Origin of the sequence: Leeuwenhoekiella sp. NPDC079379 (assembly GCF_044542075.1) — a bacterium.
Taxonomy (GTDB): Bacteria; Bacteroidota; Bacteroidia; order Flavobacteriales; family Flavobacteriaceae; genus Leeuwenhoekiella.
This window is the reverse complement of the sequence record NZ_JBITTU010000010.1, coordinates 1-115,343: the sequence shown is the minus strand read 5'-3', so window position 1 is coordinate 115,343 and position 115,343 is coordinate 1. Positions and strand designations below refer to the sequence as shown.

Here is a 115,343-nt window from a genome sequence, read left to right as displayed (position 1 = left end):
CAGGTTGCTCTTTTTGATAAAGATGGAAATCTGGTTTTAGCCGAAAAGAAAAATGTACCTGCGGCAGGTGGTAATTTATCGTTTGATTTGACAATTCCTGATATATTAAAGTGGAGCGGAGAAACTCCATATCTATATAATTACATCATCAAGCTAGAAGATAAAAATGGGCACACAGTGGCAGTTACTTCTGGGCGCACCGGTTTTAGAAAAGTAGAGCTTAAAAATGCACAGCTTTTAGTTAATGGTAAGGCTGTTACAGTACGTGGGGTAAACCTGCACGAGCATCACCCAGATAAAGGTCATGTACCAGATCTTGAGATGACGCGTAAAGATTTTGAATTAATGGCGCGTAATAATATCAACGCAGTACGTATGAGCCACTATCCACACGGTCAGGCTGTTTATGATCTTGCAGATGAGTTTGGTTTTTACATTGTTGATGAGGCAAATATTGAAACCCATGCAATGGGCGCAGAATTTCAGGGCAAAATAGATGAGTCTAAACATCCTGCATATTTAGAAGAATGGGCTCCTGCACATTTAGATCGTATTCAGCGTATGTATGAGATGGATAAAAATCATACATCAGTTATTCTTTGGTCTATGGGTAATGAGTCTGGTAATGGTCCGGTTTTCTATGAAGCTTATGATTGGTTAAAGAAAACGGATACTTCGCGTTTAGTAACTTTTGAGCAGGCAGGTCAAAACCGTGATACAGATGTCGTTGCACCTATGTATCCGCGACTTAAGGATATGAAGGAATATGCAGAACGCACAGATGTTACAAGACCTTACATAATGTGTGAGTACTCACACGCAATGGGAAACAGCAGCGGTAATTTTAGAGAGTATTGGGATATTATAGACAGTAGCCCACATATGCAAGGCGGTTTTATCTGGGATTGGGTAGATCAGGGATTAAGAGCTAAAACAGATGATGGTCGTGAGTTCTGGGCATATGGTGGTGACCTTGGAGGTAAAGATTTACAGAATGATGAAAATTTTAATGCAAATGGGTTAGTTACAGCAGATCGTATTGCACATCCTTCTTTAGCCGAAGTGAAGAAAGTATATCAACCTATAGAATTTTCTATAATAGGTAACTCTTTGAATGTCACAAATGAATACAACTATACAAATCTTGATCAATTCAGTTTTAAATGGAACCTACTGAAGGATGGTATTTCGGTAGAAACAGGAGAATTTAAAGTTTCGGCAGAACCTAACACACAAGAATCTGTACAACTTGATTTACCTGAAATGACACAAGGGGAATATTTCTTAGATGTTTATGCATATACAACTAAAGCTTCAGCATTAATTCCTGCTGGTTTTGAGATGGCGCGTGAGCAATTTGATATGAACAAGAATAATTATTTTGCTTCTAAAAAAGATAGTACCTCAGAAAGTAAACTTGTATTTAAAACTACAAATGACACCCTACAGTTCAGTTCTGATAAAGTAATGGGAGCTATAAACCTAAAAACAGGTCAGATTGAAACGTACCAACTTAAGAATGCAGGTGCTGTAGTAAGTGAGTTTCCGCAGCCTTATTTTTGGAGAGCTCCTACCGATAATGATTTTGGTAATGGTATGCCGAAGAAATTACAAGCCTGGAAAACGGCTTCTAAAGACGCACAATTAATATCTGCAGAGGTAGGAAAGCTTACTGATAATGGCTTGCCGGTTACTGTAATGCATCAACTTGCAGGGGTAGATGTGCCATATACGATTAGTTACTTAATTGCTAATACAGGAGAAATCACCGTAACAGCTAGTATAGATATGAGCGGTAAAGAAATACCTGAAATGCCTCGTTTTGGAATGCGTATGATTCTAGATGGAAGTTTTAATAATCTAAAGTATTACGGCCGTGGTCCATGGGAAAATTATTCAGATCGTAAAGAATCTGCATTTTTAGGTACTTATGAAGACAACGTAGAGAATCAATTTACATATACCTACATTCGCCCACAGGAATCAGGATATCATACTGATGCACGCTGGTTGACATTATCTAATGCTGCTGGCAAAGGATTGAAGATTTCCGGAGCTCAGCCTTTAGGGTTTAGTGCTCTCAATATTTCTACAGAGGATCTTGACCCAGGTTTTTCTAAAAATCAGAGACACCCAACAGATTTAAAGGTACAGGATAAGGTCTTTCTTCATTTAGATTTAAAACAACGCGGTTTAGGAGGTCTTAACAGTTGGGGAGAATATCCATTAGAAAAATACAGATTAGAGGATAATTCATATAGCTACAGCTATACTATCTCATTGTTAGAATAAACAAAGTAGGCGCTAAGAACCTTTTAAATATAAGTTGCATTCTTCTGGCTCCATTTTTAGGGGCCAGACGGCTGCAATAGTTACAAATCCCGATAATAATCTCGAAGTAGCTGTTGCACTGATTGATAGTTAACCTGTTTATACTGAAAACTTAATGAGGGTTTTATGAGATAAATCAACATCAGTGAATAAGCTTTAATTCCTGAATTTACCGCAAACTCACTCTGAGAAATTTCTGTTTTAAAGTTATAAAAGGGTATAAATTGAAAAGTAGAATTGAACGGCAAATCAAATATTAAGGTTTAAGAGTAAAACCTATAGTTAGGCAGTAGAGAAGTCGATTAATGAACAATGTTAAATAGTATTGAAAAAAGAAAATACTTTAAATCAATCTTTTTTTAAATCAATAATCTTCTTCATATAGGTTAAAATTCAATAAAAGATGAATACAATCAAACACCTTTTTATTTTACTCTTTTTAATACAGGTTTCTTGTAAGTCTACAGACGCACTCACTATTATTAAAAAGCTTGAAGTTCCTAAAGGATATACGCTTGTTTGGAATGACGAATTTAATAAAGGATCAAAACCTAATCCTGAGTTTTGGTCATATGAGTACGGTTTTGTACGCAATAATGAGATGCAATGGTATCAAGAAGAAAATGCCACTATCAAACGTGGTAATCTCGTAATTACTGGAAAGCGAGAAATAGTTAACAATCCCAATTATATAGCGCAAAGTAACAACTGGAAAAAGAATAGACAAGTAGCAAACTATACTTCTTCCAGCATTAATACGCGTGGTAAGTATGAGTTTAAATACGGTATTGTAGAAGTACGCGCAAAAATTGATACTGCAAGCGGAATGTGGCCTGCAATCTGGACATTGGGAGTCAAAAAAAGATGGCCTTCAAATGGTGAGATAGACATTATGGAATATTACCAAATTGATGGTGTTTCTCACATTTTAGCGAATGCCGCATGGAAAGGAAAAGAACGAGGGGTTTCCTGGGATAGTGAGGCAATTCCTTTTACTGCCTTTTTAGAAAAAGATTCAGACTGGCCCAATAAATTTCATATCTGGAAAATGGACTGGACCGAAGATTATATAAAACTCTATCTGGATGATGAGTTATTAAATACAATAGATTTAAGTAAAACTAAAAATGTAGACGGATTTAATGGGTTTCAACAGCCGCATTATTTATTGCTTAATCTGGCATTAGGTTCTAATGGAGGTGAACTAAAAGGCACAAGCTTTCCAAGATCCTATGAGGTTGATTACGTGCGAATATTTCAAAAATCATAAGATAATAAGACAATGAATAAACAACAGTTAACTTTTGTTTTGGCGCTATGTATTGGTGTAATCACGGGTATAAAAGACTTACAAGCACAAGAAAAGCGGGAGTATATGGTAAATACCATGATAAAAATTGCCGATCCGCTTTTAGAGGCATTAAGTAAAGACCAGTTAAAAGAAAAAATGCCGGTAGAGCGCTCTCCGGGAGCCTGGGATGATCGCAAACACGTAACCTATTTGGAAGGTTTTGGGCGTTTATTTTCTGGAATGGCACCGTGGCTGGAGTTAGGTCCTGATGATACTAAAGAGGGTAAATTGCGAGAAAAGTACATTAAGCTCGTTTTAAAAGGTTTAGAAAACGGAACCAATCCCGAGGCTGATGATTTTATGAATTTTAGCACAGACCGTCAGCCACTGGTTGATGCTGCTTTTTTAGCACAAGGTTTATTAAGAGCGCCTACACAAACGTGGGATCGTTTAGATAAGAAAACTCAAGAAAACGTAATTAACGCTTTAAAATCATCACGTAAAATAGAACCGTATTACAGCAATTGGTTACTCTTTACTGCTATGGTAGAAGCCGCTTTGCTCAAGTTTGATACTAGTGGAGATTTAATACGTATAGACTACGCATTGAATAAGCATAAAGAATGGTATCTGGGAGATGGGATGTATGGCGATGGACCCGATTTTCACTGGGATTACTACAACAGTTTTGTAATTCAGCCTATGTTGCTTGATATTTATAAAACACTAGAAGAAACCGGTCACGCAAAAGATAGAGATTATAAAAGAGCAAAAGAACGTGCAACCCGTTATGCAGCAATTCAAGAGCGTTTGATTGGTCCGCAAGGTACATATCCTCCTATCGGGAGATCTCTGGCTTATCGTTTTGGAGCATTCCAACTGCTGTCGCAAGTTGCACTAAGAGATGAGTTGCCTAAAGATGTAGCACCCGCTCAAGTACGAGATGCGCTGTTTACTATGGTGAAAAATCAAATTGAGGCTCCGGGAACTTTTGATGAAAATGGATGGCTAAAAGTAGGATTATACGGAGCTCAAAATAATATCGGAGAAGGTTATATTTCAACAGGTAGTTTATACCTCTGTTCTGAAGTGTTTTTAATACTGGGGCTGCCTGCAGACGCTCCTTTATGGAGTAATCCCGAGACAGACTGGACTCAAAAGAAAATATGGAGTGGTCAGAATATTAATATAGACCACCATTACTAATTTATAAATTAAATCTTACAACCTAATAATAATGAAATTAATAAAGTATTCAAACCAGATGGCATTGGGAATAACCTTGAGCCTACTTGTAGTAAGCTGCAAGAGTACCACAGATAAAAGCACAGATGAAGTAGTAGAAACCGCTGAAATTTCAGCTTTGCCACAAGATAAAAATGAAGTAGTTGCAATTATAAATAAGGTAAATACACACTGGCAGGAGACTCATCCAAAACACGCGCGAGCTTTTTGGCATCCTGCTGCATATCACACCGGAAATATAGAAGCCTATAAGGTTACTAAGAATCAGGATTTTTTAGATTATTCTACGGCCTGGGCAGAGAAAAATGAATGGAAAGGCGCCAAATCTGATGATAAATCACACTGGAAATATTCTTATGGTGAAAGTGATGACTATGTATTATTTGGAGACTGGCAAATTGCGTTTCAAACCTATATAGATTTATATACGATAGAAGGTTTTACAGATGATTCAAAAATAGCACGCGCTCGTGAAGTGATGGAATACCAGATGTCTACCGAAGCTAATGATTACTGGTGGTGGGCTGATGGCCTATATATGGTAATGCCGGTGATGACCAAGTTGTATAAGGTTACAGGCAATGAGCTCTACCTAGAAAAGTTGCATGAATATTTGGCATATGCAAACAGTATTATGTTTGATGAGGAAGCAGGGTTGTATTTCCGCGATGCAAAATATGTATATCCAAAACACAAAAGTGCTAACGGAAAGAAAGATTTCTGGGCTCGTGGTGACGGTTGGGTATTTGCTGGCCTGGCAAAAGTTATTCAGGATTTACCGGAAGATGCAAAATATCGTGATGAGTATATAGCGCGTTTTAAAACGATGGCTGCTGCATTAAAAAGTGCACAACAACCCGAAGGCTACTGGACACGTAGTATTCTTGATCCTGCGCACGCTCCGGGACCAGAAACCAGTGGTACAGCATTTTTTACTTACGGGTATTTATGGGGAATTAATAATGGTATCCTTGATACAGACACGTATGTGCCGGTTGTTGAAAAAAGCTGGGCGTACTTAAGTGAAGTAGCATTACAGGATGATGGTAGTGTAGGATATGTACAGCCTATCGGCGAAAAAGCAATTCCCGGGCAAGTAGTTGATGTAAAATCTACTGCAGATTTTGGGGTAGGAGCATTTTTACTAGCTGCTTCAGAGATGTATCGTTTTGTAGAAAAACAATAGTTTATTAAAGGTATAGTTCCTTCAAATATGGGGGAAACTATGCTAAGTTTTACAAATGTGTTTATTACATTTATATAAAAAAATATGAAAATAGTAAAAGTACTTTGTCTATTGTTGCTTACAGGCAGTGCATTCGCTCAAGAAATAAAACCGGCGAAACAAGTAGATGGCGAAATGCCACTTTTTAAGGTCGAGAATCCAGATTTAACAACGAGTCCGTTAACGGGGATGACCAGAAAACACTGGGAAGATGCGGCACGTTATATTCTTGAAGGTGCCTTTAGCTACATAGATAATCTAGACGACCCTATGAAGTTTCCTAAACTTCCGGGTAAGAGTTATCCACATAGTGTAGATCGGGTTCCTACCGAGAAATTAGAAGGTTTGGTACGTACACTGTTTGTAGCAGCACCACTACTTAAAAAAGAGCCCAATCTTACCTTAAACGGAATTAAAGTAGCAGAATATTATCAGCATCAGATTCCTAAGTTATTAGATCCTAACGATCCTGCTTATATTAAGCACAGAGGTAATGGCGGTCCCAGTCAGAACTTAGTCGAATATGGAGCATTGGCGATTTCATTATTTATATCACCCGAAACCTTATGGGAACCATTAAGTCAGGAGGTAAAAGATGGTCTTGCAGCTTCAATGCTGAGTTATGGAGATGGTCCTACAGTAGATTCTAACTGGAAATTCTTCAACATATTTGTATTAAGCTTTTTTGATGCTCAGGGTTATAAAGTTAATAAACCTTTGCTTGAAGAATATTTACAAAAATCCTTAGACGACTACCGGGGTCAGGGTTGGTACAATGACAATCCCGCTTATGATTATTACAGTATGTGGGCATTTCAGGTATACGGTCCTATGTGGGCAACGGTTTATGGCGATACGCATTACCCGGAATTTGCAAAAGGTTTTAAAACTAATTTTCAGGATTTAGTGTATCACTATCCTTATATGTTTGCAGAAGATGGTAAGATGATTATGTGGGGAAGAAGCATCAGTTACCGTATTGCTTCAATTAGTCCGTTTCCGTTTTCGGGAACATTAAATGACGATACGATTAATTTTGGCTGGTTGCGTCACATCTCATCCAGCACATTACTTCAGTTTTTAGAAAACCCCGAATTTTTAAAAGATAGAATCCCTACGTTGGGGTTTTATGACCATTTTGAACCTGCAGTCCAAAACTACAGTACACGCGGAAGTGTATTTTGGATGGGTAAAGCCTTTCTAGGATTGCTATTGCCAGAGGATAATAAGTTTTGGACAGCTACTGAAAATGAAGGTCCGTGGGAATCAACTTTTGAAAAAAATAAGGTCTATAATAAATTTCAAGCTGCATCAAATATTTTAATTACAGATTATGCAAACATAGGCGCTGCTGAGGTAAGAGCCTGGTGTCACGAGAAAAAAGCAGACGATTGGCAAGGATTTCGCTCTAGCGAAAATTACAATAAGCTATCTTATAACTCGGCGTTTCCGTGGCAGGCAGATGGTGAAGATGGTACCATCTCTATGAACTATGTGTTTTTAAATGCCAAGAAAGAATGGGAGCCGTGGAGGTTGTATACCTTTAAAAATTATGAAAGTGGTGTGTATTACAGAGATGCAGTTTTAGAAACAAACGATCAGGTAAAAATGCAACTCGCAGAAATGCCACTACCTAACGGAATTTTACGCGTAGATAAACAGTTGAGTACGGTGCCCGTAAAAATGCGTTTAGGACATTACGCTTTACCTAAACTAGAAGGTAAACCAATTACAGAATCTAAAATTAAAATTGGTAATACCGAAGCGACACTCATTGATAATGGCGAGTATGTATTGGCGCTTGTACCCTTAAGTGGCTGGAGTAACACCGAAATAAAAGAATCTGAAGGTTTACATCCTGTAGCAGACTTTAGCAAAGTTATCAATGTGATTGCTGATTTTTCGCCAAAGGCTAAAAGTACAGTGTTTGCTACATTAATGCTTTGGAAAAAATCTGGAGAATCGTTTAGTGAAGAGGAATTGATGCCGCTTACTTTAAAGCTTACAAACGATAAAGCAGAAGTAACATTTACTACTGGAAAGACACAAACCATTAAATTCTAATGTCGACTGAGCATTAGAGCTACTCAATACTGAAATTATGAAACCTAAAAACAACTTAATATTATTATATCAGAAGCTGTTTTTAGGTTTTATGCTTCTTTTTACTTCTGTATTATTTATTTCCTGTAGTGAGGATATCAAACAAGAAATAATTTTTGAAGCAGGAGTTGTTGATACGATCCACTTTAATTATTCTAATCAAGCTCACATCGCTGTTCCCATAAAGATAGATAGTACAGTTTATGATTTTTTATTTGATACAGGCGCGTCTACTACACTTTTTGATGATGAAATTGCAATGGAATCAACTAGTAATCATACCTCTATATTTATGGATTATTATGGAGAGAAGCGGACTGAAAGATTAATCTGGCCAGAGAAAATAGAACTAGGAAAGGTTTCTTTTCTAAATTTTAAAAATTTTCAGCAAACTGGTTTAAGTATTGACGGAATTTTAGGAAACAATATACTACGGGAACTCTGTTGGGTGATTGATTTTAAAAATGATAGAATATACGTCACTAATAACATAAAAAATCTAAAACTACAATTAGGAAAAGGTTTACCTTTTACGCTGAGAAATAATATTGTTTATGTGAATGCTCAAATAGGAAGCGACACCGTGCCACTAATAATCGATACAGGTGACCCAACCGCTGCAATAAGGATGAACAACCGTAATATGGGTGAGGATCGTAAAGTTGATATGATTAAATGGAAATATTATAGAGATCCCCTGAACATATACAATGAATCGAAGCCTGTGGTAGAAGACTCATCTTATGAAACAATTTTACCACTTAAGTTAGGCGATAGGATTTATGGAGATGAACTAGTTAAATACGTCAATTATAGAGAACACGCTGGTGTAGGATTAGGTTTTTTATCTCGATTTGAGAAAGTGATATTTGATTATCCCAATCATAAATTATATTTTTTGGGAGAAGGTCACAAAACGGTAGCGTATCATATTGAAGCTAACGAAGCTATAAATGGTTCAGGTGTCTGGGTTGGATTGCAGAACAGTTTGGTAGTTGTGAAAGGCCTTTCAAATCAAGCACAAAACGAGGGCTTAAAATTGGGTGATACTGTTATCGGAGTCGATGAAGTAGTTTTTCCTAAAAGTTTAAGGGACGATTTTTTTCAAGAACAAAAAGAATTGATGAATTATATCAATAAAACGGATATTGATTCAACAGTACAATCTTTTGAGGAAATAAAGAATTCAAAATTTATGCAGTTAACTACTAAATTACGGAATTTAGATACAGTTGCTGTTCTACACGTCAAGAGGAAAAAAGAGTTTGTTAATTTGGCTGTAAAGCCTAAGGTGAATTTTGATAAATTTCCTGATACGTTCCAAACTTATACGCAGTTTAATTTAGATTATTTACCAATTTTATATACAAAAGGTCATATGTATAAGAAGCCACACATTTATTTTAAAAAAGAGTAATGTGTTAGTTATTATAGCCCCTACAGAATAATTATACAAATTGTTAAATCTGTAATCCTATATTAATATGAATTTAAACCGATCACTTTCTGTAAAATCCTTTTTAAGACTGGTGCTTTGTGCTTTTCTATTCTTTACAATTTTTAGTCGTGCGCAGGAACAAATCGCGCAGGAAGCATTTGCAGAAAAGGTGTATTTGCAACTCGATAAAAGCGTCTATCAAAAAGGAGAAACCTTATGGTTTAAGGCGATTGTAACTCAGGCAAAAGATCATCAGCCATCTCCATTAAGTAAGACGTTGCACGTAGAACTTATAGATGCCAATAATAAAATAATAGATAGTAAGCAGATTCCGTTAGAGCAGGGAGTGGGTTCAAATTCTTTTGAATTAGCGTATTACTATTTAGCAGGTACTTATCAATTAAGAGGGTATACAGAGTGGAATCGTAATTTTGGAGATGCATTTACTTTTAAAACTCATATTCAAATTTTAGAAAATAAAGCCTCACAAACTACAGAGGTTTTTAAGATTCTAAATACAGGTACAGCCGTTGCCGGAAATCAGCTTGAAGTTTTAATTAAACCTGAGTTTATAGATTCTACGGCAGGAGCTACTATTGACGTACATTTTGAGGTAGCCGGGAATACTAAAACATACCCTGTAGCAAAAAATGATGCTGGAGATTTTATATTTAAAAAGGATATTCCTCAGGATGCTCGATGGAGCGAGTTAGCTGTAGAAACGGCTAATGGCGCGCGGCATACTGAATTTTATAATTTAGCAAAGCCAAATATTGATTTACAATTTTTTCCTGAAGGCGGAAATTTTGTTGCAGGTATTACCAATTTGGTTGGTTTTAAGGCACTAGATCATACCGGTAAAGGTGTTTTGGTCGAAGGTGAAGTTGTTGATGAGAGTGGAGTTGTTATAGGTAAATTTAGAAGTAATAGTCTGGGAATGGGGCAACTTTTTTTGGTTCCGAAGAAAGCTACAAAATATCAGGCCAGACTTACAAAGACTGATGCTTTATATGAATCTAAAGCCACGACATTCTTTGATTTACCCGAAGTTTCTGACCAGGGAACTTTATTAAATGTAAAGCTCCTTCGCGATAAATTACTGCTCTCAATTACTTCTACCGAATTTATAAATGATTCTATTTCAATACAGGTATCAAGCCGCGGGATTTCTAACGGTAAAATTTATCAAAAACTGAATGCGGGAAAACTTACCCTACCGGTTGATAAAAGCAGTCTGCTGGCTGGTATTGTGGTTTTTACATTATTTGATAAAAATGATAAACCACTTGCAGAACGTCTTTATTACAATGATTTAGAAACGCAATTTTTAGACCTTAACATCAGCACAGATAAGTTGAGTTATCGCTCTGGAGAAGAAGTAAGCGCACAATTAAATATTGCTAATTTTCCTAAAGAAACGGTACTTCCTACGGTTTCTGCAGTTGTTGTAGACTCTGTTTTTTCAGCAGTACAAATGGGTAAATCTATTCAAACCTATATGCTGCTGAGTTCTGAGTTGAAAGGAACTATAGAGAATGCGACTTCTTATTTTGACAAAACAAATACACACAGACAACGAGATCTGGATGCTCTTATGCTAACACAAGGCTACCGAAACTATAAATTTATTTCAGAATTAAATGATGATTTTAATTTTGAGCCGGAACTGGGTTTGTATGTAAAAGGGGATGTTGCCGCATTGCTTGCCGAAAATAAAATGAAAGAAAATGTCGAGGTAAGTCTTATGGTTTTTGGGGAGCAGCAAAGCTTTTATGAACAACAAACAGATAGTTTGGGAAGATTTTATTTTCCGCTTCCACCATTTACAGGGAATCGTTTACGCGCCGTGCTTCAGACTAAAAATGATGCCGGTAGACAACGAGATTATACCCTAAATCTAAACAAATTTGAAAAGCCTAAGGTCGATTTTAAAATACAGGATAAGTTGAATACTACTTTAGCCTCGAATTCGGAATTTTCAGAGAAAACAGCTAAAAATCCAACAGATTCATTTTTTGATTTTGATTCTAGCGTAAACCAGTTAGATGAGGTTGTTTTAGATACTTATGAGATGACTCCACAACGTAAAAAGGTTCAGGATTTGTACGGTAAACCAGATGTTATTTTTGAGGGAGATAAAATACGTGATAAGCAAGAAAGCTGGTCGTTTGGGTTGTTTAGTGTACTTCGGGCCGCTTTTGGCAATGAGATTACATTTTTACCAGTTACAGACAGTACCGGCACCTATTTGAAGCCGCGAATACAGGCGGGAGACGAAACTTTAATTCTTGTGGATGGGATTACTGTGCGCAATTATGAATATCAATTGCTTCAAAATTTGTCCACCGCAGATATTAAGAGTGTTGAAATAATAAAAGAAACTTCATCAAATTATCAGGATTTGTTTAGAGAAGCAAATCCATTTTCTGACTTTAATACAGTGCCTGCCTGGGGAAGTATTTTAGCGATTTATACTTATAGCGGTAACGGAATTTTTACAGCGTATAAATCTAAAGGAATATTAAAAACAACCATACCGGTCTATCCTACTTCAAAAGAATTCTATGTTCCGAAATATCAAGATAGGGAGAATTCTACCACTACAATTCAACTGGAAACTACGCTTTATTGGAATCCCGATGTTATAGTAGATGACGCAGGTACCACGCATTTTTCATTTTATACTAATGATCTTCCGGGAACAAAAACCATACTCATAGAAGCGCTGTCACCTTCAGGAAAAATAGGATATTCCCGTTATGAATATACCGTTTTAGAAAAGTAGTTTTTAGGATAAAAAAATGTCGGTTGTTATTTAACTTCAATAACAACCGACATTTAAAATTTAAGGTAAGTCTTCTCCTTTAGAAGCGATATAAATTTTATACCACTGCTCGAGGCTTAATTCTATTTTAAGGGCATCTACGGCACTTTTAATACGGTTGATGTGTTGAGAGCCAACAATAGGCATTATGCCCACAGGATGCTTCAATAACCAGGCGTACATCACCTGATCTATCGTCTCAATATTTAATTCTGATGCAATTGCTTTTAAAACGGAATGTAAGCGATGTTCCTGTTCGGTTTCAGGTTTGAATAAACCACCACCGGCTAGTGGAGACCACGCCATGGGCTTGATTTTATGCTTTTGAAAAAACTCGATATTTTCATTATCAAAATGCTCTAGACATCCTACCGAAATTTCAACCTGATTGGTCGCCAGTGGCATATCTAAATACGCCTGTAAACTATCAAATTGCATAGGAGAGAAGTTCGAAACCCCAAAATTAAGCACCTTCCCGCTTTGCTTTAATTCATCAAATGCTTTGGCAACTTCTTCCGGATTAAAAAACGGAGCCGGTCTGTGTAATAATAATAAGTCGAGACGGTCTGTACCTAAATTTTTTAGGGATGCTTCAGCTTGCTGAATGATATAAGCCGCACTATAATCGTAAATTTTTACATCTAATTGCGGATTAAAATCTGTATTCAAACGAATACCGCACTTGCTAATAAGCTGCATTTTAGATCTCAACTCAGGTTTTAATGCGAGTGCTCGCCCAAAGAATTCTTCGCAGGTATAATTTCCATAAATATCTGCGTGATCAAATGAGGTTATACCCAATTCTAAAACCTGCTCAATGAGTGTTAAAAGTTCCTGGTCACTAAGATTCCAATCTCTTAAGCGCCAATAACCGTGTATGATTCTTGATAGGCTTAGGTTATTGTTGAGTGCTATTTTATTTTCCATAGTATTGTATCGGTTTTTGCAAAAGCGAAAAAATTAGTCGTTTTTAAACTTAGGTAATTTGATTTTATAAATCTCAAATTCCATATCACTAATATCACCTGTAGCTTCGTTAATTCTAGAATTTGTATAGTAAAAATAGCCGTCATAAATACTGAAGGTATCTGCCCAATTTACTTTTTTTCCTTGTGCTAAGGTTTTTGTTTTATTGCGGTCTGGTGATAAATATTCAATTTTATTTTCCTCCAGATTTGCGAGAAAAAGTCTGTTGTGCGCATCTAGAAGCATACCATCTGGAGCTCCTGTTGTATAACTCTTAATGTTTGAGGTGTCATTGTTGAGAAGATCGTCAATATTTATTTCGTATAAAGTGTATCCTGAAAGTGCGTGAAAATATAAAATGTCTTGTTCTTCATTCAGCGCTATACCATCAGAGTTTACCGTACCCTTCCAGATTCCGTTATCAAACGTCAAAGTTTCTACTTCGGCTTTTGTCGTTTTAGAGTGGGTTAAATATCCTTTAGAAATACCGGTTTTTAAATCTATAGTTATGATGCCCCCTGCGCCGGAATCTGTAAGAAAAATTAGATCGCGTTTATGATCTATGCGCATATCATTTATGTAGGTGTTATTTGTAAAACTGCCTTCAGTAAGCGTGTAGGTTTTTAAATGAGAATTTGTTTTTAAATCAAAAACCTGAACTTTAGGAGTGGCTATGATCCCCTTAAATTGTGGGTTTGCTGTTTCTATAACATACAGTTTATCTGCATCGGCCCACATGGCCTGCACACTTATAAATTGATTATCCTGCGGTTTTTGATTTAAAGACCAGGTATTCCAGTCGCTATTAGGATAGGGTTTTACGCTGCCATCTTCCATCACTTCAACTACAGAGTAAGGGATGTCTTTTCTCCATCTGGGAAAATTAGCAAATAATCTTCCGGTTTCAGAAATGGTAATTCCGGTTACTTGTGCACCTTTAAATGAAGCGACTTTTTTCTGACTCAAAACAGGTGAATATATCAGGAAAAGCAGGCTAAATAACAAGCTTATTTTGAATGTATTTGAATGCATGATTTTAAATTAAAAATTGACTGCAAAGATACAGTTGCTAAGCGCTACAGGAGGTTGACTTACGTTAAGACTTTCTTATTTTAAGTGGTACATACAAATTTGATGGGTTGCTTTAATATAGGTTGAAAGAAAATTAATTGCTTAATAAAATTGTACCAAAAAGTCCTGAATCGGTGGCTATTCTATTTTCATAATCTTCAGGAATAGGTACAGAACCTATGATCGTATTTGTTGTTTTTGTCTTTTCCAGGGAATCAACACTAACATAAGCGAGGGCAAAACCTAATTTTTTATCTACGGAAAGTTTAACGGCCTCATTAGGCTGATTGTCACAATAACTCTCTTTAAAAACAGTAACCTTAATTTCCCAATACAGTTTAGAGTCAGTTTTTGAAAGTTCACTGTCTATGTGATTGTTGTAAATAGTGGGTTTATTTTCTGCATTATAATCAACTATAAAACCATCAGAAAGTATCTGATACGCAAATGCACTATGATTAGCAGCGTGATCGCCGCCGCTATTATTTTCGTCAAGATAGACTATGACACGGTTCTGATCTTTAAACGTAGTCAGCGGATTATTAAATGTACGTTTGAGTTGTTCATTTTCAATAGCGAGCAAAATAAAAAGAGCATCTGGCGTCCACGTAATTTTGTATTGCGCAGCATATGTTATGTTATCACCCTGCCAGATATTATCAAGTGGAGTCCAGGCAATCTTTTTCCAGGCAGGATCAGTTGGTTTTCCGTCAATGTAGGGTGAGATTTCTGATCGGGATACCGACTGTAAATTTTCTTGAGACTTTTCAAAAAGTGGAGGAGGGGTTTTATCTTTTTCGCAAGAACTGAATGTCACTGTGAGTATAATGAAAACTAAAAAATACTTCATAAACTAACGTAATATCTACAATCTCAGAATCTTCTACAGAAACAGCGACTTTTATTTGGATTTATTCTTGTGACTCCTTTTTCTCAATAAACTAAAAATGCCAAATATAGGACCTACAGCTAAAACCAAAAAGAGATACTGCATATCTAATTGAACTGCAAAATAACCTACCAATTGAATACTGATAATGGTTATCGCAAAACCTACACAATTTACTAGCGTGAGAGCTGTACCGCGATACGCCGCAATTGCATTGCTAGCTACTAGTGTCGAAAACTGCGGACTGTCTGCAACCACCATCGCTCCCCAAAATAATAGAAACGATATAAAAAGCCAAAACGGAAGATATATACTAAAGGGCGAGAGCAAACAGCATAATCCTGATGCGATGAGGGAAAACCGGGCGACGCGCTCACTCCCTCTTTTTGCACTTATATGTCCTCCTAATGCACACGCTATAGCACCAATAGCCAAAGTTGAAAAAGCAATTAGCGGAACATTTATCAGCACATTTTGGGTGTTCGCGTAATAGGTTATAAAAAGTGGTATAAAGCCCCAAAAGGCGTATAATTCCCACATATGTCCCCAGTAACCAAAAGCAGCCGACCGAAAAGCCGCTCCCTTAAAAAGTTGCGGAATTGCATTTAAATCCAGGCGCTGTTGTACTTTTCTAAAAGGGCCATCAGGAACGCCAATGCCTATTAGTAAACCTCCTAACAATGCTAGTCCACTAGTAAGCATAGTAATACTTTTGTAATTTATAGAAACTCCTAAACTATTTAAAAAATGGGGTAATGCGGTTCCTAAGACAAGTGCTCCCACTAGATATCCCAATGCCATACTCAGGCCTTTTTCAAAATAATCTGAAGCAATTTTCATTCCTACAGGATAAATACCGGCTAAGAAAAAACCCGTTGTAAAACGGGATATTAAAATCATATTCAAAGAAACCTCAGGAATGATCAATGCAAGATTTGAAAGCGCTCCCAGAAATGAACATAGCATAAAAACTTTAGAAGGGGAGTAGCGGTCTGCAAAGGCGAGTATTGCAAAAACTAAAGTGCCGGCTATAAAACCAAATTGTACAGCGGCTAGAATATCACCAATGCTGTTTGTCTCATTCAATTGAGAAAACGGCAATTGAGGTACAACAATATTCCCCACAAACCACAATGAGGTTCCCAGAAATTGAGCGAGAACAATAAATAGAATTATTTGGGAATTATGTGGCACAAATATAATTTAAATTAATTGACAGGTTCTGCGGCTACAGCGAGGTGCTTACCATCTGGACTTATTGCAAGGCGTGTTATACCCGTAAGCTTATAGCTGTTTAAACTGGCAGCAAATTTCCAGGCAGGTTCACCAAAAAGGTCATAAATAAAAAGACTGTCACCGCTGCCTAAAATGATGCGGTTTTCATCTAGCCATGCATAATCCTGTCTGCCTATAGGCAACTCACAAACAAAATAACTCGTAGGTTCTTCGCCTGAAAGATCAAGTATGTACAAGTCCATATTCTGATCATCATTTTCTACGGTATAACTTAAAGACTGGTTGTTAGGAACTTTGTGAAGTGATCTCCCGGCATTTCCTATAATTTTTTGAAGACTGTCTTTATTTGAATTTTTAAAGAATAAATCCATTTTATTAGGAACTAGAACGGAGGCTATAAAGGTGTCTTTGTCATAAAATGAAAAATAACCTACCTGACTGCTGTCGAGTAGCTTTTGAAAAGCATTGGTTTTAAAATCATATACAGCAAGTCGTTGTCTGCCTTCTGAATCTTGACGCACCGCCACGATTAAATTGGTTTCCGGAATACGTTGTGGTGAAAAAAAGCCGCTATTGGCTTCCTGAGTAAGTATTTTAGTTGATTTATTATCTAGTGTATACTGGCCAATAGCCGTTAAACTATCTTTTGTTCGACTATATAAAAACGTATTGTTATCGTAAAATGAAGGCTGACTATCATAACCTGTGTTTTGAGAAATATTCTTACCACTAGTAACCTCAAAAGCGGTGGGAGTGGTTTTTATATCAAAAAGAAAAATTTCGGTATTATCCTGAGCGAGTAGCGTAAAACCAATAAAAAAAGAGGCTAGTGTAATTTGTATTTTGTGCATATTCTAAATTGAAATAATAAAGATACGATGTTTAAGACATCTCAATCCTAGTAATCAAGTTTTAAGCCAAAATGAGTTTATAATTAGATTCATTTTAATTCTGATTTTCAAAGAAATGTTAATTATAAATCTAATTCATAGTTAAAGCATATGCATCTCTTTATTTTAGGTATTTAAATGAAAAAGAGAGACTGTCTAAAAAGACAGTCTCTCTTCTATTTGATGCCTATTACAAAAAAAAAATCAGGCGATATAGATAAGATTTTAATTCTGATTTACAGTAGAATTATTCATCATACCGTCTTGATTAACGGTGCTTATGTTCATAAGTCCTCTTTGATTTACGGCGCTCATATTTTGTTTTCCTACTTGATCTAATTCACTTGTATTCATAGTACCATTTTGAAATACAGTAGACATATTTTGAGCACCTTTTTGATTTACATCACTTTCGTTAGCAGAACCAATTTGTCTCACAGTTGAACTGTGACCAAAACCAGACCCTTGAAAAACTAAAGAAGTATTGCTATTTCCGCGTTGTAAAACTTCTGAATTTTGGCCAGCACCATTTTGTATATCTGTAGCAGTATTTTCATTTCCATTTTGAACAATCTCAGAACTGTGATTGTTTCCTTGCTGATCAGAAGTAGCTTCATTCAAATCTCCTATTTGTCTTTGATTAACAAGCGAATTATTTGTGCCATTACCAAATTGCGATTGTTGAATTGCAACAGCTGTATTTTCATTTCCTCTCTGCACTTGAGAAGCTGTGTTTGAAGTTCCCTGAGGATTAATCTGGCGACCTTGAGTTATTTGCGCATCATTTTCATTACCCAGCTGAGTTTGGGTTGCGCTTTGAGCAGTACCCATTTGTAATACAGAAGCCATATTCTCTAGGCCGTTTTGAGTTTGACTTGCTGTATGCATATTACGATCTTGATCAATAATAGCCATATTTAAGTCACCTGTTTGTCTCTGAGTTGCGGTGTTATCAAAACTTTCACTTCGAAACTGTGCATTCTGTACAATATCTGCATCATTCTCGTTACCACGCTGTGTTTGCGAAGCAGAAAGATTATTACCTTGTTGATCTGTAGCAGCAAGGTTATCATCACCAGATTGAATTTGAGTAGCAGATGAATTACTGGTTTGAATTTTCTGAAGAGCTACTGTAGTATTTTCATTACCATTTTGCTTTTGAAAGATTGTATTTTGAAAAACACCTAATCCTCCACCAGAACCCTGCGTAGCATCAGCGGTATTTAGATTGCCAGTTTGATTTTGAGTGATAGTATTTCTTCTAGAACCACTTTGTTGATCTGAAGAAGCCATATTTTCATTTCCGGCTTGACGCTGATTAGCAGTATTATTACCACTTCCAGAAGAAATACTTCCTTTTTGTACAGCTTCTGCCACATTAAGGTTACCAGATTGATTTTGATTAATGGTATTATTCATACTAGGTGAAATTTGAACGATCAACCCATTAAATATAGAGTTAAAACTTCCCTGCGAAGCACTAGCTGTATTTTCATCACCAGATTGTATTTGCATTGCGCTGTTGTTATCTCCAATGGTATAAATAGTTGCTTCATTATCACTACCGGTTTGTGATACTGTTGCACTGTTTCCATCAGAAAGCGTACTTGAAGCTATATCATCACCTTGCTGAATACTTACTGTATTAGTCTCACCAGATTGCGTAACGGTAGAAGAGTTACTATTACCAAACTGATCCAGGTCTAATGTATTGTTGGGTTCAATTGATCCTGCATCACCACTTTGACGGGCAGTTGATGTATTACCTATGCCATTTTGGTTTATATCTAAAAGATTAGAAGAACCTTCTTGATTACCAGATGAAGAATTACCTGTACCGTTTTGATTTACCGTAGCAATTTGATCATCACCTAATTGGCGAAGGTTTGAATCATTCTGCATACCTTCTTGATCTATAGTAGCTACACTGTTTTCATTTTCACCCAGATCACCACCCCGTTGTACTACACCAGAAGTATTTGCAGTACCTGATGAGTTTACAGTAGTTATATTTGAGTTTCCTAATTGTTTTATTAAAGAACCATTATCATCACCTCGCTGATTTACTGTACTTGTGTTTTTATCACCGTCCTGAAGTGTAGTTGCAGTATTACGTTCGCCTAATGCAGTATTAGAATCCCATTGTGTTGTAACAGAAACATTGCTAGTTCCTTTCTGTATGACATCACTTGTATTATCACGACCGGTGCGACTTATATTACCATTACTACTAATTTGTCCCTGACTTACACGTGTGGTATTATTACTACCAGACTGTGATATTGTACTGGTATTTAGCTTATCAACTTGCCCAATCTTTGAATTGTTATTTCGCCCCTGAGCCTTTACTGTACTGGAGTTTTTATCTCCAACTTGATTGATGGCAGTATTATTAATAGTACCATCCTGATTTACGGTGGAAGTATTTAAATTTCCCTCTGAAGATACCTCACTAGTGTTTTCGCCACCAGTCTGATTAACAGTTGATCCATTTTCATTTCCTTTTTGATTTACAGTGCTCGAATTTTGTTGAGCAAACATAACAGCCCCACAAAGAAGTGTAGCTATACTGAGTACAAATTTTTTCATTAAAATTTAGTTTATGGTTAATAAATATATATAACGCAATAGCGCGCTAAAGCCTTACAAGAAATCGTATAGTAATAAACATAGAATTAGTATTCTTTTTAAAGAACCAATTCTAAATCATCATATTGTGGAGAATAGGCTTAAGTAGGAAAAGCCCTAAAATGAGATCTTTTTGGGGAAGATCTATTATTGTTAGTTGTAAGAAAATTTGGAGAGTTTTTTTTCTTACAAGACAAATATGCTATTAAAAATAACTATGCACAACTAGCTCAAGTATTTAAATATAATGCAAAGTAATTTTGTAGGAAATATCTTTGATTATATAATAAGAATAATGTTCTTAAGATGTATTATTTAGCCAAAATAATGTTAATCTATTACATTAAGCATTTGTTAATATTTTATTAAAAAAATAATTTAAGTAAATTTAAATAGATATTTAATGTAAAAATGCACTTAAAATTAAGATTTTAATAATCATGAAGATAAACTTTTAATAGTCTTCTTTGAATTTTGAAACTTTATCAGCGTGAGTCTAACACACAATTGTAATGCTATTCTAATTAAATTGTGAATTATAGTATTTAAAAATGTTTTAAAACTTATTTACTATTCAAGTTGAGTTTTTATAAATAAAAACCCCGAAGCTCAACTCCGGGGTTCATCACATATAAATAATAAATAATTAGGGAAAAAGGCTTAAAACGGATATGTATTTTCTGAAGTTACTTTTTCAGCAATCAGGTTACGCAATGCAACGACGTTAGGCTGATTTTGATATTTTGTAAAGCGCTTAAGACCCATAAGCATCATACGTTGCTCATCACCTTCTGCAAAAGAAACAATACCTTCTTTTGCTTTTAAATTAATGGTGTCAACCGCGTGATACAGGTATAATTGAGCCATAGCGATTTGTTCTTTTTGAGTGTCTTCGCCAAAACGTTTTACATTCTTTTCGGTACGTAAAATGGTACTTTCTGCCATATAAACCTCTATTAAAATATCTGAAGCAGCCATTAATAACTGTTGATGTGATTCTAAATCTGGTCCATATTTTTGAATAGCACTACCGGCAACAATTAAGAAAACTTTCTTAAGTTTTGCAACCATAGCTTTTTCTTCTGAAAGCACTTCTGAATAATCTGGGGTGTCAAAAGACGGAATTCCTGTAAGCTCTTCACCAACAGCCATCGCAGGGTTTAAAAGATCTACGTGACCTTTCATAGCTTTTTTGACAAGCATTCCTACAGCTAGCATTCGGTTAATCTCATTAGTACCTTCATAGATACGAGAAATACGAGCATCTCTCCAGGCAGCTTCCATAGGAGCGTCTGCACTAAAGCCCATACCCCCATAAATCTGTATACCTTCATCTGCACAACTTTGCATATCTTCTGAGGCAGCTACTTTAAGAATAGAACATTCTATAGCGTATTCTTCAACACCTTTAAGTTCTGCTTCAGAATGGCTTGCGCCTGCTTCTGTACGCATAGCAATGCGATCTTCAATATTTTTTGCAGCACGATAGGAGGCACTTTCACAAGCATAGGCATTAGTAGCCATCTCAGCTAGTTTAGATTTAATAGCACCAAATTTTGCAATAGGTGTATTAAACTGAACACGCTCATTTGCATATTTTACGCCCATATCTATAACTCGACGTTGTGCATCTAGACAAGCTGCAGCAAGCTTAATACGTCCTACGTTAAGCGCATTCATTGCTATTTTAAAGCCTTCACCACGTCCTGCGAGCATATTTTCTACAGATACCACCGTATCATTAAAGAATACCTGACGGGTAGAAGAGGAGTGAATACCCAATTTCTTTTCTTCCTCACCTAGAGAAATACCGTTAGATGGATCATTTTCTACAATAAACCCAGTGATATTTTTATCATCTTCAATACGAGCAAAGACAATAAATACATTACAGAAACCTGCGTTTGAAATCCACATTTTCTGACCGTTAATCTTGTATGATTTTCCATCTGCAGAAAGTTCTGCTTTTGTTTTACCGCTGTTGGCATCAGAGCCTGCACCCGGCTCGGTCAAACAGTAGGCTCCAAACCACTCGCCGGTAGCTAATTTAGGAACGTATTGTTTCTTTTGTTCTTCGGTACCGTAAAGTGTGATAGGCATTGTACCGATACCGGTATGTGCACCAAAAGCGGTAGCGATAGAACCAGTTGCCCCAGAAATGTAATCGCAAACAAGCATTGTAGAAACAAAGCCCATCCCAAGACCATCATATTCTTCGGGAACGGCTATACCTAAAAGACCAAGTTCACCAGCTTTACGCATTACCTCTTCTGTAAGGGCATAATCTTTGTGCTCAAAACGTTCTTTGTGTGGTACAATCTCGCGGTCTACAAACTCGATAACCGTTTCTTTCATCATTTTTTGCTCCTCAGAAAAATCTTCGGGAGTAAATACATCTTCACACGCGGTTTCTTTAACTAAGAACTGACCACCGCGTAAAATTTCTTTTTTATCTGCTGTTTCTGCCATTATATTATTTTTAAGAATAAAGAAGAGAGAAAAAAGAGAATAGATTAATGGCTATAAACCATTTTGAAAACCCATTGTCATTTTTTGCCATTCCTGTATTTTAGTTTCTAATTCGTTTAATGTTTTATCGTTGATGTAATTTTTATGTCGAGCTATAAGTATCTGGGTTCCCAATTCAAAAGATGATCCAAGCGCATAATCTATAAACGTGCTAAAAGCTTTATCCGTTCTGGATGATCCTTCAGAAATATTACTTGGGATTGAAGTTGCACATCGGCTTATTTGTGAGGTTAGGTCAAATCTTTCATGCTTTGGAAACTTTTCAACTAAATCTGAAATATTACAAGCTATTTCTAACCCTAAAGACCAAATTTTCAAATTTTTATAATTATGTCTTTTTCTCATCATTATAAAACTCTTTAGTCTTTTCTCTTTCTTCTAAATATCTATAGTCTAGCTCAAAAACTCATAAACCCCAGCTGCTCCCTGGCCAGTACCTACGCACATGGTTACAACGCCATATTTACCTTTCATATCTTGCTTGCGCATCTCATCAAATAATTGGACCGAAAGCTTAGCGCCAGTACAACCGAGTGGATGACCTAAAGCAATAGCTCCACCATTTACATTAACGATATCTGGATTTAAACCCAGTTCTCTAATAACTGCAAGGGATTGCGAAGCGAAAGCTTCATTAAGTTCCATAAGGCTGATATCATTTTGAGTTAGACCTGCTTGTTTTAAAGCTTTTGGAATTGCCTTAACAGGACCTATTCCCATAATACGAGGCTCAACACCTACGGCAGCAAAGTTTACCATACGAGCAATAGGTTCTAGATTTAACTCTTTAACCATATCTTCGCTCATAACCAGTACAAAAGCTGCACCATCGCTCATTTGAGAAGAGTTACCTGCGGTTACGCTTCCGCCTTCGGCGAAAACAGGACGTAATTTTGCAAGAATCTCTAGTTTAGTATCTGCACGCGGACCTTCATCTTTTTTTACTGTATAGGTTTTAGTTTCTTTTTTGCCTGAAGCATTTACGAAGGTATGCTCTACATCAATAGGTACAATCTGATCGTCAAATCGTCCCTCAGCCTGTGCTTTTAAAGCTTTCTGGTGAGAATTAAAAGCAAACTCATCCTGATCTTCACGAGAAACATTAAACTGGTTTGCAACAGCTTCTGCAGTTAATCCCATTCCCCAGTAATAATCTTCATTACCTTCTTTTGCTACTTTATAATCTGGTACCGGTTTGTAACCTCCCATAGGTATGTAGCTCATACTTTCTGCGCCACCGGCGATAATACAACTTGCCATACCCGCCTGTATTTTTGCAGATGCCATAGCGATCGTTTCAACCCCAGATGCGCAATAACGGTTAACGGTCACACCAGGAACGTCTTCAACCTTTAAACCCATTAAAGAGATTAAACGTGCTACGTTAAGACCTTGTTCGGCCTCGGGCATTGCATTACCTACCATAACATCGTCAATACGTGTCTTGTCGAAATTAGGTAGCTCATTCATCATATACTCGATGGTTTCTGCTGCAAGTTCGTCTGGTCTTTTAAAACGGAACAATCCGCGGGGAGCTTTCCCCACAGCTGTTCTGTATGCTTTTACTATATATGCTGTTTTGCTCATTTTAAGCCCCCTATCCCCCGAAGGGGGAACACCTATTAGGAGGAAATAGGATTTTTATTGTTCAACACTAATTATTCCTCCCCTTGGGGGAGGTCAGGTGGGGATTCTAATTTCTTAGCGGTTTCCCTTTTTGAATCATATGCTGTAGACGCTCTAAAGTTTTGCGTTCGCCACAAAGACTTAAGAATGCTTCACGCTCGAGGTCTAACAGATATTGCTCACTTACATAAGAAGCTTCAGATAAATCACCACCAGCCATTACATAGGCTAGTTTATTTGCAATTTTCTTATCGTGGTCACTTATGTATTTACCGGCATTCATCTGGTCTGTTCCTACGTAAAAAGCACCTAGAGCTTGTTTACCAAGAACTTTAATATCTGTGCGTGGAATCGGTTTTGTATATCCTTGATCTGCCATAAATTTAGCAACCTCTTTAGCTGCTGCAATCTGGCGGTTTTTATTGACCACGACGATATCTTTACCGTGTTTTAGAATACCTAAATCATATGCCTCATATGCCGAAGTAGAAACCTTAGCCATACCTATTGCTAAAAAATATTCACGTAACCTGTTAAGCTCTACATCATCTTTATGAAAAGTTTCTGAAGCTCGTAGTGCCATCTCTTTAGAACCACCACCGCCGGGAATTACCCCAACACCAAATTCTACTAGCCCTATATAGCTCTCTGCAGCAGCTACTACACGGTCTGCGTGTAAAGTCATTTCACAACCGCCACCTAAAGTCATTGCGTGTGGTGCAACTACAGTAGGAATAGAAGAGTAGCGCAAGCGCATACAACTGTCTTGAAAATATTTTACAGCAGCATTAAGTTCATCATACTCTTGTTCTGCAGCCATCATAAAAATCATTCCGATGTTTGCACCTACTGAAAAGTTTTTACCCTGATTAGAAACTACCAATCCTGCAAAATCTTTTTCAGCCATATCTATAGCTCTATTCAAGCCAGCAAGTACATCGCCACCAATAGAGTTCATCTTTGAACGGAATTCTAGGTTTAGAATACCATCCCCTAGGTCTTCTATAACTACACCGCTATTTTTGAAAACCTGCTTAGATTCTCTAATGTTGTCTAAAATGATAAAGCCGTCCTGACCCGGTTTTTTGATGTATTCTTTCTTCGGAATATCATAGTAGAAAGTACTTCCTTCTTTAACAGAATAAAATGAATTTTTACCAGATGAAACCAATTCTGAAACCCACGAGGCTACTTCATAACCTTCAGCTTTCATCAATTCAATTCCTTTCTCAACACCTACAGCATCCCAGATTTGAAATGGTCCGTGTTCCCAGCCGTATCCGGCGCGCATCGCGTCATCTATTTTATAAAGCTCGTCTGTAATTTCCGGAATACGATTTTGTACGTAAGCAAATAATCCTGCGAAGTTCTTACGGAAAAATTCACCGGCCTTATCTTTTCCTTTTATTAGAACAGGAAAACGATCTATAACATTGTCAATAGACTTTGTAAGTTCTAACGTAGTGAATGAAGCACGTTTATTTGCACGATATTCCATCGTACCTAAATCTAACGTTTGAATCTCGCTTGAGCCGTCTTCATTCTTTATTTTTTTATAGAATCCTTGTCCGGTTTTGCTTCCCAGCCATTTTTTATCGTGCATTAAGTCGATGTAGTTAGGCAACGTAAAAAGTTCTTTACGCTCATCGTCCTTTACATTCTCGCGTATACCGTTAGCAACGTGAACTAAAGTGTCAAGACCCACAACATCTACTGTACGGAATGTTGCTGATTTAGGGCGACCTATAACAGGACCGGTTAGTTTATCAACTTCTTCAACGGTCATCCCTAATTCTTCAACCGTATGAAATAAACTCATTATGCTGAAAGTACCCACTCTGTTTCCAATAAACGCCGGAGTATCTTTTGCAACTACCGAAGTTTTACCTAAAAATTTTTCGCCGTAGGCATTTAAGAAATCAAGAACTTCAGGATCTGTTTTAGGTCCCGGAATTATTTCAAAAAGATCTAAGTAACGTGCCGGGTTGAAGAAATGCGTTCCGCAAAAATGCTTCTGAAAATCTTCACTACGCCCTTCACTCATAAATTGTATAGGAATACCTGATGTGTTTGAAGTAATCAAGGTTCCCGGAGTGCGGTGTTTATCTAAATTTTCAAAAACTTGTTTCTTGATGTCAAGGCGTTCGATTACCACTTCAATAATCCAATCTACGTGCTTTACCTTTGCAATATCATCTTCCATATTACCGGTGGTAATGCGTTTAGCAAAATCTGGATGGTAAATAGGAGAGGGTTTTGATTTTAAAGAATTAGTAAGGTGATCGTTTACTAATCGATTGCGAACCACTTTATCTTCTAAAGTAAGTCCTTTTGCATGTTCTTTATCGGTAAGTTCTCTGGGAACTATATCGAGCAGTAGTACTTCGACTCCTATATTAGCAAAATGACAAGCGATACCGCTTCCCATAATACCAGAGCCTATAACTGCAACTTTGTTTATACGTCTTTTACTCATTGTTTTATAGTAGTTTCAGATGTGTTATAAATTTTTTTATTCTGTATCAAATCATTGATGACGTGAATGACTTCAAAAAAATGTTCGATTTTTTGATTGTCTATATTATTTCTAATAGCATCATTAAACCGCAAGACTCTATTTTTACTAAAATCTCTATTTTCTTTACCAAATTCGGTTAAGAAAATAAGTACTCCACGACCATCAGCAGGGTTAGGCTTGCGCACGATTAAACCGCGTTCTTCCATAGACTTTAAGGTTCTTGAAAGGCTTGTAGCTTCCATTCCCATTTTTGGTCCTAATGCTGTAGAAGGAGTGCCCTCCTCAGGATCTATACTTAATAAAGCAAATCCTGTAGCCATTGTACTATCTAGCTGAGCAGCCTGCTCATTATACATTTTTGTAATAGCCTGCCAAGTTGCTCTTAGCGCGTGATCTATTGTAATATCTTTTTTACTCATACGTTTGCGTAAAGTTAAAAAAATAATACTATGCGTGCATAATAAATATGATAAATTTTACGAGATTAACATTTCATATGTTAGCGGAAAAGAATATTCATAAAAAAACTCCTTATTTCTAAGGAGTTTTTCAATTAATTATGTTCGTATATTTTATTGTATTGCTCGATATACATTTGTTTTACGATGCGCCTTTTAAGTTTCATAGTAGGGGTAAGGTGTCCTGAATCTATGCTCCATTCATCTGGAGTAAGTTCAATTTTCTTAATACGTTCCCATTTACCAAACTTCTCGTTATACAAATCTACATCTTCTTGAATACGTTTAATTACTTCGGGGTTAGTAGCCAGATCCTTTTTAGTAGTTCCTATATCAAGACCTTTCTTTTTTGCCCATTCGGTTACAAAATCAAAGTTGGGCTGTATAAATGCTGCAGGCATTTTTTCACCTTCACCTACGACCATGATATGTTCTATAAAACGAGATTGCTTCATTGCATTTTCTATAAGCTGGGGAGCTACATATTTACCGCCGCTTGTTTTAAACATTTCCTTTTTACGATCTGTAATTTTTAAGAAACCTTGTTTGTCAACTTCTCCTATATCTCCCGTATGAAAATAACCGTTTATAAGAACTTCATCTGTTTTCTCTGTGTCTTTATAGTAACCAATCATTACTTGCGGACCTTTGATTAAAATCTCACCATCCTCGGCTATTTTAACTTCTGTGTGAGGTATCGGTTTACCTACAGTTCCTATTCTAAAACCTTCGTTACGCATATCGTTAACAGAAATTACCGGAGAAGTTTCGGTAAGACCGTAACCTTCCATTACAGCAATATCTGCTGCGTTAAAAACACGCGCTAGTCTGGGTTGTAAAGCAGCACTACCTGAGGCGATAACTTTTAAGTTTCCACCTAATGCTTCCTGCCATTTACTAAAGATTAATTTGCGGGCAAGAGCAAGTTTTTTCTCATACCACCAGCCGTTTTGACCATAAGGCTCATATTCTAGTCCAAGCTCTACGGCCCAGAAAAACAATTTTTTCTTTACACCGGTTAAATCGGCTCCTTTTGCAATAATTTTATCATATACTTTTTCTAAAAGGCGAGGTACAGCAGTCATCACCTCTGGCTTAACCTCTTTTAAATTTTCACTTATTGTTTCTAAGCTTTCTGCAAAATAGATACTTACACCGCTATACTGGTAGAGGTACATAAGCATACGCTCGTAGATATGACATACAGGAAGAAAGCTCAATGCTTTGCTTTTGCCGGGAATAATAGGAAACCTACTTTCACTGTTTAGCGCATTTGAAGCAACGTTTTTATGACTAAGCATAACTCCTTTGGGTCTGCCTGTGGTTCCTGAAGTGTATATTAATGTAGCAAGGTCATCTTCACTAACAGCATCTTTCAATTTTTCTACCTCTGGTTGCAATTGGGTATCAGATTCTTTTACTTCTTCCCAGTTTTGACAACCTTCAATGGTATCAAAACAATAAATACCCTTTAATGAGGGAACATTATCTTTTATGGCATTAAGTTTATCTAATACTTCTTTATCTGAAACAAAACAGTAGCTCGATTCACTGTGATTGAGTACATATTCATACTCTTCTTCTGATATTGTAGGATATACAGGTACATTTTGAGCACCTAATTGCAGGATACCGATGTCCATAATATTCCATTCAGTACGATTTGAAGAAGAGATTACGGCAATTTTATCGTTAGGTTTTACGCCTAGTTTTAAAAGACCTCGGCTTATGGCATTTGCTTGATCTATATAGGATTGTGTAGTTGTAGCTACCCACTCCCCATTGTATTTAGTTACTAGAGCTTTTTCTAGTTTATACTTCTCAAGCTGGTAGTATGGGAAGTCAAAGAGACGTTTAGGTTCCATAGGTTGTCTAATAGGGTTTGTCTTGCAAAATAGCAAATTTGACAGCTATATTCTAATTTTTATAAATAATTACAACGTTGTAATAAGATTATGCTATTTGTACTAGACTGTCGACAATATGCTCAGATTGAGGGTAAAAAAACAACAATTGTTATTTTGAATGATTTTAAATCACAAAAAACGTAATTTTTTTCAGAATTGATAAATTGAAATAATGATAATTCTGGCTGTCCTTTATTAACACTTTATGAATCAAAGCTCTGTTAATTACCATATATAAAAAAAAGCTTTTACAAAGGCTATATAATCATCTTATTGTCTATTAATCCTATAGGATTACAACTTGTAAAAAAGGTCTTGATTGTTAATCTTGCGTTAAATCATTAACAAAATTTTATATGGAATTAAAAAAACTACTTAGCGTATTTTTTGTGTTATTTCTTGGTATTTACTCAAGTTTTGCACAGCAAAAAACTGTACGTGGTACGATTACCACTGCCGAAGATGGCCAACCTCTGCCTGGTGCTTCGGTAATAATTGAGGGTACAAGTAAAGGTACACAAACCGATTTTGACGGGAATTTTAGTATTGAAGCTTCCTCTACTGAAACACTCGTAATATCTTATGTTGGTTTTAAAAATTTAAGAAAGAAAGTAGGAGATGCTACTCAATTCTCATTAGCATTACAAACAGATTCAGAATCTTTAGAAGAGGTAATTGTGACAGCTTATGGTACAACCACTAAAGAGGCATTTACAGGATCAGCTAGTGTTATTAAATCTGAAGATCTTGAAAAACGTGTTGTAACATCTCCTATAGCAGCTCTTGAAGGGTCGACTACTGGTGTACAATTTATCTCTGCATCAGGACAACCCGGTTCCTCCCCAAGTATAATTATTAGAGGTGTTGGAACTTTAAATGGGAGTACAGATCCTTTATATATAGTAGATGGTATTCAGTTTGAAGGTGGTTTAAATAGTATTAGCCAGAACGATATAGAATCTATAACTGTACTTAAAGATGCAGCATCTACAGCTTTATACGGCTCGAGAGCAGCAAATGGTGTAGTTCTAATCACTACTAAAAGTGGTAAAAAAGGCGTACCTGCACGTATAACGGCTTCTTCTCAATATGGCGTTGTTAATCAAGGTGTATCTAATTATGATGCAGTTAATCCCGGAGAGTATTACGAACTTATGTGGGAAGCTTATAAGAATTCACTGAATGTTGCAGATCCTGCAGCACAAGCTTCAGCTTCCATATTTAATAGGTTAGGTTACAATCCTTTTAATGTTGCTAACGATCAGATTGTAGGTACAGATGGCAAAATAAATCCTAATGCACAAGTTGTCTACCAAGGTCTTGACTGGTATGATGCATTGCAACGAACAGGTAGTCGTATTAATAATTCGGTCTCTGTTTCTGCTGGTGGAGAGAATCATCAAGTGTTTTTCTCTACATCACACCTTAAAGAAGAAGGGTATGTAATACAAAGTGATTTTAACCGATTGACTTCACGACTTAATGGAGATTTTACTCCGGCCAAATGGTTAACTGTTGGTGGTAGCATTAACCTTGCTCTTAGTAAATCGAGTGGTTTAGGTGGTGCAGGAACTGGTAGTATCGTAAATGCATTTAACTGGGCAAAAGATCTTGGATCTATATATCCGGTATATCAAGTTGACTCAAATGGTAACTATGTTTTAGATGTGAATGGTGACCGCCTTTTTGATTTGGGGGAAGGTTATTCAGAATATGGTATTCAATCTCGACCATATAATCCAGGACGTCATGGTATTGCTGAAACCATTTTTAATGATGAGCAAACAGATATCAATAATCTAGGTTTACGTCTTTATTCAGAATTTACAATTATTGATGGTCTTAAAGCACGATTAACTTATGGTCAGGATATTCAGGACTATATTAATAAGAGCTATGAAAATGCTATTGTAGGAGATGGTGCACCAACAGGTCGTTATGGAGAGACTCGTTTTAGAAGAACGGTAGAAAACTTCACCCAACTCTTAACATACAATAAGTCATTTGCAGATGTTCACAATGTTGATTTAACGCTTGGTCACGAAAGTTTTGATCGTCATTATTCAGAAAATAATGGTCTTGCAACAGTACAAACTGCTGAAGGTATATATGAGTATGACAACTTTTCTACTCCGGTAAGTTTAGGTGGTTATAGCTCAGACAAGCGGATAGAGGGATATTTTGCGCGTCTAAACTATAATTATGACAACAGATACTATATAAGTGGTTCTGTACGTCGTGATGGAAGTTCTGTTTTTAACAGTGACGTACGATGGGGATCTTTTTATTCTGTAGGTGCTTCTTGGAGAATAGATCAGGAAAAATTTATGGATAATGTTGATTTTATCAATCAGTTAAAATTACGTGCTTCTTATGGTGAAGTTGGTAATGATGATTTATTAGATTATTACTTATCACAACCTCGTTATTCACTTACCTCAAATGCCGGTGATCCTGCGATATTTTTATCAGATATAGGTAACTCAGCATTGACCTGGGAAACTATCGAGAGCTATGATATTGCGTTAGAATTTGGTCTTTTCAATAATTTCTTAGATGGTTCTTTTGAATATTACAAAAAGAACTCTTCTGATCTTTTGTACAACCTACCTATTCCATTATCTAATGGTTTAAATGAGGTTCCTCAAAACGTAGGAACAATGTATAATGAAGGTTTTGAATTAGCTTTAACAGCAAATCTTATTAGAACTCAAAATTTAAACTGGTCTGTAACTGCTCAGGCATCTACTTTTAAGAATAAAATTACTGACTTACCATCACCATTTGTTAATGGGTCAAAACGTTGGGAAGTAGGTCGTTCTAGATTTGATTTCTACATATACGACTATGCCGGCGTAGATCCAGATAATGGAGATGCGCTTTACAATATGTATGAAGGTGATGTTAATGCTGGTGAGCGTGTTCCTGTTTTAAATGCAGATGGTACACAAGCAACAACAAACGATTGGGATGAAGCAGGTAGAGCTTATGTAGGGGGACAATCTATACCAGATTTAATAGGTTCTATCCAAAACCGGATTAATTATAAAGGTCTTGCTTTAGATTTTATATTCACTTTCTCTCAAGGCGGAAAAATCTTAGATAATGGTTATGCAGGTTTAATGCACACTGGAGATTATGGAGATGCTTATCATCCAGATGCGCTTAACGCTTGGAGAAACCCGGGAGATATTACTTCAGTACCACGTTTAGAAAATGGAAATTCAAACCAAGTTCAAACGCAGTCTACTCGTTTCCTTACAGATGCATCATTTGTTGCGCTACGTAATGTAAACCTATCTTATACATTTAATACAGATATTTCAGAGCGTTTAGGTTTTGAAAATTTACGTCTGTTTGTTGCAGGAGAGAATCTATACTTTAATAGTGAACGTAATGGTTTAAATCCGCAATATAACCTTGCAGGCACAGGTTCTGGTAATGACTACAATCCTTCTCGAGTGGTTTCTTTTGGAGTTAATGTTTCATTTTAATTAATCGACAAGAAAATAAAACTTATACATATGTTACAACGAATTAAAATAGTAGTGTTGTCATTAGTTATGATTTCAACATTAAGTTGTTCAGAAGATTTTCTGGAAACTAAACCTACAGACGCAATATCTGCGGCAGATGCTTTATCATCTGTAGCAAATATGAGATTAATACTAAATGGACTCCATAGACAAATGTATGCGCAATCTCCAATACCAGGAGGTTCTGCAAGTAGAGCAGGGGAGCATTACTTTATACCCCTAGGAGATGTGCTTACCGGTGATCTTATTCACTCTGCGCCAGCAAACGGATGGATGACATCAGAATTACAATGGAATTCTCATAATGTATCTACTTCATTAACTGCAGAGCAATTATGGTATCAGCGCTATCACTTTATTACCAGTGCTAATTCTATAATTAATCAAGTTGAGGAAGACGGACTCGCGATTGATGAGAATTTGAGTGATGTTTTAGGTCAGTCATATGCTTATAGAGCATGGTCTTACTATCGCTTAGTGACTTCGTATGCAAAAGGATACATTATAGGTGATCCGGCGACAGATCCGGGTGTGCCTTTACTTTTTGCTACAGAGCCCCCATTTACGAGTGAAGCACGTGCTACAGTTGCAGAAGTTTATGCTCAAATGGAAAAGGATATAGATCAGGCAATTACCTATTTTGAAGGTGCAGACCCAAGAGGAAATGGAAGTGCAAAAATTAAGTCTCAATTAAATATTAATGCAGCTTACGGTATAAAAGCACGTATTGCGTTATCTAAAGGGGACTGGACTACAGCTGCAAGTTCGGCTGCATTAGCTCGTAATGGCTATCCATTAATGAATGAAGCAGACTGGTTGTCTGGTTTTAACACCAATGAATTACCAGAAGTTATCTGGGGTGGTAATGTAATTTCTACGGAAACTACATTCTTTAGATCATACTTTTATCTGATTTCTCCAACATTCAACGGAAGTCAAAACAGAGGTAATCCTAAATTAGTAAATAAGGAAATGTACGATATGCTTCCTGATACAGATTTTAGAACGAAAGCATTTTTACCAGATGCTCCTAACACAAATTCATCTGCTTCTAATGATCAGGGAGGTAGTTTTGAATCAGATCCTAACTATGATACTGAAGAAGAATTTGAGGCTGCTTTTGATGCGATCATTTCAAAATATGGGATGACACCACAGCACAATACGCATCCTTATATGCACGTAAAGTTTTTAAATAAAAATCCTGGGACTATAGATCCTGATGATGTTATTTATATGCGTTCTGCAGAAATGTATCTTATAGAAGCAGAAGCTAAAGCTATGAGTAATGATATTACTGGTGCTAAAGCGGCATTAGATGCTTTAGGAAGTGCTCGCGACAGTGCTTTTGATATTGATCAATACAATACTCAGGCAGAGCTTATGGAGCAAATTAAATTTCAACGTTATATTGAGCTTTATGGCGAAGGATTTAGTTATACCGATCATATTCGCTGGGATGAGGGAATAGACTTAACAAATTCTGGTGCAGCAGCAGTTCTTTATCAAGACGGCTTTATCCAGGATAAACCATCAGTTAACGATGATTGGATTTTCAAGATTCCTCAAGCTGAAATTGATGCAAATCCAAATATTAATGAAGCTGATCAAAATTAGATTTAATTTACTACCTAGTTAATTTTAAACCCGGTGCTTATAGCATCGGGTTTTTCGTTATAAATAGGGTATAAAAAAAGCACAGATTCAAAGAATCTGTGCTTTTTTTTAATCAAAATATTATCAGCAAGTTATTGCTTTTCAATCCATAAACGGGCATTAACAAAAGCTTCAACCCAGGGGCTTACTTCGTCTTGGCGACCTTTTGGATAATTTGCCCAGTTCCATTGAAATATAGAACGTTCTATGTGTGGCATTGTTACTAAGTGACGCCCTGTTTTATCAGTCATCATTGCGGTGTTGTAGCTACTTCCGTTAGGGTTTGCAGGATACGCATCGTAACCATATTTACCTACGATTTTGTAATTATCTTCATCAAGTGGTAAATTAAATTTACCTTCTCCGTGAGAAATCCACACTCCTAATGTTGCTCCTGAAAGCGTAGATAACATCACCGAATCATTTTCTGCAATAGTAACACTTGTAAATCCGCTCTCGTGCTTATTAGAGTCGTTATGCTGCATAATTGGTTTTTGTACATGTTCTGGATTTAATAAATCGAGCTCTACAAAAAGCTGGCAACCATTACAAATACCTACCGAAAGGGTATCTGGTCGCGCAAAGAAATTCTTAAGAGCAGTATTGGCTTTCTCGTTGTATAAAAATGCACCAGCCCAGCCTTTAGCAGAACCTAGTACATCTGAGTTTGAGAAACCACCCACAGCACCTATAAACTGAATATCCTGAAGTGTTTCACGACCGGTAATCAAATCGGTCATATGCACATCTTTTACATCAAAACCAGCGAGATACATTGCATTTGCCATCTCACGTTCACTATTACTTCCTTTTTCCCGTAAAATTGCTGCTTTAGGGCGTGGTTTAGTAGCATCGATTTCAGGTTTAATACCTGTGAATTGTTTTGGGAATGTATACTTTAAATCCTGTCTGTCAAAATTTGCAAAGCGCGCTCCTGCAAGTCCTTTAGCAGTTTGTTGCTGATCTAGTAAATACGAAGTTTGAAACCATCTTCTACGCAAAGAAGGGATATTTAGTCCTATTTCTATAGTGTCTTTTTTAAGTTCTAAATCTGCAGTTTCAGTAGTAGTACCTATATTGAAAAAAGCAATACTATTTTCAGTCAAAATAGATTCAACATCTGCATCTTTAGCTGCCTGAAATACAATACCTGCATTTTCAGCAAAAAGTATTTTTATTAAATCTTTCTCTTCAAAAGTAGTCAGGTCTATAGATACACCTAAGTTATTTTCAGCAAAACACAATTCTAAAAGTGTGGTTATAAGTCCGCCGGAAGCAACATCGTGCCCGGCAACGATCTGATCCTTTTTAATCAAATCCTGAATAACATCAAATGTTTTCGCGAACGCTAAATTGTCTTGTATAGATGGCGCCTGAGTACCAATTTTATTCTGAATTTGAGCAAAACTAGATCCTCCTAATTTAAAATCATCATGAGATAAATTAATGTAGTAGATAGCCCCTTCACCGTGTTGTAAAACAGGTTCGATAACCTTATTTATATCACTACAAGTTCCGGCTGCAGATATTATAACTGTTCCGGGAGCAATCACATCACCATCAGGATATTTCTGCTTCATAGAAAGCGAATCTTTACCGGTAGGAATATTAATTCCCAGGTCTATGGCAAATTCAGAAACAGCTTGTACCGCCTCATACAAACGTGCATCCTCGCCTTCATTATTACACGGCCACATCCAGTTTGCAGATAGTGAAACAGATTTTAAGCCTTTTTCAAGTGGTGCCCAGATAATATTTGTAAGTGCTTCTGCAATACTATTTTTACTTCCTGCAACGGGGTTTATTAAACCACTTACAGGCGAGTGACCTATAGACGTAGCAACACCATTTTTAGAGTTAAAATCAAGGGCCATTACACCCACATTATTTAGTGGAATTTGTAAACTACCCACACATTGCTGTTTTGCAACCCGTCCACCTACACAACGATCCACTTTATTCGTTAACCAGTCTTTGCAGGCAACAGCTTCCAGTTGCAACACATTTTCTAAATAGTCGTGAAAATTCTCTAATGAGTAGGAAACATCATCATAAACACGACTTATTTTTGAATCGGTCATTATGGTTTTTGGTGAACTGCCAAACATATCATTCATTTCTAAATCCATAGGTTTTTCACCTGTAGTTTTAGATTTAAATGTAAAGCGATGATCACCGGTCACATCACCTACTTCGTACATAGGAGAACGTTCGCGATCTGCAATACGTTTTAAAGTTTCAGCATTTTGAGCTCCTATTACAAGCCCCATACGTTCTTGCGACTCATTGCCTATAATTTCTTTAGCTGAAAGAGTAGGGTCACCCACGGGAAGTTTATCTAGATCAATTAAACCACCGGTTTCTTCAACCAGTTCAGAAAGACAGTTTAAGTGACCACCGGCACCGTGATCGTGAATAGAAACAATGGTATTTTCATCACTTTCTACCATGCCACGAATGGCATTTGCAGCTCGTTTTTGCATTTCAGGATTAGAGCGCTGAATAGCGTTTAATTCAATCCCAGAGCTAAAGGCACCCGTGTCTGCAGAAGAAACTGCAGCACCGCCCATCCCTATGCGGTAGTTGTCACCACCCAGAATTACAATTTTATCCCCGGTTTGCGGTTTTTCTTTTAAAGCTTGATTCTTTTTACCGTAACCTATACCACCGGCTTGCATAATCACCTTATCATAGCCCAGTTTGCGACCACCTTCTTCGTGTTCAAAAGTTAAAACTGAACCTGCAATAAGCGGTTGACCAAATTTGTTTCCGAAGTCTGAAGCCCCGTTAGAAGCCTTTATCAGAATATCAATAGGTGTTTGATACAACCATTTTCGGGCTGGCATACCATCTTCCCAATCGCGTGGAGATTCTGCCTTTAATCGGGAATACGCCGTCATATAAACTGCAGTTCCTGCCAGCGGTAATGATCCCTGACCACCAGCCAGACGATCACGAATTTCTCCACCTGCACCGGTTGCAGCACCATTAAAAGGTTCTACAGTGGTTGGGAAGTTGTGGGTTTCTGCTTTTAGTGACAGTACACTATCAAATTCCTTTTCGGTATAATAATCTGGTTTATCAGCGGTATTGGGAGCAAATTGTGTTGCCTTAGGTCCATTTATAAAGGCAACATTATCTTTGTAAGCAGAAACAATTTCGTTAGGGTTTTCTGCGGAAGTCTTGCGTATCATCTTGAAAAGTGAAGTAGGCATCTCCTCACCATCTATCACAAACGTACCGTTGAAAATTTTATGACGGCAATGCTCAGAATTTACCTGGCTAAAGCCGAAAACTTCTGAGTCTGTAAGTGGACGGCCTATACGTTTAGCTACACTTTCTAAATAAGCTACTTCTTCCTCATTTAAGGAAAGACCCTCTTGCTGATTGAATGCTGCAATATCTTTTATATGTAAGATAGAGTCTGGCTCAATATTTATTGTAAATACATCTTGATCAAGCTTAGGATATTCCTGAGAGAGCATGGGGTCAAAATCTGCCTTACCAGCAACAAATTCTTCGATACGTATGATGCCTTCAATACCCATATTCTGAGTGATCTCAACGGCATTAGTGCTCCAGGGAGTAATCATTGTGGCACGTGGACCAATAAAAAAAGCGTCTAAAGTAGACGCTTGTATTTTATCCTGATTGCCAAAAAGCCAGTTAAGCTTGTTTATATCTTCTTGTAAAAGTTCATTATTAGTTTGAACTGCGAAAATTTTGGTTTCTTGTGAACCGAAAAAATGAATCATAGTGCTTTTGCTAAAGAAGCGACAAATTTAGTGATTTTTGACCTTTAGATTACCCTAAGATTTTAAAGAAATTCAACAGAATTTAACTCATTGATGTTGATAACCTAGTTGCGTTCTATTTAATTAAAATACAAAAGGCCTCTTAGATTTTTCTAAGAGGCTTTTTACGTTTAATCGTTGCTTACAATTAAGCTTTATCTTTCTTTACCATTAGGCACATATAGAAACCATCATATCCACTTTCGCTAGATAGGATTGTTTTTTGCTTTTCAATTTTAAATTCTCTTCCTTCCTCAGTTTTCAAGAATTTTTTTACTTGTTCTTGATTCTCAGAAGGTAAAATTGAGCAGGTCGCATAAACCATTTTCCCACCCGGTTTTACTATTCTTGAATAATCTACTAGAAGTGCCTGTTGTGTTTCCTGAATTTTTGCAACAAAATCGGGTTGCAATTTCCATTTTGCATCCGGGTTACGACTTAAAACACCAAGACCTGTACAAGGTGCATCTATAAGTAAACGATCTGCAGAGTTGTATAATTTTTTGATAACCTTAGTACTGTCTATAGTACGGGTTTCTATATTATGAGCACCGGCACGACGTGCTCTGCGCTTTAATTCTTTTAATTTATTAGCGTAGATATCTAAAGCAATTAATTGACCTTTATTATCCATTTGAGCAGCTAGATGTAGTGTTTTACCACCTGCACCCGCGCACGCGTCTACTACACGCATACCCGGTTCTACCCCTAAATAGGGTCCTACCAGTTGAGAAGATGCATCCTGCACTTCAAAAAGGCCATTTTTAAAAGCTTCTGTAGCAAATACATTTCCGCGCTCCTGCAGTTGTAAAGCATCAGGATAGGCTTTAAGAGTTTCGGTCTCGTGGCCTTCTTCTACAAGTGCAGCTCTTAGCGTATCTAAATCTCCTTTAAGGCGATTTGCGCGAAGTACCACAGGGGCTTGCTTATTTAAAGAGGCTATCTCAACATCCCATTTATCGCCTAATTCTTTCTCGCCTAATTCATCTAACCAATCTGGGATAGATTCACGCAGTTTTCTAATTTTAGAAAGTTCATCAAATCTACCTTTAATACGACGGGTAGGTGTGTCTTCAAACTGCGGCCACTCTGGTAATTTAATGCCTTTTAGGGTACACCAAACGGCAAACATGCGCCAGATATCCTTGCGGTCTATGGGTTCTTTAACTTCTGCAATTTCTGCGTAGAGACGTTTCCATCTAACAATATCATAAGTTGTTTCTGCTACAAAACTACGATCACGAGATCCCCAGCGTTTATCACGCTTAAGTTGTTTTGATATAACTTTATCGGCATAGCTGCCTTCGTTAAAAATTTCGATAAGACCATCAACGACGGCGAAAACCAGATTGCGGTGTAAACGCATAAAAAGTGTATTTAAAAATGTGGGCAAAGGTACAGGTTTAAAGGCGAATAGTTTTAAATTTCCCTAAATTTTAGAATATGAGACTTTATATTACAATTCTTACTTTGATTATTCTTTCGAGTTGTAAGAATTCCGAAGAAAAAAAAGAGAATTTGAGCCCTATTAAACGTGTTGAAATTGAGACTATTTATAGTGACTCTGTAAGTATACGTGCAATAGATATACTTAATGATGGCAGTCTCGCATTTGCAGGCTCTAACGGTAAATACGGGTTATATGATTTTAATACCCAAACCTGGAATACCGGGGTGTTAAAACAAGATAGTTTAATACCTAATTTTAGAGCTGTAGCGCATACGGCGGAAGACTTTTTTATGTTGAGTATTGAAAGTCCTGCATTGCTTTTTAAAACAGGTGATACGGGAATGGAAGTTGTATATAGGGAAGATGATCCCAAAGCTTTCTACGATTCTATGATTTTCTGGAACGATAAAGAGGGGATTGCAATGGGTGACCCTACTCAAAATTGTATTTCAATACTAGTAACCCGTGATGGTGGCAACAGCTGGACAAAAGTTGACTGCTCAGAGCTTCCCAGTGTGGCAGAAGGAGAAGCTGCTTTTGCTGCTAGTAATAGCAATATCGCCATTTATAAGGATCACGCCTGGATAATTACCGGAGGAACGGAATCTAATGTATTACATACTGCTGACAAAGGTAAAACCTGGGAGTTGTTCAAAACGCCTATTGTACAGGGTATTGCAACTACCGGTGGGTATTCTATAGATTTTTACGATGAAAATACGGGTATTATAATAGGTGGAGATTACACTAATCCTAAGGGTAATACGGGCAACAAAGCACTTACTACAGACGGTGGAAAAACCTGGAATTTAATCGCAGATTCAAAAAATCCAGGTTATAGAAGTTGCGTGCAGTTTGTACCCAATACAAATGGAAAGGAAATTCTGGCAGTAGGTTTTGAGGGTATTGATTATACGAGCGATCAAGGGTCAAGCTGGATAAACTTAAGTACAGAAGGTTTTTTTACAGTACGTTTTGTAAATGATAGTATAGCTTATGCAGCAGGTACAAACCGCGTCGCTAAATTAAAGTTTCAACGCTAAAAAATAAATGCCTGTTTACATCGTGTAAACAGGCATTTTTAAAGCTTAGAGGATATTATTATTTTTTTCTTTTACGGTATTCTTCCCAGAGTTTTTTGCCAAATTTATGTTCAACTTCAGGTAGAAAAACCATTTTTGCAGCAGGAAGTTTTTTAGTTAAGTCAGACATCAAACTGCTATCTAGATTATATCGCTTTTCTATGATATCATTGTATTCTGTAATTAACTTGTTTGCTTCGGCCTCTGAGAAATTATTTTTTGCACCTGCAGAACCATATTTTTGTTTAAATAATTCACGCTCTCTATTGCGCAAATCATCCATCTTTTTATCGTAAATATTGTAAATAGGCCAAAACTTTTCAGCTTCTGCTGGCGTAAGTTCTAATTCTTCAGTTAAAAATGAGACTTTTAAAGCCTTTATACGATCGTGGCGATCGTTTTGGGCATAAGTTGCAAAGCCTAAAAGCAACCCCATTATTATAATTAAATTCTTCATAGTTATTGGTTTGGTTTATTGATCTGCACTCCACGCATTAGCTATGATGTCCTGATCTACGTAATCATAAATGACTTCTTCATTTTCAATCTGAGAATCAAAAATTGAAGTATTGTCTTCGATATTGGTTAGCTCTTCTTCAGAAAAATAATACGGCAATTGATCTTGATCTACGAGATAACTTTCTATACTTGATACAGACAGTGAATCAAAATCTTCACTAGTATTTATAGGATTTATAACATAAAAAATTAAAGCAACTACAGCTGCAAGAGCTACAAAAGCTTTTGCAAAAGTTTGAAAATCGTAATTAATTAACTTTCCTTGCGGTTTATTTTTATCAATTATAGATGTCTCAACTGCTTCAAAGTAACCATTGGGTACTGTAAATGGATTTATTTTAATAGGGAAAAGCTGCTGAAACTTTAATTCTGTAAACAAACGATCATCAAACGATTTAAAGTAGTCGCTCGGGATATTAAATTGTTCTTTATTAGTATTATTGCTTTTCATTATGTTTTAGACTTTAGTTATTTTAAAAGGTTTAAACACCGGTAACGTATTCTGTAATTTTTTTTACAGCATGGTGGTAACTGGCTTTTAATGCACCTTCAGAAGTGCCTAAAATTTCTGAAATTTCGTTGTATTGTAATTCGTCATAATATTTCATTATAAATACCTGTTTCTGCTTAGCAGGTAATGTATCTATCGCTTGTTGTAATTTTAATTGGGCTTCTTCTCCATTAAAATAAGGATCACTTGTAAGATTTGATATAAGACTTTCTTGAAAATCCTCATTACTAAGATGAGTGGTGCGTTGTCGTTTTTTTATAAAAGTCAAACTCTCATTTGTAGCAATACGATAGAGCCATGTATAAATCTGACTATCGCCATTAAATGTATCTAAGTTCTTGTAGACTTTAATAAAAGTATTTTGCAAAACATCATCTGCATCTTCGTGAGAAATAACCATACGTCTTATATGCCAATACAAGCGCTCTTTGTATTCACTTACCAAATCTTCAAATTTGATCGAAACCTGATTTAATGTTTTAATACTCAATATTTTTAATCTTTGTTGCAAACAAATAAAAAGTTCGCTGTTAATAAGACTTAGGATTTTTCTAAAGGTTTAATGCATTGCATTAAATTAAGATAAATTTATAGGAGTAGATTATTTTAAAGGTGCTTATAATGCCTGTAATTATTTAATGTTTTGACAATTAACTTGGGTTTGACGTTTATAACAATGAAGATTCGTCTTTAGAGGCGAAAGAGAAAACACGTTAAAATGCTTTTATTTTCAGACAAAATACCTGATTTAGTTGTTTTATATTCAAATTGAACCTATATTTGGTAAAGAAAGTAAATAGTTTTAGAGTGTTAATTTTAATTGATGTAATTATTTAAACCGTTTAAAATCCCTTTTTTGCCCCAAGTATAAAAGTTGATTTAATTGTTACCGTTATATTTCCCGACTAGATTAATTACATTATTTAAAAAAGCCATATTTAATTATAAATATGGCTTTTTCAATTCTAAATCCCAGTATTAATTTATTGGTTAAAACTTATATTGGCCAACATATATTTATTATTTAATTCCTAGAGCCCTTTTAACTTCTGGCATCAAGTCTTTCCCTTTAGCCATTATAAGTCCGTTTGAAGCCGCTGAGTCAAGTACATATAAGAAGCCTTGATTGTCTGCAAGTTTTGTAACTAATTCTTTAGCCTTTTCACGAATAGGCGCAAACAATAGTTCTCGTTTTTCAGCAAGTTGTTTATCTATGTTTTGTTGAGATTGTGCTAGATTACGTTCAATTAATTCAAGATCTGCTTTATGTTTTGCCGTTTCGGTAGGAGAAAGGGTAGAGGCCTCATCTTCAAATTTTACATATTTTGCCTGATATTCTCTGTAAGAAGTTTCAAAATCTGTGCGATATGCTTGATTAAGACGATTGAGTTCTGCCTCAGCTTGTTTGCTTTCGGGCATAATTTTTATAAGCTCTTCCATATTTATATGGGCAACCGTACCTTGAGCAAATATATTACCGGTTAAACCTGTGAATACTAAAAGTATTAAAAATGCGTGTTTCATAAGGGGAACTTGATTACATAGTAAAAATACAGATATTTAAAGTATTTCTTTGGAAGTGATTGTTTTTATCCTGATTAATTAATCACAAGTCGTACCATAAAGACGGTATTCAAATTCTTTTGTATCAATCTTTAATTTGAAATATCACCAATAGTTGTTTGCCAGTTATTTAGTCAATATATATTGCAAAATTACATTTGACCAGTTTACTGTTTAATTCTATATTACCCAATCTAAAATCCCTAAATTAGAATTCATGAAGTTTTATATCCGCATAAGCCTGCTAATACTTTTACTAGGTAATGGCAGCAATCAGATTATGTATGCTCAAAATGGTGAGCGGAGTGGTTTTAAAGATTACTTTCCTATTTCTGAACGACCGTTTTTAGCTGCAGGAAGTGGTGATAACCCATATGAAACAATTTTGCTTGAAGCACAACCAGTAGTTTATTATAGTATCTATAATGATATACGCGATGCTTTAAATAGAGATACTATTGTTAAAGGAGACGCTGTTTACTTAAGTATTCAGCCACATTTGAGAATTTATGATGAGAATTCTAAACCTGTTAAAACACCCTCTTATAAAGCATTTATAGGATGGCAATCTATTATCAAAACACAGCAGAATAATTTTTTAACTGCTGCTATTGAGTCGGGTCACTATTCTAATGGGCAGAGTAAATCTGCTTTTAGTTCAGAATTTGAAGACAATAGTCCAGAAAGTACATTGTTGTATAATAACATCAATGATGATACAGATCTGGCAGAGCTTTTAAACCGGTCATCTGGTAATTTCTCAACTAACCTAACTCGCCTTTCATTAAACTACCGTATAAATACGTTTGATAGTAACAATTATCCTTCAAAATCACATTCCTTAACTGTGGCTTATCAACTGTATCATAATCGTTTTTTAGGTATGTTTCAGTTTGGAGGGTATAACCCGGAGGATATCGAGATTTATGGGCGTCATCAAATAGAAGCTGAATATGAGTTTACAGATCATTTTAAAGGGATGCGATATAGTCTGGGGCAAAAGATATTGTTGCATCCAGATGTACATCCTTCCGCAGATATTTATCGTTCAGAAACAAGTGCTATTTTATATCCCTGGGATAAAGATTTAGGAATTATGGCGCGTTTTAGTTTTGGTTATGATGATTATAATTACCGCTTTGTAGATAGTTATTCTAGAATTTCTATAGGACTTACCTGGGATTTTTTCACACCGTTTGTAGTTAAACCTATAACAGAGCAGAAAGTTCCTAATTAATTGATAATCTAATTACCGGTAGTGTTTTTCAGTAGCATTTCAGGCTTTTAAATTAGACAATATCTAGAGGAGTAATTAACAATTCTAGAAGCAATAGAAAGTTTTTTTAATTATTCTAGTGCGACTCACGAGTCTTATATCGAGGAGTTATTGGGTGTTTGAACAAATCAATCTATTTAATCCCTAATCATAGATTTGTATAGGCTATTAGCAAATCAGTTAGAAGTTATTTCAATACAAATAAGAGGCTTAACCCCCGATTTATAGGTGACATTTCTGTTATTAAATTATACTTCAATAGAAGCTCTTTAATGCTACCATTCCAAATTAAAATATAAGTTCTAAGGTTTTATAAAATCAATACTACTATAAATACAAATCTAATTAGTTTCTTCTGGGTAAATAGCTATTAAGCTTTTTGACAAGTCTTAGGCAAACCTATGAAGTGACGGATATCCAAATTTCATTTAATTTTATTCATTAAAGAGCAAAAAAAAAAGCTCTGTCGATTGACAGAGCTTTAAACAACTTAACTAATTGTGATTTGGGGAAATCATTATTCGTTAGAAGCAATACTATTAGTATTTGAGCCTCCATTAGTATTATATGCTAAAGCATCAGTATTTACGTCAAAATTATTCTGAGCTAATGCGATAGATGTAAGATTTTTCATTTTAGATAATTCTTTAGGTACAGCACCATAAAGACTATTATTAGAAAGGTTAAGTTCTTTTAGGCTATCCATTTTAAGAACTGCTACAGGAAATTGACCATTTATTTGATTATCGAAAAGATTTAAAACCTGAAGATTAGTAAGGTTAGATAAATTCTTATTTAAAGAACCACTTAAGTTATTACTAGTTAACATCAATTGCTCAAGTTTCGTCAAGTTATATAAAGATTCTGGTAGAGAACCATTGAGCATATTACCATTAAGAACTAAAACTTTTAGATTTTTAAGGTTACCAATAGAATTAGGTATAGAACCTTCAATTTTATTGAAGAATAACTCTAATGTTACTAATGAATCAAGATTACCAATAGATTCTGGTAATTGACCGTTAAGGTTATTCATACTTAGATTAAGACCTACTACGTTATTATTTACAACACGTACACCATACCAGGTAGAAACATCTGCAGTTAAATCCCAGGTAGTGTTCCATTGAGAACCGTTTGTAGCATTGTACAAATCAACCAAAGCTTCTTTTTGCGTAGTAGCTACTTCAGCTACAGCATTTAAACTTAAAAAAGCAACCGCAATAAAAGTGATAAGTGATTTCATATATTTGGTTTTTTGTGTTCTACAGCGTAAATATACTACACTTAATCTTTTAAATACACAATAATTCGATGAAATACACAGAAATAATTTATTCAATGATATTTATGTATAATATACTTGTATAAAACCACTAAGTTGTGGCGATTTATTCAAATTCTAAATATATCATACCAGATGAAAAGCATAAAAAGAAATATATGCGGATTAAATAATAAGTATTTTCCTACTTTGTTATGAGCTTTGAGTCTGTAATTAGTTTTCTTCATATTACATTAAGGATAAGTGCAGTAGTGTAGGTTCGTGAACTTCGTGATTACCTTTAAAAGGAATTATGTTGAGTTTATCGTTAAATATCGATTTTAGATAGTTCAATTCAGCTATCATTTTAGAATCTGATAAATACATATCGTCTGTACCATAAATGACGGAAACTTTAGTGTGATTAAGGTGTTTGAAGGTTTCTGAATGAAATTCTCTAGGAGTAGAGCCCGAGTGTAACACAAGGTTATCACAGTAAACCTTAGCGTGAGCTAACCATCTGATTACGGCAGAAACTCCTTGAGAATATCCAAGAATGGTAAGTTTAACAGCGCCTTGTAACTTAGCGCTAATCTCCTGCTCGTAAACCTGGTCAAGATAATTTGTAACATTCTGAATTTCTAGTTGCGTGTTTACACGAGTAAACCAGGATGCACCCACATATTTATACTTTTTATCCTGATAGTATTTACTCGGGGCTTGCGGGGCAATTATATAATTCTCATCTGGATCAAGATGTCTAAAATGATCTAAAAAATAGGTGCTCAGATAGCCAATTCCGTGACAGACAAGCCATATTTTTTTAGTTTTTACTGTAAATGTATTTAACGTGTAATAGGTGTTTTGGGTAGTATAGCTTACAGTTTTTTCTTCGTGCATCCTCGAGGTTTAAGTATCTTTACAAAGTAAATCAATCTAAATCTAAAAAACGATTTTAGAGCGCCAGACACTAGTAAATAGAACAGGTTCATGAATTTAAATGATAAGACTGAAGCACTTGCTAAATGCAATGCTATCTGTAAAAACACGCTAATGGAAACTATGGATATCAAATTCATAGACATTGGAGAGAATTTTCTTACTGCGTCAATGCCAGTAACCTCTAAGGTTCATCAGCCCGATGGTGTTTTACACGGCGGTGCTTCAGTAGCACTGGCCGAAAGCGTAGGGAGCGCGGCGAGTTTTATGTTTCTAGATGCCAAGAAATTTTTTGTGAGGGGAATCGAAATTTCTGCGAATCACGTAAAGAGTATTTCTGAGGGTATGGTATATGCTAAAGCTACCTTTTTACATAAGGGTCGCACCACTCAGTTATGGGAAATACGTATTACTAATGAAGCAGATAAACTGATTTCTATTGTTAAACTTACAACCATTGCGCTGCCTAAAAAGTAAGTATGACTTCTAATGAACTTTTAAAATTAGTAGAAAAACAGTACGCTGCTAATCTCCCCTTTGTGATTTATAAAAATCCTAATGCTAATAAAATAGGAGTATTCTTACAAAACGATGATACGCTTCATACGATAACTAGTTTTGAAGAGCAGGGTTTTGTGTTTGCTCCTTTTGATTCAGAAAATCACAATATCTTAATTCCGGGTGAGCCTATTTACGCTGATGATATTAATCATAGCAGCGTGAGCTTAAATGCTTCTAATAAGAAAGAGGCTTCTGTATTAGAAAAAGAACAGCATATCGCTCTAGTTACAACTGCAATTAACTACATAAAGCAAACTGAGCTTCAAAAAGTAGTGGTATCGAGAAGTCAAAAAGTACCTGCTAAAAATTTAAATCCTGTAACTATATTTAAAAATTTAGGAGCTAAATATAAAAATGCTTTTGTCTATTTATGGCATCATCCTAAAGTAGGAACCTGGTTAGGAGCAACACCAGAAACGCTAGTTTCTGTAAACGGCAGATCTTTTGAAACTATGGCGCTTGCAGGTACACAACCATACCTAAGCGATGAGGAGGTAAACTGGGGATTTAAAGAACAGGAAGAGCAACAATTAGTAACCGATGAGATTGTTTCTAAACTAAAACCTTTCAATCTGGTGAAATTTAAAGTACACCAGCGCGAGAATTATCGTGCAGGTAATTTACTTCACTTGAGAACACGTATCACAGGGAGCTTTAGCTCAATAAACACTTCAATTAAAGATATTATTGTAGCATTGCATCCTACACCGGCGGTTTGTGGTTTTCCCAGAGATTTAGCTAAACGATTTATTAAAGAGCAAGAGTCTTATGATCGTGAGTTTTACACCGGTTTTTTAGGTGAGCTAAATATTTTGAAAGATCAGTCAAAACGCAGAAATCCACGAAATGTTGAAAACCTGGTGTATAAGACACTTACTAAATCTACGCAGCTTTTTGTTAATTTACGCTGTATGCAGTTTAAAGATAATGCCGCAGAAATATATATAGGTGGTGGTATCACTAAAGATTCTGATGCCGTTGACGAATGGGAAGAAACGGTAAATAAAGCACAAACCATTGCAAGTATTCTTTAAGGCTAGAGCCTTTATCGTATTTTTGATGTAATGAATTATTCTACTATACCCGTCGCGCAATCTGTGGTTCTACTTTGCTTAGAAAAAGGTGTGAATCATATTGTAATATCTCCCGGATCACGTAACGCGCCTCTCACGATAGGTTTTACGCAACATCCTCAAATGCATACCTATAGTGTGGTAGATGAGCGTTCTGCAGCTTTTTTTGCTTTAGGGTTAGCACAGCAGCTGCAGCAACCGGTAGCAATTGTTTGCTCGTCTGGTAGTGCAGTTCTTAATTATTATCCTGCGATTTCTGAAGCTTATTATAGTGATATACCTTTAGTGGTGATATCTGCAGACCGTCCTATAGAGCGTATTGACATAGGTGATGGTCAAACTATACGGCAGCGCAATGTTTTTGAGAATCACATACTATATTCGGCTAACTTATATTCTGAATATGTGCCTGATGAGGCCGTAACAGACCCTAAGCTTATTCAGAAGCAACGAGAGGTAACCAAGCATAACCAGCAGGAAATAAATAAAGCACTTAATGAAGCGCTGGTAAATCAAGGTCCGGTGCATATTAATGTTCCGTTTTATGAACCGCTTTATAATACTACAACGCAAAAACTGGTAGATCCTATTATTGTCGCACCAGAAATAAAATCTGATGTACTTAATCAAGATCAATTAGCTTCATATATCACAAAATGGAATTCTGCAAAGCGGAAAATCATTCTTATAGGTGTTTTACAACCTAATACAATTGAACAACAATTTTTAGACCGGCTGGGTACAGACCCTAGCGTACTTGTATTTACTGAAACGACATCTAATACACATCATTCTAACTTTTTTACGCGCACAGATAATATTATAGGATCTTTAGATGATGAAGGTTTTAAAGAGCTTCAGCCTGAGATATTAATCACGCTGGGCGGAATGATCATCTCTAAAAAGATCAAGGCATTTCTTAGAAATTATCAACCTAAAGAACACTGGCATGTAGATCCTAAAAAAGCATACGACACCTATTTCTGTTTAAATAAACACTTTAAGGTACCTGTGAATTATTTCTGGGCTAATTTTTTAGATAAGACCCAAGTTGTCGAAAGTAACTATCAAAGTGACTGGTTGCAAGTGCGATCACGACGCGATGTATTGCATCAGGATTATATTAAAGAAATGAGCTGGTGTGATTTTAAAGCTTTTGATTTACTTCTGGCAAAATTAAGACCAGACAGCTTATTGCAGTTAGGTAACAGTTCTACGGTGCGATATGTTCAATTATTTGATATTGATAAATCACTAAAAGTGTATTGCAATAGAGGAACTAGCGGTATTGACGGAAGCACATCAACAGCTGTAGGAGCTGCGGTAGGAAGTAAGTTACCTACAACACTGATCACAGGAGACCTTAGTTTCTTTTATGATAGTAATGGGTTATGGAATGCTTATTTGCCAAAAGATTTTAAAATAATTGTCATAAACAACAGTGGAGGAGGCATCTTTAGAATTTTACCGGGAGACAAGACTTCGGCAATATTTGAAACGTATTTTGAAACTATACACAATCTTGATGCATCACATTTATGTGCGATGTTTGGTATAAACTATTTTTCGGCGACTTCAGAAGAAGAGCTGCAACGTGCTCAGGAAGAATTTTATAGCATAGCTGATGCTCCGTGTTTGCTTGAGATAAAAACGCCTCGCACGTTGAACGATCAGATTTTATTGGGTTATTTTAGTTACATCCGTTAGGAACTTATTTTAGTTTTTATTTTTATGTATATTTAAAGAACTTAATTAAAAATAACTAAACACAATAGTATCTTATGAGTAAAAGAGATGAAATGATCGCTAAGTATGCAGCAGATTTAAAAGAAAAACTAAACCACGAGGCAGATATGGATTTGTTGACCAAAGTTACAATAGGTTGCGGTCCGTCTATATATAATAAAGACTCATCAACGGTTTCTGCAAGTAGTGAATCAGAACTTGAGACCGTTAAAAATAACTTTCTTATTAAAAAATTAGGCTTGTCTGATGATCCTAAATTAATGGAAGGACTTCATAAAGTCATGGAAGATTATGGTAAATCTAATCGTAATAAATACCGCGCAGTAGTGTATTATTTACTTACTAAGCATTTTGGTAAAGAAGAGGTATACAGTTAAAATCTCTTTAAAAAAATATAAAGGTCTGCTAATTCTCATGTTAGCAGACTTTTTTGTTTCCTATAGATTGTAAGATAAAGTTCTATAATTTCAGATTACTATTCTTTACTATTAGTGAAGTATAATCGCTATTACTTTCCTAATTTTGAAAACACAAAAATAACATTATGCTTGCACTCGGGGAATTCCATAAAATGATAATAGATCGCGATACAGCACCCGGCTTGTATCTACGTGATGAAGAAGAAAATGAAATATTATTACCCGGTAAATATGCTCCTGAAGGTTTTCAGTTAGAAGACGAGATTGATGTATTTGTGTATTTAGATAATGAAGAGCGACCCGTTGCAACTACGCTCAAACCTTATATTCTCAAAGATGGTTTTGCCTATTTAAAATGCACATCTGTTTCTAAAATAGGAGCATTTGTAGATTGGGGAATAGACAAAGAACTCTTTGTGCCTTTTTCAAATCAAGTTACAGATATGCGTGAAGGCAGCTCTTACTTAATTTATATGTATCTGGATGAGAAGACAAATCGTTTAGTAGGATCTTCAAAATTTAATACATTCTTAAAAAATGAGGACATTGATGTTGAGAAATTTGATAAGGTTGATCTATTAGTGTCTCATTTTTCAGAATTTGGTGCGCACGTAATTATTAATGAAAAGTTTCAGGGATTAGTACATAAAGACGTGATTTTTGAAGATATACGTGTAGGGGATCGTCTTCCTGGTTATATAAAACGCGTACGAGAAGATAAGAAAATAGACGTTTTGCTTCAGCCTGAAGGGTATAGGAGTGTTGAGCCAAATGCAGAGTTTATCTATGAAGAATTAAAACGCAATGGCGGTAGCTTACCGGTGCACGATAAAAGTTCGCCAGAAGATATTAATGCCTATTTTGGTATAAGCAAAAAGCTTTTCAAAAAAGCAATAGGCGCCCTTTATAGAGATCGAATGATTACCATTTCAGATAAAGGAATTGCACTTAAAAATCAAGAGGAGTAAATACGTATTATTTAGCACAGTCGTAAAAATTAAAGAACAAAACATGCAGGAACCAGATTGGATAACGGTTAAAGAATATCAAGATATTACCTATAAGAAAGCAGATGGTGTTGCTCGTATTGCATTTAACAGACCCGATGTGCGTAATGCTTTTAGGCCTAAAACTACAGCAGAGTTACTAGACGCTTTTCACAATGCACAAGAAGATACGTCTATAGGTGTTGTATTATTATCTGCAGAAGGCCCGTCTTCAAAAGATGGCATTTACAGTTTTTGTAGTGGAGGAGATCAGAAAGCGCGTGGTGATCAAGGTTATGTGGGTGATGATGGGTATCATCGTTTAAACATTTTAGATGTTCAACGTTTAATACGTTTTATGCCTAAAGCAGTAATTGCTGTAGTACCCGGCTGGGCCGTAGGTGGCGGTCACAGTTTACATGTAGTTTGTGATCTTACCTTAGCATCTAAAGAACACGCGATTTTTAAACAAACTGATGCAGATGTAACTAGTTTTGATGGCGGTTATGGATCTGCCTATTTAGCAAAAATGGTAGGTCAGAAAAGAGCTCGTGAAATTTTCTTTTTGGGTCGAAATTACTCTGCTCAGGAAGCTTATGAGATGGGTATGGTTAATGCTGTAATACCTCATGAAGAGTTAGAAGCATCAGCTTTTGAATGGGCACAGGAAATTTTAGCAAAATCACCTACATCTATAAAAATGCTGAAATTTGCGATGAACCTTACCGATGATGGTATGGTAGGACAGCAAGTTTTTGCAGGAGAAGCGACACGCTTAGCCTATATGACAGAAGAGGCAAAAGAGGGTAGAAATGCATTTTTAGAAAAAAGAAAGCCCAATTTTGAGAAAAAATGGATTCCATAGGTGATAAATTGGTTAGGTTCTAGTATTTTTAAAACACGCACTAAAACCCTCATCAATGGAACAAAAGTTTACAAACGCCCCAGTAGACATTGACTCCTTACCAGAATATCAAGAATTGACCTATACACAAGTCTCTGTAAAGAGAATGTATAAGGTTTTTCTTGTTTTAGGACTATTCGCTATTTCTTTTGTTATAGGTCTTTATTTCTTGCGTGAAGTGACGGAAGTGCCTGGCTTGATTTTAGGGCTTGCAATTACAGGAATATTGGTATTTGCATGGTTATTCTTTTTTCAGTTTATGTTTCAGAAACGTATAGGCTATGCTTTGCGTGAGCACGATATTGCTTATAAACGTGGTTTTTTATTTGAAAAAATAACGATAATACCTTTCAATCGCATCCAGCATATTTCAACTTCAGAAGGTGTACTTGATAAAATATTTAAAATATATAACCTCAATATATTTACTGCTGGGGGATCTGGCAGTGATATCGATATTCCCGGCTTGACGCCAGAACTTGCGGCAAGATTGAAGAATAAGGTAGCTAATCACCTAATAGACACAGATGATTAGGCCTTTTTCAGAACCTCAAATACAATCAAAACTGGGTGTTATTCTCATCTTTCTATCTCAGTTTTATAAATTCTTAAGAGCCTTTGGAGCGGCATTAATTTATTTTCTTGTTAAAGGAATTAGTTCTGAGATTTTAAATAAAGTTTTAATAGGGGCCGGATTTTTCATAACGCTCTTACTTATTTATAGTATAATAGCATTTTTACGTTTTAAGTTTCACATTAACTATGCAAATTCTGAATTTGTATTAGAAAAAGGAGTTTTTAATACTGAAAAAGTAAATGTTCCTTTTAATAAAATTCAGCAAGTATATTTTAAAAGGTCATTACTACAGCGCGTTATTGGTGTTTATAGTCTGGTACTCGATACCGCAGGAAGCAGTGGTAAAGAAATAAGTATTAAAGCACTTAGAGAAAAAGATGCTAAAGAGCTGCAACAAGTATTGATGCAGGTAGCAAAAGTGGGTGAAGAAAATGTTACTGGTGCACACGATGTTTTGATTAAAGAGTTCGTCTCAAACCCGTCAAATGCGTGGGAACACAAGCTTTCTCCAATGACTTTATTAAAACTAGGTCTTACGAGCAACTACTTTAGAGGAGTCTGGCTAATACTCATATTTGCAGGTTCTATTTATCAACAACTGGGTGATTTTCAATTTATAGAAAGTGATACTTATACAGATAATGTACGAGGCTATTTAGAAGCTTATAGCAGACCTATAGAAATATTTGTACTTACAGCCATCGTATTTATCAGTATTTTTCTATTAGGACTTTTAATCTCGTGTATAGAGATTTTTATTAAGTATTTTGATCTTAAACTACAGCAAACTAATGACAGTCTTGAGTTAGAAATGGGACTGAAAACTAATACTAAAACAAGTTTAAAACCTAGAAGAGTTCAGCTTCTTCGGGTAATTACAAATCCCATTCAAAAGAGGCTAAATCTTCACGAGGTTCAAATTGCTATTGCCAGTAGTCAAAATGATCTTACAAAGACAAAAATCCGGATTCCGGGATTAGAGCGTATTCAGGTAGAGAAAGTAAAGAAATTTTTATTTACCTATAAAGTAAAAACAGGTAACCTATTCAAGCCAGCTGTATATCTCTATTTTCGATTAATAATTTTAGCAGCATTACCCTTATTACTAACTGGAGTAGTAGCATCTTTTATAGTGCCCAATTATTTAGTAGAGGTGACCAGTATTTTATCTATTATTTATGTAGCTATAGTAGTACCATATCAATACTTCTGGTATCGTGCCTTATCTTTAGAAATTACTCCTGAATTTGTAATTATGAAAAAAGGAGTATGGAATCAAAAAGTTGAAATTATTGAGCTTTTTAAGCTCCAGGCGATAACAGTAAATCAACCATTGTGGTATAAAAAGCGAAAGCTGTTTAACTATACCTTTCATACTGCGGGTGGTGATTTAAGCTTCTCACTTACTTCAGAACTGGTTCAAAAACAAATAAATTATGCATTATTCAGGGTTGAAGTAGATCATCAACCCTGGATGTAGCAGTTTAAATTTATCGTATTGCGGGATATTTTTGAGGATTTACCTCGTGCATAATCGAGTAGATTTTTTCAAATATATCTTCGGCGGAAGGTTTTGAAAAGTAATCTCCATCTGTACCATATGCCGGTCTGTGCGGTTTTGCAGTCAAGGTTTGGGGTGTGCTGTCTAAGTATTTAAATGCTTTTTGTTCATCTAAAATATGACTCATTAAATATGCAGATGCCCCACCAGGCATATCTTCATCAACAACTAATATGCGATTTGTTTTCGCGATACTTTTTATCGTATCGTGATTTAAATCAAAAGGTAAAAGCGATTGTGCATCAATAACCTCAATATTAATACCTGAAGCCTGTAATTCCTGACCCGCTTGCATAACTAATCGCAGAGTGCTTCCGTAAGATAAAACGGTTATATCTGTACCTTCTTTTACTACTTCAACTATACCTATAGGTGTTGTGAATTCACCTAGATTTAGCGGCAACTGCTCTTTTAATCGATATCCGTTAAGACACTCAACAACAATTGCAGGTTCATCACTTTTTAATAGAGTATTATAAAATCCTGCTGCTTTAGTCATATTACGCGGAGTAAGAATGTAGATTCCTCGTAAAAGACCTAAAAGTGCTCCCATTTGAGAGCCACTATGCCAGATGCCTTCAAGTCTGTGACCTCGAGTTCTAACAATTACAGGAGCAGTTTGCTTACCATGTGTGCGGTAGCGCAGTGTAGCAAGATCATCGCTTAGTGTACTAATTGCATAAAGTACATAATCAAGATATTGTATTTCTGCTATGGGTCGCAGGCCGCGTAATGCAAGACCTATTCCCTGACCTATGATTGTAGTTTCTCGTATACCTACATCTGCAACTCGTAGTTCACCATATTTCTCTTGCAAGCCTTCTAATCCCTGATTTACATCACCTATAGTTCCTGCATCTTCCCCAAAAACTAGACTATTAGGATATTTACTAAAAATAGCATCAAAGTTGTCACGTAAAACTACTCGAGCATCAACATCTTTTGCTTTCTCGTCATATTCTGGCAGTACTTCTGCTATGTTAATCGCTTTAGAGTCGTTAGCGCTGTATAAGTGTTTGCTGTAATTAGGTTGCTCATTTTCAATATATGAAGTAACCCAATTTCTTAACGATGTTATCGCATTACTCTCTTCCTGAGCAACAAATCGAAGTGCTTTACGAGATGCGGATAGTAAATCTGATTTTAAAGCATCTTTTTCATTAACTAATGCTTTAAGAATAGGTTTTATAAATTGACCGTTACTGCTTTCTGAAATAAGTGTCTCCAGTAGGCTAACCACTTTTTTCTTTTCATCTCTTATAGGATTTAGAAAAGCATCCCAGGCTTTACGCTTTCCTTCGCGAACGTTGCGTTTGATATCTTTTTCTATATCAATAAGTTCTTCTTCTGTAGCGATCTGGTTGTTAAGCATCCACTCACGCATTTTTGTATTGCAATCGTGGTCTTTTTCCCATTGCAAACGATCACTGTTTTTATAACGCTCGTGAGACCCTGAGGTTGAATGGCCTTGAGGTTGGGTTAGTTCAGTCACATGTAAAATTACAGGTACATGCTCATTACGGGCGATGTCTCCTGCACGCTCAAAAGTTTCTATTAACGCAGGGTAATCCCAACCTTTAACTTTTAATATTTCAAAACCTTTTTCGGTTTCGGTACGTTGAAAACCACTTAAAATTTCAGATATATTTTCTTTAGTAGTTTGATGTTTTGCGTGCACCGATATACCATAATCATCATCCCAAACACTAATTACCATAGGTACCTGTAAAACTCCTGCAGCATTTATGGTTTCAAAAAACATACCTTCAGAAGTACTCGCGTTACCTATGGTTCCCCACGCAACTTCATTTCCTTTATCAGAAAGGCCTTCTGTTTTCGTTTCAGTAACATTTCTAAAGATTTTTGAGGCTTGCGCAAGACCTAAAAGTCTAGGCATTTGACCAGCAGTAGGGGAGATGTCTGCACTACTGTTATATTGCTCCAGAAGATTTTTTAGATTTCCCTCTTCATCAAGACTGTGTGTTCCAAAATGACCACCCATCTGTTTACCGGCACTCATAGGGTCATTTTCAATACTCGTGTGCGCATACAATCCTGCAAAAAAGTTGGCAATCGTAAATTCACCAATTGCCATCATAAAGGTCTGATCTCGATAATAACCTGATCGCCAATCGCCTTTTTTAAAAGCTTTTGCCATTGCCAGCTGTGGTACTTCTTTACCATCGCCAAAAATACCAAACTTAGCCTTGCCCGTTAAAACTTCCCTGCGTCCTAATAGACTACATTCTCTACTGGTTACAGCAATTTTATAATCTTCTAGAACTGTTGCTTTAAAATCTTGAAAAGATATTTCAGAGGTAGGCTCAGATTGCGTGTGCATATATTTAATGAGTTTTCACAAAAATAAGGAAAAAACCCGTTAAACACAATTCAATAATTATCTAATAAAATGATAATTTTTTAATAAAAAGCCATTTAATTGCGGGTTATTCAATAAAAGGAAATTTATAGGGGTGTTTAATGAATTTATTGAAATTTATTGATGATCAAATAATTAAAATAGGTCTAATACCATTTACGCGTAAATAGGCTTAGCATCGTACCTATATCTAATGTCACGATAAAGCGTATTTTCTGATCGTAGTTTTGTTGACCTACTTCCCATCCGTTAGAAGAATGTATGGGGAAAAATATCTCAAAATAATCTTCTACTAATACTGTGCGAATACCACTATCATATAAAAAGCGTGCAGGATTAACTTGATTTTTGATGAGCCCCACATCTACATAGCCGTGAATAAAATTCCAAAGCGTTGTACTTGTATTAATAGAAGTTAACCATTGATTTCCAAATGGGGTATCTAGTTGTGATTTAAAACCACCTTCGGCAAGTATAAGTTGCTGACTAAACAAACCACTACTTTCTGAGCGACCGTAATAATTATAATTAAATAAATAATCTGTAGGACGGTCTGTGGCAAAGCTGAAATAATCGCCATCAGAACGCGTGTCATTGTATAAAAATGTCCCGCCAAAGAAGCGCAAATCAAATTGTCTGTTGTTTAAAAAGACTTTTCGGTATTTAGCAGTTACAGATAGTTTACTAAATTTTTGAGCAAGCTGAAAATCGGTATTCCAGCTTAACGAGTTTATGACCCCAGGATTGTTGTTTGAGTATTGAACATTAAAAACACTATAGTTAGGATCGTCATTGCTTATAAAATTTGACTCATCCCGATATACATTTATGTTGCGTATACTTAGATATTCACGCTTATCTGATCTAAAATCATCTGGTCTAAATGCAAAAGTTATAAACGGTGAGTATTTTTTATAAAGCGCATCAGGAGCGTAAGACGATAAGGAGCCCCCTATACCGTAACGTATCGCAAATAGATTTCCTTCATCAAGATTTTGAGTATAAGTAAATCCTGCACTTCCCGTAATTTTATTTGATTTGAAACCATATTGTGGTTCAATCTTATAACTAAAGGGTTTAGATAACAAAGTCTTGTTATACATTTTAGCTCCTAATCTAAAGCCGTCGTAAAAGTTATATTCTGCAACCGGCATAAAAAAGACTTGATTTTTTGAAGGGTCTTCTAAGTCTTGAAAAAGTTTAAACTGAAAAGGCTTATTTACACCTAGAAAAGGATTGAGTTTTTTGTAATTATTACGCCTATTAAATTCTGGAATAAATCCTTCCGCATTAATAACAACCCGGTCAATATCTTTATTAGAAATAGAGATATTTGTTTCTTTTTCAAAACCATCTACCCAGGTTTTAGATACTATAGAATCTCCTTTCATTCCGTAAACAGGAACGGGAACTAAAATCCCTGTTTTGTTACGTAGTTCTATGTTTATCGAATCGCCTTTTTTCTTGACTTCGTTAAATTTAAAATCTATATTCTTCCTTGTAGTTACAAAATCATTAAAAAACCAGTCCAGATTTTTATTGGTTTTAGAACGTACAATCTGTTCAAAATTTTTGGGAGTAGTAAGCTTTAATTGATTTTCGCTGTAGAATTGCTTTATGCTATTTTGAATTAATGTGTCTGATAAATATTCTGAAAGATAATTTACACCACTAGCAGCTTTGTATGAATTTGAAATGTTTACATTAAACTTAATCAATGAGTCTTTAGGGGTAGCTAAAGATTGATCAAGATTCAAACGAGCCATATGCATGTACAACAGATTGTATTGCTCATTAAATTCTAAATTAGAAATATTAAACTGTCTTGCGACCCAGTAGCGGTTTAAAGTTCCTAAGACTTTTAAATTGGGATAATAGGTATCCATATACCGCATCATCATATTCATCTTCACAACATCTGCAACCCATTTATGTTCTCTTGGGTTTATAAAAAGCGTGCGATCTACATAATTATTAATTGCAGTTTTTAAAATTTTAAGCTCATACTTAAAATCTTCTGGGAAGGGACTAAAGAAGTTGGGTAATTGATTTAAGCCATAAACAGGATTTTCCTTATAATCAATATTAGAAATCACAAGTTTTTCAAAAGGATAATCTCCCAACTCTTTATCAAGATAGTTTGTAATTTTATCAATGATAAGGGCTTCACGCTCGGGGATTACTTTAGTATCGCTAATGTTTGTAATAACGGTAACAGGATCTGTTTCAGTAATTAAAAAGTCTGAATTCTGCCGAAAATAAATTGTTGTATTGTTTCTATTCTTTCCTTCTAAATGCACAGTGCGATAAGAAGATTCCTCATCTATTGAGCTTTGAGTTTGAACCAACTCATTAATGAGTAGATAATTTTTTTTGAATGAAAAATCTATTTTAAAATCTGTAGGTACCATGTACAGATCATCCAGGTCTTTATTGCTGTAGTAATGCCATTCACCATCATAAACGGCTGGAGCTATAAACCAGTATTTTAAATTAAAATCCCCATTATTAAGTGCGCCATAACCTGTAAAGCGTGAATCTGGTATATGTATTTCATAGCTTAGCTTAAGATGCTGTGTGGCTCCCGGAGCTAAAGGATTATTAAGGTTAATCTTAAGAATGTCTTCAGCTTTAGAAATGCGTTCAAAATCTAACATTTTAAACGTGTCATCTATAACTGAATTGATTTGGGTATAACCTCTTTCTTCTGTTGTAGCTAGATGAAATCTTCGGTCATAATTTTCCGCAAAGCGCTTACCTAATTTTGACTGCTTAGAGGCAAAACTATTTGCCCAGTCATTAAAGTATAATGTAGTTAAGGTGTCATTTGAAGTATTTACAAAATAAATATCCTGCTGAATTACAAGTGTTTTTGAATCTTCATACAAGCGTGCAGAAATATTAATACGATTCTGTGCTTCACCAACAGCGGGAAGTATGAAAATTACTAATAGAAGCGCTTTTAAAAACGTCTTCATAAATTTATGTGTAAATGCAAATTGACCAAAATGGGAAATAGCACAGGGGTTTTTAAAGATTAGCGTTAAGTATTCTCACAATACTTAACGCAATAACAGCGGTACTGGTTTTTAAGTACTTTAAAAATTAGGACTTAATTCATATTCATTATAGAAGTTATTGAGTACATCAAGAACTTCGTCTGCAGAGTCTACTAGGTAAATGAGATCTACATCTGCATCACTAATGTTTTTAAAGCTGTCTAGCAATGTATTTCTAATCCACGCCATTAGGTCTTTCCAGAAATCTGTACCCACCAGAATGATAGGGAATTTATCAATCTTATGAGTTTGAATAAGTGTAATTGCCTCAAACAATTCATCTAACGTACCAAAACCTCCCGGAAGAACTACAAATCCCTGAGAATATTTGACAAACATAACCTTGCGCACAAAAAAGTAATCAAAATCTATACTCTTGTCGCCATCTATATAGGGGTTATCGTGTTGTTCAAAAGGTAAATCAATATTAAGACCTACTGAGGTTCCACCTGCTAGGTGTGCACCTTTGTTACCAGCTTCCATAATACCGGGTCCACCACCCGTGATTACGCCATAACCGTTATCTACAATTTTCTCTGCGATCTCTACTGCCAGCTTGTAGTATTTTTGATCTGGTTTTGTACGGGCACTACCAAAAATAGAAACACAAGGTCCTATTCTGCTTAGTTTTTCAAAACCGCTTACAAATTCACCCATAATCTTAAACAGGGCCCAAGAATCATTTGTTTTTATTTCATTCCAGCCTTTCGGCTTATTTTCATTTCTCATATTAAGAGTTTGATTTTAATGTTTAGGAGAGCGTTCTAATTTAGCTCTTTTTGTAAGAATTGAGCTGTATAACTCTTCTTATCTTTTGCCACTTCTTCAGGAGTTCCTTTAGCAACAAGCTGTCCACCATTCTTACCACCTTCATAGCCAATGTCTATTATGTAGTCTGCCAGCTTGATGACATCCATATTATGCTCGATTATAAGCATTGTATTTCCTTTATCTGTCAACTTATTTAAAACATCCATTAAAATGCGTACATCTTCAAAATGCAAACCAGTTGTAGGCTCATCAAGAATGTAAAACGTATTACCTGTATCTCTTTTAGAAAGTTCGGTAGCTAGTTTAATACGTTGTGCTTCACCACCAGATAGCGTAGTAGACTGCTGGCCCAGCGAAATATAACCAAGACCTACATCCTGTATTGTTTTTACTTTTCGGTAAATCTTTGGGATATGTTCAAAGAAGGGTACTGCTTCATCGATAGTCATTTCTAGAACATCGGCAATACTTTTTCCTTTATACCTAATTTCTAAAGTTTCTCTATTGAAACGCTTGCCCTGGCAGGTCTCACATTCTACATAAACATCTGGTAAGAAATTCATTTCTATAACTCGTAGGCCACCACCTTTACAAGTTTCGCAGCGGCCACCAGCAACATTGAAGCTAAAACGTCCTGGTTTGTAACCACGTATTAATGACTCTGGCATTTTAGCAAATAAGCTACGTATTTCGCCAAACACGCCTGTATATGTCGCGGGGTTTGAACGCGGAGTACGACCTATGGGCGATTGATTAATATCTATTACCTTATCACACTCGTCAAGACCTTTTATACTTTTATAAGGCGCCGGTTTTTTAACTCCGTTGAAATAATGGGCATTCATAATAGGGTAGAGGGTCTCATTAATAAGTGTAGATTTTCCGCTACCCGAAACACCTGTCACCACAATCATTTTTCCTAAAGGAAACGTAACATTTACATTTTTGAGATTATTACCTGTTGCACCCTTTAATATTATCTTTTTACCATTACCTTTTCTACGCTTCTCAGGAACTGCAATTTCTTTCTCACCGTTAATATACTGGGCTGTAAGCGTGTGTTGTTTTAAAAGTTCTTTAGGAGTCCCTTCACTTATAATCTCCCCGCCATGCTTACCAGCAAATGGTCCTATGTCAATTACATAATCTGCACGCTCAATCATATCTTTATCGTGCTCAACAACTAAAACTGAATTCCCCAAATCACGCAAAGCGACTAACGAGTTAATCAACTTTTCATTATCACGCTGATGCAAACCAATACTGGGTTCATCAAGAATATAAAGCACACCTACCAGCTGAGAACCTATTTGAGTTGCTAGTCGTATGCGTTGCGCCTCACCACCAGAAAGTGACTTTGAGCTTCGGTTTAAGCTTAAATAGGTAAGACCTACATCAACTAAAAACTGAAGACGGGCATTAATTTCTTTTAAAATCTCTGTAGCGATAGCAGTTTGTTTATCACTTAAATGCTGGGGTGCATCTTTAAACCAGGCAGCAAGCTCCAGAATATCCATATTAGATAATTCTGCAATATTTTTTTCGTTTACTCGAAAGTATAAAGACTCTTTGCGTAAGCGTGAACCATCACAAACAGGGCACTCTACCTTTTCCATATACTCTTTTGCCCATCTTTTTAGGGAAGCAGAGTCATTATTCTCATAAGTGCTTTCAATAAATTTAGCGACACCTTCAAAATCTATTTTATAGCTTCTGCTAACTCCTAAAGTTTTAGAATCTACTGTAAATTTCTCATTGCCACCATACATAATCATATCTATAGCCTCTTTCGGAATGTCTTTAATAGGATCTGTCAATTTAAAATTAAAGCGTTGTGCGATAATTTCTAATTGCTTGAAAATCCAATTGTTTTTCTGAGTTCCGTGAGGTGCGAGACCTCCAGCTTTAATAGAAAGTTTAGGATCAGGAATTATTTTATCAATATTGACCACGCGCAATTCGCCAATACCATTACAATTAGGGCAGGCTCCTTTAGGTGAATTAAATGAGAAGTTATTAGGTTCTGGATTAGGATAAGAGATGCCAGATGTAGGACACATTAAACTACGGCTAAAATAACGCGCTTCATTTGTGTCATGATCTAATATCATCATTACATCTTCACCGTGGTACATCGCGGTATTTATGGTTTCCATCAAGCGCTTATCTAGATCCTGCTCATCTTCAATCTTTAACCGGTCGATCACGATTTCTATATCGTGTACTTTATACCGGTCAATTTTCATTCCCTTTTCAATATCTCTAACTTCACCGTCAACTCTTACTTTTACAAAACCTTGTTTTGCAATTTGTTCAAAAAGCTCGCGATAATGCCCTTTTCGACTTCTTATTACAGGGGCTAAGACATTTACTCGTTTTCCGTGGTACTCAGATTTAATAAGATCTTTAATTTGATCATCACTGTAGCTTACCATTTTTTCACCGGTCTCGTAGCTGTACGCGTCACTAGCACGTGCATAAAGAAGACGTAAAAAATCGTAGATTTCTGTAATCGTACCCACGGTAGAACGCGGACTTTTACTGGTTGTTTTTTGCTCAATTGCGATTACGGGAGAAAGACCTTGTATTTGATCAACTTCGGGGCGTTCTAAACCTCCTAAAAACTGGCGGGCGTATGCCGAAAAGGTTTCTATATAACGACGCTGCCCCTCTGCGTAAATCGTATCAAATGCTAAAGAGCTCTTGCCGCTACCGGAAAGACCTGTAATAACAACTAGTTTTTCTCTGGGAATCTGAACATCTATATTCTTTAAGTTATGAGCTCTTGCCCCATAAACTTCAATGTATTCTTGTATTTCTTCCATTTTCTTTTTCAAGTGTGCAAAGGTACTGTAATTGAGTTAAAAATTGAAGAAAGTGGTATTGTAGAAGACTTAAATAAAACCTAATAACACGTTCGTTTCAGGTTACATAAAATGAAAAAAGAATTTAGCAGTATTTACTGCTAAATTCTTTAAAATAGAGCTTACTTATTAAATCGAAATTTCAAAATTACCCAGCATTTGGGTAATTACTGTTTCAGTTTTAGAAATAAAAGAATTAGGCTTTAATTTAACCTGATCAACTTTATCAAAATATTCTGTGATACTCCCATCTGCATAGGCTTCTGGTATTACAGGATGTACATAATAACTTTTGCAGACGCTTCTGGTATTACCCAGACCTTTTGCCGCTGCGTCATAAGCAGTCAATATATTTTTTGCATTTTGTTTTGCTTCTTCAACATAACCGGAATCGCGCAAGGACTCAAAGAAAATTTTTGTAGCTCCCCAGGTTCTAAAATCTTTAGCCGAAAATAAATTACCACTCAGTTCGTGAATGTAGTCATTTACCATACCGCTGTCTATATGATGTTTTGTACCATCAGCATCGTAAAACTGAAATAGATCCCAACCAGGAATTTCTTCACATTGATTTACAAGATCTATTAATTCTGGATCTGTAATTTTAATTTTATGCTCTTTGCCTTTTTTACCTATAAATTCAAACCGAATATCACTTTCTGTTGTTTTGACGTGACGTGTACGTAAGGTGGACAAACCGTAGGTTTGATTGCGTTTTGCATAACACACATTTCCTACACGTATGTGTGTCTCTTCCATAAGGCGAAGAACCAAAGCTAATACTTTACGCCTGGTCATCTGTACTTCATCGAGATCTGCATCTACTTGTTTCCGCAATTGCGGAAGCACATTTGCAAAAGAAGCTAATTTTAAAAACTTAGTCTCGTTACGCAACTTGTTCCACGTATCGTGGTATAGATAGACTTTGCGGTTTTTGTCATCGCGACCCACAGCTTGCAAATGCCCATTATCTGGCTCAGCAATCAAAACATCTTCCCAGGCCGGTGGTATGACCAGTTTTTTTATACGGTTGAGAATAGGTTTTGATTTTATGATTTTATCACCTTTACAATACGTAAATCCTTTACCGTGTTTTTTACGGCAAATAGTGAGGTGTTTTTCTTTGACATATATTAAGTCTGCTATGCGAGCAGCTTCTTCGGGGCTCTTTAAAAGAGTTTCTAATTTTGATTCGGTAATGGTCATGCTTTCAAATTTAAAAGCAATTTTGTATGATCTGTACTAATAAATTGTGAAATATCTGTTCAAAATATTTGAAAGCAAAAAAAATCTCCCGAAACAGCGCTGCTTCGGGAGATTTAATTACAACCTTATTTATAAAAATTTATTAGTCAAAATAACTGAAACTTTGACCATCTTTAATTTTTAATACACTTTCATAAATCATCTTTATAACGTTCTCAACATCATCGCGGTGTACCATTTCTACAGTGGTATGCATATATCTAAGCGGTAAGCTTATTAACGCAGAAGGTACGCCACCATTACTGTAAGCAAAAGCATCTGTATCTGTACCTGTTGCTCGGCTACATGCAGAACGCTGAAAAGGTATCTCTTTCTCTTCTGCAGTCTCTATAATTAAATCACGTAATTTTTGTTGAATTGCCGGAGCATAAGAAATCACCGGACCATCACCTATTGCAGCACGACCGTTTGTCTTCATTTCAATCATTGGGGTAGTGGTATCGTGGGTCACATCGGTTACGATAGCCACGTTAGGTTGAATGGTATGTGTAATCATTTCTGCACCACGTAATCCTATTTCTTCCTGTACCGAATTTACGATGTACAGACCAAAATCTAATTTCTTGCTATTTTCTTTAAGCAAACGAGCAACTTCTGCAATCATAAAACCACCCATACGATTGTCTAAAGCACGACACACAAATTTATCGCCATTAAGAATTGTAAATGTATCGGGATAGGTAATTACACAACCTACGTGTACACCTAGTTTCTCTACTTCTTCTTTATTTTTGCAACCGGTATCAATAAAAATATTATCGAGTTTTGGTGCTTTCTCATCACTCTTATCACGTGTATGTATTGCAGGCCATCCAAAAACGCCCTTTACAATACCATTTTTAGTGTGTATGTTAACTAGTTTAGAAGGTGCAATCTGGTGATCGCTGCCGCCATTGCGTATTACATAAATTAAACCATCGTCTGTAATAAAGTTTACATACCAGGATATCTCATCTGCATGACCTTCTATTACAACTTTATACTTAGCATCAGGATTAATAACACCTACCGCTGTGCCGTAGTTATCTGTGATAAAGGTATCAACATACGGTTTTAGATAATTCATCCAGATTTTTTGACCTTCCCACTCATATCCTGTAGGAGCGGCGTTATTTAAATATGATTCTAGAAAATCAAGCGATTCTTTATTTAAAATGCTTTTTGACATAATTTCAATTTTCTACGAAAGTAAGAATATTAATAGCAATTTCGCAAAGCAATCTGGACGATTGCGTACTTTTGGAACAGTTTTCGATCTATAAAATGAAAAATAAAATTTGAATAAATTAATAATCATAGTTACACTTCTTTTGAGTAGTACTTTATTAGCTCAAACTACAGAAGAAACAACTACCGAGACCGATACCTCTAATGTTGAATTCTATTTTGTAGAAGGCGACAGCATTGCGCGAAAGGCTATTTTTCTAGATGATGTAATTGTTTTAGGAAGAGTGAAATTTAGTGATAATGATGCTCGACGCCGGTACCTTATTTTACGCAGAAAGACACGTAAAGTATGGCCCTATGCAAAATTGGCAGGAGAGCGTCTTGTAGAATTAAATCAACGGCTTGATTCTATGAAATCAAAGCGGGCTAAGAAAAAATACACAAAAATTATACAGCGTTATGTTGAAGACGAATTTGGAGGGCAACTTAAAAAACTTACCAGAACTGAAGGTCAAATCTTAGTAAAACTGATGTATCGTCAAACAGGTTCAACCACTTTTGAATTAATCAAAGATTACCGCAGTGGGTTGAAAGCTTTTTTCTTAAATACTACGGCTAGTTTTTTTGATATTTCTCTCAAGGAAATTTATGATCCTAAGAGTGTGCAAGAAGACTATTTAATCGAAGACATTTTGCAGCGTTCTTTTCAGGCAAAGGTGCTAGAACCTCAGGATCCTGCCATTGAGATAAATTTTCTTGAGCTTAAAAATAAATGGATTAAACCGAAACCTACTCAAGGAATAAAGTAATCATTATGAAATTCAAAAATTACAATTGGATTTATGTGATCGCTGCGCTAATTACCCTTATAGGTCTAATAACTGGTAAATATTTCTTTCTGTTTTTTGCTATTCCATTTGGTTTTTCAATTTTCAACCGAAATAAGAACAAGTAAAAGTAAATTTTGAAATATTCTGTTTAAAAAAATAGATACCTTTGTCAATCAAAACAAGCGTTACTCCTACTATGAGTCAGAAAGTCTTACTTAATGCAAAAGAAGTAAATATTATACTAAATAGACTGGCTTGCCAACTTATTGAAAATCACAGAGATTTTAAAGATACAGTTCTTATAGGCATACAGCCCAGAGGGGTTTATGTAGCAGAACGTATTAAAAAATTGCTTGAAGAAGATTATAAAATTGCCGATGTAAAAATGGGATATCTTGATATTACCTTTTTTAGAGATGATTTTAGACGCGGTGACAAACCACTTGAGGCAAATAAAACTAAAATAAGTTTTGTAGTAGAGGATAAAAATGTGGTTTTTATAGATGACGTTTTATACACCGGTCGAAGTATAAATGCTGCTCTTACAGCGGTACAGAGCTTTGGTAGACCTCGCGAAGTAGAATTGCTTACCCTTATAGATCGTCGTTTTAGCAGGCACTTACCTATACAGCCTAATTATAGAGGAAGACAGGTAGATGCTATAAATGGTGAGAAAGTAAAAGTAAGTTGGGTAGAAAACGGAGGTGAAGACAGTGTTTATTTAATTGAAGAATAGCAATCTCAAAAATTAAAGTAACAAATGAGCGAGTTAAGTGTAGATCACTTATTGGGGATTAAGTACATAACAAAAAAAGATATCAATCTTATTTTTGAAACGGCTGATCATTTTAAAGAAATCATTAACCGTCCTATAAAAAAAGTTCCCTCTTTACGAGATATTACTATTGCTAATTTGTTTTTTGAAAACAGCACCCGCACAAAGCTTTCATTTGAACTTGCAGAAAAGCGTCTAAGTGCAGATGTTATTAATTTTTCGGCAGGTGCATCTTCAGTAAAAAAGGGAGAAACTCTTATAGATACAGTAAATAACATTCTTTCTATGAAAGTAGATATGGTTGTTATGCGTCATCCAAATCCTGGAGCTGGCGTTTTTCTCTCAAAAAATATTAAGGCAAGTATCGTTAATGCAGGTGACGGTGCCCACGAGCATCCTACACAAGCATTATTAGATAGTTATTCTATTCTTAAAAAATTAGGCGATGTAGGTGGTAAAAAAGTGGTTATCGTAGGAGATATTCTTCACAGCAGAGTAGCACTTTCAAACATATTTGCTTTAAAGTTATTAGGTGCCGAAGTGAAAGTTTGTGGTCCTAAAACATTAATGCCAAAATATATAGAGTCTTTAGGTGTAGGCGTAGAGCTCAATCTTAGAAAAGCTTTAGAATGGTGTGATGTTGCTAATATGTTACGCGTTCAAAATGAACGAATGGATATTAGTTATTTCCCATCTACACGAGAATATACAAAGCAATATGGTCTTGATAAAGAACTTTTAGATTCTTTAAATAAAGAAATAGTGATTATGCACCCGGGACCTATAAATAGAGGTGTAGAAATAACAAGTGATGTGGCAGACAGTGGCCAGTCTATAATTTTAAATCAGGTTGAAAACGGTGTTGCAATACGTATGGCTGTGATTTATCTTTTGGCTTCAAAAATTAAAAAGCAATGATTATAACTCAAAATGACACTTTTACAATACTTAAGGATGAAGAAGATGGTGTAAAAGATTTTGCTTCCTTTCTAGAATTTATAATTCCTAAGGCGTATTCTGATGTAAATTTAGTTATAGATCTTCTTAAATATGAAAATATTTCTTTAGAAGAGTTGTTAAGTTTTCTTCATATTTCAAATACGCAACGTGCTACTCAAAGGTCGTTTGTGCTAGTCAATAAAGTACCTCAGATAGATAGAGTTCCTGAAGAATTAATGGTGGTGCCTACGCTAGAAGAGGCAAAAGATGTTATAGATCTTGAAGAAATTCAACGTGATCTAGGGTTCTAAATCGTAAGCTTATTTTAGGTAAAGCATTCTTTCTTTTGCTTAATTAAGCTTAACTTAACGACTTAATGGAGATTAGATATGTTTATAAACATATTTAATCTTTTTTCTTGCGCAGTATAAAGTTGAGTTCTAACCGATTTTAAACTGTTTTCGTTTAAATAATTTGTTAGCAAAAATTAATGAAGCTTACTATACTCGGCTGCTACGCAGCCACACCACGTACATTTACAAATCCCACTTCTCAAGTATTACAGATAAAAAACCATCTTTTTCTTATTGATTGCGGAGAAGGAACTCAGGTTGAGCTAAGAAGGAATAAAGTAAAGTTTTCAAAAATTAAACACATCTTTATTTCGCATTTACATGGGGATCATTTCTTTGGTCTGGTAGGGTTAATATCAACTTTTAGATTACTTAATAGAGAAGGAGAGCTACACGTTTATGGTCCTAAAGGTATAAAACAAGCTATTACACTTCAGTTAAAGTTATCAAACAGCTGGACGAATTACCCGCTATATTTTCATGAATTAGAATCTAAAGAGCCACAAATTCTATTTGAAGACGATAAGGTTTCCGTAGAAACCATTCCTTTAAAACATCGTATTTATACTAATGGATTTTTATTTAAAGAGAAAGAAGGAGAGCGTAAACTAAATATGAGCGCAGTTCTCAAAAGAGAAATTGACGTATTATATTATAAAAAAATCAAGTCTGGTAAAGACATGGTTCTCGAAGATGGAACAGTGATCCCTAATGAAGATTTGACATTTGATCCAGATACCCCAAAAAGTTATGCCTTTTGTAGTGATACGGTCTACAAACCAGATAACTTACCTCAATTGCAAGGTGTTACGTATATGTATCATGAGTCAACATTTTTAGAAGCTCACGCTAAATTAGCAGAACCTACAGGGCATTCTACTGCGCGGCAAGCCGGTCTTATGGCTAAACAAGCAAATGTTGAATATCTTATTTTAGGACATTACAGTACACGTTATCCAGATCTTACACTCTTTGCAAATGAAGCAAAGCTCGAATTTACGAATGTGCTTACAGCAGATGATGGTAAAGTTTTTGACTTTGATGACCTATCAAATTCTAATTAAATGTGATTTAAATTAAATAAATGTAAAAGATAGTATCGGGCTTTTTACAGTATTAAGCATTAGCGTAAATTGCTCTAAAATCTAAATATGGCACACGATTTAAGTGATTATAGAAAATCTTACGATAAGAATGCATTAACGATTGAAAAGAGTGATGCTAATCCTTTTAATCAATTTAAAAAGTGGTTTAAAGAAGTAGAAGAAGCTCCCGGTGTTGATGAGGTTAATGCTATGACGGTAGCGACTATAGGTAACGATGGTTTCCCAAAAAGTCGAATTGTTCTATTAAAAAGCTATGATAAAAACGGCTTTGTTTTTTACACAAATTATAAAAGTGAAAAGGGTAAGGCTTTAGCTGAAAATTCACAGGTATGTTTATCTTTTTTCTGGCCTAATCTCGAGCGACAGGTTATCATTAAGGGTATCGCAGAGCGTGTTTCTGAAGAAGTTTCTACGACCTATTTTCATTCAAGACCACGAGGTAGTCAACTTGGTGCCTGGACATCGCCACAAAGTGATGTTATCGCAGACCGTGAGTTTCTAGAAAAAAGACTTGCTGATCTTGAGAAAAAATTTAATAACAAGGAGATACCTAAACCAGATCATTGGGGAGGTTACTGTATTAAACCGGTATCATTTGAATTCTGGCAGGGCAGACCTAATCGTTTACACGATAGATTGCTGTATACGCTGGGAGGTGTACATTGGAAACTAGAACGGTTAGCTCCTTAAATTTTTAATTATGAAAACACTTTACCTGGTTAGACACGCAAAATCCTCTTGGGAATTTGATCTTGACGATCACATGCGACCATTAAATCAACGTGGCTTAGAAGATGCAGCTAAAATGGGTGTTTTTATACGTGAAAAAATTTCAATTCCTCAGCGTATTGTGAGTAGTGATGCTGTACGTGCAAAGAGCACGGCCGTACTATACCTCAAAGAATTAGGCATTCCTGAAGAACGATTGGAGCTCGATCCTCGTTTGTATGACTTTACAGGAAATCAACTTCATACCGTCATAAAATCATGTGATAATCGTATAGATCGCCTTATGATTTTTGGTCATAACCATGCTTTGACCTACTGGGTAAATCAATACGGAAATAAAATTATAGATAATGTTTCAACCGCTGCATTTATAGCCATTACATTTGATGTTGATGACTGGAGTGCGATAAAAAAGGGGGAAACTGTTCTATATGTAAAACCTAAGCAACTTAATTAATGGATAATAAATTGAATACATCAACTCTAGGAGCAGACGAATCACGTTATATAAATAGGGAAATAAGTTGGTTGTCATTTAATGCTCGGGTATTGCAGGAGTCGGCAGATGAGACAGTACCACTTATTGAGCGCCTGCGCTTTGTAGGGATTTTTTCTAACAATCTAGATGAGTTTTTTAAGGTGCGCTACGCTACAGTTAAGCGTATTGTTGAAGCTGGTAAACGAGGGCGTAAAGCTTTAGGAGTTTATGCTGCAGATGAACTTTTAGAAAAGATAACACGTATTGTAATTCAGCAACAAGAAGAAAGTTTAAGTATAATAGATACGATTCATTCACGCTTAAAAGATCAGGGTATATACATAATTAAGGAAAATGAGGTTCACTATCCAGAACATAGTGAGTTTATCAAAACCTTCTTTATGGAAAAAGTAAGTCCTGCACTTGTTACTATAATGCTTAATGAAGATATTGATTTACCGCGTATTCAAGATTTAGAGGCATATCTCACGGTAACGATGAAAAATTCGATTACTAAAAAAACACTTCACGCTCTGGTAGAAATACCAAGTGAACTTGACCGTTTTGTTGTATTACCGCAAGTAGATGGTATTGACTACATCATGATTTTAGATGATCTTATTCGGTATAACTTAGAATCTGTATTTAGCATATTTGAGTATGATGAGATTTCTGCTCATATGATTAAAATTACCCGAGATGCAGAACTTGATTTAGAATCTGATTTAGGAAAAAGTTTTATAGAGAAATTATCTAAGAGTGTTAAAGGAAGAGAAGATGCAGAACCTGTACGTTTTGTTCACGATCAGGCTATTAATAAAGATACGTTAGGTTTTTTGCTTCAAAAATTAGGAATAGAAAACACAGACAGTATCATTCCCGGTGGTCGTTACCACAACCGTAAAGATTATATGGGTTTCCCAAGTCTAGGGCGTACAGATCTATTATACGCCATTCAAAAGCCGTTACCGATAAAAAACATTAGTCTCAACGATAGTATGTTTAAGAAGGTTGCTGAAAAAGATTTTCTTCAATACACTCCTTATCATACGTTTGCCTATGTAATTAAGTTTCTGCGTGAAGCAGCTTTAGACCCTAAAGTTAAAACCATTAAAATAACAATTTACCGTCTAGCTAAATTGAGTCACATTGCCAGTGCGTTAATAAATGCTGCTAAAAATGGTAAAGATGTAACGGTGCAAATAGAATTGCGAGCACGTTTTGACGAGGAAAGTAATATGCGCTATGCAAATCAAATGCAGGACGAAGGCATTAAGCTCATTTTTGGTGTTCCGGGATTAAAAGTACACAGTAAAGTTTGTGTGATTGAACGTCTTGAGGCAGGAAGATTGAAACGTTATGGCTTTATTAGTACGGGTAACTTTAACGGCAAGACAGCTAAGATATATACAGATTATACGCTATTTACTGCAAACAAACAGATTTTAAAAGATCTTATAAAACTGTTTAATTTCTTTGATACAAACTACATCGTAAACACCTATCAGCACTTAATAATCTCTCCGCATTACGCTAAAAACACATTTTTCAGATTAATTGATAACGAAATCAAGAAAGTAAAGAGTGGCAAAAAAGGATATATACGTCTTAAATTAAATAGTATTTCTAACTATTCAATTATAGATAAATTATACGCTGCAAGCGAGGCCGGGGTTAAGATAGATATGATTATAAGAGGTGTTTGCTGTCTTATTCCGGGAGTTAAAGGGATGAGTGAAAACATTAGCCTTATTAGTATTGTAGATAAATTTTTAGAACATCCCCGCGTATTTATTTTTGGCGAAGATGGAGATGAAAAAGTTTTTATTTCATCTTCAGACTGGATGACGCGTAATCTTGATAATAGGGTAGAAGTTACATGCCCTATATATGATGCAGATGTAAAGAAAGAGATTATAGAGACGTATACTATCTGCTGGAATGATAATGTAAAAGCTCGTGAGATTACGGCATTGCAAGACAATGCTTATCGTAAAAATGATGAGGCCCCGTTAAGGTCTCAGTTTGCTACCTATGATTACTATTTAAATAAATTAAACTAGATATGATTCAGTTTAAAAAATATGGAGCTATAGATATAGGTTCAAATGCCATTCGATTATTAGTAGCTAATGTGATTGAAATAGAAGGCCGGGAACCACTCTTTAGAAAAAGTTCATTAGTACGTGTGCCTATTCGTTTAGGTGCAGATGTTTTTAAAACAAAGCGTATTTCTGAAGAAAACATCGTACGTATGACAGAAACGATGGAAGCTTTTAAACTTTTAATGCGTTCTCACAAAGTGGTTGATTACAAGGCTTGTGCCACTTCTGCGATGCGTGAAGCCGAAAATGGAGAAGATGTTGTTACGCAAATATTAAAAAAAACCGGTGTAAAAATTAATATCATAGATGGCAATGACGAAGCGGCAATTATAGCAAATACAGATTTACAATCGCTAATCTCTTCAGACAGATCCTACTTGTATGTTGATGTGGGTGGTGGTAGTACCGAGTTTACTTTATATAGTAATAAAGAAGTGGTTGCATCAAAATCATTTAAGTTAGGTACCGTGCGCCTTCTAGAAGGATTAGTAGGACATACTGTTTGGGAAGATGTAGAAACATGGATTAAAGAAGTTACAAAAGGTCACACTAAGATAGATTTAATAGGTTCTGGCGGAAACATTAATAAAATCTTTAAACTAAGTGGTAAGAAAGATGGTAAGCCTCTAACCTATTTCTATATGGTAAGTTTTTACGAATTTTTACAATCGTATAACTATGAAGAGCGCATTACTGAATTAGGCTTAAATATAGATAGAGCAGATGTTATTATACCGGCTACACGTATTTATCTATCGGCAATGAAGTGGAGTAGATCAAAAAATATACATGTTCCAAAAATAGGATTGTCAGACGGCATCATAAAATCGCTGTATAACGATAAAAATCAAGTTGTTTAGACTATCAAATAAAAATTATAGTAATATTGCAGTGCCCAATTTATCTATGAAACCAATTTAAATATTTATTATGAAGAAATTATTACTTATTTTATTAATTACAGCTTCTGCTACTACTTTTGGCCAAAATGTAAGATATGGTGCTAAATTAGGATTGAATGTTTCAGAATTGAGTGGTGATTACGACGATGCTTTAAGTCGTTATGGTTTTGTTGCCGGTGTTTTTGCAGATATTCCATTAAGTGGCTCATTAGATTTTCAACCTGAATTATTATACTCTGCTCAGGGAAATAAACCTAATTCTGTTGCAGGTAGTGCTAATGCAGAGCGTGCAGAACTTGATTATCTTCAATTACCTTTATTGCTAAGATATAATAAACAACGTTTTAACGTTCACGTAGGTCCTCAGGTAGGTCTTGCAATTTGGAATTCTTTCAACAGATTTGAATATAAAAATTATGATGTTGCTGCTGTAGGTGGTATAGGTTATCAAATTATTGATGGTCTTTCGCTAGAGGCTCGCTACAACTTTGGGTTCGTAGATGTTGTTAATTCTGCTAGAGAGGGAAAAAACAGATACTTTACACTATCTGCTGCTTATAGACTATAGGTATTAAGGCAGATAACAAACAATAAAAAAACCAGTTCAATTGAATTGGTTTTTTTATTGATGTAAATTTTCTAGCCGTGTATGCTCTGTTGTACACTAAGGTTTTTCATTATATCAGCTTCAAATTCAAGCAAATTCTGCCATTTTGCATTGACTTCGTCTTCATCACCATATTTGCGTGCAAATCCTAAAAACATGGTATAATGATTAGCCTCACTGACCATAAGATTGTGGTAAAAAAGTCTAAGTTCAGGATCCTTTAATTCTTGAGATAGCAATCTAAAACGTTCGCAACTGCGGGCTTCAATTAATGCTGCGTATAGTAGTCTGTGTACGAGTTGTGTGGTACGACTTCCTCCCTTAGGAAAAAATTTAAGCAGTTTATTTACATACTCATCTTTACGGTCATACCCCAAAGCATTACCGCGAGCTATTATTTTATCGTGAACCAGCTTAAAGTGACTTATTTCTTCTTTTACCAGAGCGATCATTTCTTGAACAAGCTCTGTATATTCTGGAAAAGATACAATAAGTGATATTGCTGTTGATGCTGCTTTTTGCTCACAAAACGCGTGATCAGACAAAATATCATCAATATTCATTTCTACTATATTAACCCATCTTGGGTCTGTGGGAAGTTTAAGGCCTAACATTATATATCAAGATCAAAAGTGGTACGTAAAATTTCTAAATCTGGGTTCTTATCTTTTAGCTTCTCATATTTTTCACGTGGTGAATACGCGTATTTGCGTTCTGCAGCCTCATTAACCGTGATTTCTATAGTTATGTCATAATTATTGAGTTTCCGCTTTAAAAACTCTAATAAGCTATGCTGGGCTCGTTCTAGCTCAACCCGCATCGTCTCATTAGGGAACTCTAAGTGAATAACAGTGCCTTTTAAGGTGGGCGTATCTGTCTCAAGATTTGAGGCTAGAATTTTTTCTCCTTTCTTTTGAAGTCGGCTTACATATTCTTTCCAGGTAGCAAGTAATGCATTTTCTGTGAAAGGATCTTTAGGTAATTGACTAACATCAACTTCTTTTACGGTCTTTTTTTCAAGTATTTCTTTCTTACGCTTAAGACCTTTTAATGAAAGACTTGACACGTGACCAGAACTTACGCTAGTTTGTGGTTTAGTTTCCGGCTTACTAGCAGGTGTAGATTGAGTTTTTTTAGTTTCTTGAGTATTCTGTTCTGTAGGTATGACTGGTTTAGAAATGCTTCCTTGTGATGTAGCATCAGTTTGTGTCTCTGCAGCAGTAACAGTTAATTCATTTTCAGCATTTTTAAAATATGATGCAGGAATTATAAAGTTAGGAGCTTTTTTTTTTCTCCATCAAAAGTGATAGAGGCCATTTGCATTAGGCAAAGTTCTACAAGAAGCCTGGGATTACGACTTGTGCGATATTTTAAATCACACGTATTAGCGGTTTCTAAAGCTTGCAATAAAAAATCAAAGTCTGCTTTTTTAGCTTGTTCATGATATCTCGCCTTGGTTTGATCACCAACTTCTAAGAGCGCGATGGTTGCTGCATTTTTACAAACCATTAAATCTCTATAATGAGATGCTAGACCTGCTATAAAATGGTGCCCGTCAAAGCCTCTTGATAAAATCTCATTAAAATTTAATAATAACTGTGGAATGTTATTTTCTAAAATAAGATCTGTAGATTCAAAATAGGTATCGTAATCAAGTACGTTAAGATTTTCGGTAACTGCGGCTCTGGTCAAATTATTTCCGCAAAAACTTACAACCCTGTCAAATGTAGATAATGCATCTCGTAAAGCACCATCTGCTTTCTGTGCGATAATGTGCAGGGCTTCTTCGTCTGCGGTAATACCTTCTAGTTTTGCAATATCTGCAAGATGTTCGCGAATATCTTTAACCGTAATTCGTTTGAAATCAAATATTTGACATCTAGAAAGAATGGTGGGAATTATTTTATGTTTTTCTGTAGTTGCAAGAATAAAAATAGCGTGCTTAGGTGGCTCTTCTAATGTTTTTAAGAATGCATTAAATGCTGCAGAAGATAGCATATGAACCTCATCAATAATATATACTTTGTATTGACCTACCTGAGGTGCAATGCGTACTTGATCAATAAGATTACGTATATCATCTACCGAGTTGTTTGAAGCGGCATCTAATTCAAAAATATTAAATGCGTAATCTTCATTTTCATCAACTACCTCATCTGCCTGCTGATTAATTTTTTTAGCTAAAATACGTGCGCACGTGGTTTTACCTACACCTCTGGGACCTGTAAAAAGTAAGGCCTGTGCGAGATGATTATTAGCAATGGCATTTTCTAACGTATTAGTAATAGCCTGTTGCCCTACGACATCTTTAAAGGTAGCGGGTCTATATTTTCGGGCTGATACGATGAATTGCTCCACAGATTTAAAGTATAGTTTTAAAACCGAAAAGTGATTCGGTTAATAGATGTTCAAAGATAAAAATAGCTAAATCAATATGGAGTACAGATTTACTTTTTTTGCAATTTTCTTATTAACAATGCAGCTTCTTTGAAATACGATTAAAACAATTTTTGTAGGCTTTAAAAGTGTATTTTTGCGCAAAGCAGACCGCCTTATCACTCTATGTATTTAGGGAGGAAAGTCCGGACACCATAGGGAAGCATAGCGGCTAACGGCCGTCTAAGTTTGTAGGCAATTACTAACTTAAGGACAAGTGCAACAGAAAGTATGTACAGGTAATGCTGTAGTGAAACCAGGTAAACTCTATGCGGTGCAATGCCATGTAAACCGGCAATTAAGTGCGTCTCGTGCGATGCCGGAGGGTAGGCAGATAGAACAAATAAGTAATTATTTGTCTAGATAAATGATAAGGTATTATTGCTTGCAATAAGAACAGAATCCGGCTTATAGGTCTGCTTTTTTTTATAAATTCTGAATGTTATTTTCTACCCAACTAACTGCGTCTTCTAGCGTATTAAAAATCTCATAAGGCTTAGGGAAAAATGCCTTCTCAAAATTAGCGGTGCTACGTTTTGCTTCAGTATTAGTTACAATTGCAACAGCAAGCATATTAGGATAGTCTGAACAATTAATATAATCTACAGGATTTACATTATAATCTGACCTTCGGTAAGCGATGTGTACATATTTTTGATTTTCTTTAAAGTGATCAAATAGTACAGAACCTGCTTCATTAAAAAGTTCTTTTGTAAGAACAACTCCTTGATTAATCTCAGAAATCACATAGTTATTTGCGAAAGTAAGTTTGCAAAAACTTAAATTAATCGTTTTTAAACTTTGCGTCATTTTTATTTTCTTAAATAGTTATTTTTTCTATCAAGTTAATTCAAAACTACTTGGAAAAAAAACTAAAAGCACTTCCGCCGTATTTACGTATTTCAAAAAAAGAAGGGTGATCTTGTAAATCTGTATTTTTACTATGCTCAATTATAAGACTACCTTCTGGTAATAACAGATTGTTATCTATAACATATTCAATAATTTTTGAAAATTGTTCCTTTTCAAAATCATAAGGAGGATCTGCAAAAATGATATCGTATTGATTAGTCTCTCGTAATAAGTATGTATATACATCAGACTTTATCACCTTAATATTCATTTCAAAAGAGGCTGCAGTTTCTTCTATAAATTTTGCGCAACCACTATTACCATCAACGGCTGTAACAGCTTCAGCTCCTCTAGAAGCAAACTCATAGCTTATGTTACCTGTGCCAGAGAAAAGATCTAATACGTTAACACGGGTTAGACTGTATCTATTGCGTAAGATATTAAAGAGCGACTCTTTAGACATGTCTGTAGTAGGTCGTACCGGTAATTTTTTTGGAGCAGTGATACGTCTACCTTTAAAGCTTCCGCTGATGATTCTCATAAATTAAGATTGTATTTTAAAAAAGAATAATTTAATTGATCCTGTTCTACAGACTCTACGATTTGAATATTGCGAACGTAATTGTAAAGTAGAGAATACTTAGAGTCTTCAAGATTAATATTTCCGCTAAGTTTTAATAGGGTCTCTTCAGGATTTAAACTCAATTGTTCAAAGCAAAAAAGAATATAGTATACAAAGTCTATATCTGTATCATAATTAAAGCGATTACTTAATAGTACTCTTTTACCTTGATATATAAGTATATCAATCGCTCTTAAACCTATCTGAACAAAAAACAGTTTCTCATTAGAATTGTTATCATCCTTTAGTAAATTTTTTATTAAAACAGACTGACTATGGTAATAGGTAAATGTGCCAAAATGATCAAAAAAGAAATTATTAATATTTGTATAGGGTACGTAAACATTTATAAGGTTTAAATTATCTAGCTCATCATATACGATAAAATCTGTTTTTAAAATTTTGGTATTAAACTTTAAATAATCGGTTAAATTTTTAGGGTCAAATAAATGGTTGGGAACAATTGTAAAAAGTTCATTAGCGTAGATAACAACAACCTTTTTAAAGTTGTTGTGAAGAATGGGGTTATTCTCAAATATTCTTTGAATTTCTACTAATGCGTGCTCAGCAGTATGAACGTTTTTAAAAGAATACTGCCTGCTAAATTGACTATTTGCAGAACTATCATCATTTATATAAAACGAAAATCCATCCAAGCTAACTTGGATGGATAATATATTAAGTTCTGGATTTACCAGAGAATTAGTCTTCACTGTCACCGTAACTTTGAGGCCAGTTACCCGCTGTACTTATTTCGGTCATAGAACCCACAGATAAGTAAGCACCATTTACACCTTCAACAGAAACTGTTTGCTTTTCTTTAGCAACATAATCTTTTGGTTGATCAAACAGTATTACATCTTTAGAAACTTTAGCTTCAAAAACAGGAATTGGAGCATCGTTTTTTAGAACTGTACCTGCTTCCATCTCAAATTGCTTATCTGTACCAGGAACATTCATCATTGTTTTGTAACGATCTGTACCTTGATATAGAGAATCTTTTACAGATGCTCTACCTAGTGTATCAATTATAGTAATTTCTTTACGTGTATCTACACGGTAACGTTTTGTTGCTTCCTCATCAAGAACTAATGTATCACGACGTTCTGTAAGTGTGAATTCTGCAGTATCTAAAAACTTAACTAGTTCATCAAAGCTACCGGCAAATTTGCCATTAAGTTGTTTAAATGCTAATTGGCCTTTTTGAATGTCTTTAAGTTTGTTAACTGATTTTTGATAACGTACAACTTTAAGATCATTAAATTTAACTTCGCCGTAAACTGAGTTAAAAAGAAGGTATCCTAATACTCCGATAACAACCCAAAGTACTAACTGAAATACTAATTTCATTCGATGTGTGGTTTTAGATTTAATAATGGTTACCGACAAATCTACAATTTTTTTTTAATCGTTAAAGGATATCCCGAAAAATTCATTACTATCTTTACCCGAATCAATAAATATCTATGGAGCTGGATTATCAAGCATTTTACAAACTACTTCTTAAGGATTTCCCATTCGCCCCAACTTCAAAGCAAGACATTCTTTTACAACAACTTAGTAAGTTTTTATTAGATCCTAAAAATGATACGATTTACCTTTTAAAAGGGTATGCTGGTACCGGTAAAACAACCGCAATAGGGACAATTGTTAAGAACTTGTGGAAAATAAAAATGTCTTTTATACAATTAGCACCCACAGGAAGGGCTGCTAAAGTCATTTCTAATTACAGTGATGAACCTGCTCAAACCATACATAGAAAAATATATTACCCTAAAAAAGAGAGTGGTGGTGGTGTGTCTTTTACACTACAAAAAAACAAACACCGCAATGCATTATTTATAGTTGATGAGGCATCTATGATTTCTGATGCTGCGTCAGAGTCAAAATTATTTGAAAATGGCTCTTTGCTAGATGATTTAATGTCTTACGTATATAGTGGGCATCAGTGTAAACTTCTTTTAATAGGTGATAACGCACAGCTGCCACCCGTTAAGATGGATTTGAGTCCTGCTCTTGACGCTCGGCACTTAGAACTTCAGTTTAATAAAAAAGTGCTAAGTATAGAACTTGATGAAGTGATGCGCCAGGCAGAAACTAGTGGTATTCTTAAAAATGCCACACGTATGCGCGAGTTTCTCAATGACGGTTTGTATGAAGATTTTAGATTTGACCTTAGTGATCAAAGCGATGTGGTACGTCTTATAGATGGTCACGAGATCATGGATTCTTTAGGCGATTCTTATCAAGAATATGGTAATGAGGGTACCGCAATAATCGTTAGATCTAATAAACGGGCTAATTTATATAATCAACAAATACGCTCTCGCATTCTCTTTAAAGAAGAAGAGGTAAGCCCGGGAGATTATTTTATGGTGGTCAAGAATAATTATTTTTGGCTCGATATTAAAAGTGACGCTGGTTTTATTGCAAATGGTGACATCGTTGAAATTCTGGAGATTTTCAGTATAAAAGAGATTTATGGGTTTCGCTTTGCTGAAGTAAAAATACAAATGACAGATTATCCTAATCTTGCTCCCTTTGAAACAGTTTTACTATTAGATACGCTTACTTCAGAAACACCTTCCTTATCTTATGAAGAGGGGAATCAATTATATCAAGAGGTGATGAAAGATTATGCAGACGAAACATCTAAGTATAAGAAGTTTCTTAAAGTTAAAAACAACAAGTTTTTTAATGCATTACAAGTAAAATTCTCATACGCCATTACGTGCCATAAATCTCAAGGAGGGCAATGGGAGACCATTATGGTTGAACAGCCCTATCTTCCTAATGGTATGGATAAAGATTATCTAAGATGGCTCTATACGGCCGTAACCAGAGCTCGAAAAAAACTTTATCTTATAGGTTTTAAAGATGATATGTTTATAGAAAACTAAGAATATGGATTTTTTTATAAGTATTTGCTTAGGGGTAGGGCTGGCAGCAGCGGCCGGCTTTCGTATTTTTTTACCTCTTTTAGCATTGAGTATCGCTGCTTATTTTGATGTGCTCAATCTAAATGAAAGTTGGATTTGGTTGGGCTCCTTGCAGACATTAATCTTATTAGGAGTAGCTACGTTACTAGAATTGTTTGCATACTATATACCTTGGTTTGATAATATCTTAGATACAGTAGCGGTACCTCTTGCCGGCATTGCAGTTACTATATTATTTTTTGTTACTCTGGGAGATTTTGAGCCTTGGGTTTCGTGGTCTCTTGCGATTATTGGAGGTGGTGGTACAGCAGGATTTATCGCCGGTTCTACTGCTGCTGTTAGAGCTGTATCCTCAACATCAACACTAGGCATGGCTAATCCTTTATTTGCAACGTTTGAAAATTTTGTTTCTATCTTACTTTCTATTCTAGCTATATTTATTCCTGTGTTTGCCGGCATACTTGTAGTTTATTTAATTTACAAATGCTTAAAATGGTTTTCTAATCGAAAATCTAAAGTCAATATATAACGTTTACAATGACTGAAAAATTAAAAATAATAGCAATGATACCTGCGCGCTATGAGGCCTCTCGTTTCCCGGGTAAACTAATGCAAGACCTTGAAGGGAAACCTGTAATAATACGTACTTACGAAGCTGCTGTTAAGACAGGTCTATTTGACGATGTATATGTTGTAACAGACAGTAACTTAATCTATGAAACCATCTTACAAAATGGGGGCAAAGTTATTATGAGTCAAAAAGAACATAACTGCGGCAGTGATCGTATTGCAGAAGCTGTAGAGAATCTAGATGTAGATATTGTTGTTAATGTGCAAGGTGATGAGCCTTTTACTAATGAAGCAGACATGCGTAATGTACTTACGGTATTTTATGAGAAGGGAGCAGAGCATATAGATTTAGCATCTTTAATGACTCCTATTACAGCTATTGATGAAATTGAGAATCCTAATAATGTAAAGGTTATAGTAGATCACGAGAATTTTGCATTGTATTTTTCAAGAGCACCTATTCCGTTTCCTAGAGATAGGGATATTGAGGTTGTCTATTATAAACATAAAGGTATTTATGCGTTTAGGAAGCAAGCAGTTCTTGATTTCTATAAACTACCCATGCGCAATCTTGAGGCTGCAGAAAAGATAGAAGCTATACGTTATTTAGAATATGGTAAGCGCATCAAGATGGTTTTTTCTGAAACTCCGGCTATAGGTATTGATACACCCCAAGATTTAGAAGATGCGAGACTTATATTAAAATCTCAATATGGAAACTAATGGGATGGTTATCTAAGAAAATATATGAAGCATTAGGTTGGCACATACGAGGTAAATTTCCTTCTGAGGTAAGTAAAATGGTTGTAATTGCCGTACCTCATACGAGCTGGCATGATTTTTATATGGGTATATTATTTAGAGGAGCGTTAGGCGAACGTATAAATTTCCTTGGAAAAAAAGAACTTTTTAAGTGGCCTTTTGGTTTGTTTTTTAGAAGCCTTGGAGGTACCCCATTAAACCGTGTAAAAGGTCAAAATCAAGTAGAGCAAATTGCAGCACTATTTGATACAGAAGAGCTATTTAGATTAGCACTGTCACCTGAAGGTACACGAAAAAAAGTAGAAACCTGGAAAACCGGGTTTTATTATATCGCCCTAAAAGCGCAGGTTCCCATTTTACCAATCACTATGAATTTTAAAGATAAAGAGCATCACATAGGGTCGCTATTTTATCCTACAGGTGATATATCACAAGATATGTTAGAATTACGCCTTTTCTTTAAAGATATCCAAGGTAAAATACCTGAGAAAAGTTGATTTTTAGATAAGTTCTGGCGTTTAAACCGCCTAAATTAGTGTTAAACACTCATAAGTATAACTTAAATAATGGTAAAGAAAAGAACTCTTGTAATTACAAATAATTGATAGCTAATAAATTGATATTTAAGGTTTAAAAGATTTAAGATTTCGCGTGTTATCAATTGAAACCATTTTAAATAATTCTGCGTTAATTAGATGAACAAAAAATTATTTTAAACTAAAATTCAATTTATGAAAATTTCAAAACTTATTTATTTGGGAGCACTTGGTGTTTTTGCATTTACGTCATGCAGTGATGATGATGACAATGATACAAATATGAACACGGGTACAGCAGATTTATATGCTACAAGTCATACAGATGGAAACGTTACTAAATACAATTTATTAACTAATGAGACTACAGTATATACTACAACTGCTACAGATGCAGAAGGTATCTATTACGCGCCAGAAGATGATAGTTTTACAATTGCATCTAGAGGAGCAACTCAAACATCATTACAAACTTATATTAGCATTAGCGATATTGTTTCTGCAACAGGGGTACTTAATGTTGATATCACCGGTCCTGCAGCTTTACAGAGTCCTAGAGATCTAGCAGTAAGTGGTAATTTTTATGTAGTTGCAGATAATACAACTAACAATAATAGATTATTTGTTTTTGAACGTACTAATAGTGGTTTTACATTAAGTAGAACACTTAACGTTGATTTTCCACTTTGGGGTATTGAGTTTGTAAACAATGATTTGTATGCAGTAGTTGATACTACAAATGAATTAGCGATCTTTGCTAACTTTTTGTCAAGCAATACTTCAGATGCAGCTATCACTGCTTCTAAAAGAGTGGTTGTAGAAGGTATTGTACGTACTCACGGTCTTGATTTTGATGGTGATACTATGGTAATGACAGATATTGCACAAGCGGCTAATACAGCAGCAGATTTTGATACTGATGGAGCCATACACGTAATTACTAACTTTACCTCTAAATTTAATGCGGTAGCTAATGGTGGTACATTAGCACTTACAGATCAAGTACGTATAGCTGGTGCTTCTACGCTACTTGGTAATCCTGTAAATGTGGTTTATGATGCAGATGCAGATGCTGCTTATGTTGCAGAGCTTGCAAATGGTGGAGGTAGAGTATTAGCTTTTACTTCGGTATCTAGCAATACCTCTGGTACTGCTACTCCGGTAGTAAATAATATGCTATCTGGTGTATCGTCATTATACCTTTACAAAAACTAAATCTCTACAGATTTAATAAATTTTAAAGCGCGGTCAATGACCGCGCTTTTTTATGCTTTAAAAATAAAATATTCTTTAAATATGTTGAGTTCTTCAAAGCCAAATTTGTCTTTTATAAACCGTAATGCCTTTTCAGTATAGAAAAAAGTGTGAGTAAAATCATTCTTATACCACCAGTTTTCAAAATTAATAGAATCAGATAGCATATTAGTCTTACAGTATAATTTGCCATCAGGATTTAAGAGCGCACGTATCTTAGTAAATTCTAAATTAGGATTATGAAAATGTTCTATTACCTCACAGCAAATTATATAATCATAAGTGTAATCTAAAAGGGAAATATCATTTGAATAAAAAGGGTCGTAAGGCTTTATTTGGTATCCATTCTCCTGCAAATAGGAGGTAAGTACAGGATTAGGCCCAGATCCAAAATCTAATCCCTTCTTTTCTTTATTTTGATCTTTAGAAACAGCATTGAGAAGTGGCTTAAGAAAATTTAAATATCCACTATTATCTGAAGTATTCTCATGCTTATCATAACGCTCTTTTTCTTTAATATAGGTCGGGAGGTCACAGGTATCTAAAAAAACAGATGCACAATAGGTGCATCTGTTATAGTTTCTATTTTGAAAGCTACCCAAAAAATCAGCGCTGTGATTACAAAGCAGACAGTGCATAGCTTAAGTAGATTAATAAAGTGTTTTCAGCTTTTTCAATTTGGCCTTCCAGATTTCTAACGTCTTTTTATGCTCTGCTATATTTTTGTGTACTTCTTTAACTAAAGGATTGTCGTCAGCAACGTGTTGAAAGAAACCAAGATTATTTTCTAGTTGATTTATTTCAGCTTTACTTTCTTCAATTTTCTTAGTTATAAAAAAGCGCTCTTTATTTAGTGCATGATCCCCGTCTTGATCTGCCAATGAAGCAACGCGGTTATCATATTTAATAAGTTCTGCATCTTTTCTGCTGAGATCTAAAGTTTTGAATAAGCCGTCTAAAACTTTATTAAAATCTTGATCTATGCTTTTCTTAGAATGAGGTACACGACCTGTATCTTTCCATTCTTTAATAATGGCTTTAATTTCTTTGAGGTTTTCTTCAGGAGTACCTTCAAGTTTAATAGCTCTTGTTTTCTCTAGAAGAGCACTTTTCTTTTCAAGATTAACTTTTTCTTCTTCAAGAATTTCGTTCTTTTCGGCGTGAAGACGATCAAAAAAGTGATTGCAGGCTTTTTTAAAGCGCTTCCATATTTTATCACTGTCTTTTCTAGGTACGTGTCCTATCTTTTTCCAATCTGCCTGAATACGCTTCATTAAGTCGATGGTTGACTGTACATCTTCATTGTCCTTATTCTCCTCAGCTAATTGTATTAGATCATTTTTCTTCTGAAGGTTATCGTATTGCTCTTTCTTTTGGTCCTTGTAGAAACCGTTCTTTTTATGATTAAACTCTCTGGTAGCATTCTTAAATGACTTCCAGGTAGGTTCGTTATCTTTTTTAGGTACTTTACCTATTTCAAAAAAGGATTCTCTTAATGTATTTACTTCTTTCATCTGCTTTTGCCAGCCACCGTGTGATGTAGGTGGTTTTGCAGCAATTGCTTCAATTTTAGAAATAACTTCTTCTTTCTTTTCTAAATTTTCTTCGAAAATCTTGTCAATATTTTTAAAGTAATCTTGTCGTGCGTCGTGGATTTTTTTAGTTGCATTGCTAAATTTTTCCCAGATTTCTTCTCTGTACTCTTTAGATACAGGGCCTATCTCTTCTTTCCAGATCTTGTGAAGCATCTGCAGCTCTTTAAAGGCTCTATTTACATCAGACTCTTTAGTAAGTTCTTCAGCCTGCTCAATAAGCTTTATTTTTTTATCTAAGTTGTCTTTAAAATCTTTATCTCTAAACTCTCTGTTTAAATGTAAAAAGTCATAGAAATTTTCTACGTGGTGGTGATAGTTATTCCAAACTAGATTATAGCGGTCACGTGGGATGTTACCCGCATTACGCCAGCGGTCTTGTATATCTTTAAATTTATCAAAGGTGGTGTTGATGCTATCTTCACCGCCTAATTCGTTCTTTAAATCCTTTAGCTCTTCAATAAGAGCAGTACGCATTTCTAAATTAGCGTTAAGATCTTTCTTTAAATTTTGATAATAATGGTTGCGCTTATCACGGTACTCGTAATACAGGGAATTGAAGTCTTTTTTTAACGGACTATAATATCTGAAATCGATGATATTACCTCCTTCTTCAAGAAACTTATCTTTAGCTTCGTCTTGTTCTTCTTCAAATTTTGAGATAAAGGAAGACCTTAAGTCATTTACATGCTCTTTAATAGCCTGAACATTGTAATTATTTAGAAGATTTTTAAATTCTTTAATGAGTTCTTCTTTGCTTAGGCTATCATAATCTTTATGCGGAATAGTATCACGTTCTGAAATGCTCTCATCTTCTACATCTTTGCTAAGAGCTGCTTCCAGATCGCCATTATCTTCCTCATCATCCTCTTCTTCAACTACAAAGTCTTCATCATCTTCTGAGCCTTTAGCAGCTTGTATAACAGCTATAGATTCAGTAGTTAGCTCATCATTCTGATTTTCAGCAGCGTGCTCTGGTTGATTATCATTTGCGGGATTAGCGTTCTCAGAAGACTCCGGTTTCAAAGCTTTATCTTTGATCTCCTCGGTTTGCTTTTCGGTCTTAGATGCTTTGTTTTCTTCAGACATTTGTTTCAATGTTAAGGTGCTTAATTTATTGAGTTAAAGATACTATTAACTCTTCAAATAGCAAGAGACCCATAATTGACAGGAGTTAATTCCAAATTTCCCAGGCGGCTTCGGCTTGTAATTTTAACATTTCTAGACCGTTAGCGGTCTTAGCACCTTGCTCTCTACCATTTTTTAAAAATTGAGTTTCGGCAGGATTATATACCAGATCGTAAAGCAAATGATCTTTTGTAAGCACACGATAAGGGAGTTTAGGGCATTCTGAAATATTAGGATGGGTTCCTACCGGTGTAGTATTTATTAAAAGTGTGTATTTTGATAAAATAGCTCCGTTAAGCTCGTTGTATGAGAATTGTCCTTTTTTAGGAGTACGTGATACAAATTTATAAGTGATGTCTTCTAATTCTAAGGCGTAAGCAATTGCTTTAGATGCGCCTCCTGTACCTAATATTAATGCGTGATTGTGGTTTTTTTGTTGTAAAAATGGCTGTAGCGATTTTCTAAATCCTATATAATCTGTATTAAAACCTTTTAATTTACCGTTTTGCTGCCGCTTAATCGTATTTACAGCACCTATAGCGCTAGCATGCTTATTCATCTCATCAAGAAATGGAACCACAGTTTGTTTGTAGGGGATTGTTACATTAAACCCAAGACAGTCTTTCCTGTTCTGAAAAAGCTCCTTAATTTCTTCGGCAGATTCACAATCAAAATTAGAATAAGTTCCCTCAATTGTTTCTCTTTTGAATTTTTCATTGAAGTAAACTCTTGAAAAAGAATAATCAATATTCTTACCTATTAGCCCTAACTTAATCATATACATTACTAAAATTATGCCTTGTTTTTACAAGTAATTAATTATGCTTTAAATGTCAAAGATACCCTTTTTATTTAGTTAGGCGCGGGTGTTTTCCCCGTATTTACCTAGCGCCATAACACTTACTACTCCTATAAAAATAAAGAGTGTGGCGATTATATTTTCAGTAGAAAAGTGAGTGGGTATAAATCGATCATAATTGGTTAGAATAGGATCACCCACACGATCGTAATTTACATCTCCCAAAGCATTTGTTTCAAATATGGGTTTTTTCCAGGGCCAGACAACACCTAAGGAGCCGGTAATAAAACCTATTATAGCAGCATTAGTTTGATTTTTGAACCTTTTTAAAAGAAATGCTAAAAAATTAGATAAGGTGACTAATCCCGTTGCAGACCCTAAAGTAAAAATTGCCATTACTTTTAATAAACGTATTCTAAATGGGTTGCTGATAAACGAAAAGTCACCGCGTATGAGCTCTGAAATTGTATCAAATAGTGCATTTACTGAATCTACAAGTAGTAAAACATAATTACCCAGCAAAATTAGTATAAACGATCCCGAAAGACCGGGCAAGGTCATTCCCGAAACACCTATTATACCGCAAAAGAAAACAAAAATTAAATTGTCATTTTGAGTTGCAGGTTTTAATAGACTTATGCCTATACCTGCGACAATACCTAAGCATAAAATGACGAGGTTAGCACGAGACCATTCATTAAAGTCTTTAGCTATTATATAAACACTTCCTATAATCATACCAAAGAACGCACTCCATACATATAGTGGATATTGCTCAATTGCGATATCAAGTATTTTTGATACGCTAAAATAACTAATGATCATTCCAAAAATTAGTAAGAATAAAAACCTGCCATTTACATATCGCGCAAAACTTCTAATACGACCTCCCAGAAGTAATTTAAAGGCTGTTTTATTTACTTTTTGAAGTGAGTAAATAAATTCTTCATAAAAACCAGCAACATAAGCGACCACACCTCCAGATACGCCCGGTACTTTATTAGCCGCGCCCATGGCAAGACCTTTTAGAACCAGCCAGATTTTATCTGAAAGAGTACGGTGTTTAGATTCCATTCTTTTGTTTAGAATTGGCAAAACGTTCAAGTAAGAAAATAGTCAAAAAGCCTATTACTGCTAAGATAATAACCATACTTATTTGTGGATCACCTTCAAAGTTCTGAGGTAGAATGCTTTTTTCTAATAGCGCAACTTCTTTACCGTGAGAATTTGTACGGTAAGAGAGTACTTCTTTCCACGGCCAAACTTTATTAAGCGCACCTATCATAAAACCGGTAAGTAGGGCTAGCGTTAGATTTTGATGATTTTTAAATAGGTATGTAAGTACTTTTGAAAAAGCTTTCAAACCTATAATACATCCTAACATAAAAAGAAGCAATTTAAAAGCTGCATCTTTTATGATTGCAAAATCCATTGCAATTAAACCATCTACAAAATTGCGAACGGTACCTAATACTATGCTATACGACCCTAATAGAAGAAGAATAAAAGAGCCTGATATTCCCGGTAAAATCATAGCAATGATTGCGATAAAACCGCTTAAGAAAATAAACCAGTTGCTGGCTCCTGCACTTAAAGGTTCTGCAATTGTGATATAATATGAGAAAGCAATGCCTACAATGCCTATTAAAAAAACACCTATAGAATATGATTTTATCTGTTTCCCTATATAAACGATACTTGCTACAATCAAACCAAAAAAGAAACCCCACAGTAGAAGTGGTTGTTCTTCGAGTAAATAGGTTATAAGTTTTGCAAGCGATAGGATACTTATTGCGACACCAAGAAAGAGCGCTCCTAAGAATTTAAGGTTATATTCTTCAGCTGCATTAGAAAATCCGTTTTTCTTCCAATATTTAAAGAAAGAAACATCAAGTTTATCTATTGTAGCAATAAGTTCTTCATAAATGCCGGCAATAAATGCTATCGTACCTCCTGAGACTCCAGGAACTACATCTGCAGCACCCATAGCTAAACCTTTTAAAGTAACTACCGCATAGTTAAGCAGTGATCTGTTTTGAGACATTGGCTGTATTGGTTATGCCTCAAATGTAAGAAAACAATTAAGAATTCTTGGCGCGCTTTATTTTTTCTAGCACAGATCTTTTAGCATAAGCAAAAGGGAATAACTCCTCCAAAATAATATCAAACTCGGTATCTATTTTTAATGCATTCTCTAGGTGAAAATGGCCTTTATCATCATCTCCCAAAGTAAAATACAGGCCAGAAAGTCGATATTCAATCTCTGGAGATTCAGAATAAAAAGCTTGTGCTTCTATAAGATTTTGAACTGCGGTATCTAGCTCACCTAAATTGATTAAAATATCACAACGAGTCAACCAGGTATCCAGTTCATAATTACCCAATTCTAATGTTTTACTATAACCGCGTTCTGCTTCTTCATAAAACTTAAGACGGTTATTTATTTTAGCGTATCGCTTCCAGTACAACACATTATCTTCATCTATATTAATGGCTTTATTGATGTAATAAAGCGCATTTTGATAATCCATCTTTTTAGTATAAAAGTCAGTAATTGCAATCCATCCTTTATCTAATAGCGGATCTTCTTTTACAGTTTTTAAAAAGTAGGTTATAGCAAGGTCATCTGCATGTAATTTCTGGTAGCACTTACCCATACGTAGATATGCAAAAGAAGTAGGGTCATCAAGTCCTAATGTGATTTGATAATTTTCAATAGCTTCATTGTATTTACCTAATTTCTCAAGTACTTTTCCTTTTTCAAAATAAGCACCAATAAATGTATCGTCACTTATAATAGCAAAATCGAAAGCTGCCAACGCTTTTTGATAATTTTTTAAATCAAAATATTGCTTGCCTACCTGATGCCAGGCAACCTCACAATACGGGTTATTATCTAAAAACATATTTAGATAATCTATCGCTTCCTGATGTTGTTCTAGAAAGTCGAAGCAATAAATAACATTATAAAGCGCAGAATAATCATCTTCATCAACTTCAATACACTTCATGAAGTTAATTTTTGCATTTTGATAATCATCCATAAACAGATGTTCCATACCTATGAGGGAATAAATATCTGCATCGTCATCGGTAAGTTCTAAAGCAATTTCTAAAAGCTCAATTGCTTTGAGATGATCATCTTGTTTAGAATATATATTTGCTTTCTGAATATAAACCTCTTCATTCTGAGGCTCTAATTCATACAATTCTGCAAGTAAACGGTCTGCATCTTCAAGCTTTTCTTCAAAAATTAAAATTTCTATCTTAAATAATTTGAGGTTTGAAGATGAGGGATGCTGGTCAAGACCAAGCTTAACTGCTTTTTTTGCCAAAGCAATTTTACCATTTTCGAGGTAATGGTTTACAATATTTTCAAAATCATCCGAATCGAAGAAAAGAACATCATTTGTCTTTAACATAGATTCAAAACGGGTGAGTGGGAAATTATCTTCTTCGTGTTCTTGATTAAACTTCATACACGGTTTTTTTAAAAATTTCTGCCAACATAAAAGTAAAAAGGAACGCGTATAGCCCCAATCAATTTTAGTATTGTTGTTAACAAAATAATCAACAATTAAGCCCAAATCTACAATTTGGCTTTTTTAGTCGCAATTTTGTCTAAGACCTTAAGTAATATATGACATCCTTTTTCAATTTCTTGATTTGAGATTGTTAAAGGTGGCGTTATACGTATAGCTTTTCCTTCAAAAAGAAGCCAGAATAAAATAAGACCTTCATCCTGAGCCATAAGTACAGCATCATTTGTAATAGCTTCGGAGGTTGTTATCGCGGCTAGCATTAATCCTTTGCCGCGTACCTCTGTTATAAGTTTATGTTTTAATAATGACCGGAACAGCTTTTCTTTTTCTAAAGCTTGTTCCATTAATGAGGTTTGTAGTATTAATTTTAAAGTAGTCAAAGCCGCTGCCGCAATGACAGGATGGCCGCCAAATGTTGTTATATGACCCATTTTAGGGTTTTCTGATAGTAGTTGCATATGCGCTTTTGAGGCGGTAAAAGCCCCAATAGGCATTCCGCCCCCCATACCTTTACCCATAACAACTACATCAGGAATTACCTCAAAATTTTCAAAACCAAATAATTTACCGGTACGACCAAAACCCGGTTGTATCTCATCTAAAATTAGTAATGCGCCTACTTGCTCACAACGATTTTTGACGGCTTTAAGCCAGCCGCTTTCTGGTTGAATAAAACCGGCACCACCTTGTATGGTTTCCAAGACCACGCCGGCAGTCCGCTCGGTTATGAGGTTTAAGTCTTCAAAATTATTGAAGTTAAGAAATGAAACATCACCTATTACGGGTCTAAAAGGAGCTACACGCTCTTCAAAATCCATTAAGCTAAGTGCGCCAAAGGTATTGCCGTGATACGCCTTTTTAGCTGCTATTATTTCGGTTCTTCCTGTTACACGCCTTGCAAGTTTAATGGCGCCATCTATAGCTTCAGTCCCGCTATTTACAAGATAAGTTTGTTCTAAGGGTTCTGGTAAATTTTCTGCCAGAAGCCGTGTAAGTTTTACAGCAGGGTCTTGTGCATATTCTCCATACACCATTACGTGTAAATACTTATCACATTGTTCTTTTATAGCTCTAATAACTTCGGGGTTAGAATGGCCTACACTTACTGCGGAAACACCCGCAACAAAATCAAGATAAGCTTTTCCAGAGGTATCGTATATATAAGAACCCGTTGCGTGGGAAACTTCTAGAGCAAGCGGGAAGGGGCTCGTTTGAGCCTGATATTTAAGAAAATCAGCTTTCATTTAATTTTCTGTTTGAGTAGAATCTTTTGCTTTAACAGGCAGCTGTTCTTTTAAGACACTTGCAGGTTTTTTAGGTGCAATAGAATCTTGTTTTATTGTTGCTTTATCATTTACAGGTAACCCTATTGAAGGTGAATCTTCTTCACGATTTTTAAAATCTGAAGGGTCTAACTGAGACGCGCTCGGAATGCCTAATTTATTATCTGGTATTGTGTTGTCAAAAAAGTCTTCTTCAATCTCGGGTAGGGGTATACCCTCAATTTTAGTAAGTGTAAATGGTGCTTCGCCTTTAAAAATATCTTCTTTAGTTAATAAGCGTTCGTCACCTCTCCAGTTTAAACCAGGAAATTCACGAGCTTCTTTTTCAAATTTTGAAAGCGGAAACACATCACCATCTACTTGTCGCCATTTAGTAATTTCTATTAGTTCATTATTTTCAAGTATTGCAGTTATTGATGCAGATTTACTTTTATCAATACCTTGTAAAATGCCATCGTCAGAACGCATATAATTTATGCTTTCGGCATTTTTTATAATATCTAATTGATGCAATTTATTATCTAAAAAGGTACCATATAAATCATCTCCTTTAACCTGATTGTAACCTCTTTTTGAAGGGGTGTCAGATAGCGGTATCGTATCTTGCTTGGCTAAAAATGCATTTTTAAAAACGTGTAAAGAGTCTAGTTTTTCTGTGACAGTATTGCTTCTTAGATGAATACTATCACCAGTCATTTGGCTTAAACCGCTCCACAAAATAGGCCTGCCTATCATCTGGGTGAGACCGGTTTGCTGGTTAATGTGTATCGAGTCTGATTTTCCGCTAAGATCACTTTTAAAAAGGCGTACATTGTAATAACCGCGTACGATTCGCTTTTCAGGAATACCGGTTACGACAAGCCTATCGCCGTGAACGTATATAGAATCCTTATCTTGAACAGTAATTGCTACTGCTCGTTTAGTTATAAAAACAGAATCTTTAGCCTTATAAACTTCGGCATAATGACCTTTAATTATACTCTTGTTTGCGGTATCTATAACCCGAATATTATTAGTCGCTGATGCAAAATTAGTAGGTCTATCAAAGTATAAACTGTCTCCATACACCGTACGATTATCGTAATCTATACGCGAGTTTTTTACGAAATAACCATTATCATTGCGCGTGTCGTAATAGCCGCGCTCACAATAAACCGTGCTTACTTCGCTGGTGATCGTTGACGGACCGTAGAGGTAAGCAATACCCGCTTTAGAATAATAATCAAGCTGATCACTATCAATAACATATTCAGGATTGGTGACCACCACATTTTGAATAAACGAGGATTTATCCTGATCCAGGAAATGGCGTCCTATTTTACTTGTAATAACACTTGCCGTATCCCGAAGTGTTCCGCCGCTGCGATAATAAGTTTGTTGTTTGATGCGGTCAAAGTAGAGCGTATCGGTATCTACGGTCGCGGTAGGTGTCTTTAAATTAACACCGCCAGAAGCCCATGCAAATTGTGTGTTACCGTTGTACTCTGCATAGTTGCTGCGCATGGTAATCGTGTCGCCTTGGTTCATACGCACATTACCAATTGCTCTTACAAAGTTTTCATCTTTATAATTAAAGGCAAGATCACACCACATTTCAATACCCTCATGTTGAATATAAACTTGCTTGGTACTTTTGTACATGACAATGGCTCCGGGGTATTTTGCTTCGTCAATCTGCTCAATATCAGATTGAATATTCAATTCTTTTCCCTTTTGGGCGAAAGCACTAATCGTAATAAGAAATACGGTAGTTAGAATAACATTTTTAAAAAAAATGGGCATAGCTAATTTTGATGCAAATATAACGGAAAAACTGCCGTAGATTGTATCATGGGTATGTATTATTGAATAACACAATTTACGAGGCTTATTTATGGTCTTTTAGAATTATAGGTCAAATTTTAATCAAGCTCAATTATCGCGTTTTTTAAATAGATCAACATAATAAGCGGTTGTAAGTTGGTCTTTTGTAATATTTACACCTTCTAAAAAATTGTGAAGTACTTTAAAAACAGCATCAGTTTTATTCTGATAAGGTGTTAAAATTTCAATTTCTAAAAAGGCCTCTTTTAAGTTATCAAACATTACTAAAGCTACTTCTAATTGAAAGCCCTCATAAATAAAATTAAAAATTTCACAATGCTTGGTGTAGGATAGTGTTTTTGAGTATCCTAGATGCTTTACAATTGCATTTGTGTTTTCAGGATTTAATACCTGAGTTTCATATTCTTGTTTTGATTTGCTTTCTAAATCAAAAGGGGTGTCTTTAAACGTCAAAAAATGCTTAGATTCAGTAGTTTCTATAACAGTTTTTGTACGTAGTCTAAGTTCTTGTTCCGTACTATTTAATGCATTATTTAAATCATAATATCGATCATAATATTCTGCACGATAGGTTGATACGGGATTCTGCTTTATGAGTTGGGTTTTAGTAAACTCATAATTTTTTAACTTAGCCTTTAATTCAACCTCATACATAAACTTATTTTATTTTTTAAGATTTACAACTTTATGAATGAACGTGAGTTTTTGAATCACCGGTTCTGACAATATAAAAGGGTAGGCATCTGCGTGACCCATACTTCTGTTTAGCGAGTTCACAACATAGGTAAGCGGTAGATAATGCTTAATAATTTTATCCATTTTAGCTTCATCATACGGATCAAAATCACAACTCACATCTAAGCTAGTCACCTTTTTAAGTTCGGGATCTATTTCTAGGCCAAAATTGTATGATGTCTCCAGCATATCCATCATATGCATATAGTGAGACCAGGTTTCTGCCCAGTCTTCCCAGGCGTGCATAGTTGCGTATGAACTTATGTAGTGTTCTCTCCAATTTGATGGTGCACCATTTTTATAGTGCTCTTGTAATGCTTCACCATAATCTTGAGTGTCGTCGCCAAAAAGAGTTCTAAACTCTTTTAGAATCTCTTCATTAGGCTTAATTAAAACATCCCAGTAAAAGTGACCCACTTCATGTCTAAAATGACCCAGAAGTGTGCGATAACGCTCTTGCAACTGTTCTTTTACATATTCTCTATGTGCAGCATTTGCTTCTTGAATGTTTAGCGTAATTAAACCATTACTGTGACCTGTTTTAACAGCATCAGGATCATTAGCTAAAGGTGCTAAAAAGTCAAAGGTCAGATTTAGAGGTTCTCCTTCAATTATAAATTCTGTAGGGAGGTTCAATTTATGTAAACTATAAAATAGCCTACGTTTAGCAGCTTCAATTTTTTGCCAGTCCAGTTTATTTTCAGGAATACTTATATTAGGAATCATGTGATTTGTAGCACAAGCTTCGCAGTAATCACTTTCAATATCAACGCCAACAAGCCAGTTACACGCATCATTATTAAAATTTGCGCAATATGTGAGTTCTGTATCATTTAAATGAGGTTTCTTGTCATCATTAAAAGAAAGCATCTCCTCAGATTCATTTAAGTAGCCTAGACTGTTTCCACATTTTTCGCAAGAGGTATTCTCAAAGTAAATGGGATTATTGCAATTAGAACATTGAAAAATTTTCATAAGCCTGTTATCTATGGTTGACTGAATATTGTCTATAAATTTAGGAACAAATGTAAAGCAATGAAAATTGCGTTACTGTGAAGGTTTTCAGAAAATTAGAACAAAAAAAATCCGAAGTGAAAACTTCGGATTTTTTAAAATTTATCTGTGAATTGTTTGAGTCCTGTCTGGTCCTACAGACACAATTTTAATAGGCACTCTTAATTCTTTTTCTAAATATTCGATATAGGCGTTAAGCTCTTTAGGAAGTTGCTCATCACCTTTCATTTTAGTAAGATCTTCTGCCCATCCTTTCATTTCAAAGTAAATGGGTTCAACATTCTCAGGTTCTATATTGTAAGGTAAGTGATCTATAACTTCACCTTTATATTTATACTGCGTACATATTTTAAGAGTGTCAAAACCACTTAAAACGTCACCTTTCATCATCATTAATTGGGTAACTCCGTTTACACGCACTGCATATTTTAAAGCTACAAGGTCTAACCACCCGCAACGTCTGGGTCTACCTGTAGTAGCGCCAAATTCGTTACCTACGCGACCCATAGTTTCTCCTACCTCGTCAAAAAGTTCGGTAGGGAAGGGTCCCGACCCTACACGAGTCGTATACGCTTTAAAAATACCAAATACTTCTGCTATTTGACCCGGAGCTACACCCAGACCTGTGCACGCACCGGCTGCAGTTGTATTAGATGATGTAACAAATGGATATGTACCAAAGTCTATATCAAGTAAAGAACCCTGAGCACCTTCAGCAAGTATAGATTTACCTGCTTCCTGAGCCTGATATAGATATTCTTCAGAGTCAATAAATGTAAGTGCTTTTAAAACTTCTACAGCTTTAAAAAATTCTGCTTCTAATTCCTCAAGATTATATTCAATCTTAGCATCATAGAAATCAATCATATCTATATGCTTATCGCGTAACGCTGCATAACGATCTTTCCAGTCTGCTAATTCTAAATCTCCTACTCTTATACCGTTTCTACCGGTTTTATCCATATAGGTAGGACCTATACCTTTAAGTGTAGACCCTATTTTTGCTTTTCCTTTAGAAGCTTCAGAAGCTGCATCAAGTAAGCGGTGTGTAGGAAGTATTAAATGCGCTTTGCGCGATATTAATAGCTTCTCTTTTATATTGAGTTTAAACTGAGCTAGATTATCAAGTTCTTTCTTAAAAATAACAGGGTCTATCACAACGCCATTACCTACAAGGTTTATTGCATTTTCATGAAAAATACCTGATGGTATAGTGTGTAAGACATGCTTTATACCGTCAAATTCAAGAGTGTGCCCTGCGTTAGGACCGCCTTGAAAGCGTGCTATAATATCGTAATCTTTTGTAAGAACATCTACAATTTTGCCCTTGCCTTCATCTCCCCATTGGAGACCTAGAAGTAAATCTACTGCCATCTATGCGTTGTTGTCTTCGGTTGTGTTATCTGTTGAAATTTCTTTTTTACGGGTTCCGTAAAAATAAAGCGAGTGTTTGTTGATATCAATATTAAAAACTTCTTCAATTGTTTTTTTAATTGATTGTATACGTGGGTCACAAAATTCAATAACCTCACCGGTATCTGTAAGTATTACGTGATCGTGTTGTTTATCAAAATATGACTTCTCGTATTGTGATTGATTTTGACCAAATTGATGTTTACGTACCAGACCACAAGCAAGTAATAATTCTATCGTGTTGTAAAGCGTAGCTCTACTTACCCGATATTTTTTATTTTTCATGCTTATGTAAAGCGTCTCGATGTCAAAATGATCTTTATAATTGTAAATCTCCTGCAGAATCGCGTAGCGCTCTGGGGTTTTACGATGACCATTGTCTTCGAGAAACTTAGTAAAGACGTTTTTAACGACTTCTTGATCTTTATTTATAATTGTTTTAGGTCCCATAATTGAAGGTGCAAAGTTACGTATTTACAGGCGTATGACTTTGTCGATACCGTTTATTTTTTTTAGGTTTTCTATGAGCTTGCGTAAATGCTCTTTGTTCTTAACGATTACAGTGATATTTCCTTTAAAAATACCGTCGTGTGTGGTGAAATTTAAGTTACGCATATTTACGTGCATATGTTCAGAAATTTCACGGGTAACACCATTTACTAATCCTAGTGTATCTATACCTGAAAGTTCTAAATCTGCCTGAAATTCTTGAGCTGAAGAGTCTATCCACTTTGCAGGGATGATTCGATAAGCATAATTACTCTGCATAGCAATTGCATTAGGGCAGTTTTGCTTGTGTACTTTTATGCCTTCAGAAACCGTAGTGAAACCAAAAACCTTATCACCTGGTATAGGATTACAACATTTAGCTAAAGAATAATCTAGCTTTTGCTCATCTTTTCCAAATACGAGCATGTCGTATTTATCTGTTATCTCATCTTTATCTACATGCTCTGCTACAGGAGCTTTACGTATTTTATTTTTAATATAACTCACAAAAGCATTACTGCGGGAAGCAGCATATTCTTTGATCATTTTATTGTCTATGGTTCCAATACCTACTCTGTAAAACAAATCAAGACTTGTTTTAAGTTTAAAGTGTATTACCATCTCATTGATGATGTTTTCGTCTAAAGAAATCTTTTGCGAGCGCAATTTTCTATTTAGAATCACTTTACCATCTTCTGCAATAACTTTTTTCTCATCTTTTAAAGATGATTTTATCTTTGCACGAGCTCTTGCTGTGGTTGCATAATCAAGCCAGTTGTTATTAGGTCTGGCATGTTCAGAAGTTATTATTTCTACCTGATCTCCACTTTTAAGTTCGTGACTTAACGGTACTAACTTACCATTTACGCGAGCTCCGCGTGTATGCATACCAACTTCGGTATGTATACTAAATGCAAAGTCGAGTGGTGTAGCGGCTTTAGGAAGTGATTTTAGTTCACCTTGAGGGGTAAAAACAAAGATTTCCTTATTGTATAGGTTGAGTTTAAACTGTTCTACAAATTCTACTGCGTTAGTCTCGTTACTTTCTAAAGCTTCCTGCAAGCGGTTTAACCACTGGTCTAATGTCTGATCTTCCTCAGTCTCTGTAGTAGGTCCTTGTTTATATTTGTAATGCGCGGCATACCCTTTTTCAGCAATTTCATTCATACGATCAGATCGTATTTGAACTTCTACCCAACGCCCTTTTAAACCCATTACAGTTATGTGTAGCGCCTCATAGCCGGTAGATTTCGGAGAGGAAATCCAGTCACGAAGTCGGGTGGGATTCGGTCTAAAATGGTCTGTAACGATTGAATAAATTTTCCAGGCTAAAAACTTCTCACTATCAGGAGTACCTTTATAAATAATACGAATTGCAAATTTATCATATACCTCATCAAAGGGAATATTCTGCTTCAGCATTTTACGGCGAATGCTGTAAATAGATTTAGGTCTACCTTTTATTTCATAATCCAGAACTTCTTTATCAAGAGAATTTTGAACAGCTTCAGTAAACTCTTCAATATATTGATCCTGTTGCTCTTTTGTCTCTTTCATTTTCCGCGAAATGCTTCTAAACACTTCGGGTTCTGTATATTTAAGACCTAGATCTTCAAGTTCGGTTTTGATATTATAAAGTCCTATACGATGTGCAAGAGGAGCATAAATATATAAGGTTTCACTAGCGATTTTAACTTGTTTATCTGGTCGCATAGCGTCCATCGTTTGCATATTATGCAAACGATCTGCAATTTTAATAATGATAACGCGTACGTCATCATTAATGGTAAGCAGCATTTTTCTAAAATTCTCTGCCTGCAAAGAAGCATCGTGATGCTTTTTTAAATTTGATATTTTTGTAAGACCATCTACAATGCGAGCGACTGTAGGGCCAAAAAGTTCTTCTAAATCTTCTAATGTATACGAAGTGTCTTCAACAACATCGTGCAACAATGCAGCAGCGATAGAAGTGGCATCCATACCTATCTCGCTGGCAACAATACGTGCAACTGCAAGCGGGTGAAATACATAGGCTTCTCCAGACTTGCGGCGTTGATCTTTATGCGCATCTACAGCAACCTCAAACGCCTTTCTGATCATTTTTTTATCGTCGTCAGATAGGGTGCGATAACTTATGCGCAATAATTCTTTATAGCGCCGTGTAAGCTCTTTATTTTCTTTTTCTATATCCTCAGGAGTCATCATCTAAAAGTACAATTATATAATAGAAAAGCAAACGCAAAAACATTACCAAAGATGCTGAATACGCAATTAAACTGGGCTTTTTTTGATTTGATCTTAATATTATTTAGACAGATTGCGATAGCGCTGCAATAGGGTGGGATGGGAGTACTGAAACTTTACATACAAGGGGTGTGGAGTGAGATTGCTCAAGCTATTGCGGGATAGTTTTTTTAAAGAACTTATAAGGGGCGCCGCCGAAAATGTATTTTTCGCAAAATCATCTGCCTGATATTCAAATTTTCTAGAAAGTAAACTCATTAAAAACCCTGTAACACCAGAAATTGGAGCATATAAAATTCCGAAGGCAATAAGACCTATGTGAAAACTGGGTTTTGTTACACCTAAAGCCTCTGAAAATATAGGCTGACTTATGAATATACCTAGAAGCCATAAGGTAAATCCTGTGAGTAGGATTGAAGTAATTAGGTTAACTATAATATGATTTTTTTTGTAGTGACCTACCTCGTGCGCTAATACAGCAACAATTTCTTCTTCTTCAAGGTCATTTACTAAAGTATCATACAATGTTATTCTTTTTTCTGAACCAAAACCCGAAAAGTACGCATTGGCTTTTGTGCTGCGCTTAGAACCATCTATTATAAATATGTTATCTAGTTGAAAACCTACGGTTGCAGAGTAGGCTTCAATTTGATTCCTTAAAGGACCTTGTTCTAAAGGTTTTTGCTTGTTAAAGAGTGGTACAATAAGTTTTGCATAAAACATATTCATCACCAGTGCAAAAACAGCAAAGACAATCCAGGCGTAGATCCAAAAGAAACTACCACTCATTTGATAAAACCAAATTATAAGCGCTAATAACCCACCACCCACTAGAATAGTCATTACCCAGCCTTTTAATTTATCTGCGAAAAATAGTGCCGGAGTAGATTTGTTAAAACCGAATCGTTCTTCAATGATAAATGTTTTATAATAACTAAAAGGGGTTGTTAGCAGGTCTGAGCCTAGCATTATTATTCCGAAGAAAATAAGTCCTACTACAATTTCATTATCACTAATTGATCGTGCAAATGTGTCAATAAATGCAAAACCATCTATAAAGAAAAAAGTTAAGGTTACAATAAGCATAAACCCAGATGTCATTGCTGAGAACTTAGCATTTGCTTTCTTATAAGCTTGCGATTTTTTATATGTTTCTTCATCATAAACATCAGCTAATTCTGCAGGAACAGGATCATCAAAGTGTTTTGCATTTAACCAGTCTAGAACCTGATCAACTAGAAAACTAATTACGATAAATGCAATGATTGTATAAAATACAAGTGTAGGTGTCATTAACAGAGAGTTATAAAAGTATTAGTTAAAACCACGCTGTCTGCGGGCTTCAAAAACTAAAATCGCAGCTGCCACCGAGACATTCATAGAGTCCAGGCTGCCTTGCATAGGTATAATAATATTTTTAGTAGCATGCTCACGCCACAATTCAGAAAGTCCGTCTGCTTCAGTACCTACTACGAGGGCAGTGGGTTGTGTATAATTTTGTGATTCATACGAGACTGCTTCCTGAAGAATTGCGGTGTAGCGGTTGATATTATGTTCAATTAAAAAATCAATAACTTCTTGTGTCGTTCCTGTAGCGATATTTACTGTAAACACGCCGCCCACGCTAGAACGTATAATGTTAGGATTGTACAAATCTGTTTTAGGGTTTGCAAGTATAAATGCATCAACACCAGCGGCATCTGCCGTACGTAATAAGGCGCCTATATTTCCTGGTTTTTCGGGGGCTTCAGCTACTAATATTAAAGGATTTTCTGGAAGAAGCAAATTACTTAAACTATTTGATTTAGATCGAACACAGGCAATTAAACCTTCGGTACCAGAACGGTATGCAATTTTTTTATAAACTTCTTCAGTAACAGCGATTTGTTCAACATTGTGTTCAAGTTGTACTTGTAAGGCCTTCAAATCTTCAGGGTCTATGATGTTTTCGCAGAAAATAATGCGTGTTAACTCAAAGCCTGCTTGTAATGCCAAATTAACTTCGCGAACACCTTCGATTAAAAATTCACCTGATTTACGACGTTCTTTAGCTTTTTCCCGTAAGGTGACCAGTTGCTTTATCGTGGGATTGTGTATGCTGCTAATTTCTTTAACCATAATGCAAAGTTAGTACAGGTTTAGCGTGTGAGGGTAGAATCTTTAGATTTCTTAAAGGTGTAATGTTCTTTTAATACTTTAAGAAACTCCTCTTTAGCATAGCCTTCTGGAGTTTTACTAATTAAATTGAAATCTACCTGATCATTATCTCTAATTTTTAGAGAGTCTGAAGGATATAGTTTGTCTACCACCTTTTGTAAACTATAATTTTGGACTTCTAAACACAAGAGATTTCCGTTATTAAGTGTATCAAAACTCATATTTGATGCGCGCTCAACGGTAAAGGCAATACCGGTCGCTTTAAAGATTACATTTTCATTGTTAATCAGTTCACGTTCGACATTATGAAAAAATAAAAAGGCAAGCATTATTAAAATAAAATTATGAAAAAAATGTCCTAAAACAGCCCACAAAAAGCCAAGTTTCAGTCTTAAAAAACTGAATATAATACCGGCAAATAGTTGTGCACCTACAATTATGGGTGCGAGTAGGAAAAATGTAAGATCAACGTTAGTATAGTTGCTAAGATGAATGAAGCCAAAAACTGCAGAAACTATATATACTATAGGTCGTAAATTGCGCTTCCAAAAATTAGAAAAATCCTTTTTGAGCAAATACCCTAAAACTCTAAGTAGATAATTACGTTTATATTTTAATGAAAATCGAAATATGCCTTCTTCAAGCAGCGGGGTGAGTATGCAGATTATTAATATAGAAGTCCATATGGTGTAGGTTTCTGTATTTAAGAGATTTTCATACGGCTCTAACAACGGACTTAAAACACCGCTGAGAATAACAAAAATAAAAGCTATACCAAAATCATAGCTTACTGCGGTTATTAAATACTTTATTTTTTCCCAGATAGAAACTTGAAATACACAATCATCTGGGCTTTTTATAAATGAATTGATGTCTTCAATACGTGAACCTAATCCCATACATTTAAGAGTATCTATTACTTCTTGAAAATAGGTATAAAGTAAGAAAGTGTGTAGCCGTAACCAGCGCCATAAACATTGTCTGTGGTCACTTTATTAAATCCCGGAGCAAATAAATTAGCAAAATCATCTGGTGCCTTCTGGGTTAATGCTCGTTTTAATTGAACATTTACACCTAGGTATAAGTTATTAAATAATTCTACCTGCATTCCTAATTGGAGTTCAACCCAGATTAGATTAAGGTTATTATACGTACGTGAATCTGTGCGTAAATCTGGTTCAAAAAAAGTGTTTGTAGTATAAATGGTGTAGCTGTTAAGATCCTGGCTAAATGTTGAAAATCCGCCGCGTACACCCACATATATTAGGTTTGACATCCCAACCCAATTGTTGTAAATGTTGTAGTTAAAACCAGCCTTTATATAACTTCCCTGAGTTTTAGCATCAAAGTTAGCTTCATTGTACTCTTTAGTTTCAGTACCTAATTCTGCAGCGAGATAATAATGCTCACGTATTCTAAAATCTCCTACAATTTCAAAACCCTGATAGGTGTCATCTAATAAAGTTCTAAGAGGTTTGCTAAGATCTATACCTACGCGTAAACCATATTTATCTGTCTTAACTTTGGGAGTTAATGTGTCTGACTCTATTTTTTCTAGAGGCTCTTTTACTTCAATCCCTTGTTGCTGAGCATTCATTGCAGAAAGCCCAAACAGCACAAAACTAATGACGAATAAAAACCTGTGTTGTGTCTTCATTTGCGATAGTTCTGTTATTAATTATTAAATCATCTATCCAGCGGGCATCAGGACCGGGATTAGTTTGTATAGTAAGATTGTTAAATACTACTCTATAACCACAAGCTCTACTAATAAAAGTTTCTTGGGGTACGTAGGTAAATGTAACTGTATCTGCATTATTAGGATCTTCTGCGGCAACGAGGTTATTTGGGTTTTTAACAAAAACCAGTACCGTTGCAGTAGTATCTGTTCTCAACGGAATTTGAATGGTAGATGCTCCTGTGTATACGATGCTGTCTGAACGATCTTGTTTATAAATAGTAATATTTAAAGGCTTAGCTTCATTCACGTTATCAGAATCAAAAAAGCCAATCGTTAATTGCGGTGTAGTAGGGGTGCTGGTAGCACAAATATCATCACGTTCACAAGATAGTGACAATAGCAAAACGCAAATCATTAAAAGGAACCATTTCTTTATCATTAAATCCCTGTTATTTCAATTTGAGTAATACTACATTTTCTACGTGGTGGGTCTGCGGAAACATATCTACAGGTTGCACGCGTTCTACTTTATAATAAGGATCTAGCAATGCAAGATCACGGGCCTGCGTAGCACTGTTACAACTTACATAAACAATACGGTCTGCCTTTATTTTTATAAGCTGTTCAACAACATCCTTATGCATCCCGTCGCGAGGAGGATCTGTAATAATCACATCTGGCTGACCATGCATTTTAAGAAATGCATCGTTAAAAACATTCTTCATATCTCCCACGTAGAACTCAACGTTTTCTATTCCGTTTAATTGCGCATTAGCTTTTGCAGCAGTTATAGCATCTGGCACAGCCTCAACACCTATAACTTTCTTAGCATTACGTGCTACAAACTGGGCAATAGTACCGGTACCCGTGTATAGATCATAAACGTTTTCGGCTCCTGTAAGTCCCGCAAAATCGCGAGTGATTTTATAAAGTTCGTAAGCCTGGTCAGAATTAGTTTGATAAAAAGACTTTGCGTTAATTTTAAATTTAAGGCCTTCCATCTCTTCAAAAATATGATCGCGACCTGCAAAGCAGATTACTTCTTGATCATAAATTGTATCATTTCCTTTCTCATTAATAACATATAGTAAGGAAGTGATTTCAGGAAAGGTATTTTTTAGATAATTCATAACCAGTTCGCGAGGTGCTTCTTCATCGTGAAAAAACTGCACAAGAACCATAAGTTCTCCAATACTGGTGGTACGTATCATTAGCGTACGCAGTAAACCTTCTTGATTACGGGTATTAAAAAACGGAATGTCATTTGCGTTAGCAAATTCTTTAACGCCGTTGCGTATCGCATTGCTAGGATCACGCTGTAACCAGCATTTGTCAATATCAAGAATTTTATCCCACATTCCCGGTATATGAAAACCTAATGCATTGCGGTCTTCTATAATCTCATCGCTCTGAATTTGTTTTAGCGTAAGCCATTTACTGTCGCTAAAAGAAAACTCCATTTTATTACGGTAAAAGTATTGTTCCTTACTACCTGCAATAGGAGTTACTTCGGGAAGTTCAATTTTACCCAGACGTTGTAAATTGTTTACTACCTCACGCTGTTTATATTCCAGCTGGTAGTCATAGTGCATATTCTGCCACTTACAACCGCCACACGTACCAAAATGCTTACAGGCAGGTTCTGTACGTTTAGGAGAAAATTCATGAATTTTAATGGCAGTACCTTCAAAATACGCTTTGCGTTGTTTTGTGGTCTGCACATCTATAACATCTCCCGGTACGGCGTTATTTATAAATATAACACGCCCGTCTGGAGCTTTAGCTATTCCTTTACCTTTAGCACCGGCATCTGTCACGAGTACATTAGGGAAAATTTTTCTGGAGTTCTTTTTTCTTGACACAGGGCAAAAATAGCATAAATAAGAAGATTTACCATCTGTATTCCTAATAGTCTCAACCTATATATTTATAGTCTTAGAATGAGAATTTTATAAATCACAGCTAAAAAGATTATACACCTAGGAATGCAATACTATTTAGAGGTGTCTTAATTTTTTAGTAATTTGCAACAACTTAAACGGGATGATTTCTCTCCTTATAAGGGTGTTCTAGACTTAAAACATCATAAGCAGGAATCGTAAAGAGATTACCATAAAATTAGTACACAATGACTACTGCACAAAAACTCACATCACAAGAGACTATTGCTCTTGAGGAAAAACACGGCGCGCACAATTATCATCCACTTCCTGTGGTTTTAAAACGTGGCGAAGGTGTTTATGTATGGGATATAGAAGATAAACGTTATTATGATTTTTTATCTGCCTACTCTGCGGTTAACCAGGGCCATTGTCACCCTGCAATTGTAGGAGCAATGAATAAGCAAGCCGAAACCCTAACGCTTACTTCGCGAGCATTTCATAATGATATGCTGGGTAAATATGAATCTTACGCTACAGATTATTTTCAGTTTGACAAATTGTTACCGATGAATACCGGTGCAGAGGCTGTTGAAACTGCAATAAAAATAGCACGTAAATGGGCTTATGAGAAAAAAGGAGTTGCAGAGCACGAGGCACAAATTATCGTATGTGAAAATAACTTTCACGGAAGAACTACAACGATCATTTCATTTTCTAATGATGAGGGAGCACGTAAAAACTTTGGACCATATACTCCCGGATTTATAAAAATACCATATGATGATCCTAAAGCCTTAGAGCGCGCCTTAATCGAAAATAAAAATATTGCTGGTTTTCTGGTTGAACCTATACAAGGTGAAGCAGGAGTTTTCACTCCGTCTGATGATTTTCTCAAGCAAGCACAGGCATTATGTAAATCGCATAATGTATTATTTATTGCAGACGAGATTCAAACAGGTATTGCCCGTACTGGAGCATTACTAGCAGTATGCGGTAATTGTACCTGCGAAGGGCACTGCGAGCGTCAGGAAACCTATGTACGCCCTGATATTCTAATACTTGGTAAAGCACTTTCTGGAGGCGCATATCCTGTTTCTGCAGTTCTCGCAGACGATGCAGTGATGAATGTTATTAAACCGGGGCAACACGGTTCTACCTTTGGCGGAAATCCTGTTGCTTCTGCTGTAGCAATGGCTGCTCTTGATGTAGTTAAAGATGAAAAATTAGCACAAAATGCACGAGTTTTAGGAGATCTTTTCCGTTCTAAATTAAATGAATATATAGCTGAAAGTTCTATTGTAAATTTGGTACGTGGTCGCGGTTTACTCAATGCTATTTTAATTAATGATACCGAAGAAAGCAGTACAGCCTGGGATATTTGTATGGCTCTAAAAGAAAATGGGTTATTAGCAAAACCTACGCACGGTAATATAATACGATTTGCACCACCCCTTGTAATGAATGAGGAGCAATTGCTCGATTGTGTTTCAATTATAGTAAAGACGTTAAAGCAGTTTGAGAAGTAGATTTTTCAAATTTAAATGCAAAAAAACGGCGACTCTTTTAGAGTCGCCGTTTTTGTTTTAATAATTGCAAAAAGACATACTATTAAAAATTATAGTACTTCTAATAACTTAACATCAAATAGAATTACTGTATTTCCGGGAATGCTTGAACCTGCACCAGAAGTGCCGTAGCCGATGAGAGCAGGAAGTAAGAATGTTGACTCACCGCCTTCTTTCATAAGTAATAATCCTTCAGTAAAACCAGGAATTAATCCACCTGCACTAAACTCTGCTGTAGGGTTTGATTGATCAAAGGTTCTTCCATCCAGAAAATAGCCTTTGTATTCAACCACAACTCTAGAGCTTACAGTAGGTGATGCACCAGTGCCTTCGGTTTTAGTGATGTACCTAAGTCCAGTATTTGTGCGTGTAGCAGTTAGCTCATTTGTTTCAAGGTACGTAGTGATTTCTGCTTCGTTACGAGCAAAAGCTGCACTCTCAGATTCACCATCATCACTAGAACAGCTTACATAAAGCGTTAGTGCGCAGATAAGCGTTATAAATGTTTTCATAATATGATTTTAATTAAGTGGCGAAACTAAGTTTTAAAACGCTTTAGACCAACAAAAAAAACTATTGTTTTAAAGTGCTTCCAACTCAGTATTTCGCATAACATTTAACATTTTTCTAGGCGTTAATCAATTCATAAACAAAAATATGAGACTCCCATTATCAGGTACTTTTGAAAAAAACTAACACGTATGAAAACGACTATACAAAAATCTCCAGGTATGGGAGCTGTTTTGGTTGATGGCGTAACCACCTTTAGAGTGTGGGCTCCTAACGCAGATAAATTATTTGTTACCGGCGACTTTAATGATTGGAGTGATACCGCTCTTGAAATGGAGCTTGAAGAAAATGGATACTGGGCTGCCACTACAGATGGCGCAAAAGAACGTGACGAATATAAATTTCTAATTCATAATGGGGAACAAAAATTATATCGTAATGATCCCTATGCATTTGAATTGACTAATAGTAATGGAAACTCTATCATACGTACGCTTGATTTTGACTGGGAAGGTGATAATTTTGTAATACCATCCTGGAATAGTCTGGTTATTTATGAGCTTCACGTGGGTACTTTTAATAGAAAAGATCCTGATACAGTAGGAACTTTCGAAGATGTAATAGAAAAGCTTTCTTATTTAAAAGGCTTAGGTATTAATTGTATAGAGTTACTTCCTGTCGCAGAATTTGCAGGTGGCATTTCCTGGGGATATAATACTGCACACCCCTTTGCTATAGAGCAAGATTATGGTGGTCCAGAAGGATTAGCTAAACTGGTTAAAGAAGCTCATAAAGCAGGAATCGCAGTAATTATGGATGTGGTTTATAATCATTTTGGCCCTTCTGATGTTGATTTATGGCAGTTTGACGGGTGGAGCGAGAATGATAAAGGAGGTATTTACTTCTATAACGATCATCGTAGCGATACTCCCTGGGGAGATACGCGACCAGATTATGGCAGACATGAAGTGCGCCAATATTTAAGGGATAACGCCTTAATGTGGGTAGAAAAATACCATTGTGACGGTTTAAGGCTTGACGCAACATCATATATACGTTATGAAGGTGGCGGCCTAGGGGATGACGTGGTCATTGAAGAAGGAAACCAAATGATGCAGGAAATTAATCAGCAGTTGCAAGAGAAACATCCACACGTAATAACTATTGCCGAAGATTTAAAGGGGCAGGAGGTTGTGACTAATGCGCTTATAGATGGTGGTATTGGGTATGGGTCGCAGTGGGATATGCATTTTGTTCATCCCGTACGTAAAGTACTTACAGATATTAATGACGATACACGCGACTTGCAAGCCATTGTAGATGCTCTAGAATTCACGTACAGTGGAGATGTTTTTAAACGTATTATTTATACTGAATCGCACGATGAGGTAGCAAATGGTAAGGCGCGCGTTCCGGAAGAAATTCAGCCTGGAGATGCAGAAAGTGGTTTTGCTAAAAAACGTGCTTTATTAGGGATCGTATTAACATTGACCGCTCCGGGAATCCCAATGCTTTTTCAAGGTCAGGAATTTATTGAAGATGAGTACTTTCAGGATACTGAGGGTCTTGACTGGGAAAAGCAAGAGCGACTTAAAGGTATTTCAAGATTAGTAGGAGATATTATTAAATTACGTACCGGGTCTTACGATGGTGCAGATGGTTTGCGTGGGCAACACCTAACAATCGTACATTTTAATATGGAAACTAAAATACTAGCCTATATACGCGGTGGAGAAGGGGAGCAGCCAGCGCTGGTTATACTAAACTTCAGCAATACCGAATATGGTGATTATGGAATAGGTATTGACGCAGACACTAACTGGAAGTTGAGAATTAACAGTGTTTGGAAAGGTTATGATAATGACTTTTCTGATACAGATGTCGAAAACATTAGAAAAGAAGAAGGAGAGACAGATAACCGGGATTGGACAGGCAAGCTAGATATCCCCGGCTACGCAGCATTGATTTATTCACTATAGAAATATTTGTGCATTAATATATTTTAACATTATCGAGTTAAAATATATTAATATTATTAATAATGTGACTGAAGTAAATTAATTTTATTAAAAATATTTATTATGAGAAAGATTTTAAGACTTATTACACTAGCCCAAGTAGGATATTATGCTTATGACTGGATTAAGAACAAAAGATCGTTTAAAGAAGAATTTGTTCCGAATCTTAAAAAGGTTAAACGAAAGTTGATTTAATTAACCTCAAAAATATTTTTAATAACAATAAATCCAAAAAATTATGAAAACTACAATAGAAGAAGCACGCGAAAAATCACACGAAAATTTAGTATCTAGCTTACAGGGCTTACTTGAAAAGAACTATGATGCAGAACATGGCTATAAAGAAGCTATGGTTAAAGCAGAAAATGGTCATCTAAAAGAATATTTAAAAGTTAGAGCTGCATTGAGAAATAGATTTGCAACAGAATTGAGTGATGCAATTATTAACTTAAATGAAAAGCCTATTGAATCTGGAAGTGCTACGGGAGCAGTACACAGAACCTGGATGAATATTAAAGATGCATTTAGCTCAGACACTGACGAGTCTATCTTAGAAGAATGCATACGTGGTGAGAAAGCAAGTATTGAAGAGTATAAGGATGTTTTAAAAGAAAATGAAAATCATTTTACTCCACAAATCACTTCTATGATTACTAACCAAATGTTAGAAGTAGAAAAATCGCTAGACACCATAGCTAAACTTGAAAATTTAATGTAATTTTTAAGTTATTATAAATTAATTAAGACCGCCTTATGGGCGGTCTTTTTATTTGAATGATTTTAGAATGTATAAGAGATTGTTTTTAGCCGCATATAATCAAGCATAGCAGTATTTATATCGCCATTCATATTGGTATTAAATTTTTCAAATTTTAAACTAATTATATTTTCACCTTTATTAAGTTCAACAACCCGTGAATTAGAAAATCCCCAGTTTGACCACTCATCTGTACCGCGCTGTGGAAAGACAATTACACCTTTAAACTTTTTATTTACCTTAAGACTGCGTATTGCACATTTGTTATCCGTATTCCACGGGCCGCTGCCGTTGCTATATCTAAAATCAACTATATATTTTCCTGCCTTTTGTATAAATAGGGAGATTTTTATCTTTCGATTTGAAGTGTGGCTTAGTTCTACAAAACCCTCACCGCTATAATTCGTATAATTCAATTCAGATTTTTCTGCAAAATTCTCAAGTTGAATAATTTTTTCCGCTTTAGCGAAAACAATTGGTTTACTCGCGAACCCCTCATTTTTTTCTAAATCATAAGCACTTACTTGATAGTTAGCGTACAACTCATCATTCACTTCCAACTTTGTTTTCTTAGTACTTTTAAGAAAGACTCCGTTTTTATAGATGAGGTAATGAGAGCAATTATCAACAGTATTCCACTGTAATCCTGTTGATGTTTTATAGGCTTGAATAGTAGGAGGGCAGAAGCGGTTGTCTACTTTTTTAATCACTTGATTGCTCAATGCATTATTTGCCAGTTCAATATGCATATTTTGTTCGCCACTGGCGTGTGCAGGTATAAAGGCTTTAGTTATTTTTTTACCATTAAGCGTTATTTTTTTAATTTTTGAACCAAAACCGGCGACCGTAACTGTTAATTGGGCTTTGCGGTAATTAAAGTTTGAAAGCTTCCGAGTGCCCTTATATGCTTCAGTAACTACAGGATTAAAATAAAGACCATCAAGTTCAAAACGAATTCCCAGAAAAACGCGGTACACCATTGCCAAGTTTCCTGCAATACTCCATAACATGCGATCAGAATTTATTTCAGTACCGGTAAAATCACCATTTTCGGCCACCATATTTTCATAGTTGCTTAAAAATAAAGCAGAAGCTCTATAAATACTTGCAAGACCGTGATTTAGAACCGGTTCGTTTTTTGTTTTCGCGGCAGCTAAATTCCAATACGCCTGTACAAAAGGCCAAATTCCATTATTATGATAGGGTGGAATTCCCGGTATTTGTGGGTAGATACACGTAGTACCAAATGGAGTGAGAGGAGATTTTGAGATAATAGATTTTGCTTTTTTCTGATCTGCTATTTCAAATAATACAGATAATGATTCTCCCAGGGCTTCAAAAAATGGAGCGGTCATCATTTCATTTTTACCGTATAAGCAATGCGCATAATAGCCTTTAAATTTGAGCCACAGATACGTATTTATACCTTTTTTAATGCCTTGAGCACGCTGCTCGTAAACCTCAAAATCTTTATTTTTTAATTTAGAAATTTCTACAAATATACAGTGAGCTCTGTAGTGAACAGCGTTAGTGCCTAAATTCTGAGAGGCATAAATATCTGCGTTAGACATCCATTTAGGATAGGTTTGCTCACGCCAATCTAAAAAAGAAGATTCTCCAGAATACAATCCGGTTTCAGCATTATGAAGAGTTTTATAATCGTCATCAAGTGTATTTTTAATCACCGGGTAAATCTCATTAAGCCATTTTTTTTCACCAGTAACTTTGTACACCTCCCATGCTGCGAGGACCCATGTTGTACGGTCTGAAGAAATGGGCCAGGCGCCCCCAGAACCGGTATCCTGAACGATGCGTTTATTCTTTATTTTTTTACGAAGACTTATTTTAGAGATTTCGGGTTCATGAAAAGCAAAGGCGAGCAGTATACTATAACTCACATCTCGGGTCCAGACTCCGCTCCATTTTGCACCGGTACGTAATGTTTTATCAGGCTCTATAGCTTTAAGTGCTTCTTCTAATGATAGGTTATAAAGAGTGTCTACAAGAATCTGATCTGACTCGTACTGTGGCTTTTTGTCAATATCAAGTTTCAGGTGCCAGTCTTTACGTTCAAATTTTGAAGCATTAAATGGGTTGAGCAGCACCGTAATTGAATATATGGCAGGATCTGAAGTGGGCTGCATTTGTAAACCTCTGTTTTCAAGATTTACAAAATCCCAGGTTAATGGTTTTGAGTCTCCTGCTAAATAAAAGCCGTTAAAATCTGACTTAGCAATGCGGGAGCCATCAAATGCCTCATAATATCCTTTCTTTTTAAACTGGTCAAATACAGGTGAAACATCAAGCTTAAAGGTAAACTCGTAATTAGCAGGTAAATAATTAGTGCAATGTTTAGGTTTAGCCGGTGAAGGCTCACCAAAGGTAACTACAGGTAATTCTTTTTCAGAATTTATAATAAACCAGTGATCTTCACCTATAGGTAACTCATTGTCTTTTTGGTTAATACTAAATTTGAAAATAAGCAAACGTGAGTAAGTCTCATTTGCTTTTGAATTGTAATTAGAAGTTAGTTGGTGATGAGTTTCTGCAACTGCTATATTTTGACCTTGAATTACCCTGTCTTTATAAATGCTAAATGCATCGCATTCATAAATTTTTTGTTCACTTTTTATGGAGAATTTTTTTGTGGACATCGGTAGAATTTTAAAGGACAAAGATTTATTTATACAGGTGCATATTTTAATAGTATTATGAAATTAATCTAATTGTAAGTAATCAACTTAGCACTTAACATATAATTGAGACACTCCTTTTATTATTGAAAAGCTCTAAAATTTATGATAGTAGTTGATCTGTTAATCATTACGTAAAATGATAAATAGATGCTATTGATTAGAATATGAAAAGTGTACTTAAAAGCTCAAAGACAGGATTTTTATTAAGTGTCTCTATTAAGAGGATTTACTGTCCTAATTGTTCTTTAAAATTTAAAAATTAATTGGTAATAGATTCTAAAACCAATTTCCCCATCTTTTCTAGCTCTTCATTAGAGCCTGTACAAAAGTTTTTGTTTGTTTCAATAGTAATAGAAAGGTTATTAAGTCTAATACTTAATCTTTTTAAGTCTGGGTCATTTAAATAAGCTTCATTAAGAATGGCATAATCTCCTAAATTTTTTAGCACTTTGGCATTTTTAAATTCCATCTTATTCATCTGCATGAATGCTTGTTTTTCTGCCTCATTTCTCATTTGAATTTCTTCGGAATCTAACCCTGAATAATCCTTAAATAGAATACCCAATACAAGTTCACCATCAGCCAGTGTAATTTGGCACCTATTATTCATAGAAGACATGTCACCCGTCGTATAGGGTGGATTTTTCTCATCTGTAAAGCATAGTGAAGAAAAATCTATTGCTTTAATCAAATCTGGGCAACTTGTGGTTAAACTGTAGAGCTTAGAATCTTTAGCGGTACTATTCTCCTCAGCATCTATATATTCTTGAGCTTCCTCTATTTTAGCTTTTTCATCATTATTACTCTTACAAAAGGTAAGCGAGACACTTACAAACACCACTAAAATAAGAAGTTTTAAAAATTTAAAAATTTGCCGGCACATAATTGTCTTAATATTTTAGGTTATAAAAGTTTAATTTCTATAAATATAGCACTATCACATATATATGCCAGATAGTAATTAATTTTTATTCTGATGTTTTGAATATTGTAGGCTTCCCCTTTTTGTAGGCTTCCCTAAAAATGTAGGCTTCCCTAAAAACAGGACAGTTGTTAATTCGAATTTACTAATTTTAAATTCACACTGTCACGATGAAAAACAGCAAATTTAGCGAGAGC

General features: G+C 35.5%; 91 protein-coding genes, 1 other RNA gene and 1 pseudogene (1 of these 93 running past the window's edge). 39 read left to right on the top strand and 54 right to left on the bottom strand.

Annotated features, from left to right (window positions below; all coding sequences use genetic code 11):
* From ACIGAM_RS16245 to ACIGAM_RS16215, 7 genes are all read left to right on the top strand, one after another.
* Positions 1-2,292, top strand: the 3' portion of a protein-coding gene (locus ACIGAM_RS16245) for a glycoside hydrolase family 2 TIM barrel-domain containing protein (protein WP_396512523.1). The gene continues 819 nt to the left of window position 1, outside the view; 2,292 of the gene's 3,111 nt are visible here — the last part of the coding sequence; its start codon lies off the left edge, out of view; it ends in the stop codon at positions 2,290-2,292.
* Positions 2,293-2,734: 442 nt separating this feature from the next.
* Complete coding sequence (locus ACIGAM_RS16240; RefSeq protein ID WP_396512522.1) at positions 2,735-3,601, top strand: family 16 glycosylhydrolase; 867 nt, start codon at positions 2,735-2,737, stop codon at positions 3,599-3,601.
* A gap of 12 nt (positions 3,602-3,613) precedes the next feature.
* The gene (locus tag ACIGAM_RS16235; protein ID WP_396512521.1) at positions 3,614-4,828 is read left to right on the top strand and encodes a DUF2264 domain-containing protein; all 1,215 of its coding nucleotides are present in this window, start codon (positions 3,614-3,616) and stop codon (positions 4,826-4,828) included.
* Positions 4,829-4,859: 31 nt separating this feature from the next.
* Positions 4,860-6,053, top strand: a complete 1,194-nt coding sequence (locus ACIGAM_RS16230) for a glycoside hydrolase family 88 protein (protein ID WP_396512520.1) — start codon at positions 4,860-4,862, stop codon at positions 6,051-6,053.
* A gap of 84 nt (positions 6,054-6,137) precedes the next feature.
* Complete coding sequence (locus tag ACIGAM_RS16225; protein WP_396512519.1) at positions 6,138-8,156, top strand: DUF2264 domain-containing protein; 2,019 nt, start codon at positions 6,138-6,140, stop codon at positions 8,154-8,156.
* 37 nt (positions 8,157-8,193) lie between these two features.
* The gene (locus tag ACIGAM_RS16220; protein WP_396512518.1) at positions 8,194-9,612 is read left to right on the top strand and encodes a retropepsin-like aspartic protease; all 1,419 of its coding nucleotides are present in this window, start codon (positions 8,194-8,196) and stop codon (positions 9,610-9,612) included.
* Positions 9,613-9,679: 67 nt separating this feature from the next.
* The gene (locus tag ACIGAM_RS16215; RefSeq protein WP_396512517.1) at positions 9,680-12,418 is read left to right on the top strand and encodes an MG2 domain-containing protein; all 2,739 of its coding nucleotides are present in this window, start codon (positions 9,680-9,682) and stop codon (positions 12,416-12,418) included.
* A 60-nt stretch (positions 12,419-12,478) separates the two neighbouring features.
* Here the strand turns inward: ACIGAM_RS16215 and ACIGAM_RS16210 are convergent, their stop codons facing one another.
* The 12 genes from ACIGAM_RS16210 to ACIGAM_RS16155 all read right to left on the bottom strand — a co-directional run bounded on the left by ACIGAM_RS16210 (position 12,479) and on the right by ACIGAM_RS16155 (position 29,133).
* Complete coding sequence (locus ACIGAM_RS16210) at positions 12,479-13,384, bottom strand: aldo/keto reductase family oxidoreductase (protein ID WP_396512516.1); 906 nt, start codon at positions 13,382-13,384, stop codon at positions 12,479-12,481.
* A 33-nt stretch (positions 13,385-13,417) separates the two neighbouring features.
* A complete protein-coding gene (locus tag ACIGAM_RS16205) occupies positions 13,418-14,389 on the bottom strand; it encodes an L-dopachrome tautomerase-related protein (protein ID WP_396512515.1) in 972 nt (323 codons plus the stop codon).
* Between the two features lie 199 nt (positions 14,390-14,588).
* Complete coding sequence (locus ACIGAM_RS16200; RefSeq protein ID WP_396512514.1) at positions 14,589-15,344, bottom strand: sugar-binding protein; 756 nt, start codon at positions 15,342-15,344, stop codon at positions 14,589-14,591.
* 51 nt (positions 15,345-15,395) lie between these two features.
* Positions 15,396-16,577 (bottom strand): MFS transporter, encoded by a 1,182-nt coding sequence (locus ACIGAM_RS16195; protein WP_396512513.1) that lies wholly within the window; start codon positions 16,575-16,577, stop codon positions 15,396-15,398.
* Between the two features lie 14 nt (positions 16,578-16,591).
* Positions 16,592-17,470, bottom strand: coding sequence for a hypothetical protein (locus tag ACIGAM_RS16190; RefSeq protein WP_396512512.1), 879 nt, complete (start codon positions 17,468-17,470; stop codon positions 16,592-16,594).
* Positions 17,471-17,734: 264 nt separating this feature from the next.
* Positions 17,735-20,098: a hypothetical protein gene (locus ACIGAM_RS16185; protein WP_396512511.1), complete on the bottom strand. Its 2,364-nt coding sequence runs from the start codon at positions 20,096-20,098 to the stop codon at positions 17,735-17,737.
* Between the two features lie 699 nt (positions 20,099-20,797).
* The gene (locus ACIGAM_RS16180) at positions 20,798-22,606 is read right to left on the bottom strand and encodes an acyl-CoA dehydrogenase family protein (RefSeq protein ID WP_396512510.1); all 1,809 of its coding nucleotides are present in this window, start codon (positions 22,604-22,606) and stop codon (positions 20,798-20,800) included.
* A gap of 51 nt (positions 22,607-22,657) precedes the next feature.
* Positions 22,658-23,011, bottom strand: a complete 354-nt coding sequence (locus ACIGAM_RS16175; RefSeq protein ID WP_396512554.1) for a four helix bundle protein — start codon at positions 23,009-23,011, stop codon at positions 22,658-22,660.
* Positions 23,012-23,059: 48 nt separating this feature from the next.
* Positions 23,060-24,253 carry an acetyl-CoA C-acyltransferase gene (locus ACIGAM_RS16170; protein WP_396512509.1) on the bottom strand — a complete coding sequence of 398 codons (1,194 nt, stop codon included), beginning with the start codon at positions 24,251-24,253 and terminating at the stop codon, positions 23,060-23,062.
* A gap of 106 nt (positions 24,254-24,359) precedes the next feature.
* Complete coding sequence (locus tag ACIGAM_RS16165; RefSeq protein WP_396512508.1) at positions 24,360-26,768, bottom strand: 3-hydroxyacyl-CoA dehydrogenase NAD-binding domain-containing protein; 2,409 nt, start codon at positions 26,766-26,768, stop codon at positions 24,360-24,362.
* Complete coding sequence (locus tag ACIGAM_RS16160; RefSeq protein WP_396512507.1) at positions 26,765-27,229, bottom strand: MarR family winged helix-turn-helix transcriptional regulator; 465 nt, start codon at positions 27,227-27,229, stop codon at positions 26,765-26,767. The genes ACIGAM_RS16165 and ACIGAM_RS16160 overlap by 4 nt, the downstream gene beginning before the upstream one ends.
* A 134-nt stretch (positions 27,230-27,363) precedes the next feature.
* Positions 27,364-29,133, bottom strand: a complete 1,770-nt coding sequence (locus ACIGAM_RS16155) for an AMP-dependent synthetase/ligase (RefSeq protein ID WP_396512506.1) — start codon at positions 29,131-29,133, stop codon at positions 27,364-27,366.
* Between the two features lie 398 nt (positions 29,134-29,531).
* Between ACIGAM_RS16155 and ACIGAM_RS16150 the strand changes: the two genes are divergently transcribed.
* Together ACIGAM_RS16150 and ACIGAM_RS16145 are read left to right on the top strand one after the other, a co-directional pair.
* Positions 29,532-32,669, top strand: a complete 3,138-nt coding sequence (locus ACIGAM_RS16150; protein WP_396512505.1) for a SusC/RagA family TonB-linked outer membrane protein — start codon at positions 29,532-29,534, stop codon at positions 32,667-32,669.
* A 30-nt stretch (positions 32,670-32,699) separates the two neighbouring features.
* Complete coding sequence (locus ACIGAM_RS16145; protein WP_396512504.1) at positions 32,700-34,328, top strand: RagB/SusD family nutrient uptake outer membrane protein; 1,629 nt, start codon at positions 32,700-32,702, stop codon at positions 34,326-34,328.
* Positions 34,329-34,459: 131 nt separating this feature from the next.
* Here the strand turns inward: ACIGAM_RS16145 and purL are convergent, their stop codons facing one another.
* Together purL and ACIGAM_RS16135 are read right to left on the bottom strand one after the other, a co-directional pair.
* A complete protein-coding gene (gene purL / locus ACIGAM_RS16140) occupies positions 34,460-38,122 on the bottom strand; it encodes a phosphoribosylformylglycinamidine synthase (RefSeq protein ID WP_396512503.1) in 3,663 nt (1,220 codons plus the stop codon).
* Positions 38,123-38,309: 187 nt separating this feature from the next.
* A complete protein-coding gene (locus tag ACIGAM_RS16135) occupies positions 38,310-39,527 on the bottom strand; it encodes an RsmB/NOP family class I SAM-dependent RNA methyltransferase (RefSeq protein WP_396512553.1) in 1,218 nt (405 codons plus the stop codon).
* Between the two features lie 77 nt (positions 39,528-39,604).
* On the opposite strand from ACIGAM_RS16135, the gene ACIGAM_RS16130 reads away from it, so the two are divergent.
* Positions 39,605-40,654: a WD40/YVTN/BNR-like repeat-containing protein gene (locus tag ACIGAM_RS16130; RefSeq protein ID WP_396512502.1), complete on the top strand. Its 1,050-nt coding sequence runs from the start codon at positions 39,605-39,607 to the stop codon at positions 40,652-40,654.
* Between the two features lie 58 nt (positions 40,655-40,712).
* On the opposite strand, the gene ACIGAM_RS16125 is transcribed toward ACIGAM_RS16130, so the two are convergent.
* The 4 genes from ACIGAM_RS16125 to ACIGAM_RS16110 all read right to left on the bottom strand — a co-directional run bounded on the left by ACIGAM_RS16125 (position 40,713) and on the right by ACIGAM_RS16110 (position 43,247).
* The gene (locus tag ACIGAM_RS16125) at positions 40,713-41,150 is read right to left on the bottom strand and encodes a hypothetical protein (protein WP_396512501.1); all 438 of its coding nucleotides are present in this window, start codon (positions 41,148-41,150) and stop codon (positions 40,713-40,715) included.
* A gap of 15 nt (positions 41,151-41,165) precedes the next feature.
* Positions 41,166-41,663, bottom strand: a complete 498-nt coding sequence (locus ACIGAM_RS16120) for a hypothetical protein (RefSeq protein ID WP_396512500.1) — start codon at positions 41,661-41,663, stop codon at positions 41,166-41,168.
* 31 nt (positions 41,664-41,694) lie between these two features.
* On the bottom strand, positions 41,695-42,213 hold the full coding sequence (locus ACIGAM_RS16115; RefSeq protein ID WP_396512499.1) for an RNA polymerase sigma factor: 519 nt from the start codon (positions 42,211-42,213) through the stop codon (positions 41,695-41,697).
* A 530-nt stretch (positions 42,214-42,743) separates the two neighbouring features.
* Positions 42,744-43,247 carry an OmpH family outer membrane protein gene (locus tag ACIGAM_RS16110; RefSeq protein ID WP_396512498.1) on the bottom strand — a complete coding sequence of 168 codons (504 nt, stop codon included), beginning with the start codon at positions 43,245-43,247 and terminating at the stop codon, positions 42,744-42,746.
* A gap of 256 nt (positions 43,248-43,503) precedes the next feature.
* Between ACIGAM_RS16110 and ACIGAM_RS16105 the strand changes: the two genes are divergently transcribed.
* Complete coding sequence (locus ACIGAM_RS16105; protein WP_396512497.1) at positions 43,504-44,523, top strand: hypothetical protein; 1,020 nt, start codon at positions 43,504-43,506, stop codon at positions 44,521-44,523.
* A 556-nt stretch (positions 44,524-45,079) separates the two neighbouring features.
* Here the strand turns inward: ACIGAM_RS16105 and ACIGAM_RS16100 are convergent.
* Together ACIGAM_RS16100 and ACIGAM_RS16095 are read right to left on the bottom strand one after the other, a co-directional pair.
* Positions 45,080-45,808: a Two component regulator three Y domain protein gene (locus ACIGAM_RS16100; protein WP_396512496.1), complete on the bottom strand. Its 729-nt coding sequence runs from the start codon at positions 45,806-45,808 to the stop codon at positions 45,080-45,082.
* A gap of 267 nt (positions 45,809-46,075) precedes the next feature.
* Positions 46,076-46,726, bottom strand: a complete 651-nt coding sequence (locus tag ACIGAM_RS16095; protein ID WP_396512495.1) for an alpha/beta hydrolase — start codon at positions 46,724-46,726, stop codon at positions 46,076-46,078.
* Positions 46,727-46,816: 90 nt separating this feature from the next.
* Here ACIGAM_RS16095 and ACIGAM_RS16090 point away from each other — a divergent pair, with 90 nt between their 5' ends.
* The 8 genes from ACIGAM_RS16090 (at position 46,817) to ACIGAM_RS16055 (ending at position 54,511) form a co-directional block, all read left to right on the top strand.
* Positions 46,817-47,242 carry a PaaI family thioesterase gene (locus ACIGAM_RS16090; protein WP_396512494.1) on the top strand — a complete coding sequence of 142 codons (426 nt, stop codon included), beginning with the start codon at positions 46,817-46,819 and terminating at the stop codon, positions 47,240-47,242.
* A 2-nt stretch (positions 47,243-47,244) separates the two neighbouring features.
* Positions 47,245-48,360 (top strand): chorismate-binding protein, encoded by a 1,116-nt coding sequence (locus tag ACIGAM_RS16085; protein ID WP_396512493.1) that lies wholly within the window; start codon positions 47,245-47,247, stop codon positions 48,358-48,360.
* 30 nt (positions 48,361-48,390) lie between these two features.
* Entirely contained in the window at positions 48,391-50,106 is a 1,716-nt protein-coding gene (menD, locus tag ACIGAM_RS16080) for a 2-succinyl-5-enolpyruvyl-6-hydroxy-3-cyclohexene-1-carboxylic-acid synthase (protein WP_396512492.1), read from the top strand.
* Between the two features lie 74 nt (positions 50,107-50,180).
* The gene (locus tag ACIGAM_RS16075; protein WP_396512491.1) at positions 50,181-50,522 is read left to right on the top strand and encodes a DUF2853 family protein; all 342 of its coding nucleotides are present in this window, start codon (positions 50,181-50,183) and stop codon (positions 50,520-50,522) included.
* 167 nt (positions 50,523-50,689) lie between these two features.
* Positions 50,690-51,532, top strand: a complete 843-nt coding sequence (locus ACIGAM_RS16070; protein WP_396512490.1) for a S1 RNA-binding domain-containing protein — start codon at positions 50,690-50,692, stop codon at positions 51,530-51,532.
* A 43-nt stretch (positions 51,533-51,575) separates the two neighbouring features.
* Positions 51,576-52,415: a 1,4-dihydroxy-2-naphthoyl-CoA synthase gene (locus ACIGAM_RS16065; RefSeq protein ID WP_396512489.1), complete on the top strand. Its 840-nt coding sequence runs from the start codon at positions 51,576-51,578 to the stop codon at positions 52,413-52,415.
* 55 nt (positions 52,416-52,470) lie between these two features.
* On the top strand, positions 52,471-52,989 hold the full coding sequence (locus ACIGAM_RS16060) for a PH domain-containing protein (RefSeq protein WP_396512488.1): 519 nt from the start codon (positions 52,471-52,473) through the stop codon (positions 52,987-52,989).
* Positions 52,982-54,511, top strand: coding sequence for a PH domain-containing protein (locus ACIGAM_RS16055; protein ID WP_396512487.1), 1,530 nt, complete (start codon positions 52,982-52,984; stop codon positions 54,509-54,511). Before ACIGAM_RS16060 ends, ACIGAM_RS16055 begins: the two co-directional genes overlap by 8 nt.
* 10 nt (positions 54,512-54,521) lie before the next feature.
* Here ACIGAM_RS16055 and ACIGAM_RS16050 read toward each other — a convergent pair whose 3' ends face one another.
* From ACIGAM_RS16050 to ACIGAM_RS16025, 6 genes are all read right to left on the bottom strand, one after another.
* Complete coding sequence (locus tag ACIGAM_RS16050; RefSeq protein WP_396512486.1) at positions 54,522-56,933, bottom strand: thiamine pyrophosphate-dependent enzyme; 2,412 nt, start codon at positions 56,931-56,933, stop codon at positions 54,522-54,524.
* 185 nt (positions 56,934-57,118) lie between these two features.
* Positions 57,119-59,950, bottom strand: a complete 2,832-nt coding sequence (locus ACIGAM_RS16045; protein ID WP_396512485.1) for a metalloprotease — start codon at positions 59,948-59,950, stop codon at positions 57,119-57,121.
* A 120-nt stretch (positions 59,951-60,070) separates the two neighbouring features.
* The gene (locus ACIGAM_RS16040; protein ID WP_396512484.1) at positions 60,071-60,760 is read right to left on the bottom strand and encodes a TIGR00730 family Rossman fold protein; all 690 of its coding nucleotides are present in this window, start codon (positions 60,758-60,760) and stop codon (positions 60,071-60,073) included.
* Between the two features lie 35 nt (positions 60,761-60,795).
* Entirely contained in the window at positions 60,796-63,627 is a 2,832-nt protein-coding gene (gene uvrA, locus ACIGAM_RS16035) for an excinuclease ABC subunit UvrA (RefSeq protein ID WP_396512483.1), read from the bottom strand.
* A 168-nt stretch (positions 63,628-63,795) separates the two neighbouring features.
* The gene (locus ACIGAM_RS16030; protein WP_396512482.1) at positions 63,796-64,872 is read right to left on the bottom strand and encodes a DNA topoisomerase IB; all 1,077 of its coding nucleotides are present in this window, start codon (positions 64,870-64,872) and stop codon (positions 63,796-63,798) included.
* 142 nt (positions 64,873-65,014) lie between these two features.
* The gene (locus tag ACIGAM_RS16025) at positions 65,015-66,100 is read right to left on the bottom strand and encodes a M42 family metallopeptidase (RefSeq protein ID WP_396512481.1); all 1,086 of its coding nucleotides are present in this window, start codon (positions 66,098-66,100) and stop codon (positions 65,015-65,017) included.
* 109 nt (positions 66,101-66,209) lie between these two features.
* On the opposite strand from ACIGAM_RS16025, the gene ACIGAM_RS16020 reads away from it, so the two are divergent.
* From ACIGAM_RS16020 to ACIGAM_RS15970, 11 genes are all read left to right on the top strand, one after another.
* Positions 66,210-66,908, top strand: a complete 699-nt coding sequence (locus ACIGAM_RS16020; RefSeq protein ID WP_396512480.1) for a DUF4294 domain-containing protein — start codon at positions 66,210-66,212, stop codon at positions 66,906-66,908.
* Positions 66,909-66,913: 5 nt separating this feature from the next.
* Positions 66,914-67,054, top strand: a complete 141-nt coding sequence (locus tag ACIGAM_RS16015; protein ID WP_396512479.1) for a hypothetical protein — start codon at positions 66,914-66,916, stop codon at positions 67,052-67,054.
* A gap of 71 nt (positions 67,055-67,125) precedes the next feature.
* Positions 67,126-67,665: a bifunctional pyr operon transcriptional regulator/uracil phosphoribosyltransferase PyrR gene (pyrR, locus tag ACIGAM_RS16010; RefSeq protein ID WP_396512552.1), complete on the top strand. Its 540-nt coding sequence runs from the start codon at positions 67,126-67,128 to the stop codon at positions 67,663-67,665.
* Positions 67,666-67,689: 24 nt separating this feature from the next.
* Positions 67,690-68,622: an aspartate carbamoyltransferase catalytic subunit gene (locus tag ACIGAM_RS16005; protein ID WP_396512478.1), complete on the top strand. Its 933-nt coding sequence runs from the start codon at positions 67,690-67,692 to the stop codon at positions 68,620-68,622.
* Positions 68,619-68,954, top strand: a complete 336-nt coding sequence (locus ACIGAM_RS16000; RefSeq protein WP_396512477.1) for a ribonuclease Z — start codon at positions 68,619-68,621, stop codon at positions 68,952-68,954. Before ACIGAM_RS16005 ends, ACIGAM_RS16000 begins: the two co-directional genes overlap by 4 nt.
* A 179-nt stretch (positions 68,955-69,133) precedes the next feature.
* Entirely contained in the window at positions 69,134-70,060 is a 927-nt protein-coding gene (locus ACIGAM_RS15995) for a ribonuclease Z (RefSeq protein WP_396512476.1), read from the top strand.
* Between the two features lie 87 nt (positions 70,061-70,147).
* Positions 70,148-70,792 (top strand): pyridoxamine 5'-phosphate oxidase, encoded by a 645-nt coding sequence (pdxH, locus tag ACIGAM_RS15990; RefSeq protein ID WP_396512475.1) that lies wholly within the window; start codon positions 70,148-70,150, stop codon positions 70,790-70,792.
* Positions 70,793-70,802: 10 nt separating this feature from the next.
* Positions 70,803-71,288: a SixA phosphatase family protein gene (locus ACIGAM_RS15985; protein ID WP_396512474.1), complete on the top strand. Its 486-nt coding sequence runs from the start codon at positions 70,803-70,805 to the stop codon at positions 71,286-71,288.
* Complete coding sequence (ppk1, locus tag ACIGAM_RS15980) at positions 71,288-73,372, top strand: polyphosphate kinase 1 (protein WP_396512473.1); 2,085 nt, start codon at positions 71,288-71,290, stop codon at positions 73,370-73,372. Before ACIGAM_RS15985 ends, ppk1 begins: the two co-directional genes overlap by 1 nt.
* Before the next feature lie 2 nt (positions 73,373-73,374).
* The gene (locus tag ACIGAM_RS15975) at positions 73,375-74,274 is read left to right on the top strand and encodes a Ppx/GppA phosphatase family protein (protein ID WP_396512472.1); all 900 of its coding nucleotides are present in this window, start codon (positions 73,375-73,377) and stop codon (positions 74,272-74,274) included.
* A 70-nt stretch (positions 74,275-74,344) separates the two neighbouring features.
* Entirely contained in the window at positions 74,345-74,884 is a 540-nt protein-coding gene (locus ACIGAM_RS15970; protein WP_396512471.1) for a porin family protein, read from the top strand.
* A gap of 71 nt (positions 74,885-74,955) precedes the next feature.
* Here ACIGAM_RS15970 and ACIGAM_RS15965 read toward each other — a convergent pair whose 3' ends face one another.
* Complete coding sequence (locus ACIGAM_RS15965) at positions 74,956-75,537, bottom strand: tRNA-(ms[2]io[6]A)-hydroxylase (RefSeq protein ID WP_396512470.1); 582 nt, start codon at positions 75,535-75,537, stop codon at positions 74,956-74,958.
* Positions 75,537-77,281, bottom strand: a pseudogene (locus ACIGAM_RS15960) (DNA polymerase III subunit gamma/tau). Before ACIGAM_RS15960 ends, ACIGAM_RS15965 begins: the two are co-directional and overlap by 1 nt.
* Positions 77,282-77,462: 181 nt before the next feature.
* Here ACIGAM_RS15960 and rnpB point away from each other — a divergent pair.
* An RNA gene (gene rnpB / locus ACIGAM_RS15955) (RNase P RNA component class A) lies at positions 77,463-77,786 on the top strand.
* On the opposite strand, the gene ACIGAM_RS15950 is transcribed toward rnpB, so the two are convergent.
* The 4 genes from ACIGAM_RS15950 to ACIGAM_RS15935 are packed head-to-tail and all read right to left on the bottom strand — an operon-like array spanning position 77,786 to position 80,183.
* Positions 77,786-78,169, bottom strand: coding sequence for a hypothetical protein (locus ACIGAM_RS15950; protein ID WP_396512469.1), 384 nt, complete (start codon positions 78,167-78,169; stop codon positions 77,786-77,788). The genes rnpB and ACIGAM_RS15950 overlap by 1 nt on opposite strands.
* 46 nt (positions 78,170-78,215) lie before the next feature.
* Positions 78,216-78,752: a 16S rRNA (guanine(966)-N(2))-methyltransferase RsmD gene (rsmD, locus tag ACIGAM_RS15945; RefSeq protein ID WP_396512468.1), complete on the bottom strand. Its 537-nt coding sequence runs from the start codon at positions 78,750-78,752 to the stop codon at positions 78,216-78,218.
* Positions 78,749-79,546 carry a DUF3822 family protein gene (locus tag ACIGAM_RS15940; protein ID WP_396512467.1) on the bottom strand — a complete coding sequence of 266 codons (798 nt, stop codon included), beginning with the start codon at positions 79,544-79,546 and terminating at the stop codon, positions 78,749-78,751. Before ACIGAM_RS15940 ends, rsmD begins: the two co-directional genes overlap by 4 nt.
* Positions 79,536-80,183 carry a hypothetical protein gene (locus ACIGAM_RS15935; protein WP_396512466.1) on the bottom strand — a complete coding sequence of 216 codons (648 nt, stop codon included), beginning with the start codon at positions 80,181-80,183 and terminating at the stop codon, positions 79,536-79,538. The genes ACIGAM_RS15940 and ACIGAM_RS15935 overlap by 11 nt, the downstream gene beginning before the upstream one ends.
* A 116-nt stretch (positions 80,184-80,299) precedes the next feature.
* On the opposite strand from ACIGAM_RS15935, the gene ACIGAM_RS15930 reads away from it, so the two are divergent.
* The 5 genes from ACIGAM_RS15930 to ACIGAM_RS15910 all read left to right on the top strand — a co-directional run bounded on the left by ACIGAM_RS15930 (position 80,300) and on the right by ACIGAM_RS15910 (position 84,855).
* Positions 80,300-81,733: an ATP-dependent RecD-like DNA helicase gene (locus tag ACIGAM_RS15930; RefSeq protein ID WP_396512465.1), complete on the top strand. Its 1,434-nt coding sequence runs from the start codon at positions 80,300-80,302 to the stop codon at positions 81,731-81,733.
* Positions 81,734-81,737: 4 nt separating this feature from the next.
* The gene (locus ACIGAM_RS15925) at positions 81,738-82,301 is read left to right on the top strand and encodes a DUF4126 domain-containing protein (RefSeq protein WP_396512464.1); all 564 of its coding nucleotides are present in this window, start codon (positions 81,738-81,740) and stop codon (positions 82,299-82,301) included.
* Positions 82,302-82,309: 8 nt separating this feature from the next.
* Positions 82,310-83,065 (top strand): 3-deoxy-manno-octulosonate cytidylyltransferase, encoded by a 756-nt coding sequence (kdsB, locus tag ACIGAM_RS15920; RefSeq protein ID WP_396512463.1) that lies wholly within the window; start codon positions 82,310-82,312, stop codon positions 83,063-83,065.
* The gene (locus ACIGAM_RS15915) at positions 83,065-83,601 is read left to right on the top strand and encodes a 1-acyl-sn-glycerol-3-phosphate acyltransferase (protein ID WP_396512462.1); all 537 of its coding nucleotides are present in this window, start codon (positions 83,065-83,067) and stop codon (positions 83,599-83,601) included. The genes kdsB and ACIGAM_RS15915 overlap by 1 nt, the downstream gene beginning before the upstream one ends.
* A 234-nt stretch (positions 83,602-83,835) precedes the next feature.
* Positions 83,836-84,855 carry a hypothetical protein gene (locus ACIGAM_RS15910; protein WP_396512461.1) on the top strand — a complete coding sequence of 340 codons (1,020 nt, stop codon included), beginning with the start codon at positions 83,836-83,838 and terminating at the stop codon, positions 84,853-84,855.
* A gap of 50 nt (positions 84,856-84,905) precedes the next feature.
* Here the strand turns inward: ACIGAM_RS15910 and ACIGAM_RS15905 are convergent, their stop codons facing one another.
* From ACIGAM_RS15905 to rlmD, 19 genes are all read right to left on the bottom strand, one after another.
* The gene (locus tag ACIGAM_RS15905; RefSeq protein WP_396512460.1) at positions 84,906-85,532 is read right to left on the bottom strand and encodes a class I SAM-dependent methyltransferase; all 627 of its coding nucleotides are present in this window, start codon (positions 85,530-85,532) and stop codon (positions 84,906-84,908) included.
* Positions 85,533-85,544: 12 nt separating this feature from the next.
* Positions 85,545-87,575, bottom strand: coding sequence for a DUF349 domain-containing protein (locus ACIGAM_RS15900; protein WP_396512459.1), 2,031 nt, complete (start codon positions 87,573-87,575; stop codon positions 85,545-85,547).
* An 85-nt stretch (positions 87,576-87,660) separates the two neighbouring features.
* On the bottom strand, positions 87,661-88,392 hold the full coding sequence (locus tag ACIGAM_RS15895; protein ID WP_396512551.1) for a shikimate dehydrogenase family protein: 732 nt from the start codon (positions 88,390-88,392) through the stop codon (positions 87,661-87,663).
* A gap of 78 nt (positions 88,393-88,470) precedes the next feature.
* Positions 88,471-89,487: a DUF368 domain-containing protein gene (locus ACIGAM_RS15890; RefSeq protein WP_396512458.1), complete on the bottom strand. Its 1,017-nt coding sequence runs from the start codon at positions 89,485-89,487 to the stop codon at positions 88,471-88,473.
* The gene (locus ACIGAM_RS15885) at positions 89,477-90,457 is read right to left on the bottom strand and encodes a DUF368 domain-containing protein (protein WP_396512457.1); all 981 of its coding nucleotides are present in this window, start codon (positions 90,455-90,457) and stop codon (positions 89,477-89,479) included. Before ACIGAM_RS15885 ends, ACIGAM_RS15890 begins: the two co-directional genes overlap by 11 nt.
* Before the next feature lie 37 nt (positions 90,458-90,494).
* Positions 90,495-91,892: a tetratricopeptide repeat protein gene (locus ACIGAM_RS15880; protein ID WP_396512456.1), complete on the bottom strand. Its 1,398-nt coding sequence runs from the start codon at positions 91,890-91,892 to the stop codon at positions 90,495-90,497.
* A 110-nt stretch (positions 91,893-92,002) separates the two neighbouring features.
* Positions 92,003-93,199, bottom strand: a complete 1,197-nt coding sequence (locus ACIGAM_RS15875; RefSeq protein WP_396512455.1) for an aspartate aminotransferase family protein — start codon at positions 93,197-93,199, stop codon at positions 92,003-92,005.
* The gene (locus ACIGAM_RS15870; RefSeq protein WP_396512454.1) at positions 93,200-95,020 is read right to left on the bottom strand and encodes an OstA-like protein; all 1,821 of its coding nucleotides are present in this window, start codon (positions 95,018-95,020) and stop codon (positions 93,200-93,202) included.
* A 129-nt stretch (positions 95,021-95,149) separates the two neighbouring features.
* Entirely contained in the window at positions 95,150-95,716 is a 567-nt protein-coding gene (cyaB, locus tag ACIGAM_RS15865) for a class IV adenylate cyclase (RefSeq protein ID WP_396512453.1), read from the bottom strand.
* Between the two features lie 9 nt (positions 95,717-95,725).
* Entirely contained in the window at positions 95,726-96,772 is a 1,047-nt protein-coding gene (locus tag ACIGAM_RS15860) for a putative zinc-binding metallopeptidase (RefSeq protein WP_396512452.1), read from the bottom strand.
* Between the two features lie 141 nt (positions 96,773-96,913).
* A complete protein-coding gene (locus ACIGAM_RS15855; RefSeq protein WP_396512451.1) occupies positions 96,914-98,185 on the bottom strand; it encodes an adenylosuccinate synthase in 1,272 nt (423 codons plus the stop codon).
* Positions 98,186-98,674, bottom strand: a complete 489-nt coding sequence (locus tag ACIGAM_RS15850; protein ID WP_396512450.1) for a Fur family transcriptional regulator — start codon at positions 98,672-98,674, stop codon at positions 98,186-98,188.
* Between the two features lie 24 nt (positions 98,675-98,698).
* The gene (locus ACIGAM_RS15845; protein ID WP_396512550.1) at positions 98,699-100,915 is read right to left on the bottom strand and encodes a RelA/SpoT family protein; all 2,217 of its coding nucleotides are present in this window, start codon (positions 100,913-100,915) and stop codon (positions 98,699-98,701) included.
* Between the two features lie 102 nt (positions 100,916-101,017).
* A complete protein-coding gene (locus tag ACIGAM_RS15840) occupies positions 101,018-102,250 on the bottom strand; it encodes a M48 family metallopeptidase (protein ID WP_396512449.1) in 1,233 nt (410 codons plus the stop codon).
* A 21-nt stretch (positions 102,251-102,271) separates the two neighbouring features.
* Entirely contained in the window at positions 102,272-103,075 is an 804-nt protein-coding gene (locus ACIGAM_RS15835) for a TrmH family RNA methyltransferase (RefSeq protein ID WP_396512448.1), read from the bottom strand.
* 20 nt (positions 103,076-103,095) lie between these two features.
* The gene (locus tag ACIGAM_RS15830; RefSeq protein WP_396512447.1) at positions 103,096-104,013 is read right to left on the bottom strand and encodes a CPBP family intramembrane glutamic endopeptidase; all 918 of its coding nucleotides are present in this window, start codon (positions 104,011-104,013) and stop codon (positions 103,096-103,098) included.
* A gap of 17 nt (positions 104,014-104,030) precedes the next feature.
* Entirely contained in the window at positions 104,031-104,771 is a 741-nt protein-coding gene (locus ACIGAM_RS15825) for a DUF6048 family protein (protein WP_396512446.1), read from the bottom strand.
* On the bottom strand, positions 104,737-105,234 hold the full coding sequence (locus tag ACIGAM_RS15820; protein ID WP_396512445.1) for a DUF6452 family protein: 498 nt from the start codon (positions 105,232-105,234) through the stop codon (positions 104,737-104,739). Before ACIGAM_RS15820 ends, ACIGAM_RS15825 begins: the two co-directional genes overlap by 35 nt.
* Positions 105,235-105,244: 10 nt before the next feature.
* Positions 105,245-106,657: a 23S rRNA (uracil(1939)-C(5))-methyltransferase RlmD gene (rlmD, locus tag ACIGAM_RS15815; RefSeq protein WP_396512444.1), complete on the bottom strand. Its 1,413-nt coding sequence runs from the start codon at positions 106,655-106,657 to the stop codon at positions 105,245-105,247.
* 266 nt (positions 106,658-106,923) lie between these two features.
* Here rlmD and rocD point away from each other — a divergent pair, with 266 nt between their 5' ends.
* Entirely contained in the window at positions 106,924-108,204 is a 1,281-nt protein-coding gene (rocD, locus tag ACIGAM_RS15810) for an ornithine--oxo-acid transaminase (protein ID WP_396512443.1), read from the top strand.
* 89 nt (positions 108,205-108,293) lie between these two features.
* Here the strand turns inward: rocD and ACIGAM_RS15805 are convergent, their stop codons facing one another.
* The gene (locus ACIGAM_RS15805; RefSeq protein WP_396512442.1) at positions 108,294-108,755 is read right to left on the bottom strand and encodes an FKBP-type peptidyl-prolyl cis-trans isomerase; all 462 of its coding nucleotides are present in this window, start codon (positions 108,753-108,755) and stop codon (positions 108,294-108,296) included.
* 189 nt (positions 108,756-108,944) lie between these two features.
* Between ACIGAM_RS15805 and ACIGAM_RS15800 the strand changes: the two genes are divergently transcribed.
* Positions 108,945-110,732: an alpha-amylase family glycosyl hydrolase gene (locus tag ACIGAM_RS15800; protein WP_396512441.1), complete on the top strand. Its 1,788-nt coding sequence runs from the start codon at positions 108,945-108,947 to the stop codon at positions 110,730-110,732.
* 277 nt (positions 110,733-111,009) lie between these two features.
* Complete coding sequence (locus ACIGAM_RS15795) at positions 111,010-111,489, top strand: PA2169 family four-helix-bundle protein (protein WP_396512440.1); 480 nt, start codon at positions 111,010-111,012, stop codon at positions 111,487-111,489.
* A 62-nt stretch (positions 111,490-111,551) separates the two neighbouring features.
* Here ACIGAM_RS15795 and ACIGAM_RS15790 read toward each other — a convergent pair whose 3' ends face one another.
* Both ACIGAM_RS15790 and ACIGAM_RS15785 read right to left on the bottom strand, forming a co-directional pair.
* The gene (locus tag ACIGAM_RS15790; RefSeq protein ID WP_396512439.1) at positions 111,552-114,182 is read right to left on the bottom strand and encodes a hypothetical protein; all 2,631 of its coding nucleotides are present in this window, start codon (positions 114,180-114,182) and stop codon (positions 111,552-111,554) included.
* A gap of 301 nt (positions 114,183-114,483) precedes the next feature.
* A complete protein-coding gene (locus ACIGAM_RS15785) occupies positions 114,484-115,107 on the bottom strand; it encodes a hypothetical protein (RefSeq protein WP_396512438.1) in 624 nt (207 codons plus the stop codon).
* Positions 115,108-115,343 lie beyond the last annotated feature (236 nt).

What these genes read in the sequence shown, in the direction of transcription:
- ACIGAM_RS16240 (WP_396512522.1), top strand. Translation starts at nt 2,735, where the DNA reads ATGAATACAATCAAACACCTTTTTATTTTACTCTTTTTAATACAGGTT.
- ACIGAM_RS16235 (WP_396512521.1), top strand. Translation starts at nt 3,614, where the DNA reads ATGAATAAACAACAGTTAACTTTTGTTTTGGCGCTATGTATTGGTGTA.
- ACIGAM_RS16230 (WP_396512520.1), top strand. Translation starts at nt 4,860, where the DNA reads ATGAAATTAATAAAGTATTCAAACCAGATGGCATTGGGAATAACCTTG.
- ACIGAM_RS16225 (WP_396512519.1), top strand. Translation starts at nt 6,138, where the DNA reads ATGAAAATAGTAAAAGTACTTTGTCTATTGTTGCTTACAGGCAGTGCA.
- ACIGAM_RS16220 (WP_396512518.1), top strand. Translation starts at nt 8,194, where the DNA reads ATGAAACCTAAAAACAACTTAATATTATTATATCAGAAGCTGTTTTTA.
- ACIGAM_RS16215 (WP_396512517.1), top strand. Translation starts at nt 9,680, where the DNA reads ATGAATTTAAACCGATCACTTTCTGTAAAATCCTTTTTAAGACTGGTG.
- ACIGAM_RS16210 (WP_396512516.1), bottom strand. Translation starts at nt 13,384, where the DNA reads ATGGAAAATAAAATAGCACTCAACAATAACCTAAGCCTATCAAGAATC.
- ACIGAM_RS16200 (WP_396512514.1), bottom strand. Translation starts at nt 15,344, where the DNA reads ATGAAGTATTTTTTAGTTTTCATTATACTCACAGTGACATTCAGTTCT.
- ACIGAM_RS16190 (WP_396512512.1), bottom strand. Translation starts at nt 17,470, where the DNA reads ATGCACAAAATACAAATTACACTAGCCTCTTTTTTTATTGGTTTTACG.
- ACIGAM_RS16185 (WP_396512511.1), bottom strand. Translation starts at nt 20,098, where the DNA reads ATGAAAAAATTTGTACTCAGTATAGCTACACTTCTTTGTGGGGCTGTT.
- ACIGAM_RS16180 (WP_396512510.1), bottom strand. Translation starts at nt 22,606, where the DNA reads ATGGCAGAAACAGCAGATAAAAAAGAAATTTTACGCGGTGGTCAGTTC.
- ACIGAM_RS16175 (WP_396512554.1), bottom strand. Translation starts at nt 23,011, where the DNA reads ATGAGAAAAAGACATAATTATAAAAATTTGAAAATTTGGTCTTTAGGG.
- ACIGAM_RS16170 (WP_396512509.1), bottom strand. Translation starts at nt 24,253, where the DNA reads ATGAGCAAAACAGCATATATAGTAAAAGCATACAGAACAGCTGTGGGG.
- ACIGAM_RS16165 (WP_396512508.1), bottom strand. Translation starts at nt 26,768, where the DNA reads ATGAGTAAAAGACGTATAAACAAAGTTGCAGTTATAGGCTCTGGTATT.
- ACIGAM_RS16160 (WP_396512507.1), bottom strand. Translation starts at nt 27,229, where the DNA reads ATGAGTAAAAAAGATATTACAATAGATCACGCGCTAAGAGCAACTTGG.
- ACIGAM_RS16155 (WP_396512506.1), bottom strand. Translation starts at nt 29,133, where the DNA reads ATGGAACCTAAACGTCTCTTTGACTTCCCATACTACCAGCTTGAGAAG.
- ACIGAM_RS16150 (WP_396512505.1), top strand. Translation starts at nt 29,532, where the DNA reads ATGGAATTAAAAAAACTACTTAGCGTATTTTTTGTGTTATTTCTTGGT.
- ACIGAM_RS16145 (WP_396512504.1), top strand. Translation starts at nt 32,700, where the DNA reads ATGTTACAACGAATTAAAATAGTAGTGTTGTCATTAGTTATGATTTCA.
- purL (WP_396512503.1), bottom strand. Translation starts at nt 38,122, where the DNA reads ATGATTCATTTTTTCGGTTCACAAGAAACCAAAATTTTCGCAGTTCAA.
- ACIGAM_RS16135 (WP_396512553.1), bottom strand. Translation starts at nt 39,527, where the DNA reads ATGCGTTTACACCGCAATCTGGTTTTCGCCGTCGTTGATGGTCTTATC.
- ACIGAM_RS16130 (WP_396512502.1), top strand. Translation starts at nt 39,605, where the DNA reads ATGAGACTTTATATTACAATTCTTACTTTGATTATTCTTTCGAGTTGT.
- ACIGAM_RS16125 (WP_396512501.1), bottom strand. Translation starts at nt 41,150, where the DNA reads ATGAAGAATTTAATTATAATAATGGGGTTGCTTTTAGGCTTTGCAACT.
- ACIGAM_RS16120 (WP_396512500.1), bottom strand. Translation starts at nt 41,663, where the DNA reads ATGAAAAGCAATAATACTAATAAAGAACAATTTAATATCCCGAGCGAC.
- ACIGAM_RS16110 (WP_396512498.1), bottom strand. Translation starts at nt 43,247, where the DNA reads ATGAAACACGCATTTTTAATACTTTTAGTATTCACAGGTTTAACCGGT.
- ACIGAM_RS16105 (WP_396512497.1), top strand. Translation starts at nt 43,504, where the DNA reads ATGAAGTTTTATATCCGCATAAGCCTGCTAATACTTTTACTAGGTAAT.
- ACIGAM_RS16100 (WP_396512496.1), bottom strand. Translation starts at nt 45,808, where the DNA reads ATGAAATCACTTATCACTTTTATTGCGGTTGCTTTTTTAAGTTTAAAT.
- ACIGAM_RS16095 (WP_396512495.1), bottom strand. Translation starts at nt 46,726, where the DNA reads ATGCACGAAGAAAAAACTGTAAGCTATACTACCCAAAACACCTATTAC.
- ACIGAM_RS16090 (WP_396512494.1), top strand. Translation starts at nt 46,817, where the DNA reads ATGAATTTAAATGATAAGACTGAAGCACTTGCTAAATGCAATGCTATC.
- ACIGAM_RS16085 (WP_396512493.1), top strand. Translation starts at nt 47,245, where the DNA reads ATGACTTCTAATGAACTTTTAAAATTAGTAGAAAAACAGTACGCTGCT.
- menD (WP_396512492.1), top strand. Translation starts at nt 48,391, where the DNA reads ATGAATTATTCTACTATACCCGTCGCGCAATCTGTGGTTCTACTTTGC.
- ACIGAM_RS16075 (WP_396512491.1), top strand. Translation starts at nt 50,181, where the DNA reads ATGAGTAAAAGAGATGAAATGATCGCTAAGTATGCAGCAGATTTAAAA.
- ACIGAM_RS16070 (WP_396512490.1), top strand. Translation starts at nt 50,690, where the DNA reads ATGCTTGCACTCGGGGAATTCCATAAAATGATAATAGATCGCGATACA.
- ACIGAM_RS16065 (WP_396512489.1), top strand. Translation starts at nt 51,576, where the DNA reads ATGCAGGAACCAGATTGGATAACGGTTAAAGAATATCAAGATATTACC.
- ACIGAM_RS16060 (WP_396512488.1), top strand. Translation starts at nt 52,471, where the DNA reads ATGGAACAAAAGTTTACAAACGCCCCAGTAGACATTGACTCCTTACCA.
- ACIGAM_RS16055 (WP_396512487.1), top strand. Translation starts at nt 52,982, where the DNA reads ATGATTAGGCCTTTTTCAGAACCTCAAATACAATCAAAACTGGGTGTT.
- ACIGAM_RS16050 (WP_396512486.1), bottom strand. Translation starts at nt 56,933, where the DNA reads ATGCACACGCAATCTGAGCCTACCTCTGAAATATCTTTTCAAGATTTT.
- ACIGAM_RS16045 (WP_396512485.1), bottom strand. Translation starts at nt 59,950, where the DNA reads ATGAAGACGTTTTTAAAAGCGCTTCTATTAGTAATTTTCATACTTCCC.
- ACIGAM_RS16040 (WP_396512484.1), bottom strand. Translation starts at nt 60,760, where the DNA reads ATGAGAAATGAAAATAAGCCGAAAGGCTGGAATGAAATAAAAACAAAT.
- uvrA (WP_396512483.1), bottom strand. Translation starts at nt 63,627, where the DNA reads ATGGAAGAAATACAAGAATACATTGAAGTTTATGGGGCAAGAGCTCAT.
- ACIGAM_RS16030 (WP_396512482.1), bottom strand. Translation starts at nt 64,872, where the DNA reads ATGACCATTACCGAATCAAAATTAGAAACTCTTTTAAAGAGCCCCGAA.
- ACIGAM_RS16025 (WP_396512481.1), bottom strand. Translation starts at nt 66,100, where the DNA reads ATGTCAAAAAGCATTTTAAATAAAGAATCGCTTGATTTTCTAGAATCA.
- ACIGAM_RS16015 (WP_396512479.1), top strand. Translation starts at nt 66,914, where the DNA reads ATGAAATTCAAAAATTACAATTGGATTTATGTGATCGCTGCGCTAATT.
- pyrR (WP_396512552.1), top strand. Translation starts at nt 67,126, where the DNA reads ATGAGTCAGAAAGTCTTACTTAATGCAAAAGAAGTAAATATTATACTA.
- ACIGAM_RS16005 (WP_396512478.1), top strand. Translation starts at nt 67,690, where the DNA reads ATGAGCGAGTTAAGTGTAGATCACTTATTGGGGATTAAGTACATAACA.
- ACIGAM_RS16000 (WP_396512477.1), top strand. Translation starts at nt 68,619, where the DNA reads ATGATTATAACTCAAAATGACACTTTTACAATACTTAAGGATGAAGAA.
- ACIGAM_RS15995 (WP_396512476.1), top strand. Translation starts at nt 69,134, where the DNA reads ATGAAGCTTACTATACTCGGCTGCTACGCAGCCACACCACGTACATTT.
- pdxH (WP_396512475.1), top strand. Translation starts at nt 70,148, where the DNA reads ATGGCACACGATTTAAGTGATTATAGAAAATCTTACGATAAGAATGCA.
- ACIGAM_RS15985 (WP_396512474.1), top strand. Translation starts at nt 70,803, where the DNA reads ATGAAAACACTTTACCTGGTTAGACACGCAAAATCCTCTTGGGAATTT.
- ppk1 (WP_396512473.1), top strand. Translation starts at nt 71,288, where the DNA reads ATGGATAATAAATTGAATACATCAACTCTAGGAGCAGACGAATCACGT.
- ACIGAM_RS15975 (WP_396512472.1), top strand. Translation starts at nt 73,375, where the DNA reads ATGATTCAGTTTAAAAAATATGGAGCTATAGATATAGGTTCAAATGCC.
- ACIGAM_RS15970 (WP_396512471.1), top strand. Translation starts at nt 74,345, where the DNA reads ATGAAGAAATTATTACTTATTTTATTAATTACAGCTTCTGCTACTACT.
- ACIGAM_RS15965 (WP_396512470.1), bottom strand. Translation starts at nt 75,537, where the DNA reads ATGTTAGGCCTTAAACTTCCCACAGACCCAAGATGGGTTAATATAGTA.
- ACIGAM_RS15950 (WP_396512469.1), bottom strand. Translation starts at nt 78,169, where the DNA reads ATGACGCAAAGTTTAAAAACGATTAATTTAAGTTTTTGCAAACTTACT.
- rsmD (WP_396512468.1), bottom strand. Translation starts at nt 78,752, where the DNA reads ATGAGAATCATCAGCGGAAGCTTTAAAGGTAGACGTATCACTGCTCCA.
- ACIGAM_RS15935 (WP_396512466.1), bottom strand. Translation starts at nt 80,183, where the DNA reads ATGAAATTAGTATTTCAGTTAGTACTTTGGGTTGTTATCGGAGTATTA.
- ACIGAM_RS15930 (WP_396512465.1), top strand. Translation starts at nt 80,300, where the DNA reads ATGGAGCTGGATTATCAAGCATTTTACAAACTACTTCTTAAGGATTTC.
- ACIGAM_RS15925 (WP_396512464.1), top strand. Translation starts at nt 81,738, where the DNA reads ATGGATTTTTTTATAAGTATTTGCTTAGGGGTAGGGCTGGCAGCAGCG.
- kdsB (WP_396512463.1), top strand. Translation starts at nt 82,310, where the DNA reads ATGACTGAAAAATTAAAAATAATAGCAATGATACCTGCGCGCTATGAG.
- ACIGAM_RS15915 (WP_396512462.1), top strand. Translation starts at nt 83,065, where the DNA reads ATGGGATGGTTATCTAAGAAAATATATGAAGCATTAGGTTGGCACATA.
- ACIGAM_RS15910 (WP_396512461.1), top strand. Translation starts at nt 83,836, where the DNA reads ATGAAAATTTCAAAACTTATTTATTTGGGAGCACTTGGTGTTTTTGCA.
- ACIGAM_RS15905 (WP_396512460.1), bottom strand. Translation starts at nt 85,532, where the DNA reads ATGCACTGTCTGCTTTGTAATCACAGCGCTGATTTTTTGGGTAGCTTT.
- ACIGAM_RS15900 (WP_396512459.1), bottom strand. Translation starts at nt 87,575, where the DNA reads ATGTCTGAAGAAAACAAAGCATCTAAGACCGAAAAGCAAACCGAGGAG.
- ACIGAM_RS15895 (WP_396512551.1), bottom strand. Translation starts at nt 88,392, where the DNA reads ATGATTAAGTTAGGGCTAATAGGTAAGAATATTGATTATTCTTTTTCA.
- ACIGAM_RS15890 (WP_396512458.1), bottom strand. Translation starts at nt 89,487, where the DNA reads ATGGAATCTAAACACCGTACTCTTTCAGATAAAATCTGGCTGGTTCTA.
- ACIGAM_RS15885 (WP_396512457.1), bottom strand. Translation starts at nt 90,457, where the DNA reads ATGTCTCAAAACAGATCACTGCTTAACTATGCGGTAGTTACTTTAAAA.
- ACIGAM_RS15880 (WP_396512456.1), bottom strand. Translation starts at nt 91,892, where the DNA reads ATGAAGTTTAATCAAGAACACGAAGAAGATAATTTCCCACTCACCCGT.
- ACIGAM_RS15875 (WP_396512455.1), bottom strand. Translation starts at nt 93,199, where the DNA reads ATGAAAGCTGATTTTCTTAAATATCAGGCTCAAACGAGCCCCTTCCCG.
- ACIGAM_RS15870 (WP_396512454.1), bottom strand. Translation starts at nt 95,020, where the DNA reads ATGCCCATTTTTTTTAAAAATGTTATTCTAACTACCGTATTTCTTATT.
- cyaB (WP_396512453.1), bottom strand. Translation starts at nt 95,716, where the DNA reads ATGTATGAGGTTGAATTAAAGGCTAAGTTAAAAAATTATGAGTTTACT.
- ACIGAM_RS15860 (WP_396512452.1), bottom strand. Translation starts at nt 96,772, where the DNA reads ATGAAAATTTTTCAATGTTCTAATTGCAATAATCCCATTTACTTTGAG.
- ACIGAM_RS15855 (WP_396512451.1), bottom strand. Translation starts at nt 98,185, where the DNA reads ATGGCAGTAGATTTACTTCTAGGTCTCCAATGGGGAGATGAAGGCAAG.
- ACIGAM_RS15850 (WP_396512450.1), bottom strand. Translation starts at nt 98,674, where the DNA reads ATGGGACCTAAAACAATTATAAATAAAGATCAAGAAGTCGTTAAAAAC.
- ACIGAM_RS15845 (WP_396512550.1), bottom strand. Translation starts at nt 100,915, where the DNA reads ATGACTCCTGAGGATATAGAAAAAGAAAATAAAGAGCTTACACGGCGC.
- ACIGAM_RS15840 (WP_396512449.1), bottom strand. Translation starts at nt 102,250, where the DNA reads ATGACACCTACACTTGTATTTTATACAATCATTGCATTTATCGTAATT.
- ACIGAM_RS15835 (WP_396512448.1), bottom strand. Translation starts at nt 103,075, where the DNA reads ATGGTTAAAGAAATTAGCAGCATACACAATCCCACGATAAAGCAACTG.
- ACIGAM_RS15830 (WP_396512447.1), bottom strand. Translation starts at nt 104,013, where the DNA reads ATGGGATTAGGTTCACGTATTGAAGACATCAATTCATTTATAAAAAGC.
- ACIGAM_RS15825 (WP_396512446.1), bottom strand. Translation starts at nt 104,771, where the DNA reads ATGAAGACACAACACAGGTTTTTATTCGTCATTAGTTTTGTGCTGTTT.
- ACIGAM_RS15820 (WP_396512445.1), bottom strand. Translation starts at nt 105,234, where the DNA reads ATGATAAAGAAATGGTTCCTTTTAATGATTTGCGTTTTGCTATTGTCA.
- rocD (WP_396512443.1), top strand. Translation starts at nt 106,924, where the DNA reads ATGACTACTGCACAAAAACTCACATCACAAGAGACTATTGCTCTTGAG.
- ACIGAM_RS15805 (WP_396512442.1), bottom strand. Translation starts at nt 108,755, where the DNA reads ATGAAAACATTTATAACGCTTATCTGCGCACTAACGCTTTATGTAAGC.
- ACIGAM_RS15800 (WP_396512441.1), top strand. Translation starts at nt 108,945, where the DNA reads ATGAAAACGACTATACAAAAATCTCCAGGTATGGGAGCTGTTTTGGTT.
- ACIGAM_RS15795 (WP_396512440.1), top strand. Translation starts at nt 111,010, where the DNA reads ATGAAAACTACAATAGAAGAAGCACGCGAAAAATCACACGAAAATTTA.
- ACIGAM_RS15790 (WP_396512439.1), bottom strand. Translation starts at nt 114,182, where the DNA reads ATGTCCACAAAAAAATTCTCCATAAAAAGTGAACAAAAAATTTATGAA.
- ACIGAM_RS15785 (WP_396512438.1), bottom strand. Translation starts at nt 115,107, where the DNA reads ATGTGCCGGCAAATTTTTAAATTTTTAAAACTTCTTATTTTAGTGGTG.